This is a genomic window from Comamonas suwonensis (assembly GCF_012844455.2).
In the GTDB taxonomy this organism is placed as follows: Bacteria; Pseudomonadota; Gammaproteobacteria; order Burkholderiales; family Burkholderiaceae_C; genus Comamonas; species Comamonas suwonensis.
In genome coordinates this window covers 57,672-168,890 of sequence record NZ_JABBCQ020000012.1, presented here as the reverse complement: position 1 = coordinate 168,890, position 111,219 = coordinate 57,672, and the positions used below count along the sequence as shown (strand labels likewise).

96 protein-coding genes and 1 riboswitch (1 of these 97 cut by a window edge) are annotated in these 111,219 nt (G+C 60.9%); of the genes, 41 read left to right on the top strand and 55 right to left on the bottom strand.

Going from position 1 to position 111,219, the window contains the following annotated elements:
* Together HF327_RS14790 and HF327_RS14785 are read right to left on the bottom strand one after the other, a co-directional pair.
* Positions 1–530: porin (locus HF327_RS14790; RefSeq protein ID WP_198460894.1), on the bottom strand; the 530-nt coding region annotated here is incomplete at its 3' end.
* A gap of 225 nt (positions 531–755) precedes the next feature.
* Positions 756–1,823, bottom strand: a complete 1,068-nt coding sequence (locus HF327_RS14785; RefSeq protein WP_198460893.1) for a porin — start codon at positions 1,821–1,823, stop codon at positions 756–758.
* Positions 1,824–2,149: 326 nt separating this feature from the next.
* Here HF327_RS14785 and coq7 point away from each other — a divergent pair, with 326 nt between their 5' ends.
* Positions 2,150–2,767, top strand: a complete 618-nt coding sequence (gene coq7, locus HF327_RS14780; RefSeq protein WP_198460892.1) for a 2-polyprenyl-3-methyl-6-methoxy-1,4-benzoquinone monooxygenase — start codon at positions 2,150–2,152, stop codon at positions 2,765–2,767.
* Positions 2,768–2,841: 74 nt separating this feature from the next.
* Here the strand turns inward: coq7 and HF327_RS14775 are convergent, their stop codons facing one another.
* Positions 2,842–3,294, bottom strand: a complete 453-nt coding sequence (locus HF327_RS14775; RefSeq protein WP_198460891.1) for an OsmC family protein — start codon at positions 3,292–3,294, stop codon at positions 2,842–2,844.
* 383 nt (positions 3,295–3,677) lie between these two features.
* Here HF327_RS14775 and ilvA point away from each other — a divergent pair, with 383 nt between their 5' ends.
* Genes ilvA through HF327_RS14760 form a run of 3 tightly spaced genes read left to right on the top strand, consistent with a single transcriptional unit; the run spans position 3,678 to position 6,677 of the window.
* Positions 3,678–5,231 (top strand): threonine ammonia-lyase, biosynthetic, encoded by a 1,554-nt coding sequence (ilvA, locus tag HF327_RS14770; RefSeq protein WP_198460890.1) that lies wholly within the window; start codon positions 3,678–3,680, stop codon positions 5,229–5,231.
* Positions 5,232–5,286: 55 nt separating this feature from the next.
* Entirely contained in the window at positions 5,287–6,117 is an 831-nt protein-coding gene (locus HF327_RS22120) for an adenosylcobinamide-GDP ribazoletransferase (RefSeq protein WP_198460889.1), read from the top strand.
* Entirely contained in the window at positions 6,114–6,677 is a 564-nt protein-coding gene (locus HF327_RS14760) for a histidine phosphatase family protein (RefSeq protein WP_198460888.1), read from the top strand. The genes HF327_RS22120 and HF327_RS14760 overlap by 4 nt, the downstream gene beginning before the upstream one ends.
* Here HF327_RS14760 and HF327_RS14755 read toward each other — a convergent pair.
* The gene (locus HF327_RS14755) at positions 6,670–7,137 is read right to left on the bottom strand and encodes a general secretion pathway protein C (RefSeq protein WP_198460887.1); all 468 of its coding nucleotides are present in this window, start codon (positions 7,135–7,137) and stop codon (positions 6,670–6,672) included. The two genes, HF327_RS14760 and HF327_RS14755, sit on opposite strands and share 8 nt — an antisense overlap.
* A 46-nt stretch (positions 7,138–7,183) precedes the next feature.
* Between HF327_RS14755 and gspG the strand changes: the two genes are divergently transcribed.
* The 14 genes from gspG (at position 7,184) to HF327_RS14685 (ending at position 19,561) form a co-directional block, all read left to right on the top strand.
* Positions 7,184–7,636, top strand: coding sequence for a type II secretion system major pseudopilin GspG (gene gspG, locus HF327_RS14750; RefSeq protein ID WP_198460886.1), 453 nt, complete (start codon positions 7,184–7,186; stop codon positions 7,634–7,636).
* Positions 7,637–7,802: 166 nt separating this feature from the next.
* Entirely contained in the window at positions 7,803–8,243 is a 441-nt protein-coding gene (locus tag HF327_RS14745; RefSeq protein WP_099739106.1) for a prepilin-type N-terminal cleavage/methylation domain-containing protein, read from the top strand.
* Entirely contained in the window at positions 8,240–8,593 is a 354-nt protein-coding gene (gspI, locus tag HF327_RS14740; RefSeq protein ID WP_198460885.1) for a type II secretion system minor pseudopilin GspI, read from the top strand. Before HF327_RS14745 ends, gspI begins: the two co-directional genes overlap by 4 nt.
* A 3-nt stretch (positions 8,594–8,596) precedes the next feature.
* On the top strand, positions 8,597–9,277 hold the full coding sequence (locus tag HF327_RS14735) for a PulJ/GspJ family protein (protein WP_198460884.1): 681 nt from the start codon (positions 8,597–8,599) through the stop codon (positions 9,275–9,277).
* Between the two features lie 137 nt (positions 9,278–9,414).
* Positions 9,415–10,341 carry a type II secretion system minor pseudopilin GspK gene (gene gspK, locus HF327_RS14730; protein ID WP_236024207.1) on the top strand — a complete coding sequence of 309 codons (927 nt, stop codon included), beginning with the start codon at positions 9,415–9,417 and terminating at the stop codon, positions 10,339–10,341.
* A gap of 42 nt (positions 10,342–10,383) precedes the next feature.
* The gene (gene gspL, locus HF327_RS14725) at positions 10,384–11,610 is read left to right on the top strand and encodes a type II secretion system protein GspL (RefSeq protein ID WP_198460882.1); all 1,227 of its coding nucleotides are present in this window, start codon (positions 10,384–10,386) and stop codon (positions 11,608–11,610) included.
* Positions 11,607–12,149, top strand: coding sequence for a type II secretion system protein GspM (gene gspM, locus HF327_RS14720; protein ID WP_198460881.1), 543 nt, complete (start codon positions 11,607–11,609; stop codon positions 12,147–12,149). The genes gspL and gspM overlap by 4 nt, the downstream gene beginning before the upstream one ends.
* A gap of 9 nt (positions 12,150–12,158) precedes the next feature.
* Positions 12,159–12,989: a type II secretion system protein N gene (gspN, locus tag HF327_RS14715; protein ID WP_198460880.1), complete on the top strand. Its 831-nt coding sequence runs from the start codon at positions 12,159–12,161 to the stop codon at positions 12,987–12,989.
* 3 nt (positions 12,990–12,992) lie between these two features.
* Positions 12,993–15,317: a type II secretion system secretin GspD gene (gene gspD / locus HF327_RS14710; protein ID WP_198460879.1), complete on the top strand. Its 2,325-nt coding sequence runs from the start codon at positions 12,993–12,995 to the stop codon at positions 15,315–15,317.
* Positions 15,318–15,330: 13 nt separating this feature from the next.
* Positions 15,331–16,692, top strand: coding sequence for a GspE/PulE family protein (locus HF327_RS14705; RefSeq protein WP_198460878.1), 1,362 nt, complete (start codon positions 15,331–15,333; stop codon positions 16,690–16,692).
* 73 nt (positions 16,693–16,765) lie between these two features.
* The gene (locus HF327_RS14700) at positions 16,766–17,050 is read left to right on the top strand and encodes a hypothetical protein (protein ID WP_099738818.1); all 285 of its coding nucleotides are present in this window, start codon (positions 16,766–16,768) and stop codon (positions 17,048–17,050) included.
* 46 nt (positions 17,051–17,096) lie between these two features.
* Positions 17,097–18,098 (top strand): LLM class flavin-dependent oxidoreductase, encoded by a 1,002-nt coding sequence (locus HF327_RS14695; protein WP_198460877.1) that lies wholly within the window; start codon positions 17,097–17,099, stop codon positions 18,096–18,098.
* An 8-nt stretch (positions 18,099–18,106) separates the two neighbouring features.
* Positions 18,107–18,793: a helix-turn-helix transcriptional regulator gene (locus tag HF327_RS14690; protein WP_198460876.1), complete on the top strand. Its 687-nt coding sequence runs from the start codon at positions 18,107–18,109 to the stop codon at positions 18,791–18,793.
* A 111-nt stretch (positions 18,794–18,904) separates the two neighbouring features.
* Entirely contained in the window at positions 18,905–19,561 is a 657-nt protein-coding gene (locus tag HF327_RS14685) for a glutathione S-transferase family protein (RefSeq protein ID WP_198460875.1), read from the top strand.
* On the opposite strand, the gene HF327_RS14680 is transcribed toward HF327_RS14685, so the two are convergent.
* Positions 19,558–19,842 carry a hypothetical protein gene (locus tag HF327_RS14680; protein ID WP_198460874.1) on the bottom strand — a complete coding sequence of 95 codons (285 nt, stop codon included), beginning with the start codon at positions 19,840–19,842 and terminating at the stop codon, positions 19,558–19,560. The genes HF327_RS14685 and HF327_RS14680 overlap by 4 nt on opposite strands.
* Before the next feature lie 98 nt (positions 19,843–19,940).
* Between HF327_RS14680 and gspF the strand changes: the two genes are divergently transcribed.
* The 3 genes from gspF to HF327_RS14665 all read left to right on the top strand — a co-directional run bounded on the left by gspF (position 19,941) and on the right by HF327_RS14665 (position 22,633).
* The gene (gspF, locus tag HF327_RS14675; RefSeq protein ID WP_198460873.1) at positions 19,941–21,164 is read left to right on the top strand and encodes a type II secretion system inner membrane protein GspF; all 1,224 of its coding nucleotides are present in this window, start codon (positions 19,941–19,943) and stop codon (positions 21,162–21,164) included.
* A 15-nt stretch (positions 21,165–21,179) separates the two neighbouring features.
* Entirely contained in the window at positions 21,180–22,097 is a 918-nt protein-coding gene (locus HF327_RS14670; RefSeq protein ID WP_198460872.1) for a 5'-nucleotidase, read from the top strand.
* Positions 22,098–22,168: 71 nt separating this feature from the next.
* Positions 22,169–22,633 (top strand): EF-hand domain-containing protein, encoded by a 465-nt coding sequence (locus tag HF327_RS14665; protein ID WP_198460900.1) that lies wholly within the window; start codon positions 22,169–22,171, stop codon positions 22,631–22,633.
* 65 nt (positions 22,634–22,698) lie between these two features.
* Here HF327_RS14665 and HF327_RS14660 read toward each other — a convergent pair whose 3' ends face one another.
* The 3 genes from HF327_RS14660 to HF327_RS14650 all read right to left on the bottom strand — a co-directional run bounded on the left by HF327_RS14660 (position 22,699) and on the right by HF327_RS14650 (position 26,131).
* Positions 22,699–23,136 carry a hypothetical protein gene (locus HF327_RS14660; protein WP_198460871.1) on the bottom strand — a complete coding sequence of 146 codons (438 nt, stop codon included), beginning with the start codon at positions 23,134–23,136 and terminating at the stop codon, positions 22,699–22,701.
* Between the two features lie 208 nt (positions 23,137–23,344).
* Complete coding sequence (locus tag HF327_RS14655; RefSeq protein ID WP_198460870.1) at positions 23,345–23,836, bottom strand: cyanophycin metabolism-associated DUF1854 family protein; 492 nt, start codon at positions 23,834–23,836, stop codon at positions 23,345–23,347.
* A 3-nt stretch (positions 23,837–23,839) separates the two neighbouring features.
* Positions 23,840–26,131: a cyanophycin metabolism-associated ABC transporter gene (locus tag HF327_RS14650; RefSeq protein WP_198460869.1), complete on the bottom strand. Its 2,292-nt coding sequence runs from the start codon at positions 26,129–26,131 to the stop codon at positions 23,840–23,842.
* Positions 26,132–26,356: 225 nt separating this feature from the next.
* On the opposite strand from HF327_RS14650, the gene HF327_RS14645 reads away from it, so the two are divergent.
* The 4 genes from HF327_RS14645 (at position 26,357) to HF327_RS14630 (ending at position 34,268) form a co-directional block, all read left to right on the top strand.
* Positions 26,357–28,537, top strand: coding sequence for a cyanophycin synthetase (locus HF327_RS14645; protein WP_198460868.1), 2,181 nt, complete (start codon positions 26,357–26,359; stop codon positions 28,535–28,537).
* A 94-nt stretch (positions 28,538–28,631) separates the two neighbouring features.
* Positions 28,632–31,202 carry a cyanophycin synthetase gene (gene cphA / locus HF327_RS14640; RefSeq protein WP_198460867.1) on the top strand — a complete coding sequence of 857 codons (2,571 nt, stop codon included), beginning with the start codon at positions 28,632–28,634 and terminating at the stop codon, positions 31,200–31,202.
* A gap of 273 nt (positions 31,203–31,475) precedes the next feature.
* Positions 31,476–31,871 (top strand): DUF2946 family protein, encoded by a 396-nt coding sequence (locus HF327_RS14635; RefSeq protein WP_198460866.1) that lies wholly within the window; start codon positions 31,476–31,478, stop codon positions 31,869–31,871.
* Between the two features lie 81 nt (positions 31,872–31,952).
* Positions 31,953–34,268: a TonB-dependent receptor gene (locus tag HF327_RS14630; RefSeq protein WP_198460865.1), complete on the top strand. Its 2,316-nt coding sequence runs from the start codon at positions 31,953–31,955 to the stop codon at positions 34,266–34,268.
* A gap of 19 nt (positions 34,269–34,287) precedes the next feature.
* On the opposite strand, the gene HF327_RS14625 is transcribed toward HF327_RS14630, so the two are convergent.
* Positions 34,288–35,511 carry an MFS transporter gene (locus HF327_RS14625; RefSeq protein WP_198460864.1) on the bottom strand — a complete coding sequence of 408 codons (1,224 nt, stop codon included), beginning with the start codon at positions 35,509–35,511 and terminating at the stop codon, positions 34,288–34,290.
* Positions 35,512–35,823: 312 nt separating this feature from the next.
* On the opposite strand from HF327_RS14625, the gene HF327_RS14620 reads away from it, so the two are divergent.
* Positions 35,824–36,324 carry a CreA family protein gene (locus HF327_RS14620; RefSeq protein ID WP_198460863.1) on the top strand — a complete coding sequence of 167 codons (501 nt, stop codon included), beginning with the start codon at positions 35,824–35,826 and terminating at the stop codon, positions 36,322–36,324.
* Between the two features lie 81 nt (positions 36,325–36,405).
* Here the strand turns inward: HF327_RS14620 and HF327_RS14615 are convergent, their stop codons facing one another.
* Both HF327_RS14615 and HF327_RS14605 read right to left on the bottom strand, forming a co-directional pair.
* Positions 36,406–36,627: a hypothetical protein gene (locus HF327_RS14615; protein WP_099738844.1), complete on the bottom strand. Its 222-nt coding sequence runs from the start codon at positions 36,625–36,627 to the stop codon at positions 36,406–36,408.
* A 626-nt stretch (positions 36,628–37,253) separates the two neighbouring features.
* Positions 37,254–38,168, bottom strand: coding sequence for a LysR family transcriptional regulator (locus tag HF327_RS14605; protein ID WP_198460899.1), 915 nt, complete (start codon positions 38,166–38,168; stop codon positions 37,254–37,256).
* A gap of 285 nt (positions 38,169–38,453) precedes the next feature.
* On the opposite strand from HF327_RS14605, the gene HF327_RS14600 reads away from it, so the two are divergent.
* From HF327_RS14600 to HF327_RS14590, 3 genes are all read left to right on the top strand, one after another.
* Positions 38,454–39,554 (top strand): YeiH family protein, encoded by a 1,101-nt coding sequence (locus HF327_RS14600; RefSeq protein ID WP_198460862.1) that lies wholly within the window; start codon positions 38,454–38,456, stop codon positions 39,552–39,554.
* Positions 39,555–39,741: 187 nt separating this feature from the next.
* Positions 39,742–40,233, top strand: a complete 492-nt coding sequence (locus HF327_RS14595; RefSeq protein ID WP_198460861.1) for a MarR family winged helix-turn-helix transcriptional regulator — start codon at positions 39,742–39,744, stop codon at positions 40,231–40,233.
* Positions 40,230–42,224 (top strand): FUSC family protein, encoded by a 1,995-nt coding sequence (locus HF327_RS14590; protein ID WP_198460860.1) that lies wholly within the window; start codon positions 40,230–40,232, stop codon positions 42,222–42,224. Before HF327_RS14595 ends, HF327_RS14590 begins: the two co-directional genes overlap by 4 nt.
* A gap of 175 nt (positions 42,225–42,399) precedes the next feature.
* On the opposite strand, the gene HF327_RS14585 is transcribed toward HF327_RS14590, so the two are convergent.
* The 13 genes from HF327_RS14585 to HF327_RS14525 all read right to left on the bottom strand — a co-directional run bounded on the left by HF327_RS14585 (position 42,400) and on the right by HF327_RS14525 (position 62,778).
* Positions 42,400–43,842, bottom strand: a complete 1,443-nt coding sequence (locus HF327_RS14585) for an NAD-dependent succinate-semialdehyde dehydrogenase (protein WP_198460859.1) — start codon at positions 43,840–43,842, stop codon at positions 42,400–42,402.
* Between the two features lie 177 nt (positions 43,843–44,019).
* Positions 44,020–44,844, bottom strand: a complete 825-nt coding sequence (gene cobA, locus HF327_RS14580) for a uroporphyrinogen-III C-methyltransferase (RefSeq protein WP_198460858.1) — start codon at positions 44,842–44,844, stop codon at positions 44,020–44,022.
* A gap of 22 nt (positions 44,845–44,866) precedes the next feature.
* Positions 44,867–47,722: a nitrate reductase gene (locus tag HF327_RS14575; protein ID WP_198460857.1), complete on the bottom strand. Its 2,856-nt coding sequence runs from the start codon at positions 47,720–47,722 to the stop codon at positions 44,867–44,869.
* Between the two features lie 77 nt (positions 47,723–47,799).
* The gene (nirD, locus tag HF327_RS14570) at positions 47,800–48,198 is read right to left on the bottom strand and encodes a nitrite reductase small subunit NirD (RefSeq protein ID WP_198460856.1); all 399 of its coding nucleotides are present in this window, start codon (positions 48,196–48,198) and stop codon (positions 47,800–47,802) included.
* A gap of 23 nt (positions 48,199–48,221) precedes the next feature.
* Entirely contained in the window at positions 48,222–50,702 is a 2,481-nt protein-coding gene (gene nirB / locus HF327_RS14565) for a nitrite reductase large subunit NirB (RefSeq protein WP_198460855.1), read from the bottom strand.
* 298 nt (positions 50,703–51,000) lie between these two features.
* Positions 51,001–51,813, bottom strand: coding sequence for an ABC transporter ATP-binding protein (locus HF327_RS14560; protein WP_198460854.1), 813 nt, complete (start codon positions 51,811–51,813; stop codon positions 51,001–51,003).
* Between the two features lie 107 nt (positions 51,814–51,920).
* Entirely contained in the window at positions 51,921–52,922 is a 1,002-nt protein-coding gene (ntrB, locus tag HF327_RS14555) for a nitrate ABC transporter permease (protein WP_198460853.1), read from the bottom strand.
* 26 nt (positions 52,923–52,948) lie between these two features.
* Positions 52,949–54,208: a CmpA/NrtA family ABC transporter substrate-binding protein gene (locus HF327_RS14550; protein ID WP_198460852.1), complete on the bottom strand. Its 1,260-nt coding sequence runs from the start codon at positions 54,206–54,208 to the stop codon at positions 52,949–52,951.
* Positions 54,209–54,465: 257 nt separating this feature from the next.
* A complete protein-coding gene (locus tag HF327_RS14545) occupies positions 54,466–55,743 on the bottom strand; it encodes a nitrate- and nitrite sensing domain-containing protein (protein WP_198460898.1) in 1,278 nt (425 codons plus the stop codon).
* 57 nt (positions 55,744–55,800) lie between these two features.
* The gene (locus tag HF327_RS14540; protein WP_236024204.1) at positions 55,801–56,214 is read right to left on the bottom strand and encodes a ribosomal maturation YjgA family protein; all 414 of its coding nucleotides are present in this window, start codon (positions 56,212–56,214) and stop codon (positions 55,801–55,803) included.
* Positions 56,215–56,271: 57 nt separating this feature from the next.
* Complete coding sequence (locus HF327_RS14535; RefSeq protein ID WP_198460850.1) at positions 56,272–59,133, bottom strand: Hsp70 family protein; 2,862 nt, start codon at positions 59,131–59,133, stop codon at positions 56,272–56,274.
* A gap of 996 nt (positions 59,134–60,129) precedes the next feature.
* Positions 60,130–62,109 carry an Hsp70 family protein gene (locus HF327_RS14530; RefSeq protein WP_198460849.1) on the bottom strand — a complete coding sequence of 660 codons (1,980 nt, stop codon included), beginning with the start codon at positions 62,107–62,109 and terminating at the stop codon, positions 60,130–60,132.
* 3 nt (positions 62,110–62,112) lie between these two features.
* Complete coding sequence (locus HF327_RS14525) at positions 62,113–62,778, bottom strand: DUF2760 domain-containing protein (RefSeq protein ID WP_198460848.1); 666 nt, start codon at positions 62,776–62,778, stop codon at positions 62,113–62,115.
* 266 nt (positions 62,779–63,044) lie between these two features.
* Between HF327_RS14525 and HF327_RS14520 the strand changes: the two genes are divergently transcribed.
* From HF327_RS14520 to HF327_RS14510, 3 genes are all read left to right on the top strand, one after another.
* Complete coding sequence (locus tag HF327_RS14520) at positions 63,045–63,224, top strand: hypothetical protein (RefSeq protein WP_198460847.1); 180 nt, start codon at positions 63,045–63,047, stop codon at positions 63,222–63,224.
* A 138-nt stretch (positions 63,225–63,362) separates the two neighbouring features.
* Positions 63,363–64,262: a hypothetical protein gene (locus HF327_RS14515; RefSeq protein WP_099738879.1), complete on the top strand. Its 900-nt coding sequence runs from the start codon at positions 63,363–63,365 to the stop codon at positions 64,260–64,262.
* A gap of 84 nt (positions 64,263–64,346) precedes the next feature.
* Positions 64,347–65,051 carry a riboflavin synthase subunit alpha gene (locus HF327_RS14510; protein ID WP_198460846.1) on the top strand — a complete coding sequence of 235 codons (705 nt, stop codon included), beginning with the start codon at positions 64,347–64,349 and terminating at the stop codon, positions 65,049–65,051.
* Positions 65,052–65,205: 154 nt separating this feature from the next.
* Here the strand turns inward: HF327_RS14510 and HF327_RS14505 are convergent, their stop codons facing one another.
* The 4 genes from HF327_RS14505 to HF327_RS14490 all read right to left on the bottom strand — a co-directional run bounded on the left by HF327_RS14505 (position 65,206) and on the right by HF327_RS14490 (position 70,452).
* Positions 65,206–67,701, bottom strand: coding sequence for a heavy metal translocating P-type ATPase (locus HF327_RS14505; protein WP_198460845.1), 2,496 nt, complete (start codon positions 67,699–67,701; stop codon positions 65,206–65,208).
* A 104-nt stretch (positions 67,702–67,805) separates the two neighbouring features.
* Positions 67,806–68,744, bottom strand: coding sequence for a 2-hydroxyacid dehydrogenase (locus HF327_RS14500; protein WP_198460844.1), 939 nt, complete (start codon positions 68,742–68,744; stop codon positions 67,806–67,808).
* A 74-nt stretch (positions 68,745–68,818) separates the two neighbouring features.
* On the bottom strand, positions 68,819–69,589 hold the full coding sequence (locus tag HF327_RS14495) for a class II aldolase/adducin family protein (protein WP_198460843.1): 771 nt from the start codon (positions 69,587–69,589) through the stop codon (positions 68,819–68,821).
* Positions 69,571–70,452 carry a TauD/TfdA dioxygenase family protein gene (locus HF327_RS14490; RefSeq protein WP_198460842.1) on the bottom strand — a complete coding sequence of 294 codons (882 nt, stop codon included), beginning with the start codon at positions 70,450–70,452 and terminating at the stop codon, positions 69,571–69,573. Before HF327_RS14490 ends, HF327_RS14495 begins: the two co-directional genes overlap by 19 nt.
* A gap of 243 nt (positions 70,453–70,695) precedes the next feature.
* On the opposite strand from HF327_RS14490, the gene HF327_RS14485 reads away from it, so the two are divergent.
* On the top strand, positions 70,696–71,367 hold the full coding sequence (locus HF327_RS14485; protein ID WP_198460841.1) for a TetR/AcrR family transcriptional regulator: 672 nt from the start codon (positions 70,696–70,698) through the stop codon (positions 71,365–71,367).
* Between the two features lie 20 nt (positions 71,368–71,387).
* Here the strand turns inward: HF327_RS14485 and HF327_RS14480 are convergent, their stop codons facing one another.
* The 6 genes from HF327_RS14480 to HF327_RS14455 are packed head-to-tail and all read right to left on the bottom strand — an operon-like array spanning position 71,388 to position 77,902.
* Positions 71,388–73,109 carry an acetyl/propionyl/methylcrotonyl-CoA carboxylase subunit alpha gene (locus tag HF327_RS14480; protein WP_198460840.1) on the bottom strand — a complete coding sequence of 574 codons (1,722 nt, stop codon included), beginning with the start codon at positions 73,107–73,109 and terminating at the stop codon, positions 71,388–71,390.
* Positions 73,110–73,118: 9 nt separating this feature from the next.
* Positions 73,119–74,762: a 5-oxoprolinase subunit B/C family protein gene (locus HF327_RS14475; RefSeq protein ID WP_198460897.1), complete on the bottom strand. Its 1,644-nt coding sequence runs from the start codon at positions 74,760–74,762 to the stop codon at positions 73,119–73,121.
* Between the two features lie 8 nt (positions 74,763–74,770).
* A complete protein-coding gene (locus HF327_RS14470; protein ID WP_198460839.1) occupies positions 74,771–75,535 on the bottom strand; it encodes a LamB/YcsF family protein in 765 nt (254 codons plus the stop codon).
* A gap of 19 nt (positions 75,536–75,554) precedes the next feature.
* Positions 75,555–76,220 carry a pyroglutamyl-peptidase I gene (gene pcp / locus HF327_RS14465; protein WP_198460838.1) on the bottom strand — a complete coding sequence of 222 codons (666 nt, stop codon included), beginning with the start codon at positions 76,218–76,220 and terminating at the stop codon, positions 75,555–75,557.
* Between the two features lie 12 nt (positions 76,221–76,232).
* Positions 76,233–77,186 carry a DUF979 domain-containing protein gene (locus HF327_RS14460; RefSeq protein WP_198460837.1) on the bottom strand — a complete coding sequence of 318 codons (954 nt, stop codon included), beginning with the start codon at positions 77,184–77,186 and terminating at the stop codon, positions 76,233–76,235.
* Positions 77,183–77,902: a DUF969 domain-containing protein gene (locus HF327_RS14455; protein WP_099738893.1), complete on the bottom strand. Its 720-nt coding sequence runs from the start codon at positions 77,900–77,902 to the stop codon at positions 77,183–77,185. Before HF327_RS14455 ends, HF327_RS14460 begins: the two co-directional genes overlap by 4 nt.
* A gap of 296 nt (positions 77,903–78,198) precedes the next feature.
* Here HF327_RS14455 and HF327_RS14450 point away from each other — a divergent pair, with 296 nt between their 5' ends.
* Entirely contained in the window at positions 78,199–78,876 is a 678-nt protein-coding gene (locus HF327_RS14450) for a GntR family transcriptional regulator (RefSeq protein WP_198460836.1), read from the top strand.
* Positions 78,877–78,952: 76 nt separating this feature from the next.
* On the opposite strand, the gene glmS is transcribed toward HF327_RS14450, so the two are convergent.
* On the bottom strand, positions 78,953–80,869 hold the full coding sequence (gene glmS / locus HF327_RS14445; RefSeq protein ID WP_198460835.1) for a glutamine--fructose-6-phosphate transaminase (isomerizing): 1,917 nt from the start codon (positions 80,867–80,869) through the stop codon (positions 78,953–78,955).
* A 136-nt stretch (positions 80,870–81,005) separates the two neighbouring features.
* On the opposite strand from glmS, the gene HF327_RS14440 reads away from it, so the two are divergent.
* The 3 genes from HF327_RS14440 to HF327_RS22110 all read left to right on the top strand — a co-directional run bounded on the left by HF327_RS14440 (position 81,006) and on the right by HF327_RS22110 (position 82,776).
* Complete coding sequence (locus HF327_RS14440) at positions 81,006–81,506, top strand: Lrp/AsnC family transcriptional regulator (RefSeq protein WP_198460834.1); 501 nt, start codon at positions 81,006–81,008, stop codon at positions 81,504–81,506.
* Between the two features lie 128 nt (positions 81,507–81,634).
* Positions 81,635–82,354, top strand: a complete 720-nt coding sequence (locus HF327_RS22115) for an MASE2 domain-containing protein (protein ID WP_236024203.1) — start codon at positions 81,635–81,637, stop codon at positions 82,352–82,354.
* Complete coding sequence (locus tag HF327_RS22110; protein WP_236024202.1) at positions 82,258–82,776, top strand: GGDEF domain-containing protein; 519 nt, start codon at positions 82,258–82,260, stop codon at positions 82,774–82,776. Before HF327_RS22115 ends, HF327_RS22110 begins: the two co-directional genes overlap by 97 nt.
* Before the next feature lie 30 nt (positions 82,777–82,806).
* On the opposite strand, the gene HF327_RS14430 is transcribed toward HF327_RS22110, so the two are convergent.
* Together HF327_RS14430 and glmU are read right to left on the bottom strand one after the other, a co-directional pair.
* Positions 82,807–83,601, bottom strand: coding sequence for a sensor histidine kinase (locus tag HF327_RS14430; protein WP_198460833.1), 795 nt, complete (start codon positions 83,599–83,601; stop codon positions 82,807–82,809).
* Complete coding sequence (gene glmU, locus HF327_RS14425; RefSeq protein WP_198460832.1) at positions 83,601–85,040, bottom strand: bifunctional UDP-N-acetylglucosamine diphosphorylase/glucosamine-1-phosphate N-acetyltransferase GlmU; 1,440 nt, start codon at positions 85,038–85,040, stop codon at positions 83,601–83,603. The genes HF327_RS14430 and glmU overlap by 1 nt, the downstream gene beginning before the upstream one ends.
* A gap of 117 nt (positions 85,041–85,157) precedes the next feature.
* Between glmU and HF327_RS14420 the strand changes: the two genes are divergently transcribed.
* Positions 85,158–86,132, top strand: a complete 975-nt coding sequence (locus tag HF327_RS14420) for a LysR substrate-binding domain-containing protein (protein ID WP_198460831.1) — start codon at positions 85,158–85,160, stop codon at positions 86,130–86,132.
* 112 nt (positions 86,133–86,244) lie between these two features.
* Here HF327_RS14420 and HF327_RS14415 read toward each other — a convergent pair whose 3' ends face one another.
* Both HF327_RS14415 and tyrS read right to left on the bottom strand, forming a co-directional pair.
* Positions 86,245–86,697, bottom strand: coding sequence for a carboxymuconolactone decarboxylase family protein (locus HF327_RS14415; RefSeq protein WP_198460830.1), 453 nt, complete (start codon positions 86,695–86,697; stop codon positions 86,245–86,247).
* Positions 86,698–86,787: 90 nt separating this feature from the next.
* Positions 86,788–88,020, bottom strand: a complete 1,233-nt coding sequence (gene tyrS, locus HF327_RS14410) for a tyrosine--tRNA ligase (protein ID WP_198460829.1) — start codon at positions 88,018–88,020, stop codon at positions 86,788–86,790.
* Positions 88,021–88,211: 191 nt separating this feature from the next.
* On the opposite strand from tyrS, the gene HF327_RS14405 reads away from it, so the two are divergent.
* Complete coding sequence (locus HF327_RS14405) at positions 88,212–89,570, top strand: M23 family metallopeptidase (RefSeq protein ID WP_198460896.1); 1,359 nt, start codon at positions 88,212–88,214, stop codon at positions 89,568–89,570.
* Between the two features lie 136 nt (positions 89,571–89,706).
* Positions 89,707–90,846: an anhydro-N-acetylmuramic acid kinase gene (locus HF327_RS14400; protein WP_198460828.1), complete on the top strand. Its 1,140-nt coding sequence runs from the start codon at positions 89,707–89,709 to the stop codon at positions 90,844–90,846.
* Positions 90,847–90,884: 38 nt separating this feature from the next.
* Here the strand turns inward: HF327_RS14400 and HF327_RS14395 are convergent, their stop codons facing one another.
* From HF327_RS14395 to rplM, 11 genes are all read right to left on the bottom strand, one after another.
* On the bottom strand, positions 90,885–92,237 hold the full coding sequence (locus tag HF327_RS14395; protein WP_198460827.1) for an LLM class flavin-dependent oxidoreductase: 1,353 nt from the start codon (positions 92,235–92,237) through the stop codon (positions 90,885–90,887).
* A gap of 12 nt (positions 92,238–92,249) precedes the next feature.
* Positions 92,250–92,975, bottom strand: a complete 726-nt coding sequence (locus HF327_RS14390; protein WP_198460826.1) for an ABC transporter ATP-binding protein — start codon at positions 92,973–92,975, stop codon at positions 92,250–92,252.
* Positions 92,972–93,829 (bottom strand): ABC transporter permease, encoded by an 858-nt coding sequence (locus tag HF327_RS14385; RefSeq protein WP_198460825.1) that lies wholly within the window; start codon positions 93,827–93,829, stop codon positions 92,972–92,974. Before HF327_RS14385 ends, HF327_RS14390 begins: the two co-directional genes overlap by 4 nt.
* Positions 93,830–93,839: 10 nt before the next feature.
* Positions 93,840–94,823, bottom strand: coding sequence for an ABC transporter substrate-binding protein (locus HF327_RS14380; protein ID WP_198460824.1), 984 nt, complete (start codon positions 94,821–94,823; stop codon positions 93,840–93,842).
* A 479-nt stretch (positions 94,824–95,302) separates the two neighbouring features.
* Positions 95,303–96,604: an NCS2 family permease gene (locus HF327_RS14375; protein WP_198460823.1), complete on the bottom strand. Its 1,302-nt coding sequence runs from the start codon at positions 96,602–96,604 to the stop codon at positions 95,303–95,305.
* 111 nt (positions 96,605–96,715) lie between these two features.
* Positions 96,716–99,142 carry a xanthine dehydrogenase molybdopterin binding subunit gene (gene xdhB / locus HF327_RS14370; protein ID WP_198460822.1) on the bottom strand — a complete coding sequence of 809 codons (2,427 nt, stop codon included), beginning with the start codon at positions 99,140–99,142 and terminating at the stop codon, positions 96,716–96,718.
* Position 99,143: 1 nt separating this feature from the next.
* Positions 99,144–100,760: a xanthine dehydrogenase small subunit gene (gene xdhA / locus HF327_RS14365; protein ID WP_198460821.1), complete on the bottom strand. Its 1,617-nt coding sequence runs from the start codon at positions 100,758–100,760 to the stop codon at positions 99,144–99,146.
* A 311-nt stretch (positions 100,761–101,071) separates the two neighbouring features.
* Positions 101,072–102,496 (bottom strand): multidrug transporter subunit MdtD, encoded by a 1,425-nt coding sequence (mdtD, locus tag HF327_RS14360; protein WP_198460820.1) that lies wholly within the window; start codon positions 102,494–102,496, stop codon positions 101,072–101,074.
* Between the two features lie 115 nt (positions 102,497–102,611).
* Positions 102,612–102,977, bottom strand: coding sequence for an iron-sulfur cluster insertion protein ErpA (gene erpA / locus HF327_RS14355; protein ID WP_198460819.1), 366 nt, complete (start codon positions 102,975–102,977; stop codon positions 102,612–102,614).
* 234 nt (positions 102,978–103,211) lie between these two features.
* Positions 103,212–103,604 (bottom strand): 30S ribosomal protein S9, encoded by a 393-nt coding sequence (rpsI, locus tag HF327_RS14350; protein WP_099738928.1) that lies wholly within the window; start codon positions 103,602–103,604, stop codon positions 103,212–103,214.
* Positions 103,605–103,613: 9 nt separating this feature from the next.
* Positions 103,614–104,042 carry a 50S ribosomal protein L13 gene (gene rplM, locus HF327_RS14345; protein ID WP_198460818.1) on the bottom strand — a complete coding sequence of 143 codons (429 nt, stop codon included), beginning with the start codon at positions 104,040–104,042 and terminating at the stop codon, positions 103,614–103,616.
* A 323-nt stretch (positions 104,043–104,365) separates the two neighbouring features.
* On the opposite strand from rplM, the gene HF327_RS14340 reads away from it, so the two are divergent.
* Complete coding sequence (locus HF327_RS14340) at positions 104,366–105,235, top strand: 23S rRNA (adenine(2030)-N(6))-methyltransferase RlmJ (protein ID WP_198460817.1); 870 nt, start codon at positions 104,366–104,368, stop codon at positions 105,233–105,235.
* A 207-nt stretch (positions 105,236–105,442) separates the two neighbouring features.
* Here HF327_RS14340 and HF327_RS14335 read toward each other — a convergent pair whose 3' ends face one another.
* From HF327_RS14335 to HF327_RS14315, 5 genes are all read right to left on the bottom strand, one after another.
* On the bottom strand, positions 105,443–106,126 hold the full coding sequence (locus HF327_RS14335) for a septal ring lytic transglycosylase RlpA family protein (RefSeq protein WP_198460895.1): 684 nt from the start codon (positions 106,124–106,126) through the stop codon (positions 105,443–105,445).
* 139 nt (positions 106,127–106,265) lie between these two features.
* The gene (gene metF / locus HF327_RS14330; protein ID WP_198460816.1) at positions 106,266–107,093 is read right to left on the bottom strand and encodes a methylenetetrahydrofolate reductase [NAD(P)H]; all 828 of its coding nucleotides are present in this window, start codon (positions 107,091–107,093) and stop codon (positions 106,266–106,268) included.
* 71 nt (positions 107,094–107,164) lie between these two features.
* A complete protein-coding gene (locus HF327_RS14325) occupies positions 107,165–108,364 on the bottom strand; it encodes a TlyA family RNA methyltransferase (protein WP_198460815.1) in 1,200 nt (399 codons plus the stop codon).
* Positions 108,365–108,576: 212 nt separating this feature from the next.
* Positions 108,577–110,007 (bottom strand): adenosylhomocysteinase, encoded by a 1,431-nt coding sequence (ahcY, locus tag HF327_RS14320; protein WP_198460814.1) that lies wholly within the window; start codon positions 110,005–110,007, stop codon positions 108,577–108,579.
* 76 nt (positions 110,008–110,083) lie between these two features.
* Positions 110,084–110,180: riboswitch (S-adenosyl-L-homocysteine riboswitch) on the bottom strand.
* Positions 110,181–110,234: 54 nt separating this feature from the next.
* Positions 110,235–111,219, bottom strand: partial view of an MFS transporter gene (locus HF327_RS14315; protein WP_198460813.1) — the 3' portion only. The gene runs 287 nt beyond the window's last position; 985 of the gene's 1,272 nt are visible here — the last part of the coding sequence; its start codon lies off the right edge, out of view; it ends in the stop codon at positions 110,235–110,237.

Sequence of the window (111,219 nt, the reverse complement as noted above, 5' to 3'; positions counted from 1 at the left end):
AAGGAATACTGCAGCCCAGCTCGTACGGGGCCAAACTCAGCCACGTACTTCAGCATATTGTTTGCACGAGCCCCTAGAGACATGCCAATTTCAGGTTTGTAGGCATCCATATAAGGCGAATATGGGAACGATGCATACGTAGAGGTCACCAAATCGAACAGCACGTTGTATTGACGACCCATGGTGATCTGGCCAAAACTGCTGCTGCGCAAGCCAACCCATGACTGAGCAAAATAAGGTTGAGCGGTGCTTGAAGAACCGGAATCCGTCCAGAAACGATTTTCCAGGTTGGCAATCGCAGATAGACCACCACCCAGGTCTTCCTTCACATTAATACCCCAGCGGCTTTCAGACATGCCGCCACCAATCATCTTTGTCAGCCCGCTTTTATTGGCTCCCTCATTATTCGTGTGACGAATTGCCGCATCCACAATGCCATATAGCTGTACGCTGCTTTGTGCGTATGCCAAGCTTCCCAGAGTGCCCAGCACAGCCAAAACCAATGATTTTTTTACAAACGAAGATGTCATTGCGTCGCCCCTCACTTTGATCACAAACAGTTGGTGGAAATTTCATTCTAGAAATGCTTTATCCCACCGCGTGATCTTTGGCGCAGGCACAACACAGGCGTTTCCCTGCCAAGGCAAACCCCTCGGCAATTACCCTTTCAGGCTTAACTCTGAGAAAACAAAAAAGGCCTGTCTTTCGACAGGCCTTTTGCTTTTAAACAGTTACTGGCTTACACCAGCAATTGATTAGAAAGCGTGGCGAATACCAACTTGCACGCCAGTTTGGTTAGCGCCAGTTGTCAGACCGCTCAGGTTGGTGCGAGTGTCAACACTGTTGTTCACGCCCTTGGCGTTCAGGCTCATCTGCGAACCCTTTTGGTTCTTCAGGTAAGCAACAGTGCCGTACAGAGCTGTACGCTTGGACAGGTTGTGCACATAACCCAGGGACACTTGGTGAGCCTTGGCATCACCTTGCTGGTCGTAGAAAGCGTATTGAGCCTTCACTTCACCCACGCCACCCACGGGAGCGGACACGCCCAGCAGGTAGTTAGTGAACTTAGCGTTGGAACCAACGCTAGGCTTGTACTTGATTTGCTGAGCCAGACCAACAACCTTGGCAACGCCAAAGTTGTAACCAGCACCGACAGAGTACTCGTCGCGATCACCGTTGGTAGCGCCAGCCAGTGTGCCGTATGCAGCAGTCACGCTCAGAGGACCATTGTCGTAACCGACGTTACCGCCGATGTAACGGCCAACATTGTTAGCGCCTTGCTTTTCGTCGAAAGCATAGCTGATGTTACCGGTGAAACCACCCATGTTAGGGGAGGAGTACGACACCATGTTGTTCGCACGGATGGTGTTGTCGTCGGCGCCATAAGCACCACCAACAGTCGACCATGCCTTGTAACCCATGTTCTGGCCGATACCAGTAGCACCGAACAGGTCATACTTCAGACCAGCACGGAAAGTGGGAGTTGTTTCACGACCCAGGCGAACTTCACCGAAGTTGCCAGACAGACGCACTGTGGATTCGCGCTTGAAGTCCAAGCCAGAAGCATTGCCGTTGTCGCCGAAGATTTCGCCTTCCAGCCAGAAGCCAGCCTTCAGACCGCCACCCAGGTCTTCAGTGCCGCGCAGGCCCAGACGGCTAGTCTGGTTACCGCTGCTGTGCACGCCGTACTTGTTCACATCGCCAGCGGCGTTGTTCACGTAGGAAACGCCAGTGTCAACGATACCGAACAAGGTCACGGAAGATTGAGCCATTGCGGCGCCAGAAGCGGCCAGCACTGCCAGGGCAATCAGGGATTTTTTCATTACGAGTTACTCCAAGGTTTAGAAGGGCGCCGGTTCTATGTAAGAGAGACTTGAGCCTCGAGCTCCACCGGTTTCCCGCGCCAACCTCCTGGTGGGGAAGTTGGGTCTATTGCACCAGACCACCGCACCCAGCGCAAAGGAATTCCCCCAAAAAGGCTCGATTCGGCGCGTTTTCGTTGCAGCACCGCAACAAACCACCAAGACGCCCTCTTGGGTACTCCCTTAAGGGTTCCCGCTTGGTATTGCCCCAGCACAAATGGCGGATGAGGCACTCTGGTGTACCTTACGCACATTGGCGCCATCAGGCACCGCTCCGAGTTTTTTCCATGGATCAATTTCTGACCGCTGCCGATGCAGCTCTTCGCACTTTGTTTGCCGATCCGATCGCCGCCGAGCGCTCGCCTGCCACCGGTATTGCCGAAGCCGATTTGAGCGATGAGCAGCGCAAGCTGTCTGCCGCCTTGATGCGAGTCAATCATGTGGGCGAAGTCTGCGCACAGGCACTTTATAGCGCTCAGGCCATGGTGACCAAGGATGCGCAGCTGCGTGAGCACCTGCTGCATGCCGCGCGTGAAGAGATGGACCACCTGGCCTGGACGCGTGAGCGCCTGCATGCGCTGGGCGATCGCCCATCGCTGCTGAACCCGCTCTGGTTTGCTGGCGCGTTTGCCATTGGCACGATTGCAGCCAAAGTCAGCGACGCTACCAGCCTGGGTTTTGTGGTCGAGACAGAAAATCAGGTCTCTGCGCATCTAGAAAGCCATCTGGGCCGCCTGCCCGAGGAAGATCAGGCCTCTCGCGCAGTTGTTGAGCGCATGAAGGACGATGAAGAGCGCCACGCCGCCGCGGCGATTGAGGAAGGCGCGATTCAATTGCCGCCTTTGGTGCAAGGCCTGATGCGCGTTGCCGCCAAAGTCATGACTACGACGGCACACCGTATATAAAACAGCTTCACCCATGAAAAACGGGCCGCTTAGGCCCGTTGGTGTTTTATGAGTTGCGGTGTCCGAAGCGCCTATCAGGCTTCAACGATCTCGAAACCCGTCGTAATCTCAGCCGTATGGCCCAGCATGATGGTGGCCGAGCAATATTTGTCATGGCTCATGGCAATCGCACGTTCCACCGCGCCGGCAGGCAGATTCTTGCCGCTAACGGTGAACTGCATGTGAATCTTGGTGAAGACCTTGGGGTCGGTCTCTGCACGCTCGGATGTCAGCTGCACGCTGCAGCCTTTCACATCGTGGCGGCCACGCTTGAGGATTAGCACCACGTCATAAGCCGTGCAACCACCCGCACCTGCCAGCAGCATTTCCATGGGGCGAGGTGCCTGATTGCGGCCGCCATTGGCAGGATTTTTTTCATCCGGCGCGCCATCCATATTGACGATATGACCGCTACCGGTCTCCGCCACAAAGCCCATGCCCGAGCGCATACCGGTCGTTGCGCCTGTCCAACTTACTGTGCATTCCATTGCTGCATCCTCTTGAAACTGTTGCAATTCTGCATCAAATCCAGAAAAACCCGAATCTTTTTTGCACGATAAAAACACATCACATACAATACAACCAAGCGTTACCTGCTAGGTCAAACCCGCAGGCAGACTGCAGATTACTGGAAAGTCCTGATCTGTATCGCACCATTTGTCTCCTCCACCTCCTCTAATGGTGGATTCAGCCCCTAGCTTCTTAGCTAGGGGCTTTTTTTCGTCCCTGCGCAGCGCAAGCTCGTAGACCAACAGGGTGTTCTTCTCGAGTGAGTACTGCAGCGCAGCAAGCAAGCGCCTATCATGATCGGCTTCCCTGCACCCGGCTGACTGATTGCTCTGGCTCTGGTGCACTGCTTCTGAATTGCACCATGACTCAAGCCCTCACCCCTGCCGATTATCTGACTCGCATCCTCAATGCACGCGTCTACGACGTGGCCGTGGAGTCGGACCTGGATATTGCCAAGAATCTCAGCCGCCGCCTGCACAACAAGGTATTGCTCAAGCGCGAGGACCAGCAGCCCGTATTCAGCTTCAAGCTGCGCGGCGCCTATAACAAGATGGCAAACCTGACGGCGGAGCAGCTGCAAAAGGGTGTGATCTGCGCCAGCGCTGGCAACCACGCGCAAGGCACGGCGCTAAGCGCCAAGAAGCTGGGCTGCCGTGCCGTCATCGTGATGCCGACCACCACCCCGCAAGTCAAAGTGGATGCCGTGGCCGCGCTGGGCGGTGAAGTGGTACTGATGGGCGACAGTTATTCCGACGCCTACAAGCACTCCATCAAGCTGCAAAAGACCGAGGGCCTGACCTTTGTCCACCCCTTTGACGACCCCGATGTGATTGCAGGCCAAGGCACCATCGCCATGGAAATGCTGCGCCAGTTGCAAAAGCTGGGAAGCCAGCGCCTGGACGCCATTTTTGTGCCGATTGGCGGCGGCGGCCTGATTGCCGGCATTGCCAATTACATCAAGGCCGTGCGCCCCGATGTGAAAGTGATTGGCGTGCACACCAAAGACTCGAACGCCATGATGCAGTCGGTACAGGCCGGCGAGCGCGTGGAACTGGCCGATGTGGGCCTGTTCGCCGACGGCACGGCCGTGAAGCTGGTGGGAGAGGAAACCTTCCGCATCACCCAAGGCCTGGTGGATGACTATGTGACGGTGGACACCGACGCCGTCTGCGCGGCCATCAAGGACATCTTTACCGACACACGCTCCATTGTCGAGCCCTCGGGCGCATTGGGCGTCGCCGCTATCAAACAGTACGTCGCCAAGAACAAGACCAAGGGCGAGACCTACGCCGCCATCCTGAGCGGCGCGAACATGAACTTCGACCGCCTGCGCTTTGTGGCCGAGCGCGCCGAGGTGGGCGAGGAGCGCGAAGCCCTGTTCGCCGTCACCATCCCCGAAGAGCGCGGCAGCTTCAAGCATTTCTGTGAGGTGGTGGGCAAGCTGCCCGGCGGCCCGCGCAATGTGACCGAGTTCAACTACCGCATCAGCCACGAGGACAAGGCCCATGTGTTTGTAGGCCTGACAACGCCGACCAGGGGTGAGAGCGAGAAGATCTGCAAGAACTTCCAGAAGAACGGCTTTGACGCCATTGACCTGACCTTTGACGAAATGGCCAAGGAGCATCTGCGCCACATGGTGGGCGGCCATTCGCCCCTGGCGCAGGAAGAGCGCCTGCTGCGCTTTGTCTTTCCCGAACGCCCCGGTGCGCTGTTCAAGTTCCTGAGCTTGATGGCGCCCACCTGGAACATCTCGCTGTTCCACTACCGCAACCAGGGCGCGGACTACGGCCGCATTCTGGTCGGCATGCAGGTGCCGCCCAAGGACAGCAAGAAGTTCGACGCCTTCCTGAAGAACCTGGGCTACCCGTGGGTGGAAGAAACCAACAACCCGGCCTATCAACTTTTCTTGAAGTAAAAAAGTCCTCTAGCGCTTTATCCACGATCGCTAGAAGCTCACTTTTTTGATATTCATGCAAGCCCTGCGTCACTATCTGCTGGCCATACAGTTCTTCAGCCGCATCCCCGTCACCGGACGGCTGGCGGCCTGGGTGGGCTGGAGCGCTGAGATGCAGCGTGCCAGTGCCGCGCATCTGCCGGGCGTGGGCTGGCTGGTGGGGCTGTGGGCGGCTGCGCTAGTGACTCTGGTGCTGTGGTTGCTGCCTGGCTCACCTTGGACACCGCTGCTGGCCGCACTCATCAGCACGGCAGGCACGCTGTGGCTGACGGGCGGGTTTCATGAAGATGGACTGGCCGATGTGGCCGATGGGCTGGGTGGCTTTGTGCCCGCTGAGCGCGCGCTCGAGATCATGAAAGACTCGCGCCTTGGCTCGTATGGCGTGATGGCGCTGGTGATGGCACTGCTGACCAAGGTGGTACTGCTGGCGACCGTGCTGGACAAAATGACACCTTACTGGGGGCCTGTGCCTGCGGTCATTCTGGCCGTAGCCATGCATGTGCTCTCTCGTTTTGCGCCCCTGGTGCTGATGCACAACTTGGCCCATGTCGGCTTGGCTGCCAGCAGCAAAACGCTGAACGTTGCGGGCCAACAATTGGGCTGGCGCGGCCTCATCACCGGCGCGCTATGGACTCTGCCGATCGTGGCGCTGCTGTGGTGGTTCGGCTCCGGCTGGCTGATTCTCAAGATTGCCATCGCCTGCAGCGTGACGACCTGGCTGCTGCAGCGCTGGCTGCGCAAACGTCTGGGCGGGATGACGGGCGACTGCCTGGGTGCCTGCCAGCAGCTCAACGAGCTGGCGGTGCTGCTGGCGGTCGCCGTTCATGTACTGAGGCCTGTTCTGTGAAAACACTGTGGCTGGTGCGCCATGCTCGCCCGCTGATTGACACAGACCGCTGCTATGGCCGTCTGGATATGGCGGCCGATGCACAGGCCACCCGGCAAGCCGCACAGGCGCTTCACAAGGCCTTGCTGCCGCTGCGGGGTGATTTGCAGCTCTGGCACTCGCCACTACAAAGATGTGAGCAACTAGCGCTTGATTTGAAAGCGCTACAGCCTGATTTCACTGCAACACCCGACACACGTCTGCTGGAGATGAACTTCGGCCACTGGGAAGGTCAGCGCTGGGATGACATTGGCGAATCCGCCATCAGCGCCTGGGCCAAGAACCTGGCACGGCATGCTCCCGGCGATGGAGAGTCTCTGGTGCAGATGCTGCAGCGTGTATCACAAGCCTTGGACGATGCCCGCCGCAACCCAAGCGCTCATGTCGTCTGGATTTGCCATGCCGGCGTCGCGCGCTGCGTGCAATGGCTGGTGCAGCATGGCCAGCAGCTGCCGCAAAGCCATGAGTGGACGTTGCCCGCCCCCGCCTATGGGCAGTGGGTGCAGATCGCGCTCAGTTGAATGCCGCGATGGGCGGCTTGGGCAGCTGCAACACGGTAGTGGCCGGGCCGTTGACCGGGCCAAGGCGGGCTTCACGCGCAGCCAGGGATTGCAGAATCAAGCCTTCGTCTACCGCCTCACCCACACGCACGGCCTTGCTGCCTTTGCCTTCAACGGCAATCACCGCTGCGCCGCCGCCAGACTCATTGCCCGCCAGCACACCCAGCAACGAATAACGGCTGGCTACCGGCGCGGCCGCCACAGCAGGCAAAGCAACGGCTCCCAAAGCCTTGGCGATTGCCTGGGCATTGGCCTGAACCGGCTGTGCTGGAGAAATCACAGGCAACTGCTCACTGGCACTGCCGGTGAATCGCAGCACCCAGAAAACCACCACCGCAGCGGCGGCAGCCCACAGCAGCAAGGTCGTGAGTTTGACGGGCATGGAGCTGCCCTGAGCAAGTTTGAAAGATTGCGTTCGCATTGGACGATTATGATGGCCCAGTATTGCGTTTCTAGTACAGAGCTACATGACATCTCATCGCCACCGTTCACTGTCTGCTATCCGCCACGCTGCATCGCGCGGTTTCACCCTGATTGAGCTGATGGTGGTGCTGGTCATCATTGGTGTGCTGGCCGCACTCATCGTGCCAAATGTGCTGGACCGCGCCGACGATGCGCGCGTGACTGCCGCCAAGACCGACATCGCCAATATCAATCAGGCACTCAAACTCTATCGCCTCGATAACCAGCGCTACCCCACCGCCGAGCAAGGCCTGAAAGCACTGGTGGCCAAGCCCACCTCCGGCCCCGCGCCGCAGAACTGGAAGCCTTACCTGGAAAAGCTGCCCAACGACCCCTGGGGCAATGCTTATCAGTACCTGAACCCCGGCGTGAAGGCCCCCATCGACATCATGTCTTTTGGTGGTGACGGCAAGGCCGGTGGCGAAGGCAAGGATGCGGATATTGGCAGTTGGCAATGACGTCTACCCCCACGCTCCCTCACTTTGTGTGGTCGCTGCCCCCCGAGGGGGTCCTGACCGGCTTTGGCCGGTTTTCGTCTTGGGGCGGCCCGGCGACGAAAACTCACACCAGCCCATCGTCTGAAACCGTCCTGCCACTAGCGCACAGCTAGTGACCTCTCTGCCCATGGCGCGCATCAAATCTGCGGGATTCACGCTGCTTGAACTATTGGTCGTGATTTCCATCATGGCGCTGGCGACGGCTGGCGTGAGCCTGGCTATTCGCGACAGCGGCGAGCAGCAACTGGAGCGCGAAGCCCAGCGGCTCGCCACACTGCTGGAGTCTGCCCGCGCGCAAGCACGCACCAATGGTGCACTGGTCGTTTGGCGACCCATGCCTCAAGGCTTCCGCTTCGAGGGTCTGCCTGCCAATGTACAAATGCCCACGCAGTGGCTCAAGACTGCGGTGCAGATTCAGCCCAGCACGCCCGTGGTGCTAGGGCCAGAGCCATTGATTCCCCGCCAGAGCATTACCCTGTCGCTGCCCGGCAGCAACTCCGCGCCACTGCAACTGAGCACAGACGGCCTGCGCCCCTTCAGCATTCAGAATGTGCAGGTGGCGCAATGAAGCAGCGCGGCTTTACGCTGATTGAAGTGCTGGTCGCCGTCGGCATCGTCGGCGTCACCCTGCTGGCGGGTCTGCAGGCCAGCAGCGCGCTCACGCGCAATGCCCAGCGCCAGTCCGATGTGATCCTCGCCCAGCTCTGTGCACAAAATGAGCTGGTTCGGCTGCGCCTTTTCAACCAGATGCCTGCAGTGGGCGACACCTCCACCAACTGCCAGCAGGCCGGTCGGCAGATGCAGGTGCAAGTCAGCGTGCGACCCACACCCAACCCCAGCTTCAGACGTGTGGATGCCCAGGTTTTCTCCGAATCCTCCGCCATCTTGCGTGTCTCCACGATTGTGGGCCGCTACTGAATCATGAGCAGCATGCGCACCAAGAATCTGGGCTTTACGCTGATTGAGCTATTGGTCGCAATGGCGGCCATGGCGCTGCTGTCCATCATGAGCTGGCGCGGCATTGATGGCATGCTGCGCACGCAGGAAGTGACGCGCGAGCAAGGCGATCAGCACGCCATCATGCAGACCGTAATGGCCCAGTGGAATGCCGACCTCAACGCCCTCATGCCGCTACAAGGCCGCCAGGTGCTGGACTGGGATGGGCAGGTGCTGCGCCTGACCCGCAAGACCAGCGCCGCCAACGACAACGGCGCACTGGTCGTGGCCTGGAGCCGCCGCAATGTGGACGGACTGCAGCAGTGGGTGCGCTGGCAGTCGCTGTCCGCACGCACCGCCAGTGAATGGAATGACGCATGGAGTCAGGCCGCCCAATGGGGCCGCAACCCATCGAGCGACCAGATGCGCCGAGAAACCGTGCTATTGCCGCTGGATCTGTGGCGCGTGTACTACTACCGCAGCAATGCGTGGACCAATCCGCTCTCCAGCGACCAGAGCAGCGCCAGCAATGCCAACGGCGCCACCGCCATGCCCACGGTGCCCGATGGCATTCGCATCGAACTCACCTTGCCCGCCGGCAAAGCGCTGAATGGCGTGATGACGGTGGATTGGGTCAACCCGCTTCGCTCTAACTCACGATCATGACCCCCTGTGTCGCTTCGCTTCTTCCCCCAAAGGGGACGACGCCTTCGCCGCGAGGCGGCACTCGCTTGGCGTCTCTGACCCCGGCCGCCTCCCGCGCACAGCGATCGCCTCAGCATGGCGCGGCTCTGCTGGCAGCCATGCTGACGGTGGTGCTGGTCGCCACGCTGGCATCGGCTGCACTATGGCAGCAGTGGCGTGATGTGGAGATTGAAACAGCAGAGCGCAACCGCGTGCAGGCCAACTGGCTGCTGCTGGGCGCGCAGGACTGGTCGCGTGTAGTGCTGCAGGAAGATTCTCGCGCCAACCGCAGCAACCCGATTGATCACTTAGGCGAGCCCTGGGCCGTGCCGCTGCAGGAAGCGCGCCTGTCCACCTTTTTGGCCGCCAAGAACAATATCAGCCAAGTCGATGATGGAATGGCCGATGTGCAGGATGCGTTTCTCTCCGGCGAAATCATCGATCTGCAGTCCCGCCTGAATCTGCTGAATCTGCTGAGCGGTCAAGACAAGAAGATTTCGGAAGAAGATCTCCTGCCATTCATGCGCCTTTTCGAGCGACTGGGCCTGCCCGGCAGCACTGTCATGCAGATCGCCACGGCCTTGCAGCAAGCCTCGCTCAACAAGTCACAGTCCGCGCCATTGATGCCGCGCACCGTGGGCCAGCTGGGCTGGCTGGGAATTGATGCCCGCACCATTGCCCGCATCGAGCCCTATGTCACCTTGCTGCCTCAGCGCACCTCGGTCAACATCAACACGGCCAGTGCAGAAGTGATCTGGGCCAGTGTTACGGACCTAGACTGGGCCCGCGCCAATCAGCTGGTGCAATTACGCAACACATCGCCTTTGAAATCTCTGAATGCGGCTGGCACGGCCATTGGCATGGCCGGCGCATTCAATTCGAGCTCGCATTCCGTCATCACTGAATACTTTGAAGCGCGCGGACGACTGCGCCTCGGGGAAAACATCTTGAGTCAGCGCTCACTGATTGAACGCAAGAGCATGAACGTCAACACCCTCTGGCAGGAGCGTGCCGACTGGGGCATGCCCACAGTTCCGAGACCCTGACACCACGCCGTCATAACCCCCCCATAGAATGCGGCATCCTCCATGAGCACATTGCTAATACAGCTGCCAGCGGAACTCGCACACTCCGCCGCAGAATATCTCTACATCGTCAGCGACGATGGTCAAAGCGCTGAGCGCAGCGGCCAGGCCAACGCGACTCTGCTGCCCGCCTCGGGCCGCACGAATCAAGTCACTGCCGTCATCCCTGTCAGCCGCCTTTCCTGGCACAGCATCACCCTGCCGCCGGGTCTGAACGTGCAAAGCCGCCGCCAGCAAGCGCGCGTGCGCGCCGTGCTTGAAGGTTTGCTGGAAGAAAAGCTGCTCGACGACGCATCCACCTTGCACCTGGCACTGGACTCCGCCCCGGGAGGTCAGAGCTACTGGGTTGCCGCCTGCGACAAGCCATGGCTGCAATCACATCTGCAACTGCTGGAAAGCAGCGGCCATGTCGCCAACCGGCTGGTGCCCGAGCAATGGCCCAGCGCCAGCGCACAGCTGCTGCTATGGGGCGACAACGGCAACGCCCAACTCAGCGTGACCGGGCTGGATGGACGAAGCTCGCTGGCCACCCTGCCGCTGCGTGCCGATGCCAGCTTGCTGCACCCCCTGCTATCGCGCCTGCCAGCAGACCTGCCCGTGCTGGCCGAGCCCCAGCTCGCCCGCGCGGCAGAGGCCTTGCAGCACCCCGTCAACATCTTCACCGCTGCGCAGCGCCTGCTACAAAGCGCAAGCTACACCGGTGATCTGGCGCAGTTTGATCTGGATCTGGGCGGCAGCACCCGCGCTAGGCGCCGCTTGCTGGATGCCTGGCAAAGCGTTGCCAAAGCCCCCCAATGGCGCGCCGCGCGCTGGGCTGCCGGCATTGCAATCGTGGCCCAGCTCATAGGCATGAACGCCTGGGCCTTCAAAGAAAATCGCGCCATCGCACAGCGCCAGCTGCAAGCCAAGCAGGTGCTGCAAACCACCTTCCCGCGTGTGCCCGTGATTGTGGATGCACCCGTGCAAATGCAGCGCGAGCTGGATATGCTGCGCAGCAACTCTGGCGCGCTCTCTGCCGCTGACCTGGAAGCCCTGCTGGCCGCCAGCGCCACCATCAGCAGCATGCCCAACGCCAAAAGCCTGGAGTATCAGGACAAGCAACTGCGCATCACAGGACTCGACCTGAACCCCGAAGCATTGAGCGACGCACAGCAAAGCCTGGAAGCCAGCGGCTACCAGCTGCAGCGTGAAGGCGCTGACCTCATCCTCAGCGCAAAGACCCATCCATGAAGCAAGACAACGCCTTGAATACCGCGCTTGCGCCACTACGCCAGCGCTGGGCAAGCCTCGCACAGCGTGAACAGAATCTGGTGTTGATTGCTGGCACTGTCGTGCTGCTGGCACTGGTCTGGTGGGTGGCACTGGCGCCCGCACTGCACAGCCTGCGCACCGCACCTGCCCGGCACGCCGCCGCAGACCGCGAGCTGCAGGCCATGCTGCAAATGCAGTCACAGGCCGAGCTGCTGCGCCAGCAGCCGCAAGCGAATAACACCGATGTGCGCACGCAGCTGGAGCAATCCATCAAAACCGAAATGCCCGCCACGGCGCAAATGCAATGGCTGGGCAATCGCGCTCAAGTCACGCTCGCCAATGCCCACGCGCCCGCGCTGGCCCGCTGGCTTAGCCAAGTGCGTGACAACAGCCATGCATCCGTCGCGGAAATGAAGCTCAACCGAGCCCCCGAGGATGCTACAGACGCCTCAGCCAGCACACGCTGGAGCGGCAATTTACTGCTGGACCTTCCCGGTTCTGCAGGCGCGCCCAATTAATCCCTTGTCATGAGCCTGCGGTCATCACGTTTTTCCAGCCAAACTGCACACCCGCCGCGCGGGCTGGGCGCGCGGCATTCGCCGCGCCGCTGGGCGATTGGTGGTGCGCTGCTGGGTGGCTTGCTAACGGGTGCCATCTTCGCGCCTGCGGCATGGCTGGCGGCGGGTGTGCAATCCGCTACCGCAGGCCAGGTACAGCTACAAGAAGCACGCGGTACGGTCTGGAATGGATCGGCCCGCCTGGTGCTGACGGGTGGCAAGGACAGTCGCGACGCGACCACCCTGCCCACCCGCCTGAGCTGGACTTTGCGCCCCGGTTTTGGAAGCGCCAGCCTGACTCTGCAAAGCGACTGCTGCACCAGCACCCCAGTGCTGGCCCAGCTCACACCGGGCTGGAATGCCATGACGCTGCGCGTGAGCGACAGCGCGCTGCAACTGCCTGCCGACATGCTGGCCGGGCTTGGGACACCGTGGAATACTGTGGCTCTGCAAGGCCAGTTGCGCCTGTCCACCAGCGGGCTGGTGCTGCAATACCGCGCGGGCCGCGCCACCAGTCAGGGGCTGACCCGGCTGGAAGCACTGGCAGTGTCTTCGCGCCTATCACCGCTCAAGCCACTGGGCAGCTATCGGCTCGATATTCAGGGCGGTGACAACGCCCAACTCCATCTGTCTACTCTCAATGGCGACCTGCACCTTAGCGGTCAGGGCCAGTGGGTAGGCTCCCGTCTGCACTTCAACGGCGAAGCTTCTGCCAGCCCCGAGCGCGAAGCCGCCCTGTCGAATCTGCTCAATATTCTGGGGCGCCGCCAAGGCACACGCTCCATCATCACTTTTGGTTGATCTATGACTCAGCGTAGTACTCTTAAATCAATAGCTGCCGCCGCATTACTGGTATGCGCCAGCAGCACTATTTATGCTCAAACTACGCCTAGCTTGCGACCCGGCGAGCCCGTCACGCTGAACTTCACCAACGCCGATATTGAAGCCGTATCGCGCGCCATGGCCGCCATTACCAACCGCAACGTGGTGGTCGATCCGCGCGTCAAAGGCCAGATCACGCTGCTGACCGACAAGGCTGTATCGCCTGCCACGGCCTACCAGCAATATCTGGCCGCACTGCGCATGCAGGGCTTTACAGTGGTGGAGTCCGCAGGCCTGTTCAAGGTCATCCCCGAAGCCGATGCCAAGCTGCAGACCCATGAAGTGGCCGTGGGCCGCGGCAATCCTGGCGGCGCTGGCATCGTCACGCAGATCTTCAAGCTCAACTACGAAAACGCCAGCAACCTGGTGCCTGTGCTGCGCCCGCTGATCAGCCCCAATAACACCATCAACGTCAACCCCGGCAATAACTCGCTGGTCATCACCGACTACGCGGATAACCTGCAGCGCATCTCGCGCATCATTGCCAGCACCGATGTCTCCAACGCCACCGATGTAGAAGTACTGCCACTGCGCCACGCCATGGCCAGCGACATGGTGGCGCTGGTCAACCGCCTGATCGACGGAGGCTCAGCCACCGGCAGTGCCTTGCAGGCCGCCGCAGGCGCTGCAGCAGGCCAGGCGGACACCGGTTTTCGCACCTCCATCCTGGCCGAGCCGCGCAGCAACTCGGTGCTGATTCGTGCCGCCAATCCGGCCAAGCTGTCGCAAATCCGCTCGCTGATTGCGCGCCTCGACCAGCCTGCCATGACGGGCAATGGCGACGACGGCAACATCCATGTGGTGTACCTGAAGAACGCAGACGCCGTCTCGCTGGCCGCCACGCTGCGCGCCGCCATCAGCGCGCAACCCAGCGCCAGCCAGGCACTGGGCGGCCAGGCGGGCATGACCAATGCATCGGCCACCGGCACACCCTCCATGGGGCAAGCCACTATTTCACGCGGCACAGATGGCAGCGCCACCGTGGGCCTTGGCGGCGGCAACACCGGCCCCAGCTCACGCTTTGGCACGGCTCAGCAACCATCCACCGGCGGTTTGATTCAGGCCGACCCCACAACCAACTCCCTCATCATCACCGCACCCGGCCCGCTGTACCGTCAGCTGCGCACCGTCATCGACAAGCTCGATGGCCGCCGTGCGCAGGTGCTGATCGAGGCATTGATCGTCGAAGTCTCGGCCGACAAGGCCGCACAGCTGGGCGTGCAGTGGAGCTCCATCATTCGCAACAATGGCCGCGTACTAGGCGTACTGGGCAATGGCACGTCCATCAACGGCATTCCCAACATCTTTGGCGTCGCCGGAGCCGTGGGCAATCTCGTTACCGGCACGGCACTCACGGACAGTCAGGCCGCAGCCATTGGTGGCATGAAGGGCATGAACCTGGGCTTTACCCAGACCGTCAATGGCAACACCAGCCTGGGTGCGCTGGTGAATCTGATGCAGGGTGATGGCGACACCAACATCCTCTCCACTCCGAATCTGATGACGCTGGACAACGAAGAAGCCAGCATCATGGTGGGCGAAAACGTACCCTTCCCGACCGGCTCGTACACCAACACGGCGGGCGCCAACGGCTCCATCAATCCCTTCACCACCTACGAACGCAAGGACGTGGGTACGCTGCTCAAGATTCGTCCGCAGATCAACGAAAACGGCACCATCAAAATGGCCGTCTATCAAGAAAACTCTGCGGTCAAATCCAACAATTCCACCGCTCTTTCCGGCCCCACCACCACCAAGCGCTCCATTGAGTCGAATGTGCTGGTGGAAGACGGTGCCATCGTGGTGCTGGGCGGCCTGATTGCCGACGAGTACGGCCAGACGCAGGAGCGCGTGCCGTTGCTGGGCGATATCCCCTTGATCGGCAACCTGTTTCGCAACACGGCGCGCTCCCGCAAAAAGACCAATCTGATGGTCTTCCTGCGCCCCACGGTGCTGCGCGATGCCAGCTCCACCAGCCAGTTCTCGCAAGACCGCTACGAGGCGATTCGCGGCGTGCAGCAAACCTCTCAGCCTGATCCCAACCTGCTGATGCGCAATGTCAGCGCTGCACCCTTGCTGCCAAGCATGAACGGCGGCGTACCCGTGACTCAGCCCAATGTCGTCATCGTGCCCGGTGCCAAGCCCGAATTGGTGGACTTCTCGCGCCCCGGCCACCCCACCGTGAACGGTCAGCCCGTCACCGTTACGCCCGTGGCACCGGCGACTGTGCAGCCCGGCACGCTGTAAGCAAAGGCCACGCATGCGCTATCCACTGCCCTATGGCTTTGCCCGCAGCAGTCAGTTGCTGATTGAAGATGATGGATCAGAGCCCGTGCTCTGGCACAGCCCCCAGCCCGACTGGTCAGCCCTCTCGGAAGTACAGCGCAAGCACGCCGTGCAGCGCTGGCAGGTGCTGGACAGCGGCGCGCTGGCGCACCGCATCAGCGCGGCCTATGCGCAAAGCGACTCCAGCGCCGCCATGGTGGTCAGCGAAGTCGAGTCCGATGCCGACCTGACCCGCATGATGCAAGAACTGCCCGCCGTCGAAGACTTGCTGGAGACCGCAGACGACGCACCCATCATCCGCATGCTCAACGCCCTGCTCACACAAGCTGCGCGCGATGGTGCTTCGGACATTCACATCGAGCCCTACGAGCGCCACTCCAGCGTGCGCTTTCGCGTCGATGGTGATCTGCGGGAAGTGGTGCAGCCCAACCGCGCCCTGCACGCCGCCTTGATCAGTCGCCTGAAGATCATGGCCGACCTGGATATTGCCGAAAAGCGCCTGCCGCAAGACGGCCGCATCAGCCTGCGACTGGGCACACGTGCCATTGACGTGCGTGTCTCCACCCTGCCCAGCGCCCATGGCGAACGCGCCGTGCTGCGCCTGCTGGACAAGAGCGAGAGCAAGCTCAGCCTGGAAGCCGTGGGCATGGGGGGCCAGACGCTGGAACGCTTCACCCACCTGATGGCCCAGCCCCACGGCATCGTGCTCGTTACCGGCCCCACGGGCTCGGGCAAGACCACCACGCTCTACTCCGCGCTGCAGCGCATGGACGCCAGCCACAGCAACATCATGACGGTGGAAGATCCCATCGAGTATGAGCTGGCAGGCGTGGGCCAGACACAGGTCAATGCCAAGATCGACCTGACCTTTGCCAAGGCCCTGCGCGCCCTGCTGCGTCAGGACCCGGACGTCATCATGATTGGCGAAATCCGCGACTTTGAAACCGCGCAGATCGCCATTCAGGCCTCGCTCACCGGTCACCTGGTGCTGGCCACACTGCACACCAACGATGCGCCCAGCGCCGTGACGCGCCTGATAGACATGGGGGTCGAACCCTTCCTGCTGTCCTCATCGCTTCTGGGCGTGCTGGCACAGCGGCTGGTGCGCAAGGTGGATCACAGCGAGCCCAGTGGCTACAGAGGCCGTACCGGCATTTTTGAAATGCTGGTGGTCGACGACACCATTCGCGCCCAGATTCACCGTGGTGCCAGCGAAGCCGAAATCCGCGAAACCGCGCAGGCCTCAGGCATGCAGCTCATGCGCGAGGATGGCGAACGCCTGGTGCGCGAAGGCATCACCACGGCCGCCGAAGTGATGCGGGTGACGCGGGACTGAGTCACAGGACTGGGTAGCGGACTTTCATGGCCTGAGCGTGCAAAGCCTTTTTCGGCTTTGCAACAATGAACCCATGCTTGAAAACCTCCGCACCTCTGTCCAGCCCTATGGCGGCGATTTGTTCTTGTTGTTGATAGCGCTGGCCGTCATCAGCTTTGCCGTCCTTTTCCAGCTCAAGAGTCGCTTTCCTGTCGGCCAGCTGCGCCGCATGATTCGCATGGCCGCACTGGTGGCCCTGCTGGGCTCAGTCTTTGCCATGCAGGCGGGCACCACCTACTACGCCATCGCCGGCGTGCTGCTGGTCTGGGGCGTGCTGGTCGCCGTGGTATTTGGACGTGAAATCGGTCGCAAGCGCTGATTCATCAAGCGCAAGAAGCTATCAAAATCATAAAGAATTCATCACCATGAAATCTCTGAACAACGTCAATCTGTCCATGCTGGACCTGGTCGCCGTACGCGAAGGCGGCACAGTCGCTGATGCACTGAACATTGCAGTGCGCACAGCGCAGCATGCCGAGAAATTGGGCTTTACCCGTTACTGGCTGGCTGAGCACCACAACATGCCTGGCATTGCCTGCTCTGCGACGGCTGTGCTGGTGGGTCATATCGCCGGTGCGACGCAAACGATTCGCGTGGGCTCGGGCGGCATCATGCTGCCCAACCATGCCCCCTTGGTCGTGGCCGAGGCCTTTGGCACGCTGGCCGAGCTCTACCCCGGCCGTATTGACCTGGGTCTGGGCCGCGCGCCCGGCACGGATGGCCCCACCATGCGCGCACTGCGCCGCGACCGGGTGGAAAGCGAGGAAGACTTTCCGCGTGATGTGCAGGAGCTGCAACATCTGCTGGGTGAGGCGCAAGAAGGCCAGCGCCTGATCGCCATGCCCGGCGCAGGCACCAACGTGCCCATCTGGCTGCTGGGCTCCAGCCTGTTCTCGGCCCAGCTGGCCGCTCATTTGGGCCTGCCTTACGCCTTTGCCTCGCACTTTGCGCCGCGCATGCTGCACCAAGCGCTCGCGATCTACCGTCAGATGTTCAAGCCCAGCGCCGCGCTGGCCAAGCCTTATGCCATCGTCGGCGTGCCTGTCATCGCGGCAGAAACCGACGAGCAAGCCGACTACCTGGCCAGCAGCACCCATCAGCGCGTTCTGGGCATTCTGACCGGCAACCGCACCCGCCTGCTGCCACCTGTGGAGAACTTCTGGCAACAGCTCGATGCACGCTCCCAGGCCGCCATTGCCGACTTTCTGGCCGCAGGCGTGATTGGCGGCCCCGACACCGTGCAGCAAGGGCTGCAGAAGCTGGCCGATGAAACCCAGGCGGATGAGTTCATGATCGTCAGCGATGTGTATGACGCCGACTTGCGTTTGCGCAGCCTGGAGATCACGGCCGATGCCATGAAGGCCTGATCTCTCGCATGAGCCGGTCCGCCCGTCTGCTGCAGCTGCTCGACGCCCTGCGCTGCGCCCGCCAGCCGCAGTCCGGGCCGCAGCTAGCCCAGTCTTTGGGCGTGAGCCTGCGCACCATTTACCGCGACATTGCCACCTTGCGCGCCCAGGGGGCGGACATTCTGGGCGACCCAGGTCTGGGCTTTGAGATGCGCCCCGGCTTTTTGCTGCCACCGCTGATGTTCAATGCCGACGAGCTCGAAGCCCTGCTGCTGGGTGCCAGCTGGGCCAGCCTGCAGGCCGATCCGCAACTGGCACAGGCAGCCAAGGCCGCCATGGACCGCATTCGCAGCGCGCTACCGCTGGAATTGCGCATTGCCGTCGACACCAGCGGCCTACTGGTACCCAACATGCAGCAGTCGCCCCAACCCGAAACCTGGCAGACCGCGCTGCGCCGCGCCATCCGGGCCGAGCACATCGTCGTGCTGCACTACGAGGATCAGCATGGCACGCTGACGGAGCGCCGGATCTGGCCTTTTGCCATGGCGTATTTCGAGCGCGCGCGCGTGGTCTCCGCCTGGTGCGAGCTGCGTCAGGAATTTCGCCACTTTCGCGCCGACCGCGTTCACGCCTTGCAGGACCTGGGTCAGCGTTATCCGCAGCGGCGCCAGTCGCTGATACAGCGCTGGCTGGAGCAGACCGGCTACTCAATCTAGCCAGCATCGCTGCCTGGCGTCTGGCTGCTGACAGAAACTGTCAGCCCCCGCTTCTACATTGGCTGCATGGCGTTTTTGCCATGCCACAACAGCCCATTACGGAGATCCGCCATGTCCACAGCCCACCCGCCCAAGCTGCGCTTTTTCAGCAACCCCAGATCGCGTGCCCGCATGGTGCACTGGATGCTGCAGGAGTGCGGTGCAGACTATGAACTCGTGAACCAGGAGTTCGGCCCCGAGATGAAGACGCCCGAATTTCTGGCCATCAACCCCATGGGCAAGGTTCCCGCACTGCAGCATGGCGATGCCGTGATCACCGAGACCGGGGCCATCCTGGCCTATCTGGCTGAGCTATTCCCCGACAAGCAGCTGGCCCCTGCCATCGCCAGCCCGGAGCGCGCCAGCTATTTTCGTTGGCTGTTCTTTGTTGCCGGTCCGGTAGAGGCCGCCACCACGGCCAAAAACGAAGGCTGGCTGAAGTTGCAAACCCATCAGCAAGCCATGTCGGCCGGCTTTGGCCACTTTGAAGATGTGGTGAACACGCTGCAGCATGCGGTAAGCGGCAAGCGCTATGTCTGCGGCGACCATTTCACGGCCGCTGATCTGTATCTGGCCAGTTATATCGGCTGGAGCATGATGGATGGCAGTTTGCCGAAGCTGCCCGAATTCGAAGCCTATGCCACACCGCTGCTGCAGCGCCCAGCCTCGGCGCGTGCCGACGAGATCGACGGCGATATGCAAGCCGCCGCCATGGCTCCAATCATTTAAGGTTTTTTGGCCTGCAGCGCATGACCGTCATGCACGAGGCCATCAAACTTCATAGCAACCGTACACCTGCGCCCACCTGTGGACAACTTCTGGCCGCCGATCGATGCACGCTCCCAGCCCGCCATTGCCGACTTTCTGACCGCAGGCGTGACTGGCGAGCCCCCACCATGCAGCAAGGCCTGCAAAAGCGGGCCGTTGAAACGCAGGCTGCTGAACTCTTGATCATCAGCGACATGTAGGAGGTCGGTCTGTGCCTGCGGAGCCTGAAAATGACCGCGCAAGCCATTCAACCGTCTTGAGGACCCTTGGCTCAAACGTGATGTGCCGTCATCAATAGTCGCTACCATCGCAGTAACTCGTTTCCTAGCCACTGCAACGCATGCCCGCCTTTACCTTTGAAGCCCTGGATGCCCAGGGCCAGACCCGCAAGGGCATTCTTGAAGCCGATAACGCCCGTGCCGCACGCAGCCAGCTGCGTACGCAGGCACTGGTGCCTCTGCAAGTCGAGCCCGTGGCGGCAGGTCAGAGCAAAGGCGGTGCCTCGGCATCAAGCTGGCTCACACGCCCTGTCTTCAGCTCCACGAGTCTGGCCGTGTGGACGCGGCAAATCGCCGGTCTGGTCAGCTCCGGCCTGCCCATTGAGCGCGCACTGGCGGCTCTGGCCGAAGAGGCCGAAGACCAGCGCCAGCACCAGCTGGTAGCCGCCTTGCGGGCCGAGGTCAATGCAGGCTCCAGCTTTGCGCGTGCGCTGGAGCAGCATCCGCGCGAGTTCTCCGACATCTTCTGCGCCGTGATTGGCGCGGGTGAATCCAGCGGCAGTCTGGCCCCGGTGCTGGAAAATCTGGCCGACGATCTGGAGTCGCGCCAGGCGCTGCAGTCCAAGCTCATCGGTGCTTCGCTGTACCCGGCCATCGTCACGCTGGTAGCCATCGTCATCGTGATCTTTCTGGTCAGCTATGTGGTGCCACAGGTCGCGGGCGTGTTTGCCGGAACCAAGCGCGCACTGCCGTTTCTCACCGTGGTGATGCTCAACGTCAGCGACTTTGTGCGCAGCTACGGCTGGCTCATGCTGGGCGTCATCGTTGTGGGTGCCATGGGATTTCGCATGGCGCTCAAAAACGAAGCCTTTCGTGAAAATTTTGATGCCCAGTGGCTCAACCTGCCGCTAGTCGGTCGCCTCTCGCGCAGCTACAACGCCGCCCGTTTTGCCAGCACGCTGGCCATGCTGGCGGGGGCTGGCGTTCCCATCCTCAAAGCCTTGCAAGCCGCAGCCGAAACACTGAACAATCGCGCCCTGCGCGCGGATGCCATGGATGCACTGGTGCTGGTGCGTGAAGGCGCGCCGCTGGCATCGGCTCTGGCGCAGAAAAAGCGCTTTCCCGGTCTGGTCGCCATGTTCGCCCGGCTGGGTGAGCAAACCGGCCAGTTGCCGCTGATGCTGCAACGCGCCGCCACCCAGCTATCGACCGAGGTGCAGCGCCGCGCCATGCACCTGGCCACCATTCTGGAGCCGCTGCTCATTGTCGCCATGGGCCTGATCGTCATGCTCATCGTGCTGGCCGTGCTCATGCCCATCATCCAGCTCAACCAGTTCGTCAAATAACAGGCTTTTCCACCTATGCCCGTGTCTCTGCAAGATCAGCTGGTCGTCGCCATCTCCTCGCGTGCCCTGTTTGATTTCGAGGAAGAAAACCGCCTGTTTGAAAACACCGACCCGGCCAGCTATCTGCGCCTGCAGCGCGAGCGGCTGGATGTACCCGCTGCGCCCGGCGTGGCATTTTCGCTGGTCAAAAAGCTGCTGGCCTTCAACACCGAAGAGCAGCAACGGGTGGAGGTCGTGCTGCTGTCACGCAACGACCCGGTCAGCGGCATGCGCGCCTTTCGCTCGGCCAAGGCCCACGGCCTGCACTCCATTCAACGCGGCGTATTCACACAGGGACGTGACCCGTTTGGTTATCTGCGCCCACTGGGTGCACAGCTGTTTCTGTCCGCCAATGCCGACGATGTCACGCAGGCGCTGCAACTGGGCTACCCCGCCGCCCATGTGTTCACCGACTCCATGCGCGCCAGCGGCAGCCACCCGCAGGAAGTACGCATTGCCTTTGACGGCGACGCCGTGCTGTTCTCCGATGAATCCGAGCGCGTGTTTCAGGCCGAGGGGCTGGCTGCCTTTCAAAAGCATGAGCAGGAAAAGGCCGCGCAGCCCCTGCCCGAAGGCCCGTTCAAGCCCCTGCTGGCAGCCCTGCACAGCCTGCAGCAAATTGAAGTGCCGGGCATGCGCATACGCACGGCCCTGGTCACCGCACGCAGCGCACCCGCCCATGAGCGCGCCTTGAACACGCTGATGGACTGGAAAATTGATGTGGATGAGGCCATGTTTCTTGGCGGCCTGGCCAAGGGCGAATTCCTGCGCGAGTTCGAGCCCGACTTCTTCTTTGACGACCAGACCAGCCATGTGCGCAATGCCGCAAGCCATGTTCCATCAGGCCATGTACGCAGCGGTATCGCCCATCACAAACCACCGATACATTCGTAAAGCTTGGCAAAGCACGGAAAGCGAATGCAAAACTTGGGTGCAATCACGGGCTTGCGGTTGAGAATGGCTGCATTGCCCTTATCTGTACCCCTATGCACCCAGCCAAAAAGAAAATCTCCATCTCCCGCAGCACCACCATCATGAAATCCGCCATGGGCGTGCTGCTGACCAGTGCTGTGCTGTTGCTGCCCACCGTGCGCGCTGAAGATGGTGCTGACAAATCAGGCGCCAAGAACAGCGCCCAGCTCTCCAAGGGCGAAATCAAGGCCCAGCAGCAATTCAAAATGCTGGACTTCAATCACGATGGCAAGCTCAGCCGCAAGGAAGTCGCCATCATCCCCAAGCTGGCTGCCGCCTTTGACGAGACCGACACCAACAAGGACGGTTTTGTAACCTACGAAGAAGTCCGCGCCTACGCCGTCAAATACCGCGCCGAGCGCGAAAAGGCAAAGGCCGCCGAGGCCGCTGCGAATCCTGCCGCAACGGAAAACGCTCACAAATCAGATGCTACCGACGCTGATTCTGAAAACAAGTAAACACCAAACATCGCTGAAGCGCTTCATTCGTAAGCGCTATCAGCTACTCAATCAAGAGCAGCCAACTATTTGGGGCCACCTGTGCGCTTGATACGAGGCTCGGAGTACGTCAGCGGCTCATTGCGCGCCGACTGCTTGTTCTGCAGCAAATCCTCGGACTTGCTCACTTCCTGCGCCTGCTCCACCGCCTGCGCGCTGGCCCGCCACATGGACTGAATGAACTCGATGAGCTGCTTGGAGATAGGCTCCTTGGGCGGCTCCTCCACCTCTTCCTTTTGCTTGACCTCCTCGGCCAGCGTCCAGTCACGGTTCTCGCTATCGGCCACTGAGGGCTTCTCAGGCTCGCGCACCGTTCGCCCCTCGCCAATCTTGTCCACAGACTCGCTCGCGTTCACCGCATTGACGGGTCGCACCGGCGCAGCACCCGAGGCACCTGTGGAATACAAATCCGCACCCTGGGTACGCCAGGGCGTCTGTGTCCGGTCTAGAGGAGGAATTTGCATGGCATGGCCCTCGGGAGTTGAAAAAATTCAGGCGGAAAAACAGCTATCTCGCCGTCTTATCGACCACTCTTGAGAAAACTGAAGGATTATTTTCAATTTAGTTTTGATAGCTGCCAGCGCTTTACGGCAAAGGGCTGCAAACCATTTCGGCATAAAAAAGGCCTCAGCGCTGACGCGTGAGGCCTGTGAATTGGTCTGAACTGAAAGCTTACAAGAAGCGCTCAAGCAGCTTGCGCGAATGGCGGTCCAGCTTGTTGCTGTCAGGAATGCGGTACTGCACGCCATCCTGACCCGTAATCTGCAGCTTGGTGCGCCCCGCCAGCTTGCGGATATCTTCCTCCGCCTTGAGCACCATTTGCGTAGGCCCACGGTCGGTCTGCAGGTCCCAGGTGCTGGGCGTGGAAAAGCTGGAGACCTTGAGGATGTGCTCAATCGTGGGAATGAATTCACGGACCGCCAGATCCTGCTCAATCAGCTGACGGTGCTCGGGCTGCAGGTCAGCCATGCGAGAAACCCACAGCGCTTCTTTGCCATCCGCCGCAATCAGCGACAGGCCTTCCAGCGGCGCTTCAATGGGGAAGGCTCGCACGGGCGTTACGCCTTCGAACACATTACCGTTGGCCAGTGTCAGCACCAGTCGGCCATGGGCATTGCGCGTCAGTTGCATGCCACTCAGAGGGGATGGGGGAGCTTCAATCATCATTTATTCCTTGGTCTGCAGTGTCAGACCTGCGGCCTGCGCATCTTCTTCGGCACGGCGGGCCTGAGCGTCATACAGGCGGAAATAATGGCCCTTGAGTGCCATCAGCTCGTCATGCGGGCCCACTTCCACAATCTCGCCACGGTCCATGACGACCAGACGGTCGGCCTTGCGCAGCGTGGACAGGCGGTGGGCAATGGCGATCGTGGTGCGGCCTTGGACCAGGTTGTCCAGCGCCTTCTGGATTTCCTTTTCGGTCTCGGTATCCACAGCAGATGTGGCTTCGTCCAGGATCAGGATGCGCGGATCAATCAGCAGCGCTCGGGCAATCGAGATGCGCTGACGCTCACCACCCGACAGACCCTGACCACGCTCGCCCACCAGCGAGTCATAGCCGTGGGGCAGGCGCAAGATGAACTCGTGCGCATGGGCGGCGCGAGCGGCGGCCACGATTTCCTCGCGGCTGGCACCGGGCTTGCCATAGGCCAGATTCTCGGCAATCGTGCCGAAGAACAGGAAGGGCTCTTGCAACACCAGGCCAATATTGCTGCGGTAGTCGGACACCGACATGCGGCGCACGTCCACGCCATCAAGCTGGATGGAGCCTTCACTCACGTCGTAGAAGCGGCAGATCAGATTGACCAGCGTGCTCTTGCCCGAGCCGCTGTGGCCCACCAGACCAATCATCTCGCCAGGCTTGATTTGCAGGTTCAGGTGCTTGATAACGGAGCGGCTGCCGTAGCGAAAGCCCACGTTATCCATGGTGATGGCGCCTTGGGCCTTGCCCGGCAGCTTCACGGGATTGGCGGGCTCGGGCACGTTGCTCACATGGTCGAGGATGTCGAAAATGCGCTTGGCACCGGCAGCAGCCTTTTGCGTGACCGAAACAATGCGGCTCATCGAATCAAGACGCGTATAGAAGCGGCCGATATAGGCAATGAAAGCGGTCAGCACACCCACGGTGATGGAGCCGCCGGCCACCAGATAAATACCAAAGCCCCAGACGATCAGAATGCCGATTTCAGTCAGCAGCGTGACGGTAGGGGTGAACACCGACCAGGTCTTGTTGACCTTGTCGTTGGCCTGCAGGTTGACCAGATTGGCATCCGCAAAGCGGTCCGCCTCGCGCTTTTCCTGAGCGAAAGCCTTGACCACGCGGATACCGGGGATGGTGTCGGCAAGCACATTGGTCACTTCGGACCAGACACGGTCGATCTTCTCAAAGCCGGTGCGCAGGCGATCGCGCACGGTGTGAATCATCCAGGCAATGAAAGGCAGCGGCACCAGAGTGACCAGCGCCAGCCAGGGATTGATGGAGAACAGAATCGCCGATGTCATGACGATCATCAGCACATCGGTCGCAAAATCCAGCGCATTCAACGATAGAAACAAATTAATACGATCTGTTTCCGCGCCAATCCGTGCCATCAGGTCACCGGTGCGCTTGCTGCCGTAAAAGTCCACCGACAGATTCAGCAAGTGGTTGTAGGTCGTGGTGCGCAGGTTAGAGCCTATGCGCTCGGACACCTTGGCCAGCACAAAAGTGCGTGCCCAGCCCAGAGCCCAGGCCAGAATCGCCGAAACCAGCAGCGCGCCCAGATAGAAGGTCACCAGACTGGAGTCGATCTTCTCGCCGTTCTGAAACGGAATCAGGATCTTGTCCATCAGCGGAATCGTCAGATACGGTGCCACCAGCTGGGCCGCCGTCGTGGCCAGCGTCAGCAAAAAGCCCAGCAGCAGCTGGCCTTGGTAGGGTTTGGCAAAGCGCCACAGGCGCAGCAGCACCCAGGTCGATGTCTGAGGTGCCTGCTGGCGCGCGCAGGCCGGGCATTCTTCGGTATCCGGCGGCAGGGCCGAGTGGCAGACCGGGCAGTGGGCAGCGTCCTCATCGGCGGCTGCGGTATAGGTCTCATGGCGCGCAATGCGCTCGCGCTGGCGGTCAAACTGCTGGATCAGCTGCAGCATGGCAGCCTGATGGGTCAGCGTGATATGCCACTGCGCCAGACGGGCGTCGTGGGTATGCAGCTCCAGATTGCCCACACCACCGTGGTCCTGCAGACGCAGGGACTGGTCGACGGCCAGAGCCCACTCCTGCCAATGGTGAGTGAGGGGGTCGCAGGCCAGAAGACGCTCCTGCGTCAAGGCCAGCAGGCCGTTGCCGAACTTCAAATCCGCACTCAGGTCAACCGGGACGATGGCTAAAACGTTCTCATGTTCAACGAGCTTTGCTCGCAGATCGCCCCCCAGGGGGCCTGCAAAGACGGCCGAGGCGTCCACAGTATGGTGATGTTGCATGTTGAGTTATTTTTCTCCGCCCTTGGCGGCTCCAGAAGTCATGCGGCTAGCCGCTTCGGCATGGTAAACGTGGCTTTGCCCGACGTCCGATACACCCCACTTAACGCGCGAGCCCGCCTTTAGGCTGACAAGCTTCACAATGCAGATTCTGGGCGCACAATGCCAATCCATCAGGGGCAGGAGTTTAAAAAGGCCTGCTCTCCCCATTTTTATCCGCTGAGCAACATGGCGAAATTCAACGACATCCAACTCTTACGCACCACTTTCCTGCGCGGCCCCAGTGTCTGGACCTACCGCCCGGTACTGGAAGTCTGGCTGGATCTGGGAGAGCTGGAAGACTACCCGTCCAACAAGATTCCCGGCCTCAACGACCGCCTGACTGCCTGGCTGCCCGACCTGATCGAGCACACCTGCGGCGTGGGCGAGCGCGGCGGCTTTATCCAGCGTCTTGAAGGCGGCACCTGGATGGGCCATGTGCTGGAGCACGTGATCATCGAGCTGCTGAACCTGGCCGGCATGCCTGCCGAGTTTGGTCAGACCCGTGAAATCTCCAAGCGCGGCGTGTACCGCATGGTGTTCCGCTGCCCCGAAGAAGCGGTGGCCCGCGTGGCGCTGGAGCATGGTCACAAGCTGCTGATGGCGGCCATCAACGATGAGCCGTTCGAGATCAAACCCGCCATCCACGCCATCAAGACAGCGATCAATGACCGTTACCTCGGCCCATCGACCGGCTGCATTGTCGATGCCGCTGGCGAGCGCCGCATCCCCCATATCCGCCTGAACGACGGCAATCTGGTGCAACTGGGCTACGGCGCGGCACAGCGCCGCATCTGGACAGCTGAATCCGACCAGACCAGCGCCATTGCCGAAGGCATTGCCCAGGACAAAGACTTCACCAAGCGCCTGCTGACCGCCTGCGGCGTGCCCGTGCCTGAAGGCCAGATCGTCGCCACGCCCGAAGAAGCGTGGGAAGTGGCACAGGACATTGGCTTTCCCGTCACCGTCAAGCCATCGGACGGCAACCATGCCCGGGGCGTGACACTGGAGCTGTACCAGGAAGCGGACATCAAGGCCGCTTTTGCGCTGGCCCAGCCCGAAGGCTCCGACGTCATCGTGGAACGTTTCATCGACGGCACCGAGCACCGCCTGCTGGTGGTGGGCGGCAAAGTCGTCGCCGCCACCAAGGGCGAAACCGTGTCGGTCTACGGCAACGGCACCGCCACGCTGCGCGAGCTGGTCGCTGTGCTGAACCTGGATCCCCGTCGCGGCCCCGAGCAGGAATACCCGCTGGACTGGATCAATCTGGACGCCGGTGCCGTCAAGCTGGAGCTGAACCGCCAGCATGTGACGCCCGACAGCGTGATCCCCCAAGGTCAGGCCGTACTGCTGCAGCGCAACGGCAACATGGCCATCGACTGCCTGGACGACGTTCACCCCGATGTGGCGTACTACGCCGTGCTGGCCGCCAAAATCGTCGGCCTCGATATCGCAGGCATGGACATGATTCTGAAAGACGTCTCCCAACCCATGCAGGGACAGGGCGCGATTCTGGAAGTCAACGCCGGCCCCGGCCTGCTGATGCACCTCAAGCCCACCAGCGGTGCACCCCGCCCCGTCGGTATGGCGATTGCCGACCACCTCTTCCCGCGTGAAGACGGCCCCGGCGCTGGCCGCATTCCCGTCGTCGGCATTGTGGGCACCCGCAGCAACGCCTTCATCTCGCGTCTGGTGGGCTGGCTGCTGCAGCTGTCTGGCAAGCTGACCGGCGTTGCCAGCAGCGAAGGCATGTATCTGGCCAACCGCCAGACACAAAAGACCAACACCGCCAACTGGGCCGGTGCACACCGCCTGCTGACCAACCGTCTGGCGCAGGCCGCCGTGATTCAAACCACCGCCCGCTCCATTCTGGAAGAAGGTCTGGCCTATGACCGCTGCCTGGTCGGTGTTGTGACCGATATGGACGGCTTTGAACAACTGGCCGATCACGATGTGCTGGAACCCGGCCAGATGCGCCGCGTGATGCGCACCCAGATCGATGTGGTGCTCGATGGCGGTGCTGGCGTGCTGAACGCTGACCTGCCCGAAGTGGCCGATCTGGCCGAGCTGTGCGACGGCGAAGTGGTGCTGTACTCTGCCGACGCCGCCAACGAATTCATTGCGGCCCACCGCGCCAATACAGAAGTTCAGCACGAAGGCGGCCGCGCCGTGTTCGTCAAGGGCAGCAATGTAGTGCTGGCCACCGGCACGCAAGAGCGCGTTCTGGGCACGCTGGATGCACTGTCTCTGGCCGGTGGCAAGCGCCCCGACACCCCCGCGCTGCTGGCCGCGATTGCCACGGCATGGGCGCTGGATATCACGCCCGATCTGATCGGCGCGGGCATCAAGACCTTTGAGTACCAGGCTTGAGCGCCCGTCAAACGCTTCAATAAATATAGCTGCTGGCGCTTGCAGGGCAAGCGCCAAGCCAAGAAATAGCTTGATATTCAGCTGAAAGAACACTATGCAGATCACCCGCATCCGAGCCCTGCGTGGCCCCAACCTCTGGACCCGCAGCACCGCCTTCGAAGCCATCGTGCACTGTGAAGACAGCGAGTTGCGCTACACCGCCATGCCCGGCTTTGAAGACAAGCTGCGCGCACGCTTCCCCACCATTGGCACGCTGCAGCCCCATGGTGCCAACCAGCACCTGTCGCTGGCCCATGTGCTGGAAGTAGCCGCCCTGTCGCTGCAGGCGCAGGCTGGCTGCCCTGTCTCCTTCAGCCGCACACATGAGACTGTGGAACACGGCACCTTCCAGGTCGTGGTGGAGTACACCGAGGAAGCCGTGGGCCGACTGGCCATGGAGCAGGCCGAAGCCCTGATCCTGGCGGCCCTCAACGACACGCCTTTTGACAGCGACAAGGTCATCGCCCAACTGCGCGAGCTGGACGAAGACGACCGCATCGGCCCTTCGACCGGCGCCATCCTGGATGCCGCCGTAGCCCGTGGCATTCCCTATCGCCGTCTCACCACCGGGTCTCTGGTGCAATTGGGCTGGGGCTCCAAGGCCCGCCGCTTTCAGGCTGCCGAGCTGGACTCCACCAGCGCCGTGGCTGAGTCGATTGCACAGGACAAAGACCTGACCAAGCGCCTGCTGCACGCCGCTGGCGTGCCTGTGCCCATGGGCCGTCCCGTGACAGATGTGGAAGACGCCTGGGTCGTGGCGCAAGAAGTAGGCCTGCCCGTCGTGGTCAAGCCGCAGGACGGCAACCAGGGCAAGGGCGTGGTGGTCAATATCACCACCCGCGAAGGCCTGGAAGCGGCCTACAAAGTAGCCAGTGAGTTTGGCGACGAAATTCTGGTCGAGCGCTTCTTGCCTGGCCACGATTTCCGCATGCTGGTCGTCGGCGGCCAACTCGTCGCCGCTGCCCGCCGCGAGCCACCCCAGGTGCTCGGTGATGGCACCCACACCATTCGCGAACTGGTCGAAATCGTCAATCAGGACCCACGTCGCGGCTCGGGCCACGGCACGGCGCTGACCAAGATTCGCCTGGACGATATCGCCATTGCCCGCATTGCCAGCGAAGGTCTGAGCCCTGAATCCGTGCCCGCGCAGGGCCAGCGCGTGGTGTTGCGCAACAACGCCAACCTGTCCACCGGCGGCAGCGCCACCGACGTGACCGACGACGTGCACCCCGAAATCGCCGCCCGCGCGATTGAAGCGGCCCAGACCATTGGGCTGCACATCTGCGGCGTGGACGTGGTCTGCGAAACCATGCTCAAGCCGCTGGAAGAGCAAAGCGGCGGCATTGTGGAAGTGAACGCGGCCCCCGGCCTGCGCATGCACCTGGCACCGTCCTTTGGTCGCCCTCGCAACGTGGGCGTACCCATGGTGGACGAGCTGTATGCGCCTGGTGACAACGGCCGCATCCCCCTGGTTGCCGTCACCGGCACCAATGGCAAGACCACGACCACCCGCGTGATTGCCCACCTGTTCACGTCGCACGGCTGGCGCACCGCCATGACCAACACCGATGGCGTGTGGGTCAACGGCCGCCAGATCGACAGCGGTGACTGCTCCGGCCCCAAGAGCGCCCGCAACGCGCTGGCCCACCCCGAAACCGATGCCGCCGTGCTCGAATGCGCACGCGGCGGCATTTTGCGTGAAGGTCTGGGTTTTGACCGCTGCCAGGTGGCCGTGGTCACCAACGTGGGCGAAGGCGATCATCTGGGTCTGAACTTCATCACCACCAAGGAAGACGTGGGCGTGTTGAAGCGCGTCATCGTGCAAAACGTCGCGACTGATGGCTACGGCGTGCTCAATGCAGCCGACCCACTGGTCGCCGCCATGGCATCCGTTTGCCCCGGCAAGGTCATCTTCTTTGCCGCCGATCGCCACCACCCCATCATGGCCACGCACCGCGCCCAGGGCAGCCGCGTGGTCTATGTGGATGGCGACTCCATCGTGGCCGCCGAAGGCTCATGGCGCGAAACCATTGCGCTGCGCGACATCCCCATCACCCGCAACGGCACCATCACCTTCCAGGTTGAAAACGTGATGGCATCGATTGGCGCGGCATGGGCGGCTGGCCTGCCCTGGCAGACGATCCGCCGCGGTCTGGCTGGTTTCCTGAACGACACCGGCAACGCCCCCGCGCGCTTTAACGTGATGGATTACAAGGGTGCCACCATCATTGCCGACTACGGCCACAACCCGGACGCCATGCGCGCCCTGGTGCAAGCTGTGGAAGCCATGCCGGCCAAGCGCCGCAGCGTAGTCATCAGCGGTGCGGGTGACCGCCGCGATCAGGACATCATCGAGCAGACCCAGATTCTGGGCAAAGTGTTTGACGACGTGATCCTGTACCAGGACGCAGCGCAGCGCGGCCGCAAAGATGGTGAAGTGCTGGCACTGCTGAAGCAGGGGCTGGAAGGGGCCATCCGTACGACTTACACCACTGAAATCCACGGTGAATTCATCGCCATTGACCACGCTTTGAGCCGCCTGGAAGCCGGCGACCTGAGCCTGGTGCTGGTCGATCAGGTGGAAGAAGCGCTTGAGCACCTGCGCAAGCATGTGGCAGGACAGTAACCCCTGAGGCGCTGACGCGCCTTCCCCTGAATAAAAAAAACAGGGGGACGACAGCCTCGCTGCGCGGCGGCGCTTGCTGGCTGTCTCTGTCTTAGAAGACGCCAGCTTTTCACGACTGGTGCTGTTGCGACTCCAACCCGGCCTTGCGCCGGGTTTTGTTATTAAAAACAGCGCATTGCGCGCAGATGGTAAAAGCATTAGAGGCGGTTTTTACGCATAGTCTCCCCTGACAAACGCCGTATGATCAGGGCAGCTGCCACCATCATTCGCCTCATGACTTTGCACGCACTTCGCCGCATTGCCACCTGCCTTCTGGGCCGGTGTGTGCTGGCATGGTTTGCATTGTCCATCGGCGTGGCAAGCGCTGCACCACTGATTCAGTCGCAGGGTTTTGAGCTGATCTGCACCAGCACCGGTGCCATGAAGATGGTTGCCGTTGGCGAAAATGGCAGCGACGACGAAGGCAGCGATCACACGGTCCTCGGCGCAGGTCACCTTGACTGTCCCATGTGCCTGCCCCATGCGGCACCACCCCCGCCGGTGCTGCAACTGGCTGTGCCCACCCAGTCACCGCTGCGCCATGCGCTGCAGCCGGTAGAGCGGGCGCGCATTGCCGCCATCACGGCGGCACCTCTGCCCGCACGCGGGCCACCCCCGGCAACTTCTTGAACTATTTTCGGCTCCAGCGCAGGCATTGTTTGCGTTAGCCGCTATCAGATTCATAGGAGCTAAACACTCCGGGGTACCTCAATGAAAACGTATTTTTTGCCACTCGTGGTGAGTGGTATTGCTTGGCCGTGTCTGGCCCAGACTTCGACTGACATCACCGACTTGCCAGAGCGCAGCCGCACGCTTGGCGTGGTCACTGTCAACGGCGGCCAGCCCAGCTCGCTGCCCACGCAGATTCCGACCACCATCGAAGGCATCACCCGCGAGGAAATCGAGACCCGCATCAACGCCACGGACAGCGAAGACGCCCTCAAATACCTGCCCAGCCTGCTGGTGCGCAAGCGCTATATCGGCGATTACAACCACGCCATCCTCTCCACCCGCGCATCGGGCACGGGCAATAGCGCGCGCTCTGCCGTGTATGCAGACGGAATTTTGCTCTCCAACTTTCTGGGCAATGGCATCGCCAACGGCAGCAACTACGCGCCTCGCTGGGGCCTGGTCACGCCCGAAGAAATTGAGCGTGTGGATGTCATGTACGGCCCGTTTTCTGCCGCCTACCCCGGCAACTCCGCAGGTGCCGTGGTGGACTATGTGACCCGCATGCCAGACAAGCTGGAAACCCATGTGGCCGCTGGCTATTCATCCCAGCCCAACCAGCTCTTCGGCACCGACAAAACCTTCAATAGCTGGAACAGCAGTGCGTCCATCGGCAGCCGAAGCGGCGACTGGTCGTTCTGGATCAACCTCAACCACACCGACAGTCAGGGTCAGCCCATGACCTTCCCTACCGTGCTGCAATCTGCGGGCGTGGCTGGCAGTGCAGGTACCCCCGTAACTGGCGCAGTGGCGGGGCTCAACACCACCAACCAGCCCTGGCTCATTCTGGGCGCGGGCACGCAATACCGCACGCAGCAGGATCACGCCAAGATCAAACTGGCCTACGACATCACGCCCACATTGCGCGCCAGCTACACATTGGGCTGGTGGCAAAACAATGCCAAGGGCCGCTCGGAAAGTTATCTCAAGGGGCCGAACGGCCAGCCGGTGTACAGCGGCCCCATCAATATCGGGGGCAAGACCTACAGCCTCTCGCCCACGGCGTTTGGCCTGTCCAACGACAGCCAGACGCATACCATGCATGGCGTCTCCCTCAAAAGCCACACGCAAGGCAGCTTTGACTGGGAGCTGAGTGCCAGCCTGTACGACTACGGCAAGGATCAGCAACGCGTCCCCACGATTGCCCTGCCAGCGGCCGCCACCGGCGGCAATGGCACGCTGCAGGATCAGAACGGCACCGGCTGGAACACGCTGGCGGCCAAAGGTACCTGGCGCCAGAACGGACTGCTGGGCCTGCAAGGCGCGCATATCGTGGACTTCGGCCTGGGCCGCGATGCCTACCACCTCGACATCCGCAAATTCAACGTGACGGGCGACTGGCAATCCGGCCCAGCCAATGCGCAATCGCTGGTCAGCCAAGTCGGCGGGCGGGCTGAAACGCGCTATGTCTGGGCGCAGGACAGCTGGCAGTTAGCCAAAGACTGGAAAGCCGTGCTGGGCCTGCGCTGGGAAGACTGGACTGCCAGCCAGGGCCGCACGGCCACCGCCAGCAGCCAACTGAATTACGCCCAGCGCAGCGAATCACATTTGTCCCCCAAGGCCGCGCTGGCATACCAGCTGGCGCGCCACACCACGCTCAAAGCATCGCTGGGCCGCGCCGTGCGTTTTCCCACGGTTGGCGAGCTGTATGGTGCGACATCGGGCGGCGTGCTCTCGTTCATCAACAACCCGGACCTGCGACCCGAAAAATCGTGGACCAGTGAATTGAGTGCCGAGCAAGACTTGGGAAATGGTCTGCTGCGCGCCACGCTGTTTCACGAAGCGACCAAAGACGCGCTCTACAGCCAGCTGATTCCGGGCACCACCATCTCAGCCGTGCAAAACGTGGACAAGGTGCGCACCACCGGGCTTGAACTGGCTTACTCCGCGCAATCGGTGCTGGTGCGTGGACTGGATCTGGGAGCCAGTCTGACCTTTGCCAACTCGAAGACCGTGGCCAATGCCGCCAACCCGGCCAGTGTCGGCAAGTGGCAGCCCCGCGTGCCGCGCTGGCGTGCCACGGCCTATGCCACTTATCAGCCCACAGACCGCTGGGCGCTGACGGTGGCTGCGCGCTACAGCGGCCGCCAGTACTCGAATCTGGACAACAGCGACGTCAATGCCGACACCTATTTCGGGGCCAGCAAGTACTTCAGCGTTGATCTGCGCGCCCGCTACCAGATCGACAAGCGACTGTCGGCGGCGTTTGGCGTGGACAACGCCAATAATGCCCAGTACTGGAACTTTCACCCCTATCCGCAGCGCACCTACACGGCCTCATTGCGCTGGGACATGTAAGCACAGTTCATAAGCGCATTTAGTGAACCGCCATGGGCTGCTGAAGCCCATGGCTTTTGCGCATGCGAAACGTCTCCAGCGCAGCCATCAGCGCCAGCGCCACACCCAGTGCGCAAGCGCCTTGCCAGCCGTTGAGACGCCAAGCCAGCGTGCCCAGGGCAGAACCGGCGGCTGCACCGGTGAAGTAGCCCGTCATATAAACCGCATTCATGCGGCCTCGCGCCACCGGCATCAGTTGCGCCACGGTGGCCTGGTTGGTGATGTTCAGGCATTGCAGGCCCAGATCAATCACCACCATACCCAGCACAAACCAGCCCAGATGGGAGCCACCCACCCACAGCATGGGCCATGACAACAGCAGCGCCAGCGCACCAATGGCGCAGCTCACGCGGCCCAGACCTTTATCGACCAGTCGCCCGGCTTGCGTGGCCACCAACGCGCCCGCCGCACCGGCCAGTCCAATCAGGCCAATCTGCCCATCACCCAGCCCCAGTGGCCCGCTGGAAAGCTGCAGCGCCATGGTCGAAAACAATACGCTGACCGAAGCAAACGCCAGTGCGCTGACCAAGGTACGCTGGCGCAGGCCGGGCTGGCTGCGCAGCAGGCTCCACATGCTGGAAAGCACCTGTCCATAGCTCACCGGCACCGGGTTGCGTGAAGCAGGCAGTGCCTTCCACAACCACAGCGCCACCACCGCCATCACCAGCGCCGCGCCCTGGTACACGGCCTGCCAGCCCCATGCGCCAGACACCATGCCTGCCACACTGCGCGCCAGCAAAATACCCAGCAACAAGCCACTCATCACCCAGCCCACGGCGCGCCCGCTCTGGCCCGGCTGGGCCAGTGCTGCCGCCATGGGTACCAGCACCTGCGCTGCCACCGAGAACAAACCCGCCAGCAGCGTGCCCAGCAAAAACATGGGCAGGTTCTGAGAAAAACCGCACAGCGCCTGGCCCACGGCCGCCAGCAGCATCAGGCTGACAGCCAGCCCCCGGCGCTGCAGCTTGTCACCCAGCGGAGCCAGTAGCAGCAAGCCACCGGCATAAGCCACCTGCGCCAGCGTCACGCTGGTGGCGGCGGCAGATTCGCTGACCGAGAAATGCCCGGCAATCGAGTGCAGCAAGGGCTGATTGAAGTAATTACCACCCGCGCACAGACCGCAGGCCAGCGCCATCAGCAGCAGGGAAGAGGGGCTCAGACCCGGCGTGGAATCAGAGGCAGAAGCAGAAACGGAAACAGACATAGAAACTCGTCACACCCGGCAAGGGCATGACGCTTAAAGAGAACAAAGCCGAAAAAGCGCCTGCCAGAAAAGCAGTCGCTGCGAGCAACAAGGAAGTCAGAAATCGGCATCCGAGGCTGAATGCCAGCACAGGCCGCAGGCCTGCAGAACTTTCTGCATCTGTGGATAAAACAGAAGGCGGCGGGACAGGACAATGCATGATTGCAATCCCCGCCAGCAGGTCTGCATTGTCGCCAGAGCGCATCCTCTACGATACGCAGCGGCCACAATGCCCTGCGACCACGCAAGGGTTAACCCTTAATTTCACTTTCCATGCGAACCACCATGAAATTGCTATCCGCCGTTCTGGCCGTTGCGGCCGCCACCGCAGGCACCATGGCCTTTGTCGGCATGAGCCATGCCGAGCAAATCGGCGCCGTGGACACCGTCTTCAAATGGATTGGCCCGGACCACAAAATCGTGGTCGATGCCTATGACGACCCCAAGGTGCCCGGTGTGACCTGCTATGTCTCGCGCGCCAAGACTGGCGGTATCAAGGGCGGACTGGGTCTGGCCGAAGACCGCTCCGAAGCCTCTATCGCCTGTCAGGCCACAGGCACTCTGCAGTTCCCCGCGCCCCTCAAGCAACAAGAAGATGTGTTTACCGAGCGCACTTCGCTGCTGTTCAAGCGCCTGCGCGTGGTGCGCATGGTCGACACCAAGCGCAACGCCCTGGTCTACATGACGTATTCCGACCGCGTGATCGAGGGTTCGCCCCAGAACAGCGTCGCCGCCGTGCCGGTGCCGCAGAGCACGCCTATTCCGGTGAAGTAAAAACCAGAGCAGGCTGCACAAGTGCAGCCTAAGGTTGATTAGGTTTTGAATGTGGCTATGGCAGCGCCTGACCGCTTCACCTTACTGGCTGAGCGCGAGGCCTTGCGCATCCAGCGCCGGCGGCCGCAGCAAATCCTCGTTCACGCCCATGGCCTGACTGGCACGCTCCACAGCCTGCCACAGGGGGGCGGGCATTTGCAAAATGGCTTCGGGGGAAGGCGCTTCGTCGATCCAGCTGCTGATCTGCAAATGCTGCTCTTGGGTGAGCAGGTCCAGGTGCAGCATTTCGTCGATGGTTTTCATGGTGTTCCTCCCTGCAGATACGGCCCGCCGCTGCATGATGGTTTGCGGGCTTGTCTATGCAATATAGGGCCAAAAACCCCTGCTGCAAGCAAAACGATGCTTAAAGAAAACCATAGCTGTCTGCGCTTGCCCGCTATGCGAGAGCGTCTGTTTCAGGGAATGCGGGAGAGCATGGACGCATCCACCGCCCGCCCGTGAATCTGCAGGCGGTTGCGCGCCACCCCCTGGCGCTGTGAAGACTGCCGCACGCAGTAGCCCAGATTGCACATGTGCTTGTGATCGCTGATGGCATTCAGCCCAGCAAAGCGCCCGTGCCTGCATCGAACACACCAAACTCATGCGCCTCCTACGCTGCCTGATCTGCACGGCACTGTGCCAACCAAGCCAGTCCATCCGCCTCTGAAAACGCGGACCTACATCTGCGCCTCCACTGACCCAAAGTGGCAGTGGACTTCTGTGCAGCAGGTAGATAAGCCCCCTCGCATCACACGCTTCAAAAGCCGCAGCAGCAGGCCTTGAAACGGCACCGAATGCTGTTTGACTGCGGGATTTATCACCCCTTCGCTGCTGAATATTTTGATAGCTTCTTGCGCTTATTCATCAAGCGCTTCAGCCTGTTTTTACACCTAGTCCATGAGAGGCTGCACGCTGGCGCTGCAAGCATCCACAAACGCCTGCAGCGCCGGAGAGCGCCTTTTGCCTGCGCGCTGCACCAGTGAGAAGTTGCGCCACATGCGCGGCAAGGTTGTGGGCAAAATGTCCAGCACCTGGGCTTGCAGCTGAGATTGCACCAGCACGCGCGAAAGGCAGCTGATGCCCAGCCCCTGCTCCACACAGCGGGCAATGGCTTCAGAGCTGCCCAGTGTGGCGGCTGCGGGCAACTGGTGCAGATGTGGCAGCAGCGCGTGCTCTACCATCTCACGCGTGCCAGAGCCCGGCTCGCGCAGCAGCCATGCGGCTTTGCGCAGCGCGGCCACACCCAGTGGCTTGGTTTTGGCCTGCTGGGCCAGCGGGTCGTGCGGCGATGCAACGATGACCAGCTCATCGCGCAGCCAGGGCTCCACCTCCAGCCCCTGCCAGTGGCTGCTGCCTTCAATCAGGCCCATATCGACTTCCATGGCCAGCACGGCTTCACCCACCTCTTGGGTGTTGGCGATTTGCAGGTCTACGCGCACCAGCGGGTGGGATGCAGCCAGCCGCGCCAGCACTTCAGGCAGGGCATAGGTGCCGATGGTAGTGCTGGCCGCCACGCGCAGGCGCACAGGCATATTGGCCGCCTTGGCAGAGAATGCCTGTTCAATGCCGCGCGCCTGCTCCAGTACAGCCAGCGCCTGCGGCAAAAGGGCACGACCGGCATCGTTGAGCACCAGTCGCTTGCCCACACGCTCGAACAACTGCACGCCCAGACCGCCTTCCAGTTGCTGCAGCGCAGCGCTGGTGGCAGATTGCGAAAGTGCTACAGTTTCTGCAGCAGCCACCGTAGTTCCGCTATGGGCTACGGCGCAAAATATCTCGAATTGACGCAGGGTGAGGTGCAGCATAAAGGCGACTTGGGCATCGATAAAACCCACGAAAGATTTGAGCCAATGATTTGAGCCAACGGGCAGATGAGCACGCCTGGTCTTCAGCAGCGCCGTCAGCACATCTGCTTGCGCTGCTAATTGAATCAATGACTTAGTTAAATCACAAGCGCCAAAGAGGTCAATCTACCTATTTTATCGATTGATCTTACAAAAACTATTCGTTATACAAATATAACCAACAAATCTAAAGTGATCCTCAAGCTGTCAGGCAAACCTGTTTTTCGCCTCCAGCAAAAGGGCACGATGAACACTACAACACTCAAAAACTCCACACCCTCGCACGGCTGGATGCACAAGACCGGCGGCATGGTTCCTGGCCTGCTGCTGGCGGGCACGATCGCTGCCGTGGCGACATGGGCTGCGCAATTCCCCATCATCAAAAGCAACGGTCTGAGCGCACTGACGCTGGCCATCATCATCGGCCTGGTGATTGGCAATACCGTCTATCCCTCCATCGCCAGCCAGTGCAGCAGCGGCATCGCCTTTACCAAGGCTCGCCTGCTGCGCGCCGGTATCGTTCTCTACGGGCTGCGCCTGACGTTTCAGGACATTGGTCAGGTTGGCATGGCCGGCGTGGTGATTGATGCGCTGGTGCTGTCCAGCACCTTCTTGCTGGCACAGTGGATTGGCCAGAAACTGCTGGGCATGGACAAGCGCACGACCTTGCTGGTGGGCGCAGGTGCCTCCATCTGCGGCGCCGCCGCCGTGCTGGCCACCGAACCAGTGGCCAAGGGCCGCGCCGAAGATGTGGCTGTGGCCGTGGCGACCGTGGTGGTGTTTGGCACCATCGGCACCTTTCTCTACCCCGCGCTGTTCCACTGGAATGCAGAGTACGGCTGGGTCAACACCACCATGCAGCAGTACGGCGTGTTCGTCGGCTCCACCGTGCATGAAGTGGCCCAGGTGGTGGCCGCTGGCGAAGCGATTGGCAGCCAGGCCGCCGATACCGCCGTCATTGCCAAGATGGTGCGCGTGATGATGCTGGCACCGTTTCTGCTGATTCTGTCCATGTGGCTGTCGCGCAGCGAACGCCAGGAAGGCATGAAAGACGGTGTGAACAACGGCCAGCCCGGCAAAAAGATCACCATCCCCTGGTTTGCTCTGGGCTTTGTGCTGATGGCCGGTATCAACTCGCTGGGCGTGCTGCCCAAGGAAGTGGTCAGCGTCGGCATTCAGCTGGACAACGCACTGCTGGCCATTGCCATGGCCGCTCTGGGCCTGACCACCCACATCCGTGCCGTGCGGGCTGCGGGGACCAAGCCGCTGATTCTGGCTCTGGCCCTGTTCATCTGGCTGCTGGTCGCAGGTCTGGCTCTGAACCTGTGGATTCCCACTCTGTTTTGATAGCAGCTTGCGCATGATCTGAATAATCAATAAAACACAAACAGGGGTCAAACCCTTTAAAGGAGAGCGCTTAGCGCTCTCCTTTTTTATTGCTCGTCGCCAACAACAAAGGGAATACCCTATATATCAATGCAGACTCAATTAATTTGAATTGCAAATTAATTGTATAGACATCAAAATAAGGTCTATGTCTTTTGCTGATGCTCCCTCCCGCGACCGCCTGGGCTTTCTCATGGTCACCCTCACCCGCCAATGGCGCCGCTTTGTCGAAGAGCAACTGGCTGCCAACGGTCTGACCGACGCCACCTGGACGCCGCTTCTGCACCTGCGCGCCTGGGGCGACGGGGTCACCCAAAAGGAGCTGGCCGAGCGCGTGGGGCTGGACGGATCCAGCCTGGTACGCCTGCTGGACATTCTGGAAGGCAAGGGCTGGGTAGAGCGCCGCGCCGATGCGGCCGACCGTCGCAGCAAACGCATTTTTCTCACCACCGAAGGTAATCAGGCTGTGGACAATATTCGCGCCACCATGCTGGAGGCCGAACGCAGCCTGCTGCAGGACCTGGATGAAGCCGAGATCGAAGCCATGCTGGGCAGCGTCAACAAGGTTCGTGCCCGCATCGAGCAAATGCATGATCAGCGCTGCACGCAAACGCATCCTGAAGCTGAGGAGCGCGCATGACAGTGGCTGTCTACGAGAGATTTCTAGCGCGCGCCGCTCAATGGGGTTTTGACAGTGCCCGCCTGCGCCAGCATCTGCGCACCGCTTTTGCGGCCTGTATCGCCGTGCTGGCCGCCTGGGCCCTGGGGCTGGAGCACCCGCAATGGGCGGGCATGACGGTCTGGGCCGCATCCCAGCCGCTGCGCGGCCAGTTGCTGGAAAAAAGCTTTTTCCGCACCACCGGCACCATCATCGGCACCGCCGCCGGTGTCGTGCTGGTGCTCGTCGCCAATGGCAATCTGCTCTGGCTGGTCACCGGCCTGGCGGTGTGGATGGGCATTTGCGCCGGGCTGGGCAATCTGCAGCGCAGCTTTGCCTCTTACGGCACCATGCTGGCGGGGTACTCCGCATCCATGGTCGCATTGCTAGACAACGGCAATCCCGTCCATGTCTATGACCTGGGCTGGGACCGCTTGTTTACCGCGCTGACCGGCGTGGCTGCGGCCCTTATCGTAGGCTGGCTGTTCACGCCCGTGGGCGCTGAAATCCCCGGTGACGACAAGGTACGCCGCCTCTGCGCCCGTCTGCTGCGCGACATTGCAGCGGCATCACAAGCCGCAGCGCGTGGGCAAAGCGCACTCAGCCCCAAAGATCTGGCCGAGCGCCTGGCAGTCATGGCCGCCATTGAAGAAGGACTGGACCCGCATGCCGCAGGCTCGCAGCGCTCACGCCGCGCCGTGCGTGCGCTGCGCCGCCTGATCAACACGCAAATCTCCGCCCTGCTCTGGCTGCGTGACAGCACCGGCAAAACCATCACCCCCGAATTCACCGCCGAGCAAGCCCAGGCCATGACGACAGCGCTGGAGCAAGCCGCCAAGCTGCTGGAAACCCAGCCCGCACCGCTGGCGGCCATTCACGCCATTGCCACGGCGCGCGAGGCCGCCGCAGGATGGGGTCATGCCGAGGAAATTTTGAGCAATATCGGCCTGGCCCTGCAGGCCCACTTTGTCGCTGCCAGCGACCTGCCCCTGCCCGCCAACCACCGTGCCCGCCAATTGCCCGTGGTGCTGCACAGCGACTGGGTGGGCGCACGCCGCGCCATGCTGCGTGCCTTTAGCGCCATCTTTGTGGTTGGCCTGATCTGGGTGATCACCGGCTGGCATGGCGGTGCCTTCATGCTGCTCGGTCTGTCGGTGATGATTACCGTCTTCTCCTCGTTCGAGAACCCGGCCTTCACCATGCGCTTTGTCATTCTGGGTCAGGCCATGGGCGCGGGCGTGGCGCTGGCCTGCCAGTGGTTTGCCTGGCCGTTTGCCAGCAGCCAGTTGCAGATGGTGCTGATGATGCTGCCCTTCATCCTCATTGGCGCACTGCTGTTCAGCCATCGCCGCACCATGGTGGCCGGCTATGACTGCAATATGGTGATTCTGCTGGCGCTGTCGCCCCACTTCCCCTATCAGCTGGACTACGGCCACTCGCTCTCGATGGCATTTGCCATCGTCACCGGGCCGCTGGCAGGCTGGCTGGCCTACCGCTTCATCCTGCCCGTCACCGTTCAAGGCAGGTTGGACGGCCTGCGCGCCATGATGGTTCATGAGCTGCAAGACATGGCTGCCACCCCGCTACATGCCCGCGATGTCCGCGTCTGGCGCGCCCGCCTGTATCACCGCCTGCTGCGCCTGGTACGCGCCTCCGAAAAAATCAGCGCGCCTGCCGTGCAGGAAGCTGCCGACTGCGGCCTGGCCGCCCTGCGCGTAGGCAAGGCCGTGCTCATACTGCACACCCTGGAAAACGACCTGCTTTTGTCCGACAGCACCTTGCGCAGCGTACGCAGTGCGCTACAAAGACTGCAGCAACTGCCCACGGCCCCTGCCAAGGCCATCCCTTTGCTGATGGGCGTGGCCCAGCGCATACAGCAACACCAGCCCGAGCAAGCCCTGCAACTGCAACTGGCTGCGCAGGACATTGGCGAGCATCAGCGCTTTTTTGCCAGCACTGCCAAGATTGCCTGACGAACTAAGCGCCATCACCCATGAAAAAAGCCGCTGCAAACACAGCGGCTTTTTTACGGGCTGAACTCTTAAAAATTGGCGCATTCCAACAAAGGGGCCGCAAGCAAGGACCGCCCCGCAGCGATGCTGTCCTCCCCCTTGGGGGGACGTGGCAACGCCGCTTGAGGGGTATCAATCACACACAAGTGATCGCCACGGCCTTGGAAACCAGGTAAGCCTCCAGTGCCTCAGGCCCCCCTTCCGAGCCATAGCCCGAATCCTTGATGCCGCCAAATGGCAGTTCAGCCGATGGCAGTGCGGGCTGGTTGACCCACAGCATGCCTGCCTCCACATCTTGCGCCAGCTGATGCGATGTCTTGAGCGAGCGCGTAAAGGCATAGGCGGCCAGACCATACGACAGACGGTTGGCCTCTTGAATGGCGTCTTCAATCTTGTCAAAGCCGCGAATCGCCGCTACGGGACCAAAGGGCTCCTGATTGAAGATATCAGCCGTCAAAGGCACATCCGCCAGCACCGTGGGGGCAAAGTAGTTGCCGGCATCGCCAAACGATGCGCCACCCGTCAGCAGCTTGGCACCACTGTTCTCGGCGTTCTGAATCAGCTGGGTCAGCGCCGTCACCCGGCGCGGGTTGGCCAGCGGGCCCATCTGCACGCCTTGCTCCAGACCATTGCCCACCTTCAGCGCCTCGGCATGAGCCACCATGGCGCGCGTGAATTCCTCGCGCACGCTGTTGTGCACCAGAAAGCGCGTGGGCGAGATGCAGACCTGCCCCGCATTGCGGAACTTGGCCGCACCTGCGGCCTTCACAGCCAGTGCCACATCCGCATCTTCTGCAACGATGACCGGGGCGTGACCGCCCAGCTCCATGGTGCTTCGCTTCATGTGCTGGCCCGCCAGCGCTGCCAGCTGCTTGCCCACGGCCGTAGAGCCGGTGAAGGTCACCTTGCGGATCACCGGGCTGGCAATCAGGTACTCGGAAATTTGCGCCGGGTTGCCATAAACCAGGCCGACCACACCGGCAGGAATGCCGGCATCCACAAAGCACTTGAGCAGCGCTGCGGGCGAGGCTGGAGTTTCCTCGGGCGCCTTGCACAGGAACGAGCAGCCTGAAGCCAGCGCCGCGCCAATCTTGCGCACGATCTGGTTGACAGGGAAGTTCCAGGGCGTGAAGGCCGCCACAGGGCCCACAGGGTCCTTGATCACCAGTTGCTGCTGTTCAGGGCGACGCGAAGGTACGATGCGGCCGTAGACGCGCAGCGCCTCGTCGGCAAACCATTCGATGATGCCGGCACCGGCAATGATTTCACCCTTGGCTTCGGCCAGCGGCTTGCCCTGCTCCTGCGTCAGCAGCGCCGCGATCTCGTCGGCACGCTCTTTGAGCAAGGCGGCAGCGCGGCGCATGATGGCACCGCGCTCGTGCGCCGAGACCTTGCGCCAGACCTGAAAGCCCTTGTCTGCAGCGGCGAGTGCGCGGTCCAGATCAGGAATATCGGCATGCGCCACGCGACCGATGACTTCGCCCGACGCCGGGTTACGCACATCAATCGTCTTGCCGCTGGCAGCCACCTGCCACTGTCCATCGATCAAAAGCTGGGTATCGGGGTATGCAGTGCTCATCACTTATCTCGGTGTGCCGACCCTCATCCCCCTGCAGATGTAAAGGGCCGGGCGTGGTGAATATTCAGGGCGTAAAAAATTCTAGCCATACATGCTAGCTCCTCATGACAAGTGCGGGACGTTGGCAATGGCGCAATGCGCTCAGGGGATCATGAAAATGCAATCACTTTCAGCCACTTACACCCCGACAGTACGGCGCAGCTGCTTCTCCCCCTGCCATGCTCCCAACCCAGCCTGACTGATTGCCGCCTGTTGGACGACTTGCCCGATCACAAAGACACACGGACTCCCCAAACCGCTGCTGGCAAGCACCGTGGACATCTCCCCCAGTTGCGTGATGACCTGCTGTTGTGTGGGCAGGCTGGCGCTTTGCACCAGCGCCACAGGCGTGCTGGCGGGCAGGCCGCCGGCCAGCAGCTCGGTCTGAATATGCGGCACAGAGCTCACGCCCATATAGACCACCAGCGTCAAGCCCACGGCATGGGCCGTCTGCCCCAGCTGGCGCCAGTCGTTCTGAACACCGCCGGGTTTGGGGTGCCCCGTCACAAACACCACGCCATGCGCATGATCGCGGTGGGTGAGTGACACGCCCAGACTGGTGGCTGCCGCCAGCCCTGCGGTAATGCCATTGACCACCTCCACCTGCACCCCTGCAGCGCGCAGATGTTCAACTTCTTCACCCCCTCGGCCAAAGATGAAGGGGTCGCCGCCCTTGAGTCGCACCACGACCTCTCCCTGGCGCGCAGCCATGATCATCAGCTTTTCAATGAACTCCTGCGATGTGCTTTCGCGCCCGCCGCGCTTGCCCACGGCAATCACACGGGTCTTGGGGCTGGCGAGCTTGACGATGTCAGCAGACACCAGATCATCCACCAGCAGCAGCGTGGCACTTTGAATCAGCTTGAAAGCCTTGATGGTGAGCAGCTCCGGGTCACCCGGCCCAGCACCCACCAGATAGCAGCGGCCCGGGGACGTCAGAGAGTTTGCATGGCGGGAAGTCATGGCAGACCTTTCAGCTAAAGACTTATGCAGCAACCATCAGGGTGACAGGCGGCACCGCCTGCACCAGCTGCTTGATCGTGGGAATACAGGAGCCGCAGCGCGTGCCGCAGCCCAGCGAAGACTTGAGTTGAGTAAGCAGCTCATCAGGGGAACCGCTGCACCGGCCTAGTTGAGCGGTAATGCTGGCCTCATCCACATTCATACAGGCGCAGACCTGTGGCGAGCGTGCAGCCATGGCGGCAGGCGGCTTGCTGCCGGACGACAACAACATCCGGCCAAAGCTTTTGGTCGATTGCTCATCGCGCAGCACCGGCGCCAGCCACTGCCCGGCACTGGCGTCACCACACAGCAAAAAGGCATTCAGCACAGGCTCAGCACCTTGCTGACCGATGGCCATGGCACGGCTGCATTGGCGGCGAGCATCGACATAACGCAGCGCCTCTGATCCATCCAACTGCAGCAACTGGTGCAGTCGTCGCAATACCTCAGCGCTCGGAGCCTCATACGCTGCAGCGCGAAACTGCACACCGGTTCGGCCGTCGCCGGCCTTTTCCAGCGGTACAGAGCGACCAAACAGCACGCAGCTGGCAAAGTCGAACTCCGCCATCAGCTCTGTCAACGCTGCGCGCGTGGCCAGCACCTGCGACTCATCCAGCCAGGCCATGCCCATGCAGGTCCAGGGCATCTCGGCCTTGAGCAGTCTCACAGCAACATGCTTGAGTTCCGGCTGCTTGGAGCGCGGGCAGAACTCAGGGGTGGTCAGCGCATTCACCCCCGCTAAACGCTGGCCTTTGGAGCTGCGTCCACTCAGGTACATACCGCCCCAATGCATGGGCAGATACAGCTGAGCAGGCTGCAGGCCACTGCCTGTCTGCACGGGCAGCACGATGGCACCGTAGCGGTTGGAGACATGGACCAGATCGCCATCCCGCAGTTGCAGGCGCTGCATATCTTGGGGGTGAACTTGCAACTGCGGCTCGCTCACATGGGCAAACAGGCGGCCCAGCTGGCCGGTGCGTGTCATGCCATGCCACTGATCGCGCAGGCGGCCGGTATTCAGACTGAAAGGGTGGCGCGCATCGCGCTGCACGGCCACGGGCTTCCAAGGCTGCGCATCAAAGCGGGCACGGCCGTCATCGGTTACAAACCGGCCGTCGGTGTACAGGCGCTGCGTGCCTTGCGCTGCACCGCTGGGCACAGGCCATTGCTGCGGGCCTTTCTCTTCCAGCATTTGCCAGCTCAGGCCGGTGATGTCCAAATCTCGCCCGCGCGTGCTTTCGCGGTGCTCGTTCCAGATGGCCTCGGCTGCTGCTTCAGCACGGCTCATGTCATAGCCAAACAGCGAAGGCTTGCGCGGGCGCACCAGGGGCTCCAGTCGCCGCGCCAGTTGCACGCCAATCTGCCAGTCGTGGCGCGCCAGACCGGGCGCAGTCACGGCAGCACGCACGCGGGAGATGCGGCGTTCGCTGTTGGTGACCGTGCCCAGCTTTTCGCCCCAGGTCGTGGCCGGCAGCAAGCAGTCGGCGTAGGCCGTGGTTTCGGTCGCGGCAAAAGCTTCTTGCACCACCACCAGCTCGGCGCGCTCCAGCGCGCGGCGCACCATGGCCTGGTCAGGCATGCTTTGCGCGGGGTTGGTGCAAGCAATCCACAGCGCTTTGATCTGGCCATCGGCGGCCGCCTCAAACATCTCTATCGCAGACTTTCCGGGCGTCGATGGAATAGTTTCCACACCCCACAGTTGCGCCACTTCTTCGCGGTGCAAGGGGTTGGCCATGTCGCGGTGGGCGCTGAGCAAATTGGACAAGCCACCCACCTCGCGCCCGCCCATGGCATTGGGCTGGCCAGTGAGCGACAACGGCCCCGCGCCGGGCTTGCCAATCTGGCCGGTCGCCAGGTGCAGATTGATGAGCGCCGCGTTGTTGGCTGTGCCGCTGGCGCTCTGGTTCAGACCCTGACAGTACAGGCTCAGCGTAGGCTGGCGTGGCGCGCTGTCTGCACTGTGTGCCCCCCCTAAAGCCATCCAACGGGCGGCCTTGTACAAATCCTCTGTGGGCAAGCCACAAATGGCAGATGCTTTCTCGGGCGTGGCTTCGCGCACCAGCTCTTTCAGTGCGGCAAAACCGCTGGTGTGCTGGACGATGAAAGCGTTATCCGTCCAGCCTTCCCACAGCATGATGTGCAGCAAGCTGTGGAACAGCATCACATCGCTGCCCGGCAGCAGCGGCAGGTAGAGATCGGCCAGCTCGGCGGTCTCGGTCTTGCGCGGATCGGCCACGATGATTTTGAGCGCCGGATTGCGCGCCTTGGCCTCTTCCACGCGGCGAAACAGAATCGGGTGCGCCCAGGCCATATTGCTGCCCACGATGAACATGCAGCCAGCTAAGTCGATGTCTTCATAGCAGGCGGGCGGCGCATCGGCACCCAGCGTGGCCTTGTAGCCGGCCACGGCGCTGCTCATGCACAGACGGGAGTTGGTGTCCAGGTTATTGGTGCCCAGCAGACCTTTGGCCAGCTTGTTGAAAACGTAATAGTCCTCCGTCAGCAGTTGGCCGCTGAGGTAAAAGCCCAGCGCATCGGGGCCATGGTTGGCGTGGATCTGCGCCATGCGGCCTGCCACATCGTCCAGCGCGGCGTCCCAGCTCACCGGTTGCGGGGCCGATGCCCGATCGAATCTGCGCAGGGGCTGCAGCAGCCGTGATTGCTGGGCGTGCACGGGCGCGGCCGTCAGGTGCAAAGTACTGCCCTTGGTGCACAAGCGTCCTCCATTGGCAGGGTGATCAGGGTCGCCCCGCACGCCGGTGATTTGCACGCCATCCGACTCAATGATGACTCCACAGCCAACGCCGCAGTAAGGGCAGGTGGATCGGGTCTCAGGCATGGCAGGCTTTCAGTGTTTTTGGGCTCTGGCGCTCATTCAATAAGCGCCAATCGCTATTACATCTATAGCAAAAAAACTTAGGCCGCAGCGCAGGCTGGTTTGCCGCTGCAGTGCGCCGGGCCCGCATGGGGCCGTGTCTGCTCCAGTGCACGGCTGGCCAGCTCATCGGCACGCAGCTGCACCTCTGAACCCTCCACCCGTACGCTGAAGTACGGCGTGCAGCCTTCGTCGGGTGCAGTGGCCTCGCCACTGCTCAACGCAATCGTCCAGTTGTGCAACGGGCAGGCCACGCTGCGGCCAAACACAATGCCTTGCGACAACGGCCCGCCCTTGTGCGGGCAGCGGTCCAGCAGGGCAAAGACTTCGTTTTCGGCGTTGCGGAATACGGCCACATCCAACCCTTGCGCACGCGCCACGCGGCGGGCGCCCAGCACGGGGATGTCGTCAATCGTGCAGATAGAAATCCATTCGCTCATTTCAGGCTCCTCGGTGCTTTTAATCAGGCGCTGACGCTGGCCGTTATCGCCACAGTTTGCGCAGCCGTTAAGGGCTGGAACTGGCGCGTATCCACGGCGGCCTTGCCGGTTTCAAACCAGGGGTCGGGCTCGCCTTCCAGCGCAAACTGCAGCTCTTCCCACAGCGCCTGGCGGCCTTGTGCATCGTCCAGAATGCGCTTCTTCACGTAATCCAGACCCACGCGGTTGATGTAGTGCACGGTGCGCTCCAGGTACCAGCCTTCCAGGCGATACAGCTGCATGAAGGCACCCGTGTACTCCATGACTTCTTCTGCCGTCTTGAGCTTGGCGAAGAAGTGCGCCACCTCGGTCTTGATGCCGCCGTTGCCGCCCACATACATCTCCCAGCCAGAATCGACGCCGATGATGCCCACGTCCTTGATGCCGGACTCCGCACAGTTGCGCGGGCAGCCGCTGACGGCGAACTTCACCTTGTGCGGGGCATACATGCGCCACATGGCGCGTTCCAGATCCTTGCCCATCTGGGTACTGTCCTGCGTGCCCATGCGGCACCATTCGCTGCCCACGCAGGTTTTGACGGTGCGCAGCGCCTTGGCATAAGCGTGGCCGCATGGCATGCCTATGTCGTTCCACACGCCTTGCAGGTCTTCCTTCTTCACGCCCAGCAAGTCGATGCGTTGGCCGCCCGTGACCTTGACGGTAGGAATGTCGTACTTGTCCACCACATCGGCAATGCGGCGCAGCTCACTGGCTGTGGTCTCGCCGCCCCACATGCGCGGAATCACGCTATAGGTGCCGTCTTTCTGGATATTGGCGTGGCTGCGTTCATTGATGAAGCGGCTTTGCGGATCGTCCTTGGCATCCTTGGGCCAGGTACTGATCAGGTAGTAGTTGACCGCCGGACGGCACGATGCACAGCCGTTGGGCGTGCGCCACTCCATAAAACGAAACACCGCATCCGTGGTCAACAGCTTGTGGGTGCGAATCACATCGCGAACCGCTTGATGACCATGCTCGGTGCAGCCACACATGGCCTTGGTCTTGGGCGATGCGGAGTAGTCGCCACCCGCCGTGAACATGATGATCTGCTCGACCAGCCCCGTGCACGAGCCGCAGCTGGCACTGGCCTTGGTGTGCTTGCGCACGTCTTCCAGCGTGAACAGTCCCTTGTCCTTGATGGCCTTGCAGATGGCACCCTTGGTCACACCGTTGCAGCCGCAAACCTCGTCGCTGTCGGCCAGCGCTGCGGCCTTGTTCTGGCCCTGGTGACCGGTATCGCCCAGATTGGATTCACCAAACATCAGCTTGTCGCGAATGTCGGCCACACTGCGGCCTTCGCGCAGCAGCTTGAAGTACCAGCTGCCGTCCACCGTGTCGCCGTAGAGGCAGGCCCCCACCAGCTTGTCGTCCTTGATGACCAGCTTTTTATAAACGCCCGCATAAGGGTCGCTCATCAGAATTTCTTCGGTATCGCCGCCACCCTGAAAGTCGCCCGCCGAAAACAGATCAATGCCCGTGACCTTGAGCTTGGTAGATGTCAGCGAGCCCAGATAGCGGCCAATGCCGAACTCGGCCAGATGGTTGGCCAGCACCTTGCCCTGCTCAAACAGCGGTGCCACCAGGCCGTAGGCAATACCGCGATGCGCCGCGCACTCGCCCACGGCATAGATGCGCGGGTCGGTCACGGTCTGTAGCGTGTCGCTGACCACAATGCCACGATTGACATGCAGGTGCATGGACTCGGCCAGCTCGGTGTTGGGGCGAATGCCCACGGCCATGACCACCAGATCGGCAGGCACTTCGCTGCCGTCCTTGAAGCGCACAGCGCACACGCGGCCACTCTCGTTGCCAACCAGCTCTTGTGTCTGCGCCTTCATGCAAAACTGCATGCCGCGCTCGGCCAGCGACTTTTGCAGCATGCGGCCGGCCTGGTCGTCTAGCTGCCGCTCCATCAACCAGTCGCCCACATGCACCACGGTGACTTGCATGCCGCGCTTCATCAGACCATTGGCGGCCTCCAGCCCCAACAGGCCACCACCAATCACCACGGCGTGCTTGAGCGTCTTGGCCGCTTCAATCATGGCTTCGGTATCGGCAATGTCGCGGTAGGCCAGCACACCTTGCAAATCCTTGCCGGGAATGGGCAGGATGAAGGGATTGGAGCCGGTGGCCATGATGAGGCGGTCGTACTCGGCGCTGATGGTTTCACCCTGCGCATTGGTGGCATGCACGGTGCGGCGGGCGCGATCCACCGCCGTGACGGTATAGCCCGCATGCAGCAGGATGTGGTTGTCCTGGTACCAGGCCCAGTCGTTGAGCACGATGTCGGCCAGCGTCTGCTCGCCCGCCAGCACCGGAGACAGCAGAATGCGGTTGTAGTTGGGGTGTGGCTCGGCACCAAACACCGTGATGTCGTACAGGTCGGGGGCAATGGTCAGCAGCTCTTCCAGAGCGCGCACACCTGCCATTCCGTTACCAATCATGACCAGTTTGGATTTTTTCATCTCAGTCCCCGTGGGCTTGCAAAACGCAAAAAAGACGCCTCGCGCTTCATGACTCGCATGAGCGCGCAGACGTCTTTGTCTTTGGGATCTGGTCCAGCCTTGCACCATCACCCTGTGGCCCACCTTGGCCACAACAAGAAACATGCAATTGCTGTGCCAGCTTCCCAGCCCTACTCAATATCATGGGAGCCCTCCCACATGCACTATTTCCGTGCAGTCGCGCTTTATGGCAGTGCATCAAAACAAACATGGCGCCCTAAGGCGCCATGTGAAAGTAGACAAAGCAGTCCTAGCAGACTCAGGCCGCCTTCTCCACATGCCCTTGGCGGGTGTAGAGAAAGTCGATCACGGCTTTGCGGTAGCCCTGGTACTGCAGGTCTTCGGCCAGCTCTACGCGGCAGCGCGGGCGGGCAAGCTCTACGTGCAACACCTCGCCAATGGTGGCGGCAGGCCCATTGGTCAGCATGACGATCTTGTCGGATAGCAGCACGGCCTCGTCCACATCGTGGGTCACCATGACCACGGTACTTTGGGTGCGGGCCACGATCTCCAGTAACTCATCTTGCAGCTTGGCGCGGGTCAAGGCATCCAGCGCTCCAAACGGCTCATCCATCAGCAGCACTTGCGGCTCCATGGACAATGCACGCGCAATGCCCACGCGCTGCTTCATACCGCCCGATATTTCGCCGGGGCGCTTTTGCGCGGCATGCGTCAGGCCCACCATGGCCAGCGCAGCGTCAGTGCGCGCTGCCAGTTGCGCCTTGGTTTCGCGCTTGGCAAAGACACGCTCCACCGCCAGGTGCACATTGCCCCAGCAGGTCAGCCAGGGAAGCAGCGAATGGTTCTGGAACACCACGGCGCGCTCGGGGCCGGGGCCTTTGATTTCCTTATTGGCGCACAGCAGTGCACCACTGGTAGGCACCGTCAGCCCGGCAATCAGATTGAGCAAGGTGGACTTGCCGCAGCCCGAATGGCCGATGAGGCTCACAAACTCGCCCTTTGCGATATTGAGCTGGATGTCACGCAGCGCAGGAAACAGGCCTTTGGCGGTCTTGAAGGTCTGCTCGACATCCTGGATTTCAATGAACTTGGTGCTGAGAGAGGTATGCATGAGGAACTCCTTGTTTTTTCAAGGCCAGCGTGGAGCCGGCTTTGCCGGGCCACCGGTGGCGCCCCCTTGAGGGGGTGACACACCGGAAGGCGCGGCTCAGGGGTGGGTTAAGCCTTCACCTCTTCAAACGTAAAGGCCGAAGCCAGCTTGACCAGCGCCCATTCCAGCAACAGGCCCACAATGCCAATCACGAAGATGGCGATGATGATGTTCTTGACGTTGAGGTTGTTCCACTCGTCCCAGACCCAGAAGCCAATGCCCACGCCACCGGTCAGCATCTCGGCAGCCACAATCACCAGCCAGGCCGTGCCCACGGCCAGGCGCACGCCCGTCAACATATAGGGCAGCACGGCGGGAAAGAGGATGGTGGTGGCAATCTTCCATTCGCTGAGGTTCAGCACCCGCGCCACGTTCATGTAATCCTGCGGCACACGCTGCACACCGACAGCGGTGTTGATAACCATGGGCCAGATGGAGCAGATGAAGATGGTCCAGATGGCGGCCGGGTTCGCCCCCTTGAACACCAGCAGGCCAATCGGCAGCCAGGCCAGCGGCGACACGGGACGCAGCAGGCTGATCAGCGGATTGAACATGCGCGAGAGAAAGTTGAAGCGCCCGATCAAAAAGCCTGCCGGAATGCCCACCAGCGCCGCCAAGCCAAAACCCAGCGCCACGCGCTGCAGCGACGACAGCACGTTCCAGCCCACCCCCTGATCGTTGGGGCCGTTGCGATAGAACGGATCGCGAAAAACCTCGACCGCCTGCGTCCATGTCTCTGCCGGGGTGGGAATACTGTGGCCCGTGGTGCTGGAGACGATGGACCACAAGCCCACCAGCAGCGCCAGCCCCAGCAGCGGCGGCAGCACCGAGCCCATCAGTCCTTCAGCACGCTGGCGCCAGCGGCTGGGTGGAAACACAACGGGCGCAACGGCTGCAGCAGATGCCGCTTTGGGTTTTGATTCTTTTTTCACTGTAACCCTTGCAGGTTCTGCGCTATCAGCTATCTCTTTGGAAGCATTCAAGCGTGCATCGTTGGCCGCCTGTATGGCCAGTTGCGGATCATGGGGAGGATCCAGTTCAAGACGGGATGGAAGTGCGGCACTGACCATGGTGAATCTCCTTGGGGGTGTCGGCCTCAGGCCTTGATCTTGAAACTGTCGGCGTACTGGGCGGGGTTCTTGCCATCCCACACCACGCCGTCCATCAGCTTGCTGCTGCGCAAGGCATCCTTGGGCACGTTCACCTTCAGCTGGCTTGCCGCCTGCGTGTACAGGTCAATGCGGTTGATCTGCTTGGCCACGGCCAGATAGTCGGGATGACTCTTGAGCAGGCCCCAGCGCTTGTGCTGGGTCAGGAACCACATGCCATCCGACAGATAAGGGAAGTTCACCGCACCATCGTTGAAGAACTTCATGTGGTTGGGGTCGTCCCAGGTCTTGCCCAGACCGTTCTGGTAGCGCCCCAGAATGCGCTGATTGATGGCGTCCACGCTGGTGTTGATATACGACTTCTGGGCCACGGTCTCGGCCATCTTCATCTTGTTTTGCAGGCTGGCATCAATCCAGCGGCTAGCCTCCAGAATCGCCATCATCACGGCGCGGCAGGTGTTGGGATTTTTGTTGGCAAAGTCGCCCGTGGTGCCCAGCACTTTTTCGGGGTGGTCCTTCCAGATGTCCTGCGTGGTGTTGGCCGTGATGCCTATGCCGTCCATGATGGCGCGATGGTTCCACGGCTCGCCCACGCAAAAGCCGTCCATATTGCCCACGCGCATATTCGCCACCATCTGGGGCGGCGGCACGGTGATCAGTTTGGCACCTGACAGCGGGTTGATGCCTGCCGCCGCCAGCCAGTAGTGCATCCACATGGCATGGGTGCCGGTGGGGAAGGTGCTTGCAAACGTGTATTCGCGCTTTTCCTTGGCCATCACTTGGGCGAGGCTTGCGCCATCCACAGCGCCCTTGTCAGCCAGCGCTTTGGACAGGGTGATGGCCTGACCGTTGTTGTTCAGGTTCATCAGCACCGCCATGTCTTTTTTGGGGCCACCAATGCCCAGATGCAGGCCGTAGACCAGTCCGTACAGCACATGGGCAAAGTCCAGCTCGCCATTGACCATTTTGTCGCGCACGCTGGCCCAGCTCGCTTCCTTGCTGGGGACGATCTTCACGCCGTATTTCTGATCGAAACCCAGCACCGACGCCATGACCACGCTGGCGCAATCCGTCAGCGGGATAAAGCCAATCTTGACTTCCTTCTTCTCGGGGACATCCGAGCCCGCAGCCCAGACGCCGTGGTGACCTAATGCCCCATAGAGTGCGGCACCGCCTGCAACGCGCAGAAAGTCTCTGCGGCCAGACTCCTGAGAAAGAACTGGGGATGGGAAAAGGCGCTTGCTCATGAGAAAACTCCATCAAGAATCGTGGTGAAGGCGATCCGGAAAACAAAACGGCGTCCTTCCCTCCTCGGATGAGAGGAGAAAAGGACGCCGTTGTCCCAGGTCACTCGTAATAACGCTTTAAGCGCGACCGCCTTTGGTCTGCTTGACATCAACAGTCATGCACAAACCGTGCCAGACCTTTCGCACTCGAAAGAAAACGACTTGCGCCCGATTTCAGCCCGACTTTGGTGCGCCGCAACAACCCATGCGACCCCATGCTACGAATTGGTGCTGCCAGGCAGCAGATCTACCGTCGCCAGAATGGCCTCGGCCACATCCAGCATGCGCCGGTTCTGGTTCATGGCTGTCTGACGGATCAGCTTGTAGGCATCGCCCTCGCTCAACTGGCGGTAATTCATCAGCACGCCCTTGGCGCGTTCTATGGTCTTGCGCTCCTTCAGCGTGGAGCGCGCCTTGTCGATCTCGGTCTGCATATCCTGCAGCCGGGCTGCCTGCTCCTGCACCAGTCCCACAATGCTTTTCTCCAGCTGCAGCCCATAAGCACCTTCGGCAGGCAGGGCCACGCCAGACTGCGCGGGACTGAGGATAAAGGCCGCGGCAGCCTCTGCGCGAGTCGCAGGCGCCAGCATGGACTCCAGCAGTGCCTGCTGCTGGGCCAGGGCCGCGCCCGCCTGGTCGAGTTTCTTCAGGCATTGCGCCTGAAGCTCCAGCGCCAGAAATGCCTCAATCTGGTGCATGGCATCCAGCCGGCTGGAGCAGGCTTCAAACCAGGGCAAACTCAAGCTGCCATCCAGAGGTGCGCCATGCCCTGCCGTGCAGCCGATGCGGCGCAGGCGCTCGATCACCGTCATATCGGGACAGCTGCCGCACTGCAGTTGCCAGCGCTCTGCGCCAGCCTCGCTGGCGAAATCCGCAAACACCTGAAAGCAGCGATCCTGCGATTCGATCAGATGCAGCCAATGGCGCTGGCGCTCCGGCTTGCTGATGCCGCTGGTAAAGGCCGCAGCCCCCGTCGCACGTTCCTGTCCCGCCAGTTCCTTGCCCTGCATGAAATGAAACAGCGCCACCAGCAGTCTTGCGACATCGGGATCGCTGGCACTGTCTGCCGCCTCGAACACCACGGTCAGGCAGGCGGCAATCATGCGGATCAACGCCTGCGTGCAATCCTCAGCGCTCAGCTCCAGCGCATCGCGCTTGCGGCGCAGCAAGGGCAAAGCCTCGAAGCCCTGCAGCGCATTGGCAATCGCATTAAACAGACGCGCCCCGTGCGCGCCCGGGGAGCGCTCTCCCAATGCCTCCAGCACCCCGCAAACGCGGGCCATGGCCTCGTCCACCTGCGGCAGATGGGCCTGCAACACCTGCTGCGCCTGTGCCCCGCCGCTGGCCAGAAAGATATTGGACAGCCCGCGCTCCTTCTGCAGCGCGTGGACGAGCTCGGACATGCTGGCCACCAGCGTACTGGCGCGGCTGATCTGCTCCAGCTCGGCCATCTCGCTTTGCCGAGCCGCCACCAGATAGTGCAAGGGCGTTTTCATGGGGTAGTGCTTTTCGTCATGCTTATGCTCGAGAAAAGCAGCACGATTCATGCCATCTCAGCCCCTGCGCAGACCTGCCCTCTCCCAGCCACGATCGACCGCAAGACCCAGAGCAATTCCTGCCGCATAAGCCACCAGATCCAGCGGATCAAAACCATTGCCCAGAACCAGATACGCCAGCTTGTTGGCGCGCAGGGCCTGCATCCACGGGGCTTGGTAGAGCTGCAGAAACTCGATGGCAAAGGCGATCACCAGCGACCAGCTCGCCAGCCGGGTCCGCGTGATGGCGGGCCGCACCCAGGCCACGCACAGCAATACCACCCATGCCCAGAGCGCATCACCGGGGTAATTTCCCAGCACCGCAGGGAACGGCACATAACCCCGGCGAGAGGCAAGGCCGATGGCGATGACCAGCAGGATAAGAATCGCCAGCCAAAAACGGGAGCGACGGAACTGAGCAGCAGTGTTCAAAGGCATCTGGCAGAAAAAAGAAGATCAATCGTTGGGGCATCAGTCGTTCGAGCGACTTTAGAGCAGCACCAGCCCCGGTGGCAGGCTGTCGCCCAGACTGCGTTTCTGGTCCTCGGCCTGCATCTGCACCACCTGCTCGACCATGGCGATCCAGCGCTCGGGGGCTCCGCTGCTGCGCATCTTCTCCAGCACCTGCGCGCGTACCTCATCAGGCAGGTCGCGGGCGCGATCGCCGGTCATTCGCGCCATTTGCACGACAGCAAACATAGCAGTCTCGTTCTTGCGCCAGTCCTGCGCCAGCGTGGCATTGAGAAACTCCTGCGCTGCCTCGGGCGGCATGACCCGATGCGCATTCGCCGCCAACGACTGGCGTGCCGCCAGACGGCCTATGGCCCACCAGGTCTGCACGGTTTCATCCGGGCGTTTCAGGCGCTGCAGCATCCACTGACCCATTTCCTGGCGGTACTGCCAGGGCACGGCCTCCATGGCGGCGAACAGGCGCAGCATGTCGTCGTAACTGCCGTGGCTGGTCTTGCCGCCGGATCTTGTGGTCTGCTGCACGGCCTTTTGCATCTGGTCGGCCACGTCTTCCAGCAATTCCATCTGCTGGGCCTCGTTCAAGCCAGCGGCCACGCGGCGCCAGAACACCCACCACTCCGTCCAGTTGGCAGACTCTTTGGCGTGACCCAGCCCTGCAGCGTACAGCGCCCAGACCTGGGTGATGCGCCAGCCATCCAACTCGGCCCCCACGCCGGGGCGCAGACACCAGCCTGCGAGGTTGAGCCACACACGCTCATGGTCGGCCGTGCGGCGGCGGCGTTTGGCACGGCTCAGCAGCGCATCAAACAAGGCGCGCAGCAGGCCCACATCCCAGCTATCGCGGGGGCCCAGAATTTTCTCCAGCGACGGGCGCAGCTGGCGCACTTCCTTGCCGGTGACTTCTTGTGCCTGCGCGCCAAAAATACGGTCAATCAGCGCCACGGCTTCTGGCAGTTTGGCGGCCAGAGAATTCAAGCTTTTTTGGCCCTCTGCGCTTGATGCATCTGCGCTGACAGCTATGGTTTCTGAAGAAACCGCACCGCGCACAGCAAAAGGCAGCAACCAGGACTGCGCAGCATCCTGCACCGCCACGCAACGCACTTCCAGCGTGCCCACCTCACTCATGCAGGCCTGCAACTGCACTTCGACCTGCGCAGCGGCCACGCCTTCCGGCGCAGGCAGCACGGTCGCCAGCGGCGGCAGCTCTACCCAGCCATCACCCATCAGCGGCGCAATCTGCCCGGCCTGCACGGGGGCGTGGCTCTGGCTGTTGGCCAGCAAATTAAAGCGCACGGCCTGCCCCAGCTTGAGGGCAAAACGCCGCCCGGAAAGCACGATGCGCACGCCCTCTTCCGTGCCGCGTGGCAGCAGGCAAAGGCCTTGGGGTGTTTCGCCTTTTTTGCCGGGCAGCAGCAACCAGTAGCTGCGCGCTGCGCCGCCGCCAATGTGCGGAATACTATTTTTGATAGCTGCTGGCGCTTTCTGTGCTTGCGCTGCGGGCTGATTTACTTCTGATGCAGCTTGCCGCTCAGCCTGCACCCGTGCCAGCCCATAGGCCGCTGCGCCACGGGCCACGGCCCAGTCAGGATGCGGGTTGTGCAGCACCCGTACGGGGCTGCCGCGCCAGCGGCTGAGCAAGTCGGTCAGCCGCTCAACCAGCGCATGGGCGTGAAATACGCCGCCATTGAGCAGCACGGTATCTGGCAGCGCGCCGCCCGCCTGCAAACTCAAAAATTGCGCCAGATGGCGGCTGATGGCGGCATCGGCCGGGTACGGCAGGCCAAAGCCGCGCAGCGCGCCTTGGCGCTTGCTGGGCAGATCAGTGATCTGAGCGGGCGGCAAAAAGCCTTCAACCACCTGCTGCTGTACCTGCCCACGGGTCAGCGTGGCCGTCTGCGTGGCGGCCAGCAAACGGCTACCGCCGCCCAGCAAGGTAATGCTGACGTGATCGGGCGCATCCGCAGCCAGCAACTGCTCCTTGGCCATGCGGCAGCGCTGCACCAGCTGGGCAAAACGCTGGGCAGGCAGCTTGCTACCTTCGTCGGCAAAAGCCAGTTCGAGCTGATGCGCCAGCGCCAGATCCATGTTGTCTCCGCCCAGCATCAAATGCTCGCCCACGGCGGTGCGGGTCAGCGTGGGCAGGCCACCGTCGAGCGCTTTTGCGACACGAATCAAGGTCAGGTCTGTCGTACCGCCGCCCACATCGACCACCAGCACCAGTCGGCTATCGGCCAGTTGCGGCGCGAGTTGCTCACCTTGCAGCACCAGCCAGTCGTGGAATGCGGCCTTGGGTTCTTCCAGCAACTGCACGCCGGGCAGGCCCGCCAGTTGCGCCGCCTCCAGCGTCAGCGCCCGGGCACCTTCGTCAAACGAGGCGGGCACCGTCAGCACCACGCTTTGCTGGTGCAGCGGTGCTTCAGGATGGGCCCTGTCCCAGGCGGCTTTGACGTGGGCCAGATAGGAGGCCGACGCCGCCAGCGGCGACAGCTTGGCGACATCATCCCCAGCCCCCCAGGGCAGGATGGGCGCAGTGCGGTCTACACCGGTGTGCGAGAGCCAGCTTTTGGCGCTGGCCACCAGCCGTCCCGGCACGGCAGCACCCAAATCGCGCGCCCAGCGGCCAATGACAGCGGGAGCTTGCACATCAGCGCCTTGCGGCGGCCACGGCTGCTGCCAGCTATCGCCCAGCTCGCCGGGTGCCGCCTGGTAGCGCACAGAGGGCAGCAAGGCTTGTGAAATCACCTCGCCCGCCGTGCTGCGCTGCGCCATGTTGAGCAACTCAATATCTGCAGCCACCCCAGCCACCCCCACGCTGGCCGCCACGGTGTGGCTGGTGCCGAGGTCGATGCCGACGATGTAGGTTGGGCGAGGTGGATGCATGGGCTGAAACGGAAGCACGTAAAACTGTGTCGCCGATCGTAACAAGAGCTGTATGCCTGAATTGCGGGATGGGATGGAGAGGCTTGGGGGGCTAGCACTCTCGCCGCTCAGGCACTTTTTGATAGCTTGCTGCGCTTAATGTGATTGGGCTGGCGGCTTGTTTGGCTTTTGTCTGGTTTTGACTTCATGCCTGATTAATGGACAGAGGGCGGGTCTCGGCCCGCCTTGCCGACCTACTTTCTGCGGCCAGAAAGTAGGCAAAGAGCCAGCCCCTGCTACCCACGTCCCCTTCGCTGCGCTGCGGGGCAACCTGCGCCATCAAGTTCTTGGAGCTGTGCGGCAAAACTCGCTGTGAGCTTCGCTCTCCGCTCAAACAGCTTGCCGCAAATTTGATGAGGATGCAGTTGCACTCTTCGGTGCAACTGCCAGCCCCAAGAACTTGCCGTCGCAGGCCTGGGCACAAGGGGCGATACTGGATGCGGGATAGCTTCTTTCAGATTTCATAGCCGCTACCGCAATCCAGATAAGCGCTAGAGGCTGATTTCGTCACAACTCTGGCAGGCCGTCCGTACCCGCATCCACCCGTGTGTCTGCGCCTGCGGCACGCGATTCAGGCTACGGGCATTGGCACCGAAGAGTGCCAATGCTTCGTGCTCTGACTTGCCGCCGTTTGTCTGAGCGAAGCGCTGCAAGCGCGCAGCGAGTTGGGCGGTACCGCAGACTGAATGGCGTGACGCAGGTTTGCCCGTAGCGAAGCGCAGGGACGTAGACAGTCGGGGCGTGTTCTTTGCTTACTTTCTTGCACGAGCAAGAAAGTAAGTCGCCTTCCGGTGCGACAAACCGGCCTCGAACAGCAATGCAATAGCAAGCGTCAGCACAAAAAAACATAGCTAGTCGCGCTTTCTACATAAGCGCTATAGCCATAAATAATCACCAACAAAAAAACCCGCCAACCCATCGGTCAGCGGGCTTTGGCCTTCAAGTGTTTAAACCGCTTTACTCAGCCGCTTCAACCGAAGTCTCGGCGCGCACATCAAATTCCACCTTCCAGCGGTCAGTGCCACCCACGGGCACCGCATTGAGTTCCAGCGTACCAATATCGGTGACACGCGCTTCCAGCGTGACAGGAACGACTTCACCCGCCGCACGACCGGCCGCTGGCAAGTTCAGCTCGATTTCCTGCAACTCGACCAGCTCTTCCGGGCCCCAGAAGTCCAGCATGGTGCCGACAACATCGGTGCGGCGCACGGAGGAGCCGAAGAAGCGCAGGCGCACGGGCTCGCCAACGACCAGACCCAGTTCCAGATCGCTCAAGGCCACTTCCGTGCCCTCTTCCATGCCGAACGGTGCCAGGCACAGGGCGGACAGGGGCGGCTCCATGCCGGGAATGGCGGGCATGTTCGATTCCACGCCCACGTAGTACGACTGGGCCGTGCCGCCGCGGATGCGCACGCCGCGGCCGCTGGTGGCGATATGGCCGTAATAGGCCGCGCCACGGGCGACAGCCAGATCCAGGTTGGCACCATCCAGCAGGCGGGCGGGCTCCGACGCTTCCTCATCCAGCCAGCCATTGATGACTTCCAGAATGCGCTGCTCGATTTGCGGTGCCTTGAGTACGCCGCCGTTGAACAGGATTGCCGTGGGGTGCAGGAAGGTGGAGCCGTCCGTCTGCTCTGCGTTCAGGCCGTCAATATCGGCCAGTGCGTTGACCTGGCGGCTCAGGAAGGCGGCCAGATGGCGCGTGACTGCGGCATCTTGTGCATAGGGCAGGCCCAGTTGCGTGAGCGCCGCGCGGGCGCGGGTCTGGGGTTTGGCGCTGACCGCGACCTTGGGAAAGAAGCCTTCGACCAGCATGGCCAACACTTCGTCACGCGTGACTTCGGTGCGGATGCTGCCGCCGATAAGCTTGCTGCCGCGGCTGGGCACAACCACGGGCACGGATTGCAGGTTCGCGTCAGCCAGCAATTGCTCTTTGGCCGCGCGGCAGCCGTGGGCCAGCGCGCGGGTTTGCCAGGCGTCCAGCTGCTTGCCTTCCTGTGCCAGCTTGCGGGCCACGCCGTAGGCCAGCGCCAGGTCCATGTTGTCGCCACCGAGCAAGATGTGCTCACCCACAGCAATGCGTTGCAGCTCCAGATTGCCTTCGCGCTCGCGCACGGCGATCAGCGAGAGGTCGGTGGTGCCGCCGCCCACGTCCACCACCAGAATGATGTCGCCGTGCTGCACTTGCTTGCGCCACTGACCGCCGCTGGCCTGAATCCAGCTGTAGAGCGCGGCCTGCGGCTCTTCCAGCAGGGTCAGGTTGGCAAAGCCGGCCGCCTTGCAGGCCTCGGCCGTCAGCTCGCGTGCAGCGGGGTCAAACGATGCGGGGATGGTGACGGTGATGTCTTGCTGGGCAAACGGTGCCTCGGGGTGGGCTTGCTCCCACGCCCAGCGCAGATGCTCCAGATAGCGAATCGATGCCGTCAGCGGCGAGATGCGGCTGACTTCTTCGGGCGCATCGGCGGGCAGCAGGGGCGAGCGGCGATCCACACCGGGGTGGCAGAGCCAGCTTTTAGCACTGCTGACCAGACGGATGGGCGTGGCCGCGCCACGGCTGCGGGCGAATTCGCCGGTGATGAAGTCGCTGGATGCAGCGCCAGGCAGCGTGCGCTCGGCCTCGCTCAGTTCGCTCTCATGCGGCAGATAGAGAAAAGATGGCAGCAGCGGCTTGGCTTCGACGCTGGCAGGGGCGCAGAGCTGGAGGATGTCCAGCACGCCTTGCACGATCTGGTCGCCATCGCTGGCGATTTTGTCCACATAGGACAGCGCACAGTGCGTGGTACCCAGGTCAATACCGATGCTGAACTGCGCACCGGAATTTTGAGTGTTATTTGGGCCTGTAGCGCTTACAGATTGAGCGGTAGCAGCTACGGAATCAGGAGTAGAGGCTGCCGTTTGAGCCGCGCCGGATGCGGCGATGGAGGCAAACATATTCATGGCTTACAGCTCCACTTCGGCCTGGGCCAGAACAAAGGCGGCCTGAATATCGGTCAGCTGGGGCAGCTTGACATCGGTGACCTGCCAGCCACGGTGGCTCAGCGTGCCGGTGAACGGGGCCTGGCCGACGACATTGCCGGTCAGGCGCACGGCAGCGGCGTCAAAACCGGCTTGCAGGGTGATGCGGCTGCCTTCGGCTTCGGCACGCACAGGTGCAATGGCGAAATGCTCGCGCAGCACCTTGCGGCAGCCTTCATGCACCACGCGAGCGGCGGCACCAATTTCAGCGTCGGTATACGGGGCTACGTCTTCTTGAATAAAGTCCACAAAGCGTGCTTCGCGCTGCATCAAGCCCAGCAGTTGCAGGGCGGCCGTGTCGGTGGCCACCAGTTTTTCCACTTCGATGGTTTTTTCGACGGGGACTTCAACGCGTTTCTCTACCGTCTTTTCGACGATTTTCTCCACGGGCACTTCCACATGGACTTCGACGATCTTCTCGACCGGTACTTCGACGCGCACTTCCTGGGGCGCCACGTCAGCGGCAAAGGCCTCACCAGCACGCACACGTGTCACATCGGCGGCCAGACGGCCGTTGCCGAGGATGGCGAAAAAGCTGCCAATCGCAATGGCGATGCGGCTTAAAAAAGAAGGGGGGGTGTTTTGAGTCATGAATGGTCTCAACGCCCAGACCCGATCAAGGCGGGTCTGCAGCTGCAATTTCAGGGCAAGGCGCTGCGCATTTCAAGGCTGTGGCCTGACAAGACCCAAGAGCCGTGCGCGCGCCCGCAAGGGGAGCTGATGTTACCCAAAGCAACGATGCCTTGCGCTGCACACGGGAACCGGCACGCCAAGGCGCTAACACGCCGTGCATACCAGTGCACAAGACCGAAAAAAACCGAGAAGGCATAATTGCGGCTCTATTGCTCCATCTATCCATGGCCTGCACCCACCTTTCCACCGCTGCCCGTTTGCGCCGCTTTGCATTGATTGCAGAGCTGCCTGCGCGTGCCTGCGCGCTGCGAAAGCTGCACACCTGCCGCCATGGCATTCCGACCGCATTCGTGAGCCTCAGCGGTGTCACGGCCATGCTTTCCGCCGCCGTGCGGATGGCATAGAGCAACGCTCTCACATCCTCCGCACGGCCTTCCAGAACAAGCACACCCCAGGTGCATGGGGAAGGTACGTCCAAGACCACGACGGTCACGTCCTGCCACGCGCCGCACCTTGCTCAACGGACGACTCGGAGGTCAGCCATGGATATGGAACTCACACAGAATTTTTTGCGCGGCAAAAACCCTTGCGCCATGGGCTACCGCTGGTTTGTGCGCAACAACCTGAGCGGCGGCGATTACCAGGCCGCCATGGATACGCAGGTGGCCGCAGGCCGTGTGGATGACGCCCGCTGGCTGCTGGAGAACTTTGGCGCGACCCACAGCGTGCTGGAAGTGGATCACCTTGAGGCGGACAACTTCGTCTATGCCGGCACGCTGATTGTGCACGGCGATGTGCGCGTGCCGGGGCAGTTGCTGGTGGGCCGTGGCCTGCAGGTGGGCGGCGGCATACGCGCGGGCAAGCTGGAAGTGGGTGAAGACATTCAAAGCGGTGGTGCCATCTTCTGCAATGAGCTGCTGCAGGCAGGCGGCAGCATCAAGGCCGCGTGGAGCGTGGAAGTGCAAGGCAATGTGCAAGGCGATGCGCCCGCCCATATCCGCGCCGCAGAACTGCGTGCGGGATGGGAGCTGGTGTGCAGCGGCAATGTAGACATCAAGGGCGGCGTCCAGACTGACCGCGAGATCAACGTACAAGGCATGCTGCGCTGCGGCAAGGGCTTGCGTGCCACAGGCGCGATCACCGTGCAAGGCCTGCTGGAGGTGGGCAACGGCATTGCCAGCCATGACCACATCGAGTGCGGCAACCATATTCAGGCCGGCTGGGGCATCAAGTCACTGGGCGATATCCGCGCAGCCTGCAGCATTCGCACGGGCGAGACCCTGCAAGCCGATGGCGTGATTGCCGCCGGCCCTGGCTATGGCGTGTTTGCCGGCATGAATGTGCAGATGGATGCCTGGCCTGATTGCGCATGGGTTCGCGCTCTGAAAAAGCCTGAAGGCTTAATCAGCGGCTTCTGGGAAGGCCAGTCCGCCTTCGCCTGAAGCACTGCCACAACGCAGGCAAAATAGCTGTTTTGAACCAAGGCCCGCGCCTTGCGCCCGCCTGTTGAGAAGAGAGACAGCCCCGTGTTCACCGGCATCATCCAAGCCGTGGCAAACATTGCCGCGCTGCGCGACCAGGATGGTCTGCGCACCTTCACCATGGAATTCCCCGAAGGCTTTTGCGAGGATCTGGCCATTGGTGCCAGCGTTTCGCACGACGGTGTGTGCCTGACGGTGACCGAAAACCTCTCGCCAACGAGCGCCACCTTTGATGTGATGCTGCAAAGCCTGAACATCACCACGCTGGGTCAGTACCAGGTGGGTGATGCCGTCAATGTGGAGCGTGCCGCCAAGGATGGGGCCGAGATTGGTGGCCACCCGCTATCGGGCCATGTGGACTTCACCGCTCCGCTGCTGGAAATCGTCAAGACCGACACCAATCACAAGATCCGCTTTGGCATTCCCCAAGCGTTTCGCCCCTACGTTTTTGCCAAGGGCTATATCGCCGTCAACGGTGCCAGCCTCACGGTCGCGGAAGTCAACCGCAAAGAAGGCTGGTTCGAGGTCTGGCTGATTCCCGAGACTTTGCGCATGACGGTGTTTGGCGACAAGAAGGTGGGAGATCTCGTGAACATCGAAATCGAGCGCAGCACGCAAGTGGTGGTTGATACCGTTCGCGAAACCGTGGAGGCGAGCCTGGGCCGTTTGAAGCCCGTACTCGAAGCCCTGCTGGCCGAAAAAGGCCTGAGCCTGGATGATTTTGTGGATGTGCCGCAGCTACCTCGCTAAGCCTTCCGCCCATCAAAAAAGCGCTGAATTCAGCGCTTTTTTGCGTTTAATAGGCCGCAACCCCTTTATTCATAAGAGCTTGAAGCTATGAAAAAAGGAATCCAATTGACCGCCTGAAGGTGGTGCGGCATCAGCGCCACCTTCAGGCCAGCCATCAGAGCGCAGGCTTGAAGCGCTTGAGGCGCAGCGCATTGGAGAGCACAAACACGCTGGACAGCGCCATGGCCCCGGCCGCAAACACCGGCGACAGCAGCGTGCCGTTGAACGGATATAGCAGACCCGCAGCCACAGGAATCAGCGCCACGTTATAGGCAAAAGCCCAGAACAGGTTCTCGCCAATGTTCTTCATCGTGGCCTTGGATAAGGCAATCGCATTGGGCACTCCCGAGAGATCACCCGACATCAGCACCACATCCGCCGCCTCAATTGCAATATCGGTGCCCGTGCCAATGGCAATGCCCACATCGGCCTCGGCCAGCGCAGGCGCATCGTTGATGCCGTCGCCCACATAGGCCAGCATGCCGTGCTCCTGTTTGAGGCGCTGCACGGCATCCACTTTGCCGCCGGGCAACACCTCGGCCACGACTTCATCAATACCCAGCAGGCGCGCAATCGCTTCACCGGTGCGGCGGTTGTCGCCGGTGATCATCACCACCTTCAGGCCCAGCGCATGCAAGGCTTCAATCGCCGGTTTGGTGGTGTCTTTGATCGGGTCAGCCACGGCAATCATGGCGGCCAGCTGACCGTTGATGGCGGCGTACAAAGGCGTCTTGCCTTCATCACCCAGCCGACCCGACTCCGCCGCAAAGTCATCCACATTCAGCCCCAGCTTGCGCATGAAGCGGTCAGCACCAATCTCGACCCTGTACTTGATGCCATCGCCATCGACCTCGGCACGCACACCAAAGCCGGTGACCGATTCAAAATCGCTGATGACCGGAATCTGCAAGCCTTCGGCCTTGGCAGCATCCACAATGGCTCGCGCAATCGGGTGCTCACTACGGTCTTCTACCGCCGCCACCAGTGCCAGAACCTGGCCCCGCCCAAAGCCTGCGGCCAGCACCAGATCGGTCAGCTCGGGGCGGCCCTTGGTCAGCGTGCCGGTCTTGTCCACGGCCACCACCTTGGCGTCCTTCAATTGCTGCAAGGCTTCGCCCTTGCGCAGCAGCACGCCCATTTGCGCAGCGCGGCCCGTGCCCACCATGATGGAGGTGGGCGTGGCCAGGCCCATGGCGCAAGGGCAGGCAATGATGAGCACGGCCACGGCATTGACCAGCGCAAAGCTCAGCGCGGGATCAGGCCCCCAGATCAGCCAGACGCCAAACGTCAGCAGCGCAGCCGCCATCACGGCGGGCACAAACCACATGGTGATCTTGTCGACCAGCGCCTGAATTGGCAGCTTGCTGCCCTGGGCCTGCTCCACCATGCGAATGATCTGCGCCAGCAGGGTATCGGCACCAACTTTGGTGGCCTTGAAGGCCAGCGCGCCGTTCTGGTTGACGGTACCGCCCACCACTTCAGCGCCCAGCATTTTCTCGACCGGAACGGGCTCGCCGCTGATCATGGATTCGTCGACAAAGCTTTGGCCTTCGATAACCTCGCCATCGACTGGGATGCGCTCACCGGGGCGCACCTCAATCACATCACCGGCATGCACCTGCGCAATGTCGATTTCCTGCACCACGCCATCGCGGCGCACGCGGGCGGTCTTGGCCTGCAGCTGCACCAGACGGCGAATGGCTTCAGACGTATTGCCTTTGGCCCTGGCCTCCAGAAAACGACCCAAAAGGATCAGGGCCACGATGACGGCTGCAGCCTCAAAGTACACATTGACCGTGCCTGCGGGCAGCAAGGTCGGCATAAAGGTTGCCACCACCGAATAGGCAAACGCCGCCGAGGTGCCCACCGCCACCAAAGAGTTCATATCGGGCGCACCGCGCAGCAAGGCGGGAACGCCCTTTTCAAAGAAGCGGCGACCAGGAACAGCCAGCACCAGGGCCGTCAGCACAAACTGGATGTACCAACTGTTTTGCGTGCCGATCGTGCCCGCAATCCAGTGGTGAAAAGCGGGCACCATGTGGCCGCCCATTTCCAGAAGGAACACGGGCAGCGCAAACACGGTGGCAAAGATCAGAGAGCGCTTGAGCGATTCACGCTCCGCCGCCTGGCGCTGGGCCGTCGCGTCTTCGCCAGCCACACCGGCGCTTTGCACCAAGGGCCGGGCTTCGTAGCCTGCTTTTTCAATGGCGGCAATCAACGCATTCACATCGGTATCGCCCCGCCACTGCACGCTGGCGCGCTCTGTGGCTAGGTTCACGGTGGCGCTTTGCACGCCGGGCACTTTCCTCAGCGCACGCTCCACCCGACCCACGCAGGAAGCACATGTCATGCCATCGACTTGCAAGTCCACGCTTTGCGCGGGCACGGCATAGCCAGCTTTTTCGATAGCCGCCACGACCTGCGGCAGGATGACCGAAGCCTGGGCTGGATCCTCGATGGTCAGGCTGGCTTTTTCAGTGGCCAGATTGACCACCGCGCCTTGTACGCCAGGCACCTTTTTCAGCGCGCGTTCCACTCGGCCAACGCAGGATGCGCAGGTCATTCCTTCCACCGACAGCTCGAAAGCGCCGTTCTTCGTCAATGCATTCATGGCTTTCTCCATTCACGTTGAATGCCACTGTAGAGATTGACATCATGTAAAGGTCAAGCACCTGGCTTAAACCTTGATTGGCATGGCAGAAACTTGATTTTTTCTCAGCCTGTTGCTTCAGTCATGCCGAAGTGTTCAAGCAGATGCGTCTCTGCCTGCTCCAGCATGGCTTGTAGACCTTGCTGGGTAGAGCTGGCCATGTGCGGTGTGAGCACGATATTGGGCAGCTCCCTCAAAGCGGACGGCACTTCGGGCTCGTTGACAAAGACATCCAGTGCTGCAGCGGCAATGGTGCGGCTTTGCAGCGCCTGCACCAAAGCCCCTTCATCGACTATCGAGCCTCGGCCAATATTGACGAGCACACCCTGCGGACCCAGAGCCTGCAGCACTTCGGCATCAATCAATCCCCGTGTTTGCGAGCCGCCACTGGCGCAGACCACCAGAAAGTCCACCGCCGCAGCCAGCTCCTGCACGCTGTCATACCAGCGATATTTGACATCCAATTTGCGTGCTCTTCCGGTATAGGCAATCGACATGTCAAAGGCCTGCGCCCGTCTGGCGACGGCGCTGCCGATGCGCCCCAGGCCGACGATGCCCATGCGCCGACCTGAAAAACGCATGCCGGGCGGATAACGCCCCTGCAACCAGCGTCCCTGCTGCACAAACTGATGCGCCTGCAAAATCTGTCGCGTGGCTGTCAGCAGCAAGGCCAGCGTGTGATCGGCAATATCTTCGGTGGACACCTCGGACGTATTGCGCACTGCAATGCCTTGCGCCGCAGCAGCTTCCAGATCAATGCCGTCCATGCCCACACCAATGACGGAGATCATCTCCAGCGCAGGCCATTGCTGCATTTGCAATCTGCTCACCACCGACTGCGCGTTGCACAGCATGGCGCGCACCTTTGCGGCAAGCGTCACGCGCTGTGCAGGTTCCAGCAACGCATCGTCGTGCAGCACAAAATACTGGCTCAGTCTCTCGCGCAGCATGGGCGGGACAGGCGTCACCAGCAACAAATGAGGTCGCAGGCCTGGGTCAGTCATAAAAACAGCTTTCAGAAAGACGAAAGAGTTCTTCACTTTCCGCCAACGATGCAGCAGGAAGTGAAGAGTCGGACTTACTCAAGCACCGAAGGATCGCGACGGATTTCATCCCTGCACATGGCTTCCCATAGGAAAGGGAAGCCATGCAGATCCGTGCGCCCGCCTGTGGCCTTAACCACCTCGGGCGACAGTGGGTTGCCGCCACCCAGCGCCTGCACACGCCAGGCCAGGCGGCAGCGCCATTCCAGCGTGATGGCGCGCAGATGCGCCTGGCGAACACTGCCGCCGACAATCACCGCGCCATGATTGGCCAGCAGCGCCCACTTGTTCTGCCCCAGCGCCGTGGCAACGGCATTGCCCAGTTCACGCTGCTCCACCGTGCCGCGATACTCGTCATAGACCACAGGATCGGTATCGACCAGCGCCGAGGTCTGGTCATACACGGGCGGCACCTTGCCAGTAGCCGACCAGACCGAACTCCACTCGGGATGGTTGTGGATAACCACGCGCACATCGTGGCGCTTGTCATGCACATCCACATGCAGCTGAATGGCCGGAGTGATGTTCCACTCTCCCTCGATCACATGACCTTTGGCATCCAGCCGCAAAATATCGGAGGCTGTCAGCTCGCCCCAGGTCAGCTCCCAGGGGTTGGCCAGATACGTTCCATCATCCAGCCGCAGCGTGATGTGCCCCGCGATATGGTCGTTATAGCCCTCGCGCGACAGCACTCGGCATAGCAGAGCCACCTGCTGGCGCTCCGTCAGCTCGGGCAGCAAAGGCTTGCGACCCGGGCGCGGCGCGTACTGGGAAAGTAGTTCCTGATTCAGACCGTCGTGGCGCATGCGGCCTCCTTATCGTCTTGCTTTTTGGTCGTAGCGGGCTGGTGTGCGAACACCGATGCACGGTGCATGCGGCGCTGGTGCGGCGCGTAATCCAGAATGGCGTTGTGCACCACACTGCGGTTGTCCCAGATCACCATGTCACCAAGCGTCCAGCGATGCTTGAAGAGAAACTCCACCTGCATGCAGTGCCCATGCAGATAAGCAAGAATGGCCCGGCTTTCGGCCTGCGACAGCCCCTCGATATGCGTGACATAGGTGGGACTGATGTAGAGCGCCTTGCGCCCGGTGAGCGGATGAACGCGCACCATCGGGTGCAGATGCCTGCGGTTCTGCGACACCACTTCCACATAGCGCTCATGCGTGACAACGCCGTGCTGCAGCGCGGCCGTCATCGGCGCATTCATGTCATGCCAGGCGTGCAGACCTTCAAGGTACTGCTTCATGCGCGGCGACAGTGCATCGTAAGCACTGGTCATGCTGATCCAGCAGGTGTCGCCACCAGTGGGCGGCAAGATCTGCGCATGGGTCATGGTGACAATGGGCGGACTGGGCAGAAAGCTCTCGTCGTGGTGCCACATATCGGCACGGTCACCGAGCTTGGAGTCAATCACCGTGATCTGCTCGTAGCCCGCACCCAAATTTGGGTAGAAGATATGCACCTCGGCCTGGCCAAAATGCCTGGCAATTGCCAAGTGCTGATCGGGCGTCATGTCCGGTACATGCAGCACCAGGGCTTCATGCTTGATCAGCGCTGTCTCCAGTTCAGTCAGCGTCTTTGCAGACAAGGCTCCAGCCAGATCCAGTTGCAGAGCCTCGGCGCCAATGCGCGGGCCCAGCAGTTTGACGGTCAATGGAATGGACAACTCTTTCTCCTTCAATGGTGGCTGCCAGTCCTGCTGCTGCGCTTTTTGTCTCCTCCACAACGCAGTGCAGAACTCTTTAGAGTGATGAATGCCGCTAGGATTAGCCCAGCGGCAGGCACAGTCTAGAGAGCCAAAACCGCTTTTTCCACTCGCATTGCCGCGCACTGACTACAGCCGCAAACCGTTGCTGCCAAAGCAAAAAATCCAAAAACAGCAGATCACCAAATACAGGACTTGCATTTCATGGAATCGCGCACAACGCAACTCCCCAAGGACCAATTGCCCCAGCCGCGCAAGCTGCCTGTGCAGACCCGCTCCAAAGCGCTGGTGGATGCCATTGCCGAAGCCTGCCTGCGCATCCTGGACAAGGAAGGCGAAGAGGCCTTGACGGTGAACCGGATTGCCGAGGTATCTGGGGCCACCGTGGGCTCCATCTACCAGTACTTTCCGAACAAGGAATCAATGATTGCAGCGGTCTATGAGCGCCTGCTCGATCAAGAATCGGTACAGCTCTACCAGATGCGCGAGCAGCTGCATGGTCTGCCGCTGCATGCCGCTTTGCGCCAGATCTTTGCCAATATGATTCGCGTGGAGCTTCGGCTGCATGGACTCAGCCCCAGCTTTCATGCGCGCTATCGGTCAGCCCTGCATCTGGGTCTGTGGCATGCACCGCAGGCCAGCACGCAGGAGTTCATCAATACGACCTGGCTACCGCTGCTGCAGATATATGCCGATGAAGTGCAAACGGACCAGCCAGAGCTGGCCGCCTATCTGCTGGGCAAAGGCTTGCGCGAGATCATTCACAACGCAGTTCAGGACATGCCCGAGCAGGCGCGATCTGACGCTTTTCTGGATGCACTGGTGACCATGGCCCTGAGCTGCACCCAAACAAAACGCGACCCTCAGGCCGCGTGATGAACTGAGCGCGTCAAGCCTCAGCGGATATGTGCGATCACTGCACCCAATGTCTGGGCGGTTCCGGCTTGTGCTGCCATGGTGATGCGACCCGAGCGGTGTGCAGACACCTGCATTTCCATCTTCATGGCTTCCATCACGGCAATGACGTCGCCTTCTTTGACTTCATCGCCATCCACCACCTTCCAGACATGGAGGTTGCCGGCGATCGGCGAAGCCACGGCATCAGGGTCCACGCTTTGCTGGGCCGCTTGTGAAACAGCTGCAGTGGGTGCAGACAGGCCTTGCAGCAGCATGGCAGGCAGACCCAGCGATACACGGCGGCCATCAATTTCGATGGCGGTGCGCAGCAAGCTGGTGTCTGCCACAGGCTCAGCGCGAGCGGCAGCGGCCAGTGGTTCGGCAAACTCTGTTTCAATCCAGCGGGTGTGGACATGGAAGCCATCTGCGCCAACAAAGTCAGGCTGATTGAGCACGGCCTTGTGGAACGGCAGTACCGATGCCACGCCCTCAATCTGGAACTCGGCCAGCGCGCGGCGGGCGCGGGCCAGCGCTTGCGCGCGCGTGGCACCCGTCACGATGAGCTTGGCCATCATGGAATCAAAGGTGCCCGGAATGACGGAGCCGGTCTCCACACCAGAATCGAGTCGCACGCCGGGGCCGGAGGGTGGCGCAAAGCGCGTGATCAATCCAGGCGTGGGCAGGAAGCCACGACCCACATCTTCGGCATTGATACGGAACTCGATCGAGTGCGCGCGCGGTGCAGGCGTCTGTGTGAAAGACAGCGGCAAGCCATCAGCCACACGCAACTGCTCCTGCACCAGATCGATGCCCGTGGTTTCCTCGGTCACCGTGTGCTCCACCTGCAGGCGGGTATTGACCTCAAGGAAGGAGATGGAGCCATTGCCGCTGAGCAGAAACTCCACCGTGCCAGCACTGATATAGCCCGCCTCCGCGCAGATCGCCTTCGCCGCGCTGTGAATTCGGGCGCGCTGTGCTTCGCTGATAAAGGGCGCGGGCGCTTCTTCCACCAGCTTCTGGTTGCGGCGCTGCAGCGAGCAGTCGCGCGTGCCCAGAACCACCACATTGCCATGCGTGTCGGCCATTACCTGCGCTTCGATATGGCGGGGCTTGTCGAGGAACTGCTCGACAAAACATTCGCCACGGCCAAAGGCGGTCACGGCTTCGCGTACGGCGGACTCGTACAGCTCGGCCACCTCGTCCATGCGCCAGGCGATCTTCATGCCGCGCCCGCCACCGCCAAACGCAGCCTTGATGATGATGGGCAGACCGTGCTGCTGGGCAAAGGCCAGCACTTCATCGGCACTGGTGACCGGATCGGCCGTACCCGCCACCAGCGGCGCACCGACCTTGAGCGCAATCTTGCGGGCTTCCACCTTGTCGCCCAGCTTGGCGATGGTGTCGGGCTTGGGACCAATCCAGATCAGACCGGCATCCAGCACGGCGCGTGCAAAGGCTTCGCTTTCCGACAGAAAACCGTAGCCAGGGTGCACGGCATCGGCGCCCGAGCGCTTGGCAATCGCAATCAGTTTTTCGATGTTGAGATAGGTCTGCGCAGGCTTGTCGCCATCCAGCCCATAGGCCTCATCGGCGCGGCGCACATGCAGGGCGTCGATATCCGCGTTGGCATAGACGGCGACGGATTTCACGCCGTAGTCGGCACAGGCGCGGGCAATGCGGACGGCGATCTCGCCACGGTTGGCAATCAGAACTTTTTTCATACGACTTCCTCAATCCGCCACTGCAGGAGTTAACTCTGCAAAAGCGCGGATGGGGTTAAAACGAATCCAGGCGCCGACAGGAATCTGTCCCGCCAGATCAAGGTGGTGCGCGGCCACGCAGCCAATGACGGGGTAACCGCCGGTCAAAGGGTGATCGGCCAGAAACAGCACGGGCTGACCGCTGGCGGGCACCTGAATGGCACCCAGCGGAGTGCCTTCACTGGGCAGCTCGGTGGTGATAGCGCGGCTCAGAGCCTGCTCGCCTGCCAGTCGCAAACCCACGCGGTTGGACTGGGGCGTGACCTGCCAGCGCTGGCTGGCCAGCAGAGCCACGGCCTCTGGCGTGAACCAGTCGGTGCGCGGGCCCAGCTCTACATCGAGCACCACTTCAGCATCGGCAGCGGGCAGTCCTTGCACGGGCAAAGCTGCATCAGCCACAACGGTATGGACTGCAGGCTGCACACCCAGCCACTGGCCGCGCTGCAGCGCGGGTGGACCGACATTAGCCAGCGTATCGGTCGCGGCACTGCCTAACACAGGCTGCACCTGATAGCCGCCGCGCACCGCCACATAGCAGCGCGCACCGGCCGTGGGCTGCCCAATGGTCACGGTGTCGCCATCCGCCAGCGCCAGCGCGCAGTCGCTGGATGCGACCCAGCTCTGACCCGCTGCATTGGTGATGGTGATGGGCGCCTGAGCACCGGTAATGGCCAGCACCTGTTCACCACGGCTTTGCAGGGACAGGCCACCGCCCACGGTCTCCAGTGCAGGCCAATTGCTGGCATTGCCGACCAAGCGATTGGCGGTCTTGAGGGCCGCCTGATCCATGGCGCCCGAGGCCGATACGCCCTGCCCTGCCTGACCGTGTCGACCCAAGTCCTGAAACAGCGTCAGCAGACCTGTGGCGCGTACTTGCAGGGCTGGAGCATCCTCTGCCGGTGCTTGCATATTGCTAGCTGCTTGCGCTTGAGGAATGGCGCTTTGAGATACGTTCAATCCTGCACCGCTTGATTGATCAACGCCAGCCGCTTCTTTTTCAATAGCACCCATATCTACAAAGCGCACGCGGTAGCCGGGCTGCAGCAAGGCTGGCAAGTCACGCGACAAGTCCCACATGGCTTCATCGGTCACGCCGATGATTTGCCAGCCGCCCGGACTGGCCTGTGGATAGACGGCGCTGAAGGTACCCGCCAATGCCACAGCGCCCGCAGGCACCTTGGTGCGCGGCGTGGCACGGCGCGGTACGTTGAAGATAGGGTCCCCGCCGCTCAGATAGGCAAAGCCTGGTGCAAAGCCGGTAAAGGCCACCGCCCATTCGCTGCCGGTGTGGCGGCTCACGACTTCTTCAGGGCTGATGCCCAGAATCTGCGCCACCTCGGCAAGATCTTCACCGTCGTAACGGACGGGAATCTGCACCAGCACATCGGAGCGCTGCACTTCGCCATTCAGATCGCAAGCTGCAATGCGATTGACGAGTTGCGCCGTGCTGATGATATGGGGGGCGAACTGTACAAGAATGGTGCGTGCGGCAGGCACCAGCTCCTGCACGCCTTCAATGGACTGTGCCTGCAGCGCCCCCAGCAGTGCCAGCGTCTGCTGCAGATCGGCCAGCTCCACCAGAATGCTCTGGCGATTGACGGGAAGAAAACGCATGGCGCTCATTACGCAGCTCCTACGAAAGAAGCGATCTGCACGCCTTCCTGCTCAAAGCGCTGACGGATATTGCGGGCAATGGCCACGGCACCAGGGCTGTCGCCATGCACGCAGATGGAGTCAGCTTCCACACGCACCATGGAGCCGTCCACGGCTTCAATCACACCTTCGCGCACCAGGGTCAGCATGCGCTGGGCAATCAGCTGCTCATCGTGCAGCACCGCACCGGCCTCGCGACGAGACACCAGTGCACCCTGCGGCGTGTAGCCACGGTCGGCAAAGGCTTCTGCCACTACGGTCAGACCGGCATCCCGCGCCCAGCCAATCAGCGGTGCGCCAGCCAGCGCCATCAGCACCAAGCTGGGATCAATCGCTTTCATGGCCGTGATCACATCCATGGCCTGGCGCTTGTCCTGGGCAATGGTGTTGTAGAGCGCGCCATGCGGCTTGACGTATTTCACGGTCGTGCCCGCAGCCCGCGCCAGACCTTGCAATGCGCCAATCTGATAGATCACATCGGCCACCAGATCACTGCTGGCCACATCCATGTTGCGGCGGCCAAAACCCGCCAGATCGCGGTAGGCCACATGCGCGCCGACCACCACATTGCGCGCTTTGGCGGCCTTGAGCGTGGACAGAATGCCAGCCGCATCGCCCGCATGAAAGCCGCAGGCCACGTTCGCGCTGCTGACGATATCGAGCATGGCGGCATCGTCGCCCATGGTCCATGCGCCAAAACTCTCGCCCAGGTCGCTGTTCAAATCCATTTTCATCATGCGTCTCCCGGCCAGCTCAATGCAGCTGGCCTGCGTTTTCCTGCAAATCCTCTTGCACCGTCATGGCCGTGTGAATGGCGCTGCGTATGCCTTGCACCTGTGTCTCCAAAGCCATGCTGGCCATGCCGGGATGCTGTGCTGCCTGCTGTGGCAGCGCGGGGATGTGAATAAAGCCGCCACGCACACCCGGCCCGGCACGGCGCGCAAGACGGTGCATGAGCGCGTAAAAAACATGGTTGCAGACGAAAGTGCCTGCAGTGTTGGACACCGAAGCAGGTATGCCTGCATCGCGCAAGTTTCGCACCATGGCCTTGATGGGCAGCGTGGAGAAATAGGCAGCCGGCGCCTCGCGCACCACGGGCTGATCCACCGGCTGATTGCCCGCGTTGTCCGCAATGCGTGCGTCATCCATATTGATAGCCACACGCTCGGGCGTGATATCCGTGCGCCCGCCCGCCAATCCCAGACTGATGATGAGCGTGGGCTGCAACTGCGCCAGAGCCTCATCGAGCACAGGCATGGCAGCGCCAAATACACAGGGTAGCTGCAGAGCGTGCACCACGCCACCGGCAATCAGCGCCCCATCCAGTGCCCGCGCCACTTCCCACGAGGGGTTGACGCTATCTTTATCGAAGGGCTCAAAGCCGGTGAGCAGAATTCGCTTGGCAGTGGCAGCAGTCATGGCAACACTCTCTTAACGGAACATCAGGAAGTTAAGCAGGAATACATTGACGATCAGCAGCGCAATCGCCGTTGGAACCTGCGCACGGATCACCGCATTCTTGTCAATTTCCAGCAACGCGGCGGGCACCAGATTGAAATTGGCCGCCATCGGAGTCAACAAGGTACCGCAGTAGCCGGACAACATGCCCACTGCTGCCATCACGGCCGGATCACCGTGGTACACGCCCACCAGCACGGGCACACCCACACCGCCGGTCATCACGGGGAAGGCGGCAAAACCATTGCCCATGATGACGGTGAACAGCGCCATGCCGATCACATACACAGCCACGGCCACAAAGCGCACATCCATGTTGATGTAGGTGGTGGTGACATAGGCCACGGCCTTGCCCACACCGGCATCAGAAAACACCAGACCCAGCATGCCCAGCATCTGCGGCAGCACCAGCGCCCAGCCCAGAGCGTCGATCAGGCGGTGCGACTCACGCAAACCCTGCATCGGAGTTTCACGCGTCATCTTGCAGGCCAGAGCCAGCGCAATGACACAACCAATGCCCAGGCTGACCAGCGTGCTGTTCTTGGGATCAATCAGGGGAACACCACCGAACACCAGATGCTTGGCCGACAACGTACCGACCATGGTGATGAGGGGGATAGCCAAAGCAGGCACAAAAAGCTTGTTGCCCAGACGCTTGGCACTTTCCATGTACTGCGCATCCGTGCGCGGCTGGTGCTTGCCGCCCAGCACACCGCCAAAACCGGCGATCAAGGCCATGACGACAGCGATGATGCCCACCCATTCGGCTGGCAGCCGGTCTCCAACCAGAAACACCAGCGCATACAGCGCCCAGAACAGGCCTGCCGAAAAGCGACGCGGGTTGCTGGCATCGCGCAGCGTCATGACGGCCGTCACCGCCAGCACCACGCCGACGAGGTAGTACAGGTATTGAATGGTGATGGTCATGCCTGTTCTCCCTGAGCGGCTTTCTGTTCTGCAGCAATTTCACGCGCCAGCTGCTTGTCCAGACGATGCAGGCGGAAAGCATGAATGGCAAAGGCACAGGCTGCCGTGGGAATGCCCCACAGCGCGACATGAATCGGCTCGACTTCAATGCCCGCTTCTTTGAGGAAGGTCGTCATGAGCACAATGGCACCAAAGGCCACGAAGATATCTTCGCCAAAGAACAGGCCCACATTGTCTGTGGCCGCCGACATGGCGCGCAGCTTCTCGCGCACCTTGGTCGACAGCTTGCCGTAGCGGCTTTCGGTCGCACCTTCGGCCATGGGGGCCAGCAGCGGGCGCACCATCTGGGGATGACCGCCAAGGCTGGTCAGACCAATAGCCGCAGTCAGCTGGCGCGCAGCCAGATAGACGATCAGCAGGCGGCCGGCAGTGGCCGATTTGATGGAACTGATCCAGTTCTGCGCATGCTGACGCAGACCATGGCGCTCCAGCAGGCCAATCACGGCCAGTGGCAGCAAGATGATGAGCGGCAGATTGCGCGTCTTGATAAAGCCGGCACCAATCGCAGCCAGAACCTTATCGAGCGGGAAACCCGCCGCAAAGGCGGTGCCGATGGCGGTCACGATGACCACCAGCATGGGGTTAAAGCGCAGCGCAAAGCCCGCAATGATGATGAGCACGCCTATCAGCGGCCAAAGGTTTACGTCAACAGGCATGGGAGCCTCCGGGAATCATGCCCATTCCGCTGCGCGGTGGGCTGTGAGTGCTACGCCAAAAGGCGGGAACACACTCGCCCCGCCCAGCTCTTTTGAAGATGGCTGGGCACCCGTGTTAGCGCTGCTCAACTCTTCAAATTGTTGAACAATCTATAAAGATTGATTCCACAAATATCATTTTCTGCAGAACAAATAACCATGCGTAATAGAGTAAACCCTAGCTTCAGTTTCTCTTGAAGAGTTTTTGGCTCAACAAAACGGTGGCTACACTCTGACGTCAACACGAAGGAATCGCCATGAAAGCCCCAGCAGAGGTCCAGAATCTGACCGAGCGCATCGCCGAAGAAGTACGCAGTCAGCTGGTCAATGGCGCGCTCACTCCCGGTCAACGTCTGTCGGAAGCGGCGCTCAGCGAATCGCTGGAAATTTCGCGCAACACCTTGCGCGAGGTGTTCCGCATGCTGACCAAAGAAGGTCTGCTGGTGCATGAGCCCAACAAGGGCGTATCTGTGGCCGTGCCCAGCATGGCATCCATCATCGACATCTACCGCGTACGCCGCATGATTGAGTGTCAGGCGCTGGCCCAGGCCTACCCCATGCACCCGGCCCTGTCGCTGATGCGCGAGGCGGTCGAGACCGCGAAATTGCTGCGTGGCGAAGAAAACTGGTCCGAAGTGGGCACCGCCAATATGGCGTTTCACAAAGCCATCGTGGCGCTGGCTGACAGCGAACGCTTGAACGAAATGTTCTCCCACTTGCTGGCCGAGCTACGCCTGGCCTTTGGGCTGCTGCGCGACCCGCATTTTCTGCATGCCCCCTATGTGGACATGAACCAGAAAATTCTGCAGCTCTTTGAAAACGGCAAGCCCAAGGAAGCGGCAGAAGAGCTGAGCGCCTATCTGGTGCACTCAGAGCGAATTATTCTGGCCGCCTATGCGCGGCGACTTGCCGAGGCGGGCATCAAGGCCGCTTGAGTTCCAAGGCCTCGCAAGACCTGCGTCCATGAAAAAAGCGCTCCATTTCTGGAGCGCTTTTTGCTGAGTCTGTCGCTTATTCCACGGTCACACTTTTAGCCAGATTACGGGGCTTGTCCACATCCGTGCCACGAGCCAGAGCGGTGTGATACGCCAGCAACTGCAGCGGCACCACGTGCAGGATGGGGCTGAGCGCACCGTAGTTTTCAGGCATGCGAATCACATGCATGCCTTCTGCACTTTCAATATTGCTCTTGGCATCAGCCAGCACGTACAGCACACCACCGCGCGCTCGCACTTCCTGCATATTGCTCTTGAGCTTTTCCAGCAGTTCGTCGTTGGGCGCCACGATAGCCACGGGCATGTTACTGTCCACCAGCGCCAGCGGGCCGTGCTTGAGCTCACCCGCAGGGTAAGCCTCGGCATGGATATAGCTGATTTCCTTGAGCTTGAGTGCGCCTTCCATAGCGATGGGGTAGTGGATGCCACGCCCCAGAAACAGTGCATTTTCTTTCTTCGCAAAGTCTTCAGCCCAGCTGATGATCTGCGGCTCCAGAGCCAGCACCGATTGCAGTGCAACAGGCAGATGGCGCATGGCGGTCAGGTACTGCTGCTCTTTTTCTTCCGTCAGGCGACCCTTGGACTGGGCCAGCGCCAGCGTAAGCAGGAACAGACCTGCCAGCTGGGTCGTGAATGCCTTGGTAGAGGCCACGCCAATTTCCACGCCTGCGCGGGTGATATAGGCCAGCTCGCATTCACGAACCATGGCACTAGTAGCCACGTTGCAGATGGTCAGCGTGTGCTTCATGCCCAGACCCTGAGCATGGCGCAGGGCTGCCAAAGTGTCGGCCGTCTCACCAGACTGGCTGATGGTGACGATCAGCGTCCTGGGGTCAGGCACGCTGGTGCGGTAGCGGTATTCACTGGCCACTTCCACATTGCAGGGGATACCGGCAATCGCTTCAATCCAGTACTTGGCGGTGCAGCCGCTGTAGTAGCTGGTTCCGCAGGCCAGAATCAGCACACGGTCGATTTCCTTGAATACACGCCATGCAGCTGCGCCGGTCTTGCCTTCAGGCGTGACGCCATCAAACAGCTCGGGGGCAATGTGTTCCACACCTTCAAGCGTGTCGCCAAAGGCGCGGGGCTGCTCGAAGATTTCTTTTTGCATGTAATGGCGATAAGGGCCCAGCTCGGCAGCGCCGCTGTGCGCGTGCACGGTCTTTACAGGACGCTGCTTCTCCGTCAGGCGCTCACCGTTCTTGCTCACAACCCAGTAACGGCCGGGCTGCAAGTCAACCAGGTCGCCCTCTTCCAGATAGATGATCTGGTCCGTCACACCAGCCAGTGCCATGGCATCGCTGGCCAGGAAGTGTTCAGAACCTTCCTTGCCCACACCCAGAATCAGTGGCGAGCCTGCACGGGCACCCACCACGCGGTGAGGCTCGTCCTTGTGCATCACGCCAATGGCGAATGCGCCATGCAGACGGGTAGTTGCAGCCTGCACCGCTTCAAACAGATCGCCGCTGTAGAGACTGTCCACCAGATGGGCAATGACTTCCGTGTCGGTCTGGCTCGCAAAGACATAGCCCTTGCTTTGCAGTTCGCTACGCAGAGCTTCGTAGTTCTCGATGATGCCGTTGTGCACCAGTGCCACTCGGGCGGGTGCATCGGCATCCGCCACAGCCGAAATGCCGGGACCATGACTGAAGTGTGGGTGAGCGTTGCGCACAGCAGGTTCACCATGGGTAGCCCAGCGAGTATGGGCAATACCTGTCAGGCCACCCACATGCTCGGTCTTGACCTGCTCCATCAGCTCTGCCACGCGGGCCGTAGAGCGGGCACGCTTGAGGCCCAGACTCAGACCATTGACATCGAGTGCCTGCACGGCAACGCCGCAAGAGTCATAGCCACGGTACTCCAGTCGCTGCAGACCCTGGACCAGAACAGGAACGATATCGCGATCAGAGACCGCAGCAACAATGCCACACATAGATGTACACCTCAGGTTGAATTTCCGGGGATACTACTCGCCGAAATATTAAATATTTCTTCAAATAACATTATTTATTGAACGAATATTTCAGCCAGAAAGTAAATTGATTTTTTATTCAATTAAATTACATTAAATGAATGAAAATTCCATCAACTTGGATACTGTCGATCTTCAACTTTTGAGGCAACTTCAGCGAGATGCCAGTCTCAGCAATCATGCTCTGGCCCAGTTGCTGCACCTGTCCGCCCCCACCTGCTTGCGCCGCGTCAAGCGCCTGCAAGAGCTTGGACTGATAGAGAAACAAGTAGCCATTCTGAGCAGCGAGCAACTGGCCAAACTGACCGGTCATGGCCTGCAGGTCATCGTGGAAGTCTCACTGGACCGGCAAGACAGCACGGCCTTGCTGCAATTCGAGCACAAAGCCGTTGCGGAGCCCTGGGTGCAGCAATGCTGGCGTGTATCGCCTGGCCCAGACTTCATTCTGATCATCGCATCGACCGACATGCCTGCCTACCTCGCCCTTAGTCAGAAGCTGTTTACCCAAGACTCGAACGTGCGCAATGTCAAAGCGTTCTTCAGCATAAAGCGTGCAAAGTTCAGTACTGAAGTGCCAATTCCTGAAAAGCGTCATTAGTCCGACAACCGCATGTATTTAAGCTCTTGATGTGTGGCAAATATGCTGCGCTACTGCGTTAATTTTTGATACAAATTGTTTTTAATTAGACTATTCTCACGACTTTGACTTAACGCAAGTTTCGCCAGATGCCTCTGCATCGAGAGATTCACCGCCGTACCTACCCTTTGCGCGCCTCTTATTTGACATTGGCGGGCATTGTGGTGGCCGCAAGTTTGGCGTATCACCCGTCCAATATTTCATGGTGGGCATTCACTGCGGTAAGTGCACTCGTCTGGCCTCATATTGCCTTTCTGCATTCACGACACCACCAAGACCCGTTTCATGCGGAATATATCAATTGCCTGGTCGATGCCTTGATCATCGGTAGCTGGGTCGCACTGCTGCACTGGAGCCTGCTGCCCAGTTCCTGCATCCTGGCCATCGGTGTGGCTGACCGCTTCTATACCGGACTCAAGCGCCGCTGGCCTTCCACATTGATTGCCTTACTCATCGGCATGCTGCTGATGTCTGCGCTGATTCGCCCTGCGCCGCAGTGGGATGCACCTTTAGTCGTTCAGCTGAGTTTGCTGCCATTAATCATCTTGCACAGCGCCTATGCCAGCTGGTCCACTCGCAGCATGCTCAAGACATTGGCCAAGCAAAATCTTCAGCTCAGATTACTGGGCCGCATTGACCCCTTAACCACGGTTTACAGCCGTGATTACTGGTGGAAAAAAGCCCGTACTGCACTGCACTGCAGCAATATCGCATGTCTCAAGAACAAACCAGCTTGCTCGTCATTGACATTGATCGCTTCAAAACCGTCAACGACGACTACGGCCATATTGTGGGCGACGAGGTTTTAAAGCAGATTGGGCTGAGCATTCGCAATTGCCTGCGCAGTCACGATATTGCTGGCCGCTACGGCGGTGATGAATTTACCGTCCTGTGCAAGCACGCCAATGCAAAAGAGGCATATTCCGTCGCCCTGCGAATTCGCGACAAGCTAGCGCAAATACGCATTCGCGAATATCCAGACTTGCGTGTCAGTGCGAGTATTGGTGTCGCCGCAGCAGATGCCAGCATTGGCTCGGTCACCGAATGGGTCAAGGCCGCCGACAGCGCGCTCTACAGTGCCAAAAATGCGGGCCGCGATCAAGTGTTTGACGTGTCAGCCAGCATGGCCCTGAACTCTCACAGCCCTGCAACCATCCCGATGCCGTTTGAAGCCACCCTGATTCCTGCGGTCTCCCAGTCACAAAAGCAGCAGGAGCGCAGCAGCGCCTGATACAGGCCTGCGCGGCTAGCGGCTGGCTACTCAGGCCTTAGGCCAGCTCATCTGCAACTGGCAACCCGCATTGGGTTGGGCCTCAATCTCAGCCTCACCACCATGGCGGCGGCAAATATTGCGCACCAGCACCAAGCCCGTGCCCACGCCTTCAAAATCGGCCTCGCGGTGCATGCGCTGAAACACGCCAAACAGCTTGCCTGCACGTGACTGATCAAAGCCCACGCCGTTATCGGTAATCGCGATCCAGCAATCCCTGCTCTGCATCTGGTCGCGCACATCCACCTGAATCCTCGCCTGGGAAACAGACCGGGTGAACTTGATGGCATTGCTCAGAGCTGCCGTCAGCGCCAACTCCAGCAAATACGGGTCGGCCTGCACTGCCGGTGCAACCGCTGGCAAGCACCATTCAATCTGGCGGCCCGCAGCGTTGGCCTGCAAGCGTTGCTGCACGCTATGCAGCACAGGCAATAACTCCACGGACTTCAACTGCAGCACATGACGATCGACCCGAGACATTTGCAGCAAGCCGTCAAACATGGCGGCCATACGCTGGGCAGACTGGTCCATGGTCTGCAAAAAGCTGAGCGCCTCTTCCAGATCATCCGCGCCGGGGTTGGACGACCGCAGCAACTCGGCAATCAGCGGGTTGAAGGCCAGCACATGGCGCAGCGGTGCGCGCAAGTCGTGCGACACCGCATGCACCCATTCCTGCTGCGCGCAGCGCAGGGCTGCTAGCTCGGCCTCGCGCCGAGCTAGCAGCGCCAGCGCTTCTTCCAGCGTCTGCGGCGCTATGTTTTCAAAAGCATGTTGTGCTTTTTCCATCAGACTTTGGGCTGCTTTTCAGGACGATTCCAGTTGCTGATGCTGACCTGCTTGCCACGACCCACGGTCAGCGCACCGGCTTCCGTGCTCTTGGTCACCGTGGAGCCGCCGCCCACTGTGCCGCCAGCACCAATCGTCACCGGGGCCACCAGCACGCAGTTGCTGCCAATGTGTACATCGGCCTCAATCACGGTGCGGTGCTTGTTCACGCCGTCATAGTTGGCGGTGATGCTGCCTGCGCCGTAGTTCACGCGCTCGCCCACCGTGGCATCACCCAGATAGGCCAGATGATTGGCCTTGGCCCCATCGGCCAGCGTGGAGTTCTTTACTTCCACAAAGTTGCCAATATGTACTTCGCGGCCCAGCTTGGCACCGGGACGCAGGCGGGCAAACGGGCCAATCAAGGCTCCCGCACCCACTTCCACTCCCACCTTTTCGCCATCGATATGCGTGAAGGGGTGAATCACGGCATCTTCGGCAATGCTCACATTGCTGATATGGCAGTTGGCGCCAATGCGGGCACCCGCGCCAATCGTGACATGGCCGGTAAAGACACAGTTCACATCAATTTCTACGTCCTGACCGCAGCTCAGACTGCCTTTGGTGCCGCGCACATCATCACGCAGGTCAAAACGAGCGGGGTCGGCCATGCGCACCCCCTGCTCCATCAGCTGGCGCGACTGGCGCAACTGGTGCGCCCGCTCCAGCTCGGCCAGCTGCAATGGGCTGTTGATGCCTGCGACCTGCAGTACATCGGCAATGCGGTGGCCCACCACGGGCACGCCATCCGCCACAGCCATGGCGACGATGTCCGTCAGGTAATACTCACCCTGTGCATTGTTGTTGCTGAGTTTGGACAGCCATGCCGTCAGATGCCTGGCAGGCACGGCCATGATGCCGCTGTAGATTTCGGTGATGGCGCGCTCGGCGTCATTCGCATCTTTTTGCTCGACGATGCGCTGCACCGTGCCGGCTTCGTTGCGCACGATGCGCCCATAGCCCGTGGGGTCAGGCATGGTCACCGTCAGCAGTGCCATCTTGTCGCTGCCTGCGGCATCGAGCAGGCCCTGCAGCGTGTCGGCCGTGGTCAGCGGCACATCGCCAGACAGCACCACGACCAGACCATCGTCCTTGAGCGCAGGCACGGCCTGCTGCACGGCATGGCCAGTGCCCAGCTGGGGCTCCTGGCGCACAAACTTCAAGTCCATCGCAATATCTGCGCCCTCAGCGCCGTTGGCGGCGGCGATGGCCGCCTCCACTTCTGCCGCACCATGGCCCGTCACCACCACCGCAGAGCGCGCCTTCAGTTGCGCAGCCGTATCCAGCACATGCTGCAGCAGAGCACGTCCGGCCAGCTTTTGCAGCACTTTGGGATGACGGCTTTTCATGCGGGTGCCTTTGCCGGCGGCCATGATGACGATGTCCAGAGGTGCAGTCATAGTTCTTGAGAAGATAAAAAACCACCCAATTATCGACCCATCACAGCGCCCAGCTGTGACAAGCATCATCCAAAGAGTCCGCAAGAGTCGTGTCAAACACCGTATGCTTGCGCGGCAATGCCCCACGCCACCACCAGCCCGACCCCGCTGCTTCGCACCCGCGCCATTGGCGCAGGCCATCTGCGCGCCTTTCTGGCCGTAGCCCGGCACCTGAACTTTCGCGCCGCCGCCGATGAGCTGGCTCTGACCCAGTCTGCCGTCAGCCGCCAGATTCAATCGCTGGAAGACGAAGTGGGCATCCCCCTCTTTCTGCGCCACTCCCGCGCCGTGGAGCTGACGGGGGCCGGTGCCCAGTTGCTGCACGCCGTGCAACCCGCGATGGAATCCATTGACAGCACCGTGCGCCAGATTCGCCAGACGGCGGGTCGCAAAAGCGTGGCCATCACCACCTGGGCCAGCTTTGCCGCCATGTGGCTGATTCCGCGCCTGGAGGCTTTTCAGCGTGCTCACCCTGATATAGACATACGCATCGATACGGGCGACGCCGTGGTTGATCTTGAGACCACGGATGTCGATCTGGCCATTCGCTACAGCAAGGCAGTCGATGCATCTGCGCGATCTGCCCAGCCCTTGTTTGGCGAAGAGCTGGTGCTGGTCGCCAGCCCGGCACTATTAAAGAGCGGCCCTGCGCTGCGCACCCCTGCCGATGCGGCCCACTACACGCTGATAGAAACCGGCGATGTACACCGCATGCCCCACCTGGAGTGGCTGAGCTGGCAGCGCTGGTTTGCCGCCAATGGCTGCGACCAGCTGCAACCGCCGCGCTGGCTCTACTTCAACTACGCCCATCAGATCGTGCAGGCCGCACTGGCCGGGCAAGGCCTGGCCATTGCCCGGCTGCCGCTGGTGGCCGATGCACTGGCCGCCGGTGACCTGGTCGAAGTACTGCCTGCCCACCGGCTGGCATCCCCCCTGTCGTACTGGCTGCTGCAAGGCCCGCGCAGCCATGAGCGGGCCGAGGTACAGGCGTTTTGCCAATGGCTGCTGAGCGAGGCCAGCAAGACGCACCACGCCATGATGCCCACGACATAAAAAAGAGAGCTGCCCGCGCCTGATTTTCATAAGATTCAATACCTTAAAATCCTGAAACCAAGGTAAATCAAGCGTAATAAGCTCTTATTTTTGAAGCACGCACCAACCAGCTTTATGGCTTTACTGGGTAGCGGCTGCTGATCGCGACGCGGTTCCACATATTGATGATCACGGCCAGCCATTCCAGCGCCGCAATTTCCTGCGCAGTCAACACCGCTGCAGCTTGGGCGTAGACCTCATCAGAAATTTGCCCATCAGCAATCAACGTCATGGCCTCTGTCAACGCCAGACCGGCGCTTTCTTTGTCGGAGAAATATTCCGTCTCCCGCCAAGCGGGCAGAATGGCGAGACGATCTGCCGACTCGCCCACAGCCAACGCATCGCGGGCATGCATGCGAACACAAAAGGCACAGCCATTGATTTGGGAGGCTCTGAGCTTGGCCAGGTGGATGAACCCTGCAGACCAACCCGCCGCCAGCGCGGCCTGCTCGGCCAGCTGATCTGCAGCGGCCACAGCCTTGTAAAGTTCTGGCACGGCTTTACCGATATTTACACGTTCAGTCATCGTTCTCTCCTGAGGGTCTGCCTCTTTATACTCACCTTACCAAGCAAAAAGGGCTGCATGCGCAGCCCTTTTTTATAGCCGTTGCCCTGATCAGGCCAAAGTCACGCGCGCAAACTTGCGCTTACCCACTTGCAGCACAAAGGTGCCCGCGTCCAGCTTCAAACCCTTGTCGCTGATCACCACGCCATCAACGCGCACACCACCGCCGTCAATCAGGCGGTTGGCTTCGCCATTCGACGCGGCAAGATTGGCTTGCTTGACCAACGCAGCAATGCCCATGGGGGCACCCGAGAAGGCCACTTCCGGAATCTCATCAGGAATACCGCCCTTGGAGCGGTTGATGAAATCCTGCTCGGCCGCATCGGCGGCTTCGGCGCTGTGGAAGCGCGCGGTGATTTCCTTGGCCAGCGCCACCTTGGCGTGCTTGGGGTTGCCACCGGCTTCGATCTCTGCCTTGAGCGCCGCAATGTCGGCCAAGCTCTTGAAGGACAGCAGCGTGTACCAGTCCCACATCAGCGTGTCGGAGATCGACAGCACCTTGGCGAACATGGTGTTGGCGTCTTCGGTAATACCGATGTAGTTGTTCTTGGACTTGGACATCTTGTCCACGCCATCCAGACCCACCAGCAAAGGCATTGTGAGCACGCACTGCGCCTCCTGCCCATACTCAACCTGAAGATGGCGACCCATCAGCAGATTGAACTTCTGGTCGGTGCCGCCCAGCTCCAGATCAGACTTGAGCGCCACCGAGTCGTAACCTTGCAGCAGCGGGTACAGAAACTCGTGCAGGCTGATCGAACTTCCTTCGGTGAAGCGGGTATGAAAGTCGTTGCGCTCCATCATGCGCGCCACGGTGTACTTGGCCGACAGCTGAATCATGCCGCGCGCGCCCAGTTGGTCGCACCATTCGCTGTTGTAACGCACTTCGGTCTTGGTCGGATCCAGCACCTTGGCAGCCTGGGTGTAGTAAGTCTCGGCGTTGACCTTGATCTGCTCGGCAGTCAACGGTGGACGGGTCGAGTTACGGCCCGAGGGGTCGCCAATCAGCGTGGTGAAGTCACCGATCAGGAAAATGACCGTATGGCCCAGATCCTGCAACTGGCGCATCTTGTTGAGCACCACGGTGTGGCCCAGGTGGATGTCAGGAGCTGTTGGGTCCAGACCCAGCTTGATGCGCAGAGGCACGCCAGTGGCTTCGGACTTGGCCAGTTTCTTGATCCATTCGTCCTTGGGCAACAGTTCATCGACCCCACGAAGAGTGACTTCCAGCGCTTGGTTCACTCTGTCGGTCACGGGGAAACTTGTAACAGCAGATTGATTCATAAGGGTTTTTCGGCAGGCGCGGTAGGACGCGGTCGATATACTCGGGGGTTTGGTGTTACGGTCAATTCTAGACTGCTCCCTCATATAGACCTCTGCGGATGGACTTATGGAACGGTTGAGCTGATGGAGTCGTGTCGACCGCAACAAAGGCCAATTCAACAGACACGCTCTCCCAAGGATTTGAAGTTTTGATTACTGGCTTGAAAAATGCCGGCGTTACCCTGTGGGTGCAGCTGACATCGGCCCTGCAAAAACACCCCAAGCGCGCCACGGCTGCGCTGGCGGCTGTTTTGCTGACCGGTGGCAGTGGTGCCTTTGCTGTGGCCAGCCTCGGCCCGGACCCCGCCGACCTCCCCGTTCGCACGCTGACTGAAACCGTTCCCTCTCTGGCCGCTGGTCAGGATCTGGCTGAACTGACAGACGTGCAGTCATTCTCTCTTTACCGTTCTGAGACCACCCGTAGCAACGACACGGCCGAGTCGCTGCTGCAGCGCCTTGGCATTGCCGACCCACAGGCCGCCGCCTTTCTGCGCAGCAACGATGCCATGCGCCAGAACGTACTCGGCCGTGCTGGTCGCCTGGTTTCCGCCGAAACCACGCCCGATCACCAGTTGAGCCAGCTGACCGTGCGCTGGGCCCCCAACGAAGATGGCACCTTCCAGCGCCTGACCGTGGGTCGCGTTGAAGGCAAGCTGCAATCCAAGATCGAAACCGGCAAACTCACCGCCTCCCCTCGTCTGGCTGGTGGCGTCATTCGTTCCTCGTTCTTTGCGGCTACCGATGCAGCCGACATCCCAGACTCCGTCACCCTGCAGATGTCTGACATCTTTCAAGGTGATCTGGACTTCCGCCGCGGACTGCGCAAGGGCGACCGCTTTGCAGTAGTCTATGAATCGCTGGAAGCCGATGGCGAGCCTCTGCGTGCCGGCCGCGTGCTGAGCACCGAGTTCCACAACAATGGCAAGACACATCAGGCCATGTGGTTCCAGGAAGCCAGCAAAAAAGGCGCTTACTACACGCTGGACGGCAAGAGCCTGCGCCAGGCTTACCTGAACTATCCGGTGGAGTTCTCCCGCATCAGCAGCGGCTTCTCCATGCGCGTACACCCCATTCACAAAACCTGGCGCGCTCATCTGGGCACCGACTTTGCGGCAGCCACTGGCACCAAGGTCCGCACTGTGGGTGACGGCACCGTGTCCTTTGCCGGCGTACAGAACGGCTATGGCAATGTGATTTTTGTCGAACACGCCAACCATCAAACCACCGTCTACGCGCACCTGAGCCGCATCGACGTCAAGCAAGGCCAGCGTGTCGAGCAAAGCGACATCATCGGTGCCGTGGGCTCCACTGGCTGGGCCACCGGCCCGCACCTGCACTTCGAGTTCCGCGAAAAGGGCGAGCAGCGCGACCCCCTGACCATCGCCAAGATCACCGATGCCGCCCAGCCCATCTCCAAGGCCGCACGCCCAGCCTTCGATCAGATGGCGGCTCAGATGCGTATCGAGCTCAATGCCGGCACACAATCCTATGCCGTGGCCAGCGCACGCTGATCTGGCATGACTCCATCCCAAAGGGCTGCAATTGCAGCCCTTTTTTATACTCAAAATGGGCTGTAGCGCTTGCCGTACATACGCTATACGCTACAGCTAAGATAGTGAATACTGTGCCAACTCTGTGACCTGAACCATGCCCAACGCCATTGAACAAGCCGCCCAAAGCTCTCTGTATATCGGACTCATGTCCGGCACCTCGCTAGACGGGGTCGATGGCGTTCTGGTCGATTTCAGCCGGGGCACCCAAGTGCTGCAACACGCCAGTTGCGGCTTTGATGCAGAGCTGCGCGCCGAGCTACTGGCATTGAACACGCCGGGCGGCACCGATGAACTGCACCGCGCAGCCCTGGCCGCCAACGCACTGGTTCGCCATTACGCCAAAGTCGTTCAGCAACTGCTGGCCGACAGCGGCGTTGCAGCCAGTCAGATCGCCGCCATAGGCTCGCACGGCCAGACCGTGCGTCACCGCCCGCAGATGTTTGATGGCACAGGCTACACCCTTCAGCTCAACAGCCCCGCCCTGCTGGCCGAGCTGGCAGGCATCACCGTAGTCGCAGACCTGCGCAGCCGCGATGTGGCCACTGGTGGCCAGGGCGCCCCGCTGGTGCCCGCATTCCATCACAGCTTGTTTGGATTGGCTGACCAGACAGCGCTGGTGCTCAATATTGGCGGTATTGCCAACCTCAGTGTGCTCGGTGCGGACGGCCGCGTACTGGGCTTTGACACCGGCACAGGCAATGCACTGATGGACGGCTGGTGCCTGCGCCACACCGGCAAAGCCTACGACGAAGGCGGCCAGTGGGCCGCAAGCGGCAAAGTCATCCCAGAGCTGCTGACCGCCATGCTCAACGACCCGTATCTGGCGCAAGAGCCACCCAAGAGCACAGGGCGCGACCTGTTTCATGCCGACTGGCTGGCCCAGCGCCTGCAGCAGCATGCAGTGCAGGCAGCACCTGTTGATGTGCAAGCCACCCTGACGGAATTCACCGCCGCCAGCTGCGCTGATGCCGTGCAGCGCTTTGGCAAGGGCGGCCAGCAGTTGCTGGTGTGCGGCGGTGGCGCGCTCAACACCCACCTCATGCAGCGCCTTGCCGCACTGCTGCCCAGCGTAGCCGTCACCACCACGGCAGAGCGGGGCCTGCCGCCACTGGAGGTGGAAGCCGCCGCCTTTGCCTGGCTGGCACGCCAGTGCATTCTGGGCCTGCCGGGCAATTTGGCCAGCGTCACCGGAGCCAAAGGCCCGCGCATTCTGGGCGCCATTTACCCCGCATAACGGCGAAAACGCTGGCCGGATCGCATTCGCCTAACGGCTCATGCCTCCACGGCTGTAGCGGTCCGTGCCTTGTGCTGAACGGCAGGCAGGTCTGGCAGCCCGAAGTGACCGCGCAGCGTACTGCTCTCGTACTCGCTGCGAAACAGTCCGCGCTTGCGCAGAATGGGCACGACCTCACTGGCAAACAGTTCCAGCTGCTGCGTGATGACAGGCGGCATCACATTAAAGCCATCGGCCGCACCCGTGCGAAACCACTCTTCAATCGTGTCAGCGACCTGCTCAGGTGTACCGGCAATCGCCAGATGACCACGCGCCCCCGCCAATCGCTTAAGCAGTTGACGCAGCGTGAGCCCATCACGCAGCGTAGTCTCCACATACCCGATAACACGGCTCCTGGAGGCCTCTACCAGCGTGGGGTCCGGAAAATCATCCCGCGTGAGCCGGCGATCCAGTGGCAGATGGCTGAAATCATGACCGCCAAAGCGCGCAGACAGGCGGGTCAACCCCACCTCAATGCTGGTCAGGCTGTCGAGTTCCTCCCATACCTGACGGGCTTCATACTCTGTAGAGCCAATGGCAGCACTGATGCCCGGCAGGATGACAATGTCTTCAGCCCCGCGCCCCAAAGCCTGCGCCTTCCGCTTGATGTCGGCATAGAAACTCTGCGCCGACTCTTTGCTGCCATGTGCCGTAAAAATAGCCTCGGCCCACTGCGCCGCAAAGGCACGACCGGTCTCGGACTGCCCGGCCTGCACCAGAACCGGACGCCCCTGTGGGCTGCCCGGCACATTCAAAGGCCCGCGCGTACGGATATGTGTCCCCACATAGTTGGCCGGGCGCACCTGACCAATGTCCAGGAACTGTCCTGATTCAGCGTCATCCACCAAGGCTCCTTGCGGAAAACTACGCCATAGCGCATCCACAGCAGTGACAAATTCTTCGGCAATACGGTAGCGCTCTGCGTGCTCCACGTTCTCGCTCAGCCCGTAGTTTTCGCCGGCCTTGGGCAACCAGGAGGTCACGATGTTCCAGCCTGCACGCCCTTTGGAGAGATGATCCAGTGTGGCGAACTGTCGCGCCAGCGTATAAGGCAGGCTGTAGGTGGTGGAAGCCGTGCCGATCAGCCCTATGCGCTGCGTATGCTGCGCCAAGGCAGCCAGCAGCAACAGCGGCTCCAACAAGCCCGATGAGGCCATTTGTCCACTGTCAGGCCCGACCAACCCATCTGCCAGAAAAACGGCATCGAACTTGGCAGCCTCGGCAATGCGGGCTGCATCCACATACAGTTCCAGATCGGTCATAGCCTTGCGATTGGCACCGGGATGACGCCAGGCCCCTTCATGGTGGCCTCGTGTCATCAGAAACAGGTTCAGGTGTAGTTGTCGTGTCATGGGAAAACTCTTTCAGGCAAATTCAGTTTCCACACCCAGGCTGCGCAGCAAGGTTGCGCGCAGCTGCATGAAAGCGGGGTGATCCGGTCGCCGCGGATGGGCCAAGCCCACCGCATGGTCTTCAGCAATCTTTCCGTCCTTGAGTACCAGAATCCGGTCTGCGAGCAGCAAAGACTCATCCACGTCATGGGTGACCAGCAGCACTGTCGGGCGAATCCGGTCCACCATGCGCCGCAGCAAGCCATGCATGCGTATGCGGGTCAACGCATCGAGGGCGCCAAAGGGCTCGTCGGCCAGCAACACATGAGGCTCACGCAGCAAAGAACGAGCCAGCGCCGCACGCTGCTTCTGCCCACCAGACAGGGTGCCGGGCCAGACGGCAGCCTTGTCTGCCAGACCCACCTCGCGGAGCAATTGCCCTGCGGCAGTCCGGACTTCCTGCGCGTCCAAGCCCAGCGTCAGGTTGTCCAGCACGCTCAGCCACGGCAACAAACGTGAGTCCTGAAACAGCACGGACACATTGCCATGCGCGGCTGCGCCCCCCGAGCTCTGCGCCTCAGCGTCCAGACCGGCCAGGGCTCGCAACAGCGTGGTCTTGCCAGAGCCTGACTCCCCCAGCAGCGCGACGAACTGCCCCGGCGGAACATCAAGATAGAGGTCATGGAGCACCTGCTTGCCATGAAAGCTGCGACTGAAACCCTGCAGATGCACGGCACCCGCCAAAAAAGGACTGCTCATGACCCCAGCGACCTCCGATACGACAGCACATGTGCCTCCAGGCGGCGCACCGCAGCATCGGACAGCAGACCCAGCATGGCGTAGATGAGGATGCCCACCACGATGACATCGGTCTGCCCCCAATCACGGGCTCGGTTCATCAGGTAGCCAATGCCGGTTTGCGTGTTGATCAGCTCCAGCACCACCAGAGACGTCCAGCACAGCGAGACGGCCATGCGCAGCCCCACAAAGAAGCCTGGCAATGCGCCAGGCAGTGCCACCTTGCGGATGAATTCGGCACGCGACAGCCCCAGCGTCTGCGCCAGCTCCACATGACCGATATCGATGCTGCGCAGTGCCGCATGCGTGTTGATATAGATAGGAATCAGCACGGCTGTAAAGATCAGGAAGACCTTCATCGCCTCCCCAATACCCAGCCAGATAATGGCCAGCGGAATCAGCGCCAGCGTGGGAACAGCCCGCTTGATCTGCACCAGGCCATCAATCAGGGCTTCACCCGTGCGGGTCAGTCCAGCGGCCAGCGCCAGCAACACGCCCACCAGAATACCCAGAAACAGTCCGGTGTAGGCTCTCCCGGCCGAAGCCAGCAGATGCGGCAGCAGGCTTCCGTCGAGCACCATCTCATAGCCTGAGCGCAGGGCCTGTGAAGGTGCCGTCAGCGTCTCCGGCGAAAGGTAGCCCAGGCGCGACGCAGCCTCCCACACCACCAGGAGCAGCACAGGTCCGGCCAGCAACATGCCAGGCGACAAGCGAGGCGGCACCAGTGCCATTGCTTTCTTGCCTTGCACCGCGACAGGCGACCTGACTTGAGGCTGCCAACCGCTTACGCGAACTTCCAGAGGAATCTGTGTCATCGAGCGCTCCTCAGCGATTGGCGACGATCACGCCGTCGTAGCTCGCCAGGAACGAGCCCTTGGCATCCAGATGCTGCGGCAGACTGCCTGCGCTGTGCAGGATGTCGATGAGCTTTTGATGATGGGGCAAGGCTTCCGCAGCCGTCTGAAACTCCAGCGGAGCCTGCACTGCCTGAATGGCGGCAACGCTCTCGGCATCCAGGCGCTGAAAATTGCGAAAGTAGTGCTGCCCCCAGTCCTTGCGATGGGTATTGCTCCATCGCCCCGCACGCACGAAGGAAGCCAAAAATTCGCGAATGGCTTCTGCTTTCTGCGGATCTGCCAGTACATCCGGACGGGCATAAATGTAGGAGGTCGATGGCAGCAGCTGACGCTCCAGTGGGTCGGGTACCACACGCACACCAATCTGTTTGGACAGTCGCGTGACATGTGGTTCAGCAAGGGTTGCGACATCCACGGCACGGGCGCGCAAGGCATCATTGAGTTCAGCCACGCGCAGATGCACCAAGGTGACATCCTTGAGCGTCAGGCCCGCGCGATTCAGTGCTTCGATCAGGAAAACCTGGCGCCCCGACCCTTCCACATAGCTCACACGCTTGCCACGCAGATCACTCAGGCGCTCCACGCCGGCCCCGGCATGCTGAACCAAGCGATATTCCGCTCTGGCGCGGGTGAAGGTCGCAACAATGGGCAGATTGACGCCGGCAGCCCTGGCCTGAATGGGAGGAGTGTCCCCCACATAAGCCATGTCCAGCGCCCCGGCACGGATGGCTTCAAAAATAGCCGGGCCACCTGCAAAGTTGGGCAGCTCCAGCTGAAAGCCGACCTTTTTACGTTCACCGCTTGCATCCAGCAGATGGCGAATCAACTCGCTCTGGTCAGCAACGACCAGCTTGGTCTTGGCGTCTGCTGCCGCACGTGCAGCGCCGGAGGCACCCATGGCGGCCACTGCCAGCAATGCAGGCCCCGCCAGCAGAAATCGACGCTTGTCCACTATCTTCTCCCCATGTATGCAATGGGGCAGATGCTAGGGAGCAGTCGATAGATATAAAAATATTGAATTCAAATTTAGAAACAACCAACTCATCCAAGAGACAAGGCCGGCCTACCAGCTTGGCGTGAATTTCGCTGCGCAGCCAGGCACTTAAGGCTGCATGCGGTCATTTCTGCTTCTCCCGAAAGCACGCAACATCCTTTGATTCAGAAATATGCTCATGAAATCAATGTTGTTGAAGCCTGCGGAGATAGCTTTCCGCTCGGTGCACCTGCTCATCAAGGCATAAGCCAGCGGCAGGGAATGCCAATGCCCTGCTATTCACAATGCAAAAAGCAGTCCGACCCACCAGTAGCCGGACTGCTTGTTGCATCTTTGATTTTCTTACTGACTGGCTCCATCGGGTCATGCAAACCGGTCTGTTGCCCGACTGGCATGGCCCGACAGATCACTGCCTGGCTCGGTCAATGTCCAAGCGCTCAGTGACCGCCGATGTAGATGAACTTGAACAGGAACAGGCCGGCAATCACCCACATGATCCAGTGCACTTCCTTGACCTTGCCGGTGAACAGCTTGAGTACGGCATAAGTGATGAAGCCAAAAGCCAGACCATTGGCAATGGAGTAGGTGAACGGCATCATCAAAGCGGTGACCACAGCGGGCACCGCTTCTGTGGTTTCATCCCACTCCACCTCGGTCAGATCCCGTAGCATCAGGCAGGCCACGAACAGCAGCGCAGGGGCCGTGGCATAACCCGGCACAACACCGGCCAGCGGCGCGATGAACAGACAGGCCAGGAACAGCACGGCCACTGTCAGCGCCGTCAGGCCCGTGCGGCCGCCAGCCTGCACACCGGCAGCGCTTTCCACATAAGCCGTGGTGCTGGAAGTACCCAGCATGGAGCCCACAAAGATGGCGCCAGAGTCGGCCAGCAGCGCACGATTCATGCGGCCCATGCGCTCAGGCACCAAGAGACCAGCGCGGCGGGCCACACCCATGAGCGTGCCTGTGGCGTCAAACAACTCGACCAGGAAGAACACCAGCACCACGTTGAGGAAGCCGGTCGTCAGTGCCGTCATGATGTCCAGCTTCAGGAAGGTGGGCGCTATCGACGGAGGCATGGAGAAGATGCCGTGGAAAGTATTGCCACCAAAGAAGAACGAAGCCACGGTCACCGCCAGAATCCCGATCAGCAGTGCACCCGGCACCTTGAGGCGGTCCAGCACCACGATCAGCAAGAAGCCGGAAATCGCCATGATGGCCTCGGGCTTGTGCAGATCGCCCAGCGTCAAATACGTATTCTTGTCAGGGGCGACCACACCCGCTGTCTTGAGCGCAATCAACGCCAGAAACAAGCCCAGACCCACGGTGATAGAGACGCGTATGGACTGCGGTATGCCTTTGATAATCAGCTCTCGCAGGCCGAACAAAGTACAGATCAGGAACAGACAGCCCGAGACAAACACCGCTCCCAGTGCGGCCTCCCATGTGTAGCCCATCTTGAGCACCACCACATAGGCGAAGTACGCATTCAGGCCCATACCCGGCGCCAGCGCAATCGGGTAGTTGGCATACAGCGCCATGATGGTGGAGCCCAGCGCCGCGATCAGGCAGGTCGCCACAAACACCGCGCCCTTGGGCATGCCCGCGTCACCCAGAATGGATGGGTTGACGAACATGATGTAGGCCATCGAAAGAAAGGTCGTCAGCCCCGCCACCAGTTCCGTTCGCACGTTGGTGTGATGCTCGTTGAGTTTGAATATCCGCTCTGTCCAGTTCATTGCATAGTCTCCGTGTTGTTTTACAGGCAAGGCACAGCCTTGCCCCGCGGCAAACAGCCATGATTCAGAACGGCTGTCGCCCCGCGGGGCGACAACACCCAATGGGAAAAGTCAGGGAGTGTGCCCTTGAACGGCTTCCACTGCTCTCAGGATGGCCTCTGCGGTCGCGGGTGCACGCAGGGGCGGGTTGATTTGATGTGCAGCCACTGAGGACACCGCATCGCGGATCGCAAAGAACACCGAAAACGGCAGCAGCAATGGCGGCTCGCCTACGGCCTTGCTGCGGTGAATGGAGTCTTCGAAGTTATCACCCTCAAACAGGCGCACGTTAAACACGGGCGGGCAGTCATTGGCGGTGGGAATTTTGTAGGTGCTGGGGGCGTGCGTCATCAGCTTGCCGTTTTGCGGATGCCAGACCAGCTCCTCCGTCGTCAGCCAGCCCATGCCTTGAATAAAGGCTCCTTCCACCTGCCCCACATCGACTGCAGGATTCAGCGAGCGGCCCACATCGTGCAGCACATCGGCACGCAGCAGCTTCCACTCACCGGTCAGCGTGTCGATCACCACCTCGCTCACCGCCGCGCCATAGGCGAAATAGAAGAAAGGGTGGCCCTTCATGGCCTTGCCGTCCCAGTGCAGGCCCGGTGTGGCGTAAAAGCCATCGGACCACAGCTGCACGCGCTGCAGGTAGGCGCTGCGCACCAGCTCGGCAAACGGCAGGCTCTGCCCGTTGACTTGCACCGCATCGTTGGCAAAGCGCACATCTTTGGCATCGCCGCCATGCAGGCGCGCTGCGCACTCGGCCAGGCGCACGCGCAACTGGCTGGCCGCATCCTGCGCAGCCTTGCCGTTCAGGTCGGCTCCGGTGGATGCCGCAGTAGCGGAGGTATTCGCCACCTTGGTGGTATCGGTCGCTGTGACGCGCACCTTTTCAAAGGCCACGCCCAACTCATGCGCCACGACCTGCGCCACCTTGGTGTTCAGGCCCTGACCCATTTCTGTGCCGCCATGGTTCACCAGAATCGAGCCATCGGTATAGATATGCACCAGCGCACCGGCCTGATTGAAGTGGGCCACATTGAAAGAGATGCCGAACTTCAACGGCGTCAGCGCCAACCCGCGCTTGAGCACAGGGCTTTGCGCGTTAAAGGCAGTCACCGCAGCACGTCGTGCGCGGTAGTCGCTGGTTTGCTCCAGCTCAGCCACCAGTTCGTGAATGACGTTGTCAGTCACCGGTTGCTGGTAAGGCGTGATGTTGTTCTCGGTCTTGCCGTAGAAGTTGACGCGGCGCACATCTAGGGGGTCACGCCCCAGATTGCGGGCCACTGTGTCCATAATGCTTTCAATCGCAATCGCGCCCTGCGGCCCCCCAAAACCACGAAAAGCCGTGTTGCTCTGCGTATTGGTCTTGCCCATATAGCCATGGGCGCTGACATTGGGCAGCCAGTAGGTATTGTCAAAGTGGCACAGCGCCCGTGTCATCACCGGCGCAGACAGATCCGCCGAATGCCCTGCGCGTGAGACCATGGAAATCTCGGCACCCAGCACACGGCCTTCATCGTCGTAACCCACTTCGTATTCATACCAGAAGCAGTGACGGCGACCGGTAATCATGAAGTCGTCATCACGATCAAGCCGCAGCTTCACCGGCCTGTTCAGGCGCACAGCAGCCACCGCCGCCACGCAGGCAAACAGCGCCGATTGCGATTCTTTGCCGCCAAAGCCACCGCCCATGCGGCGGCACTCCACATGCACGCTGTGCGAAGCCACGCCTAAAGCATGCGCCACCAGATGCTGCATTTCGCTAGGGTGCTGGGTGGAGCAATGCAGGTGCACCGCGCCATCTTCCTTGGGTGTGGCGTAGCTGATCTGCCCTTCCAGATAAAACTGTTCCTGCCCACCCACATCCCATTGGCCTTTGACACGATGCGGCGCTGCTTCAATGGCGGCGCGTGTGCCTCCAGCGTGCGTGCTGCGCTCCAAGTGCATGGGTGGCATCACGTACTGGCCCAGCTCGTGGGCTTGTTGCGGCGTCAGCACAGGCGGCAGCTCGGTAATGGTGGCTGCACCCTTGGCCAGCGCCGCTGCACGCCTTGCCGCCTCGCGGGTGCGGGCAATCACGGCAAACAGGGGCTGGCCCACATAGCGAATCTCACCGTCGCACAGAATCGGGTCATCATGAATGATGGAGCCGCAGTCGTTGACACCGGGAATATCGGCAGCGGTGATGACATCCACCACCTCGGGCATGGCACGCACCGCTTCCAGCGCCAGCGCCGTCAAGCGGCCATGGGCCACGGGCGACAGGCCCAGAGCGCAGTGCAGCGTGCCTTCCAGCTCAGGCAGATCGTCGATATAGGCCGCCTCACCGGCCACATGCAGGTGGGCAGATTCATGCTTGCGGCTCACGCCTACGCGTGCGCCCTGGCTCTGAGCCGTGGCTTCTGCGCCTTCATCGATGCGGTTAGCCAGGTTCTTGCGGTAGTCGGCAAAGGCTTCAGCCACCAGTTCATTCGTCAATTCACGGGGATTGTTCATCTCAGACTCCTTGCTCCACGGCAGCGGTGGGGATGACATGGGGCATCACACTCCAGACGCTGGTGGCATCCAGATTCAAGGGCTGGTCAGTGCGCGTTTCCAGCCACAGACGCTGGATCAGGTTCTGCGCCACCTTCAGGCGGTAATCGGCACTGGCGCGCATATCGCTCATGGGCTTGAAGTCCTGCGCCAGTGCGGCTTGCGCGGCCTGGACATTTTCAAGGCTCCACGCCTTTCCGAGCAATACTGCTTCTGCGGCAGCCGCTCTCTTTACCGTAGCAGCCATACCGCCAAAAGCCAGTCGCACGGCCTTGACCACATCGCCCTCCAGCTCCAGGGCAAAGCCCGCGCACAGAGCCGAGATATCGCAGTCAAAGCGCTTGCTGATCTTGTACGCCCGCACCTGGCGCTGCATGGCGGCCAGTGGCACGGCCAACGCCTGCACAAACTCGCCGCTCTCCAGCTGGTTCTTCATATAGTCCAGATAGAACTCTTGTAGCGGCATGCGGCGCACGCGCTCACCCTTGCGCAGCTCGATCTGCGCATCCAGCGCCATCAGCACGGGCGGCGAATCACCAATGGGTGAGCCATTGGCCACGTTGCCGCCCATGGTGCCCGCGTGGCGAATGGGCTTGGAGGCAAAACGCAGCCACACATCGGCAAGGCTGGGCCAACGCTGCACCAGCGCACTCCATGCAGCCTCCAGCGATGCGCCTGCGCCGATGTATAGCTCGCCGCCCTCAGCATCCTGCCGAACCTCAATGCGCTTCATCTCAGCCACATCACCCACGTAGATGATGTCGCCCAAGTCTCTGAACTGCTTGTTGACCCACAGCCCCACATCGGTAGAACCGGCCACGATGCGCGCCATGGGCTTGGCCTCATACAAGCTGGCCAGCACATCCAGCGTGAGCGGAGCATGAAAGTGATCGGTGCGCAGGCCTTGGCTGTAAACGTAGTTCAGCCCCTCGGCACTGCCCTGCAGGTTTTGCAACGCAGCGACCACGGGCGCGGTGTCGAGGCGCACCTGTGGCAAATCAAACATGCGCTGGCCCGCATCCAGAATGGGGCGATAGCCAGTGCAGCGGCACAGATTGCCCGACAGCTCATCGGCCAATTGCTGGCGCGTGGGCTGGGTGCTGTGCTGCCGATGATGCTCATAGCTGGACCACAGCGACATGACGATGCCAGGCGTGCAAAAGCCGCATTGCGAACCATGGCAGTCCACCATGGCTTGTTGCACGGGGTGCAACGCTTGCGCGACAGGCTTGCCCGCACAGGAGGTCTGGCCTGCGCACTGGATGTGACTCTGGTTCTTGAGGTCTTCCACCGTGAACAAGGCTTTGCCATGCAGGCTGGGCAGAAACTGGATGCAGGCATTGACGGTCTGCAGCTTCAGTCCGTTGATGGCCTGCGCATCGCCGGCGTCGGCCAGCTCGCCAATGACCACCGTGCAGGCGCCGCAATCGCCTTCGTTGCAACCTTCCTTGGTGCCCGTGCAGTGCGCATCCTCACGCAGCCACTGCAGCACCGAGCGGGTGGGGTGCGGGCCTTGCACTTCGACCACCTCGCCGCGGTGGTAGAAGCGTATGGGTTGAGAGTTGTGACTGGTGCTCATGATCGTGGGACAGAATTAGGTGGACTGCCTGTATGCAAAATACATACCAAGCGTAGTCTTCATCGAGAGACTACGCGCGCATTAGCAGCTTCTCATATAGCCGCGCTCATAAGGGCTATGCAGCACGCGATATATCTGCGTCCAAAATCAAGGGAGAACCCGCAAAAAAAGCACCTATCCTCGGGAAAGTACCGAAGAGAGGCGCTATTGCGGGTTCCTGTATTGATAGCTTCAAGTGCTTGTGAATCGAGCATCTCAGCAGCTAATTTTCCTGAAACCCATATCCAACAGCCGCTACTAGCTATTAATTTTCAAGCATCACCACCATCTGGGGCAGGCCGCACGGGCTCATCGCTATCGAGCTGACTGAACACCAGCGTAGCGGCCAGCGTCATCAAGGCCACGGTCACAAAAGTGGCGCGAATCGACAGCAGGCGGCCACCTCCGTCTTCAGGCCACATATCGCCAAAGCCGGTCAGCAGCGCACCGGCCAGCGCCACGCCCATGCTCATGGCCAGCATCTGCACCATGGACAAAAGACTGTTGCCACTGCTGGCAAATTCGCCTTCCATATCCTTGAGCGTGACCGAGTTCATGGCCGAGAACTGCATGGAGTTAAAGCCGCCAAAAATAAACAGCTGCACCAGCAGCAGCCAGGTTGGAGTGCCCTCAGCCACCAGACCGAACGAGGCCAGCATCAAGGCCAGCATGACCGAGTTGATCTGCAGCACGCGCTTGTAGCCAAAGTGCTGCACGGTGCGCACGGCAATGCGTTTGACGAGCATGCTGCCCAGCACGGTGGCCAGCATCATCATGCCCGCATGCATGGGCGACATCTTCAAGCCAATCTGCAGCAGCAGCGGAATGAGAAACGGCGCGGCACCACTGCCAAAGCGCGCAAACAGATTGCCCAGCAGACCCACGCGCAGCGAGCGCACTTTGAACAGCGCAGGCGGGAACAAAGGCTCATCGACCCGCAGTGCATGCATCCAGTAGCTGGCGAGGCTGGCCAGACCAAACACCATGAGCACAACGACCAGCGCCATGCCCAGCCCCATGCCCGACATGCCGTCCAGCGCCACCGAGATGGCCACCATGCCAAAGGCCAGCATGCTGTAGCCCTTGACGTCGAAACGATGAACGACCACCGGCGCGCTTTGCGGAAACCAGCGCCATGTGGCCCACAGCCCGATCAGGCCCACGGGCACGTTGATCCAGAAAATCCAGTGCCAGCTGGCGTACTCCACCATCCAGCCACCCAGCGTGGGGCCCAGCAGCGGTCCCACCTGCCCCGGAATGGCGATAAAACTCATCGCGCGGATGAACTCGCCACGCGGATAGGTACGCAGCACGGCCAGTCGTCCCACGGGCAGCATCATGGCGCCGCCCACACCCTGTACCACACGCGCCGCAATCAAAAACGGCAGGCTGGGCGACAACGCGCACAGTACCGAGCCCAGTACAAACAAGCCAATCGCCAGACCATAGATGCGCCGCGTGCCAAAGCGATCAGCCACCCAGCCGGTAGCGGGAATCAGCATGGCCGTGGTCAGCGCATAAGCCACGATGACGGACTGCATCTTCATGGGGCTCTCGCCCAGCTCCTGCGACATGGCGGGCAGCGCCGTGTTGAGAATGGTGGCATCCAGCGTCTGCATGAAAAAGCCAATGGCCACCAACCAGAGCAATCTCTCTTTGTGGGGCGCACTGCTGTGCGTGGGGGACGTCTCGCTCATGAGCGACTCCGGTCAAAAGGCGTGCGGCAACAAAAAAGCCGCTGACGAGCAGCGGCTTAAACGGTGTGCAAGCGCCAGAACCGGAGTGGCTGGCGTGCACACATGCATAGAGGACTTAGACCGAGAAGCTGGAGCCGCAACCGCAAGTGGTGGTGGCGTTGGGGTTCTTGATCACGAACTGCGCACCTTGCAGGTCTTCCTTGTAGTCGATCTCGGCACCCAGCAGGTACTGGTAGCTCATGGAGTCGATCAACAAAGAGACGCCACGCTTGGTCATGGTGGTGTCGTCGTCGTTGGTGATTTCATCGAACGTGAAACCGTACTGGAAGCCAGAACAACCGCCACCCTGCACAAAAACGCGCAGCTTCAGATCAGGATTGCCTTCTTCGGCGATCAGATCCGCCACCTTGGCAGCAGCGCTGTCGGTGAAGACGATGGGGGAAGGCATTTCAGTAGTCGTGGTTTCAGCAACGGCGCTCATGGCAATACTCCGTAGGTTCTTGATTGAGCCAAATGGTACAGCAACGGGCTCGGGAATTCAGACCGCTTTTCTTTGTCGCCAAACCAAGTGGGGACATTGCCCCAAAGCATCTTCAAGCAACACATACAGGAATCAGGAGGAATACAGCGCCCATAAAAAAACCGCCCTGAACTTGCGTTCGGAGCGGTTTTTTCGCGGAAAGACCCCGGAGAGTCTTTCTGGCTGGGAAACGAATTAACGCTTCGAGAACTGCTTGGCGCGACGAGCACCACGCAGACCAACCTTCTTACGCTCAACTTCACGAGCATCGCGAGTCACGAAGCCGGCTTGGCTCAGTGCAGGCTTCAGTGCTGCGTCATAGTCGATCAGAGCGCGAGTCACGCCGTGACGAACTGCACCGGCTTGACCGGATTCGCCGCCGCCATGGACGTTCACTTGGATGTCGAAAGACTCCAGGTTCTCTGTGAGAGCCAGGGGTTGCTTTGCGATCATGATGGAGGTGCCGCGGCCGAAGTACTCTTGAATGTCTTTGCCATTCACAGTAATCTTGCCGGAGCCCTTCTTCAGGAACACGCGAGCGACGCTAGATTTACGACGGCCAGTGCCGTTATTCCAATCACCAATCATCTCGACTCCTTAGACTTCCAGCACTTTAGGCTGTTGAGCGGTGTGAGGGTGCTCAGCACCACCGTAAACCTTGAGCTTCTTGATCATGGCGTAACCCAGAGGACCCTTGGGCAGCATGCCCTTAACGGCCTTCTCGATTGCACGGCCAGGGAACTTGGCTTGCAGGTCGCGGAAGTTGGTGGCAGTGATGCCGCCTGGATAACCGGAGTGACGGTAGTACACCTTGTCCAAGTTCTTGGTACCAGTGACCTTGATCTTGGAAGCATTGATGATGACGATGTAGTCACCGGTATCAACGTGAGGTGTGTAAATGGCTTTGTGCTTGCCGCGCAGACGGAGTGCCACTTCGCTGGCGACACGTCCGAGCACCTTATCGGTGGCGTCAATCACAAACCACTCGTGTTGCACCTCAGCGGGCTTTGCGCTGAATGTAGACATGAGTTTTCTCTTTCTAGAGGGTTTGGCGGTCCCTTTTCCGCGGTCGGTGCTTCTTCTCGAAAAAGACGAATCTTTTAAAGGAAGCCTCTTAGGCGGGGTTACTCGGACCGAAGTCCGAGCCTTCGCCGCGGGAACCATAAAATCGCTGCGAAGCCCGCCATTATACAAAAACGCCAGAACCTGCGTTTTTTCGTGCAGCAGCCTGTTGTGAATGAGCCCATACGACCTCATTCCCACTCTGCACACAGGCGTCAGCAGCCTTTAAAAACCACAGGGTAAAAAGTGCTGTTCCTCTTTTACCCTGCTGGTTACCATCCCTTTCTATGTTCAGTTACCGCCACGCCTTTCATGCAGGCAATCACGCTGATGTGCTCAAGCACTCCATCCTGATTGCTACTGTGCAATACCTCACGCAAAAAGAGGCTGCGCTGACGGTGCTCGACACCCACGGCGGTGCGGGCCTGTACCGCCTCGACGGCGACTACGCCAGCAAGAGCGGTGAAGCCGAAGACGGCATCATGCGTCTGGTTGCAGCCAAGGAGTCCGAGCTGGCTCCCATCCTGCAGAACTACATGCAGATGGTGCGCAGCTTCAATCAGGGCAATGCGATTCGCAACTACCCCGGCTCGCCCTTCATTACGCAGGCGCTGCTGCGCGGTCACGACCGCCTCAAGGCCTTTGAGCTGCACCCCACAGACATGCGCTCACTGGCAGGCAACATGGCTCAGCTGGAAGTGCCTCGCCAGGTCAATATTCTGATGGAAGATGGCTTTGAGGGCGTGAAAAAATTCCTGCCTCCACCGTCCCGCCGCGCTTTGTTGCTGTGCGATCCCAGCTATGAATTAAAGACTGACTATGGCCGCGTGCTGGATATGGTGGCGGACAGCTTGAAGCGCTTCCCCACCGGCACGTACGCCGTCTGGTACCCCATCATTCCTCGCCCTGATGCGCATGATCTGCCCAAGCGCCTCAAGACCATGGCGACCAAAGCCGGAAAGAGCTGGCTGCATGCCACGCTCACGGTCAAGAGCAACAAGACCTCCGAGCGCGGCGGCCTGCCTGCCAGCGGCATGTTCCTGATCAACCCGCCATTCAATCTGAAAGAACAGCTCAAGCCTGCCATGCCCCAGCTCGTCAAGCTGCTGGGTCAAGACGAAAATGCAGCGTTCACACTGGAATCCGGCGGGAAGTAATTAGCCCCAGACCTCAGGGCGCAGTCGCCAGGCTGCGCCTGCACTGGGCTTCTGCTGTACAAGCAAGTAAGTGTTGCAGTGCCCAATGACGTGAGCGTCAACCTGAATGATTCGCTGAACTGGCGCAATCACTGCCGCCCATTAAAGGCAGCACATCTGCAAATGGGCAAAAGCTAGGCTCTAGCCTACGCGCCCATCCCTGGCAGCTCAGCGCCTTTGCTTGGCCGTCTGAGAAACTTTGCGAACAGGCTTGCTTGCCGATGCGGCCCGTACCTTGGCTCCCTTGGCAGAAGTGCCTGCCGCCATCTTGGATGAGCGCTTTTTGCTTGCTGTCGAGAGACGTGCCGGGCACTCATCTTCATCCGATTCAAGCTGCCACAGCTCTACTGGCTTGATGCCAAGGCCCAGCATGCCCAGTTCTTGGGCGGCGCCCTTGCTCAGGTCAATAATGCGACCGGGCGCAAATGGGCCGCGGTCGTTGATTCGCACCACCACGCTTTTGCCAGTCACTGCGCTGCGCACGCAGACACGCGTCCCAAAGGGCAGGGTCTTGTGAGCCGCCGTCAGGTCCATGCTGTCAAAACGCTCGCCGCTGGCCGTCTTGCGGCCATGGAACTGACCGCCATACCAGGAAGCCAGACCCGACTGGTCGCTTTCGCGCGGCACGCTCAATTCGTACTTATTGCTGTCTTCGGGGGTATCGGCCTGATCGGCATCGACCGGCTTGTTGGCCTTGATGCCCAGACCTTTGTCGCGGGCGTTGCTGCGGGTGTAAGCGTCCGGCAGCAACGGTGCCGAGGCACTGGCTTGTGCCGCAGCTCTTGAAGGACGGCTCTGAATGCCTGCAGCCTGATCTGCCGTGTTTTCAGCCAGCGGTGCACAGCCCGCCATGGTCGCAGTGACGACGGCAAGGCCTATCCATTGATAACAACGCAAGCGCGAAAATTTGGGTTGCACGGGCGCAATCTCCTTGAAATCTCAAGTGAGAGCCGCCAAAGACTGGCCGCCTCGCAGCCAGCAAGCTTATGGCTTACAGACCCAGACGATCACAGATCTCCAGAGTGGCGACGCTCTGGTTCATCGTATAGAAGTGCAACCCGGGAGCCCCCTGGCTGCGCAACTGCTCGCAAAGATGTGTCACGACATCCAGTCCGAACGCACGAATGGAAGCGGTGTCATCACCGTACGCCTGCAGACGCAGACGAATCCAGCGCGGGATCTCGGTGCCGCATGCATCCGAGAAGCGCATCAGCTGTGTAGAGCTGGTGATTGGCATGATTCCCGGCACGACTGGAACGTCGAGCCCGAGGGCCTTCACCTCATCTACAAAGCGCATGTATGCGTCGGCATTGTAGAAGTATTGCGTGATGGCGGAATCTGCACCAGCGCGAACTTTAGCAACAAATGCGTCAAGATCACTACGTGGGGACTTTGCTTGAGGGTGTGTTTCGGGGTAGGCGGCTACTTCGATATAAAACCAGTCGCCAAATTCCTGTCGGACAAATGCAACAAGATCGCTGGCGTAATGGAACTCGCCACCCAGCCCATAACCGCTGGGCAAGTCACCGCGCAGGGCCACGATGCGCTTGACGCCCATGGCCTTGAGCTGTGTGAGTTCTTCACGCACCGAGTCTTGAGTGGCTCCGATGCAGGAGAAGTGCGAAGCCGCGCTCACCCCTTCGCTTTGGATGTCCTGCACCATCGTGAAAGTACCCGCCTGCGTAGAGCCGCCCGCACCATAGGTGACGGAGCAGAACTGAGGCTTGCGCGCATACAGCGCCTGACGCACGGCCACATGCTTTGCCGCGCCTTCAGGCGTCTTGGTGGGGAAAAACTCGAAGCTGACGGGGTAACTCATGGCTGCAGTTGTCTCTGAATCTTATGGGTCATGGGCGAGCGCTGAAAACTCAGCGCTCATGGCGTTTTTGCTTAGCGCTCGTTGCGTTTTTTCTGCTTGCCACGACCGGGGCCGGGCTGACCAAAGCTGGCTACCTCAGGGTCGGCATACAGCTCTTGCTTGGCGCGCTGGGCCTTGATGTCGGCACGCGATGGGCGCTTGGCTGCAGCCTTGACAGCGGGCTTGGCCGTTGCTTCTTCATCGGCAGCGACCTGAGGGGCTGGAGCCTTGATTTCAGCGCCCTGCTCGGCCCAGACGAAAAATTCGTGGTTGCCGTCACCGCCTTCGATGGTCGAATCCATCCACTGTTTGACCGTCAGACCCAGGTCGGTGATACAGCTGCGGATGCGCTGCTCGACTTCAACATATAGAGCCTTGTCGCGCACAATGCCGCCCTTGCCGATCTGGCCGGGTTGCAACTCGAATTGTGGCTTGACCAACATCAGCAGCTGGCCATGTGGCTTGAGCACTTGCACCACGGAAGGCAGCACCAGCGTCAGCGAGATAAAGGACACATCGCCGGTGACAAAGTCAAACGCGGGCGTGATGTCGATGTTCTGGGTACCAGGCCTGCGGCGCAGCTCGACAGGAGCCACACCTTCAGACTTGGCCTTGGCCTTGGCAACGCGTTCGGCCTTGAAGGACTCGATGTCCTGCTCCTTGGCGTCGTCGCTGTCGTCATAGTCTTCGTCGACCTGACCGCCGTTGCGCATCCAGGCATAAGGAGCCTGGGGCTGGGTGTCGTTGTCTTCTTCTTCTTCGATGACATCGCACAGCGCTTCATCGCAGGCGACTTCCAGCGACTCGGGGGTCAGCGTGCGGGCGTTGAAGCTTTCCACGCAGATCACGCGATCGTCGCTGCGCAGGCGCTCGTGCAGCTGGCTGTGGCCCACGTCCACACCCACCACCTGGGCGGCACCGGCTTGCAGCAGGCAGTCGGTAAAGCCGCCCGTGCTCTGGCCTACATCCAGGCAGCGCAGGCCCTTGACGGCAATGCCTGTGGCAGCCAGCGCGCCTTCGAGCTTGAGACCACCACGCGAGATGTACTTGGCTTCAGCCGCATCCAGCAATTGCAGCTCAGCGCCAGCAGGAATGTCGTCACCGTTCTTGGCAACCTTCTTCCAGGGTGCCAGCGGCGTCAGGCGCCACTCCACGCCCGAAGCAATCAGGCGCTGCGCCTGTGAGCGTGTCGAAGCATGGCCTGCTTCCACCAAAAAAACATCTGCGCGCATAGCGTCGCTTCCTTTGAAATTAACCGGTGCCGGGCACTGCACAGAGGTGCAGCGAGGCGATAGAACTATGTTTTATGTAGCTGCTTGCGCTTGATTCAATGGAATTTCAGGTCTTAACCTATATGAAGTCCAATTAAATAGAGCGCTAGCAGCTATCAAAAATATTGAGCAGTGCAGTCAACTCAGGCTGACTGCACTGCATGGCCGCTGGCTTAGTAGCGGTAAGTTTCAGGCTTGTAAGGGCCTTCCTTCTTCACGCCAATGTAGGCGGCTTGGGTGTCGCTCAGCTCGGTCAGCTGGGCGCCGACCTTCTTCAGGTGCAGGCGTGCCACCTTTTCGTCCAGCACCTTGGGTAGCACGTAGACCTTGCCCACTTCGTAGGCTTCAGGGCGGGTGAACAGTTCGATCTGGGCGATGGTCTGGTTGGCAAACGAGGCGCTCATCACGAACGATGGGTGGCCAGTGGCACAACCCAGGTTCACCAGGCGGCCCTTGGCCAGCAGGATGATCTTCTTGCCATCAGGGAACTTGATGTGATCAACCTGGGGCTTGATTTCTTCCCACTCGTACTTCTCGATCGACGCCACGTCGATTTCGTTGTCGAAGTGACCGATGTTACAGACGATGGCCTCGTCCTTCATGGCCACCATGTGCTCGTGGCGAATGATGTCCTTGTTGCCGGTGGTGGTCACGAAGATGTCGCACTTGTCGGCGGCATATTCCATGGTCACGACCTTGTAGCCTTCCATCGCGGCCTGCAGGGCGTTGATGGGGTCAATCTCGGTCACCCACACTTGGGCGCGCAGCGCGGACAGAGCCTGGGCGCAGCCCTTGCCCACGTCACCGTAGCCAGCCACCACAGCGACCTTGCCGGCGATCATCACGTCGGTGGCGCGCTTGATGCCGTCCACCAGCGATTCGCGGCAGCCGTACAGGTTGTCGAACTTGGACTTGGTCACCGAGTCGTTGACGTTGATGGCGCGGAACAGCAATCTGCCCTTAGCCGACATTTCGTTCAGGCGGTGCACGCCGGTGGTGGTTTCTTCGGTCACGCCGCGAATCTCAGCCGACTTGCGGGTGTACCAGGTGGAATCGATCGCCAGCTTGGCCTTGATCGCCGCGAACATGATCTTTTCTTCTTCCGAGCCGGGGTTGGCCAGCACGGAGATGTCCTTCTCGGCCTTCTGGCCCAGGTGCAGCAGCACGGTGGCATCGCCGCCGTCGTCCAGAATCATGTTGGGGCCTTCTCCTTCAGTGCCCTTGGCGCCGAATTCGAAGATGTTGTGGGTGTAGTCCCAGTAATCCTTGAGCGACTCACCCTTGATGGCGAACACGGGCGTGCCGGTAGCAGCGATAGCGGCGGCAGCGTGGTCCTGGGTAGAGAAGATGTTGCACGAAGCCCAGCGCACGGTCGCGCCCAGGTCCTTCAGTGTCTCGATCAGCACGGCCGTTTGAATGGTCATGTGCAGCGAACCTGTGATGCGCGCGCCCTTCAGGGGCTGCGATGCGGCGAATTCTTCGCGGATGGCCATCAGGCCGGGCATTTCGGTTTCGGCGATGAGGATTTCCTTGCGGCCCCAGGCGGCAAGGGTAATGTCGGTAATGGCCGAATCAGCAGGGTTGAAGCGAACAGCAGCGTTCATGGTTTTTCTCCAAAATTTGAATGAGAAACCACGTTCCGCGGAAGAAGGAGGGAATGCCATCTCACCGCACAGAAAGCGTGGGTGAGCGTCGTTGCGAGATGAAATCCGAGCCTCACGCCCCGCTGCGGCCGGTGTCAAACCGGCTGGGGAACGCTGCAACGCTCCTCGGATGGAGGCCGATTATAAGGGAATCCCCTTCCCGCCCGCCAGGCGATAACCGACTGATTTCAGGCCAATCGGCCCTTTGTGGCCTGCACCGACAGCCACTGCACGCGCAGTGCCAGCGCCATCACCAGCGTCAGCACCAGCAAAGCCACAGAGCTGACGCCCAGCCAGCCCCAGCGCGACCAAAACCAGCCCGCCCCAGCCCCCAGCACGCTGGAGCCCATGTAATAGCTCCACAGGTATAGCGAGGACGCATGTCCCTTGGACTGCGTAGCCAGCCGCCCTACCCAGCCGCTGGCCACAGAGTGCGCCACAAAAAACCCCGCCGTCAGCAAAACAACCCCGGTGACGATGACCGCCAGCGGCTCAAACAGCGTCAGCCCCACGCCCGCAGCCATGAGTAACGTCCCCGCAACCAGCACCGGGCCACGCCCCAGCTTGTCGGCCAGCCCGCCGGCAATGGGCGACGCCGCCGTGCCCAGCAGATAGGCGTAGAAGATATGACTGATCTCCAACTGGCTCATGTTGTACGGCGATGCACTGAGTAAAAAGCCCGCGTAGTTGTAGATGCTGACAAACACCCCCATCAGGCCAAAAGCGATGAAAAACAGCAGTGGCAAGCCCTTGTGCTGCAAATGCTGGCCCCAGGCCTGCAGGTGGTGCTGGGCACCCAGCCCCGTCTTTTTCACGAAGTTTCGCGAATTGGGCAGCAACCAGACAAAGCCCAGCGCCGCCAGCAAATCCAGCACCGAAAGCGCGGCCAGCGCGTGGCGCCAGCCCCAGAACTCCGTCATGGCGCTCATGCCCACGCGGCCCAGCATACCGCCCAGCGCGGTGCCACCCACATACAGGCCCATGGCAAAACCCAGGCCCGGCGGGTCAATCTCTTCAGACAGGTAAGCCATGGCCACCGCAGGCACGCCGCCCAACAGCAAACCCTCCAGCGCCCGTGCAGCCAGCAGCGCATGCCACTGCGGTAAAAACGAGGCACCCAGATTGCACAAGGCGGCCAGCGCCATGGAAACAAACATCAGCTTGCGCCGACCC

Bases quoted from the DNA above. Each gene is read 5' to 3' on its own strand.
- HF327_RS14785 (WP_198460893.1), bottom strand. From the start codon at position 1,823: ATGAAAAAATCCCTGATTGCCCTGGCAGTGCTGGCCGCTTCTGGCGCC.
- coq7 (WP_198460892.1), top strand. From the start codon at position 2,150: ATGGATCAATTTCTGACCGCTGCCGATGCAGCTCTTCGCACTTTGTTT.
- HF327_RS14775 (WP_198460891.1), bottom strand. From the start codon at position 3,294: ATGGAATGCACAGTAAGTTGGACAGGCGCAACGACCGGTATGCGCTCG.
- ilvA (WP_198460890.1), top strand. From the start codon at position 3,678: ATGACTCAAGCCCTCACCCCTGCCGATTATCTGACTCGCATCCTCAAT.
- HF327_RS22120 (WP_198460889.1), top strand. From the start codon at position 5,287: ATGCAAGCCCTGCGTCACTATCTGCTGGCCATACAGTTCTTCAGCCGC.
- HF327_RS14755 (WP_198460887.1), bottom strand. From the start codon at position 7,137: ATGCGAACGCAATCTTTCAAACTTGCTCAGGGCAGCTCCATGCCCGTC.
- gspG (WP_198460886.1), top strand. From the start codon at position 7,184: ATGACATCTCATCGCCACCGTTCACTGTCTGCTATCCGCCACGCTGCA.
- HF327_RS14745 (WP_099739106.1), top strand. From the start codon at position 7,803: ATGGCGCGCATCAAATCTGCGGGATTCACGCTGCTTGAACTATTGGTC.
- gspI (WP_198460885.1), top strand. From the start codon at position 8,240: ATGAAGCAGCGCGGCTTTACGCTGATTGAAGTGCTGGTCGCCGTCGGC.
- HF327_RS14735 (WP_198460884.1), top strand. From the start codon at position 8,597: ATGAGCAGCATGCGCACCAAGAATCTGGGCTTTACGCTGATTGAGCTA.
- gspK (WP_236024207.1), top strand. From the start codon at position 9,415: ATGCTGACGGTGGTGCTGGTCGCCACGCTGGCATCGGCTGCACTATGG.
- gspL (WP_198460882.1), top strand. From the start codon at position 10,384: ATGAGCACATTGCTAATACAGCTGCCAGCGGAACTCGCACACTCCGCC.
- gspM (WP_198460881.1), top strand. From the start codon at position 11,607: ATGAAGCAAGACAACGCCTTGAATACCGCGCTTGCGCCACTACGCCAG.
- gspN (WP_198460880.1), top strand. From the start codon at position 12,159: ATGAGCCTGCGGTCATCACGTTTTTCCAGCCAAACTGCACACCCGCCG.
- gspD (WP_198460879.1), top strand. From the start codon at position 12,993: ATGACTCAGCGTAGTACTCTTAAATCAATAGCTGCCGCCGCATTACTG.
- HF327_RS14705 (WP_198460878.1), top strand. From the start codon at position 15,331: ATGCGCTATCCACTGCCCTATGGCTTTGCCCGCAGCAGTCAGTTGCTG.
- HF327_RS14700 (WP_099738818.1), top strand. From the start codon at position 16,766: ATGCTTGAAAACCTCCGCACCTCTGTCCAGCCCTATGGCGGCGATTTG.
- HF327_RS14695 (WP_198460877.1), top strand. From the start codon at position 17,097: ATGAAATCTCTGAACAACGTCAATCTGTCCATGCTGGACCTGGTCGCC.
- HF327_RS14690 (WP_198460876.1), top strand. From the start codon at position 18,107: ATGAGCCGGTCCGCCCGTCTGCTGCAGCTGCTCGACGCCCTGCGCTGC.
- HF327_RS14685 (WP_198460875.1), top strand. From the start codon at position 18,905: ATGTCCACAGCCCACCCGCCCAAGCTGCGCTTTTTCAGCAACCCCAGA.
- gspF (WP_198460873.1), top strand. From the start codon at position 19,941: ATGCCCGCCTTTACCTTTGAAGCCCTGGATGCCCAGGGCCAGACCCGC.
- HF327_RS14670 (WP_198460872.1), top strand. From the start codon at position 21,180: ATGCCCGTGTCTCTGCAAGATCAGCTGGTCGTCGCCATCTCCTCGCGT.
- HF327_RS14660 (WP_198460871.1), bottom strand. From the start codon at position 23,136: ATGCAAATTCCTCCTCTAGACCGGACACAGACGCCCTGGCGTACCCAG.
- HF327_RS14655 (WP_198460870.1), bottom strand. From the start codon at position 23,836: ATGATTGAAGCTCCCCCATCCCCTCTGAGTGGCATGCAACTGACGCGC.
- HF327_RS14650 (WP_198460869.1), bottom strand. From the start codon at position 26,131: ATGCAACATCACCATACTGTGGACGCCTCGGCCGTCTTTGCAGGCCCC.
- HF327_RS14645 (WP_198460868.1), top strand. From the start codon at position 26,357: ATGGCGAAATTCAACGACATCCAACTCTTACGCACCACTTTCCTGCGC.
- cphA (WP_198460867.1), top strand. From the start codon at position 28,632: ATGCAGATCACCCGCATCCGAGCCCTGCGTGGCCCCAACCTCTGGACC.
- HF327_RS14635 (WP_198460866.1), top strand. From the start codon at position 31,476: ATGACTTTGCACGCACTTCGCCGCATTGCCACCTGCCTTCTGGGCCGG.
- HF327_RS14630 (WP_198460865.1), top strand. From the start codon at position 31,953: ATGAAAACGTATTTTTTGCCACTCGTGGTGAGTGGTATTGCTTGGCCG.
- HF327_RS14625 (WP_198460864.1), bottom strand. From the start codon at position 35,511: ATGTCTGTTTCCGTTTCTGCTTCTGCCTCTGATTCCACGCCGGGTCTG.
- HF327_RS14620 (WP_198460863.1), top strand. From the start codon at position 35,824: ATGCGAACCACCATGAAATTGCTATCCGCCGTTCTGGCCGTTGCGGCC.
- HF327_RS14615 (WP_099738844.1), bottom strand. From the start codon at position 36,627: ATGAAAACCATCGACGAAATGCTGCACCTGGACCTGCTCACCCAAGAG.
- HF327_RS14605 (WP_198460899.1), bottom strand. From the start codon at position 38,168: ATGCTGCACCTCACCCTGCGTCAATTCGAGATATTTTGCGCCGTAGCC.
- HF327_RS14600 (WP_198460862.1), top strand. From the start codon at position 38,454: ATGAACACTACAACACTCAAAAACTCCACACCCTCGCACGGCTGGATG.
- HF327_RS14595 (WP_198460861.1), top strand. From the start codon at position 39,742: ATGTCTTTTGCTGATGCTCCCTCCCGCGACCGCCTGGGCTTTCTCATG.
- HF327_RS14590 (WP_198460860.1), top strand. From the start codon at position 40,230: ATGACAGTGGCTGTCTACGAGAGATTTCTAGCGCGCGCCGCTCAATGG.
- HF327_RS14585 (WP_198460859.1), bottom strand. From the start codon at position 43,842: ATGAGCACTGCATACCCCGATACCCAGCTTTTGATCGATGGACAGTGG.
- cobA (WP_198460858.1), bottom strand. From the start codon at position 44,844: ATGACTTCCCGCCATGCAAACTCTCTGACGTCCCCGGGCCGCTGCTAT.
- HF327_RS14575 (WP_198460857.1), bottom strand. From the start codon at position 47,722: ATGCCTGAGACCCGATCCACCTGCCCTTACTGCGGCGTTGGCTGTGGA.
- nirD (WP_198460856.1), bottom strand. From the start codon at position 48,198: ATGAGCGAATGGATTTCTATCTGCACGATTGACGACATCCCCGTGCTG.
- nirB (WP_198460855.1), bottom strand. From the start codon at position 50,702: ATGAAAAAATCCAAACTGGTCATGATTGGTAACGGAATGGCAGGTGTG.
- HF327_RS14560 (WP_198460854.1), bottom strand. From the start codon at position 51,813: ATGCATACCTCTCTCAGCACCAAGTTCATTGAAATCCAGGATGTCGAG.
- ntrB (WP_198460853.1), bottom strand. From the start codon at position 52,922: ATGGTCAGTGCCGCACTTCCATCCCGTCTTGAACTGGATCCTCCCCAT.
- HF327_RS14550 (WP_198460852.1), bottom strand. From the start codon at position 54,208: ATGAGCAAGCGCCTTTTCCCATCCCCAGTTCTTTCTCAGGAGTCTGGC.
- HF327_RS14545 (WP_198460898.1), bottom strand. From the start codon at position 55,743: ATGAAAACGCCCTTGCACTATCTGGTGGCGGCTCGGCAAAGCGAGATG.
- HF327_RS14535 (WP_198460850.1), bottom strand. From the start codon at position 59,133: ATGCATCCACCTCGCCCAACCTACATCGTCGGCATCGACCTCGGCACC.
- HF327_RS14530 (WP_198460849.1), bottom strand. From the start codon at position 62,109: ATGAATATGTTTGCCTCCATCGCCGCATCCGGCGCGGCTCAAACGGCA.
- HF327_RS14525 (WP_198460848.1), bottom strand. From the start codon at position 62,778: ATGACTCAAAACACCCCCCCTTCTTTTTTAAGCCGCATCGCCATTGCG.
- HF327_RS14520 (WP_198460847.1), top strand. From the start codon at position 63,045: ATGGCCTGCACCCACCTTTCCACCGCTGCCCGTTTGCGCCGCTTTGCA.
- HF327_RS14515 (WP_099738879.1), top strand. From the start codon at position 63,363: ATGGATATGGAACTCACACAGAATTTTTTGCGCGGCAAAAACCCTTGC.
- HF327_RS14505 (WP_198460845.1), bottom strand. From the start codon at position 67,701: ATGAATGCATTGACGAAGAACGGCGCTTTCGAGCTGTCGGTGGAAGGA.
- HF327_RS14500 (WP_198460844.1), bottom strand. From the start codon at position 68,744: ATGACTGACCCAGGCCTGCGACCTCATTTGTTGCTGGTGACGCCTGTC.
- HF327_RS14495 (WP_198460843.1), bottom strand. From the start codon at position 69,589: ATGCGCCACGACGGTCTGAATCAGGAACTACTTTCCCAGTACGCGCCG.
- HF327_RS14485 (WP_198460841.1), top strand. From the start codon at position 70,696: ATGGAATCGCGCACAACGCAACTCCCCAAGGACCAATTGCCCCAGCCG.
- HF327_RS14480 (WP_198460840.1), bottom strand. From the start codon at position 73,109: ATGAAAAAAGTTCTGATTGCCAACCGTGGCGAGATCGCCGTCCGCATT.
- HF327_RS14475 (WP_198460897.1), bottom strand. From the start codon at position 74,762: ATGCGTTTTCTTCCCGTCAATCGCCAGAGCATTCTGGTGGAGCTGGCC.
- HF327_RS14470 (WP_198460839.1), bottom strand. From the start codon at position 75,535: ATGAAAATGGATTTGAACAGCGACCTGGGCGAGAGTTTTGGCGCATGG.
- pcp (WP_198460838.1), bottom strand. From the start codon at position 76,220: ATGACTGCTGCCACTGCCAAGCGAATTCTGCTCACCGGCTTTGAGCCC.
- HF327_RS14460 (WP_198460837.1), bottom strand. From the start codon at position 77,186: ATGACCATCACCATTCAATACCTGTACTACCTCGTCGGCGTGGTGCTG.
- HF327_RS14455 (WP_099738893.1), bottom strand. From the start codon at position 77,902: ATGCCTGTTGACGTAAACCTTTGGCCGCTGATAGGCGTGCTCATCATC.
- HF327_RS14450 (WP_198460836.1), top strand. From the start codon at position 78,199: ATGAAAGCCCCAGCAGAGGTCCAGAATCTGACCGAGCGCATCGCCGAA.
- glmS (WP_198460835.1), bottom strand. From the start codon at position 80,869: ATGTGTGGCATTGTTGCTGCGGTCTCTGATCGCGATATCGTTCCTGTT.
- HF327_RS14440 (WP_198460834.1), top strand. From the start codon at position 81,006: ATGAATGAAAATTCCATCAACTTGGATACTGTCGATCTTCAACTTTTG.
- HF327_RS22115 (WP_236024203.1), top strand. From the start codon at position 81,635: ATGCCTCTGCATCGAGAGATTCACCGCCGTACCTACCCTTTGCGCGCC.
- HF327_RS22110 (WP_236024202.1), top strand. From the start codon at position 82,258: ATGTCTCAAGAACAAACCAGCTTGCTCGTCATTGACATTGATCGCTTC.
- HF327_RS14430 (WP_198460833.1), bottom strand. From the start codon at position 83,601: ATGGAAAAAGCACAACATGCTTTTGAAAACATAGCGCCGCAGACGCTG.
- glmU (WP_198460832.1), bottom strand. From the start codon at position 85,040: ATGACTGCACCTCTGGACATCGTCATCATGGCCGCCGGCAAAGGCACC.
- HF327_RS14420 (WP_198460831.1), top strand. From the start codon at position 85,158: ATGCCCCACGCCACCACCAGCCCGACCCCGCTGCTTCGCACCCGCGCC.
- HF327_RS14415 (WP_198460830.1), bottom strand. From the start codon at position 86,697: ATGACTGAACGTGTAAATATCGGTAAAGCCGTGCCAGAACTTTACAAG.
- tyrS (WP_198460829.1), bottom strand. From the start codon at position 88,020: ATGAATCAATCTGCTGTTACAAGTTTCCCCGTGACCGACAGAGTGAAC.
- HF327_RS14400 (WP_198460828.1), top strand. From the start codon at position 89,707: ATGCCCAACGCCATTGAACAAGCCGCCCAAAGCTCTCTGTATATCGGA.
- HF327_RS14395 (WP_198460827.1), bottom strand. From the start codon at position 92,237: ATGACACGACAACTACACCTGAACCTGTTTCTGATGACACGAGGCCAC.
- HF327_RS14390 (WP_198460826.1), bottom strand. From the start codon at position 92,975: ATGAGCAGTCCTTTTTTGGCGGGTGCCGTGCATCTGCAGGGTTTCAGT.
- HF327_RS14385 (WP_198460825.1), bottom strand. From the start codon at position 93,829: ATGACACAGATTCCTCTGGAAGTTCGCGTAAGCGGTTGGCAGCCTCAA.
- HF327_RS14375 (WP_198460823.1), bottom strand. From the start codon at position 96,604: ATGAACTGGACAGAGCGGATATTCAAACTCAACGAGCATCACACCAAC.
- xdhB (WP_198460822.1), bottom strand. From the start codon at position 99,142: ATGAACAATCCCCGTGAATTGACGAATGAACTGGTGGCTGAAGCCTTT.
- xdhA (WP_198460821.1), bottom strand. From the start codon at position 100,760: ATGAGCACCAGTCACAACTCTCAACCCATACGCTTCTACCACCGCGGC.
- mdtD (WP_198460820.1), bottom strand. From the start codon at position 102,496: ATGAGCGAGACGTCCCCCACGCACAGCAGTGCGCCCCACAAAGAGAGA.
- erpA (WP_198460819.1), bottom strand. From the start codon at position 102,977: ATGAGCGCCGTTGCTGAAACCACGACTACTGAAATGCCTTCCCCCATC.
- rpsI (WP_099738928.1), bottom strand. From the start codon at position 103,604: ATGATTGGTGATTGGAATAACGGCACTGGCCGTCGTAAATCTAGCGTC.
- rplM (WP_198460818.1), bottom strand. From the start codon at position 104,042: ATGTCTACATTCAGCGCAAAGCCCGCTGAGGTGCAACACGAGTGGTTT.
- HF327_RS14340 (WP_198460817.1), top strand. From the start codon at position 104,366: ATGTTCAGTTACCGCCACGCCTTTCATGCAGGCAATCACGCTGATGTG.
- HF327_RS14335 (WP_198460895.1), bottom strand. From the start codon at position 106,126: ATGGCGGGCTGTGCACCGCTGGCTGAAAACACGGCAGATCAGGCTGCA.
- metF (WP_198460816.1), bottom strand. From the start codon at position 107,093: ATGAGTTACCCCGTCAGCTTCGAGTTTTTCCCCACCAAGACGCCTGAA.
- HF327_RS14325 (WP_198460815.1), bottom strand. From the start codon at position 108,364: ATGCGCGCAGATGTTTTTTTGGTGGAAGCAGGCCATGCTTCGACACGC.
- ahcY (WP_198460814.1), bottom strand. From the start codon at position 110,007: ATGAACGCTGCTGTTCGCTTCAACCCTGCTGATTCGGCCATTACCGAC.